Below are 111665 nucleotides of genomic sequence, written 5' to 3' on the forward strand. Positions count from 1 at the left end.
GCATGAAGATCAGGCCGAGTTCGGAGATCGTGCTGATCGATTCCTGCGATTTGACCCAGCCCACGCCGTAGGGACCGATCACGAAACCGGCGACCAGATAGGCAAGAATCAGGGGCTGGCGGAAAAAATGCGCGCCAAGCCCCAGCACCCAGGCAAACAGGATCGAAAAGGTAATATCGCGAATAAGTTCGTGCATGCCCTCGGCCGGCTGGCAGCAATCAATAAAGGCTGAATCACCTTGTGTATAAGGGCCTGAATAACGTCATGAAAGCAATATCCGAGGCGCGATTTACGCAGCCCCGGACGCATCAATGACGACAGTTCGCCCCAGCCGCCTCATGCCATGCCGCCGCGGAGCGATCACACGCAAGCAGAAACATAGCGTCGCCTCTGTCGGAATCACACGGATGGTGTCCGTGATGTGACAATCGCTAAAAACACGCAGACCAGACCGGTCCCTCGGCTTGAATAACGGATCGGCCTGTATAGGTTCGTCCGGGCGCCGGGGGCTTCGGAGCAGTACAGGTTGGTCATGAATTCGAAATTGAATTTGATTTTGGCGCTGGTCTTTTTATTGAGCGGCTGGAACGCAGCGCAGGCAAACGACGAAGGATCGCCCACCGGCACCTGGCTGACCGAGAAGGGTGACGCCCGAATTCAGGTCTCCCAATGTGGAAGCTCCCTCTGTGGAAAGGTCGTCTGGCTGCGCGAGGCAATTGATCCCGCCACAGGCCGGCCGCAGACCGACTCGAAAAACCCGAACGCCTCCCTCGCCACCCGGCCGATGATCGGTGTCCAGTTGTTTATCGGAATGAATCCTTCCGGCCCCGGCCGCTGGGCTGGCCGCATCTACAACGCCGACGACGGCGGGGTGTATGACAGCAAGATCGCCTGGATGGGCCCCAACACGCTCCGTGTCGAAGGCTGCCTCGGCGCGATTTGCGGCGGCGAAAATTGGACCAAGGTCGGCGGACGCTGATAGCAGCGTCAGTCGCCGCCCGAGAATTTGGCGGCCCAAACACGGAAAATATGTTTTATTTTCAGGGAGTTATGGTCGGAGTGGCAGGATTTGAACCTGCGACCCCTGCGTCCCGAACGCAGTGCTCTACCGGGCTGAGCCACACTCCGACATGGGCGCCGGTATAGCGTCGGCTCTCGCGAACCGCAAGAAGCTGTATAAGGATCAAATCCCTCAAAAAACGCCACGATGGCGCGGCTCTTGTGATGAAACTTGGTTTGAACACGGCAATTGTCCCCGCCGCCGGTGCAGCGGATACCGCTGCACGCTGCCTCGAAGGCGGCGGACTTGTCGCGTTTCCGACCGAGACGGTCTATGGGCTAGGCGCGGACGCCACCAATGCCCGCGCTGTGGCCCGGCTTTACGAGGCGAAGGGACGCCCGTCGTTCAATCCGCTCATCGCCCATGTCAACGATCTGCAAGCCGCAAAGCGGATCGCGCGTTTCGATAACAGGAGTCTACGCCTTGCAGAGGCGTTCTGGCCGGGACCGCTGACGCTGGTGCTGCCGAAAGCTCCGGGATGCCCGGTGTCCGATCTTGCCACCGCCGGACTCGAGACGGTTGCCGTTCGCGTTCCGGCACATCCGGTGGCGCATGAAATTTTACAGGCTTTCGGCAAGCCTATTGTCGCGCCGTCAGCCAATATCTCGGGGCATGTCTCGCCGACTACGGCAGAACACGTCTTGGGCGATCTTTCCGGCCGTATCGATCTCATTATCGACGGTGGACCGGTGTTGGTCGGCGTCGAATCCACCATTGTCGGCTGTTTTGAGACGCCGCTGCTGCTTCGGCCGGGCGGGCTTCCCCGCGAGGACATCGAGCGCGTGCTGGGCGAGAAACTTGCCCGGATGCCGGAGGACAACGGAGTTGCCGAAGCCCTTCCGCTGGCGCCGGGCATGCTGGCCTCGCACTATGCCCCTCGCACCCCGGTCCGGCTCGATGCGCACCGGCTGGAAGCTGGAGAAGCACTGCTGGCATTCGGGCCCAGCGCAATCCCCGGCTCTGAGCGGGCCAGCGTCATGAATTTGTCGGAAGCCGGCGATCTGGTGGAAGCTGCCGCGAATCTTTTCAGTTATCTTCGCGAACTCGACGCGCGCGGCTCCCGCGCCATCGCGGTGATGGCGATTCCGAATGAGGGTCTCGGCGAAGCCATCAACGATCGCCTGCAGCGCGCGGCCGTTCCGCGAAGCTGATTGGGAAGAACAACAAAGAAGAACAAAGATGAATATCGTGCAGCCACCGCCCACCGTTCTGTCGCCCGAATTGCTGGCGCGCTTTGCCGCGATCGTCGGCGAAAAATACGCGGTGACCGATCCGCACGACGCCGCTCCGTATCTCACGGAAGAGCGCGGCCTGTTTCAGGGACATTCGCCGCTGGTTCTGCGGCCGGGCTCGACCGCGGAAGTCTCTGCGATCTGCAAGCTCGCCACCGAAACCAGAACGGCACTGGTGCCGCAGGGCGGCAACACCGGCCTCGTCGGCGGCCAGACGCCGCACAATGGCGAAGTGGTGGTCTCGACGCGGCGTCTAGACAAGATCCGCGCCGTCGATACGCAATCCAACGCGATGACCGTCGAGGCTGGCGTGATCCTCGCGAATGCACAGCAGCGCGCGACCGATGCCGACCGGCTGTTTCCGCTCTCGCTCGGCGCGGAAGGAAGCTGCACCATCGGCGGCAACCTTTCCACCAACGCCGGTGGCATCGCCGCGCTGGCTTACGGCGTCGCCCGCGATCTCGTGCTCGGGCTCGAAGTCGTTCTCGCGGACGGGCGCATCATGCATGGCCTGTCGAGCCTGAAGAAAGACAACACGGGCTACGATCTGCGTGATCTCTTCATTGGTGCAGAGGGCACGCTCGGCATTATCACCGCTGCGACGCTGAAGATGTTTCCGAAGCCGCGTTCCGTCGAGACCGCGTTCGCTGCCATTGTCTCGCCGGAAGATGCGCTCACGCTGCTCGACATATCCCGCAGCATCGCCGCCGGAAGCCTGACCAGCTTCGAACTGATCCCGCAGATCGCCATCGACTTCGTGGTCAAGCACGGCCCTTCGATCCGCGCGCCGCTGTCCGGCCGTCACCCATGGTACGTACTGATGGAAATCTCCTCGCCGCGCGACGACGCCCGCGACACCATCGAGGCGATCCTCGGCAAGGGCATGGAGGACGGCATCGTCAACGACGCGGTGATCGCCGCGAACTTGGATCAGCGCAACGCGTTCTGGAAACTGCGCGAGGTCATTTCGCCGGCGCAGAAGCCCGAAGGCGGCTCGATCAAGCACGACATCTCCGTCCCCGTCGCCGCCGTGCCGGAATTTCTGCGCGAAGCCGACGCCGCCGTGACCCAACTCATTCCCGGCGCCCGCCCGTTTGCGTTCGGTCATCTTGGCGACGGCAATATCCATTACAATGTGAGCCAGCCGATTGGGGCCGACATGGCGGAATATCTCGCGCGCTGGCACGACATGAACGATGCGGTGCATGCGGTCGTTGCAAAGCACGGCGGATCGATTTCCGCCGAGCATGGCATCGGTGTGCTGAAGCGCGATGAGCTGCCGCATGTCAAAGATCCCGTTGCGCTCGACATCATGCGGTCGATCAAACATCTGCTCGATCCATTGAACATCATGAACCCCGGCAAGGTGCTGTGACGGAATCATCGGCCGCGCCAAAGAGCAGCTTCGCGGTCACCCCCGCAGAGGACGCAGATATCCCTGCGATTGTCGCGTTGTGGGAGCGGTGCGAACTGACGCGGCCGTGGAACGAACCCCAAGCCGATCTCGACCGCGCGCGCAAGAAACCCAATTCGGACGTTCTTGTCGGCCGCGACGGAAACACTATCGCCGCCACTGTGATGGTCGGGCACGACGGGCATCGCGGCTGGGTTTATTATGTCGCTGTGGACCCTGATCAACGCGAAAAAGGATACGGCCGCGCGATCATGACGGCAGCCGAGGACTGGCTCCGCGATCGCGGGATCGAGAAACTCCAGTTGCTGGTCCGTGCAGACAACACACGCGTCCAGGCGTTCTACGAAACGCTCGACTATGAAGAGCAGGAGCGTGTCATCTACGCAAAGTGGCTTGATGGCCGCCCGATGACGCCGTGATCACGATTTTCGACAAGAATTAAGGGCAACTGTATGAGCGTGAGCGACCGCATTCGCATCAAGGACATCCGCCTGCTCTCAGACAACAAGTACAAGTTGCGATCAACGACCTTCGACTGGCGGCGCTCCAGCGGCGAATGGCAGACACAGCACCGGGAAACCTTCGATCGCGGCGACGGAGTGACGATCCTTCCCTACAATCTGGCGCAGCAAACCGTGATCCTGATCCGTCAGTTCCGCTATCCCACCTATGCCAATGGATATGACGGCCTGCTGGTCGAAGCACCGGCCGGTTCGCTCGACAATGCCGAGCCTGAAGCGCGCATCCGGTCCGAAGCGGAGGAGGAAATCGGCTATCGTCTTGGCCCGATCCGGAAGATCTTCGAGGCCTTCACAAGTCCGGGCGCGGTCACTGAAAAACTTCACTTCTTCATCGCCGAGTATCGGTCCGACATGAAGGTCGGAAACGGCGGCGGCCTTGCCCACGAAGGCGAAGACATCGAGACGCTGGAATTGCCGATCGCCCAGGCACTCGCCATGATCGCGGATGGCCGCATCGTCGACGCCAAGACGATCATGCTGCTGCAATACGCGGCCCTGAACATTTTCCCAGACGTGACAGCCGCGAAACAGCCCTAGAACAGCGAGCCTCTAGAACAAGGAGCCCTGCCCGTTATCTTCTTCGGGTGCGGAGATCTTGAGCTTTCTTTGCGATTCCTTGGGTTGCTTGCGGGCCGCGGCCTCGGCGATGGCAATGTCCTCGTCGCTGCACGGCAGGATCAGGTCCGGGCTGTCATTGGCGACGCGGTTCACCGCGGGTGAGACCTCGTGCCAGACGAACGTCCCGGCCCGCGGCGCGACCAGCAACTCCAGCGCGGGCTCGAGATCGAGTTCATCGCCTCCAAGCCAGCGATCGAAATCCCGCGGATCAATCGACACCGGGACGCGATCGTGCAGCACCGCCATCTCCGGGGTCGCCGCCGCCGTGACGATGGCCACAGTGTCGACTTCCTCGCCGTTCGGTCCCATCCAGGTTTCCGCAACTCCGGCAAAACCGATCGGTTCGCCGTCGCGCCGGCGGATAAGATGCGGCTGCTTGCGCGTAGGCGACGTTTTCCACTCGTAGTATCCATCCGCCGGAAGTATGCACCGCCGCAGCCGGATGGCGTTGCGGAACGAGGGCTTTTCGAGAACGGTTTCGGCGCGCGCATTGATGACGAGGGCGAACGTGCGCGGGTCCTTGGCCCATGACGGCAGAAAGCCCCACCGCATCAGCCGGAACTGGCGGACGCCGTTTTCAAGGATCACCACCGGCACCGGCTGGGTCGGAGCAACGTTATACCGGGGTGGAAAATTCGGCTGTTCGCGGTAGCCGAACAGCCGGCGCAGCGCCTCGGGAGATGATGTAATCAGGTATCGCCCGCACATAAAAAGACTCGGAAATGAAGCCGTGGCGGTGGAAAATGACATATAAGCGAAACTTGTTCAGCCACCTTTAACCTGCGGTGCCCAAACATCCAGCACGATGTCGCATTCCGCCCTCCACGCCATGTCCCCCGCTGACGACGAGTGCGGCCCTTCAGACGCCCAGTTGGCCGATGACATGGCCGCCCGCGCCCAGCTGCTGCGCGACGCCAACATCAATCCCCGCACAGGCCTTGCCACCGATTACCTGAATCATTTCAACGAAGCGATCATGCTGCTCGAAATGATCCCCGATATTCCCGAGTGCTTCGAGGACTTCCTCGGCTGGCAGCCGATGAGCTATCGCGAGCATTTCGCGGCCTCCAACTTCAAGGCCCGCGACCTTGCCATCAGCGCCTATGATTCCAGCGATCCCGCGGTCCGTGCCGAATTCGACAACATCACCTCCACCATGACCTCGATCCTGACCACGGTTGGAGACGCCATGCGCCAGGTGCGACATACCGAAACCCGCACCATCCTGGCCGAACAGGCCGCGGGCTGGGTCAAGCCGCTCGTCACCCTGGCAGGCTCCATGATCAACGGCAGCAGCAGCAGCGATGCCGACGACATCGACCAGATCATGAACCGCTGACCATGACCGGCTTTTCCCATACCGGCCCCCGGCTCGCGGTTAGCGCCGGCATTTTTCGCGACGGCAAGATCCTGCTGGTCCGCCGCGCCCGCGAACCGGCCAAGGGCGTCTACACCTTTCCCGGCGGCCGGGTCGAATTCGGTGAAAGCCTGCATGAGGCGCTGGCCCGGGAGGTCCGGGAGGAAACCGGCCTCGAGATCGAGATCGTGGGCCTTGTCGGCTACCGCGAGGCGCTGCCGCCCCGCACCGGCGGCCATGGCCATTTCGTCATCCTGCCGTTCGCCGCCCGCTGGGTCGCCAATGACGTCGCGCTCAACGACGAACTGGACGACGCCCGCTGGCTCTCGCCCCAGAGTGCCGTGGACGGCCTGCCGGTCACCCATGGGCTGAACGACACGATCCGGGCGGCGGCGGCCATGATGGGGCTTTAGCTCTGCCTTGCTTCCGGCCCGTTGAACGGGCATATGCGGCCCTCATGCTGAAGCGGATTTTCGCAGTTTTCCTGATGGCGGCACTGGCCGGGCCGGTTCCGGTCCGGGCCCAGGACGCGGCTGCGCCGTTCGACGGCGATCTCCAGCGGCTGGCCGAAATCCTCGGCACCCTGCATTACCTGCGGGGGATCTGCGGCACCAATGAAGGCCAGAAATGGCGCGCCGAAATGCAGGCGCTGGTCGATGCCGAGACACCTTCAGGCGACCGCCGCAGCCGGATGATCGCAAGCTTCAACCGCGGCTATAACGGGTTCCAGCAGACCTACCGTTCCTGCACCCCCGCCGCGAATGTCGCCATCCGCCGCTACCTCGAAGAAGGCTCGAAAATCTCCCGGGACCTGACGGCGCGTTACGCCAACTAAATTTCCGGTGGACAGTCTGCCGCAGCTCGAAGGGGAATGCCGGAAATAACGCGATAACTTGAATTCGCGCCGTTAACCTTTCCTAAAGAACCGGCTCGCGGGCTCCGTCCTGCATGCTAATGCTCTGTGCAGTTTCAACGTGCAGTCCGCCCGGACGCGTTCCACAGGCAAATTGATTTCATGTCGCATCCTTACCCATGGACGCCCGCTCACGGATTTTCGCCGGATCAGGATCAGAAGCGGGCGGCGCTGAATTACCTCAACGAGGCATGGGCGGAAGCGCGTCACGACGGTGTCGACGGCGATTGCCTGGCGCAGGCCAGCCTGTTCGCCGCATTCGCCGAACTGGTCAGCACCTATGGCGAGGACGCCGTGGCGAAGTTCGTCGAAGGTCTCGCTGGCCGCATCCGCAGCGGCGAATTCTCGGTGGTCGAGTTCAAGCAGTAAGCCGCGCGCCATCGTCGCTCCTGATTCAATTTTCAAACAGCCCGCACAAACCACGCGCGTCATCGCCCCTGTTGTTATGACGGCGCGGGGGCGCCCGATCTTCTCATGCGCCTTGCACCCGATGAGGGCGCGCGGAACGCCGGATGCGCGAGCGCATCCGCAGCCCCGTGTGCAAAAGTGAAAAGCACACGAGCGTAGTCGCCACGGTCACGCCGTTTGCATCCGGCGTTCCGCACGCGGTGGGGCTCCGGCTTGTTTCGTGCTCTCCCCGGCAACGCCCGCAGGCTGACGCCGTCGTCTCCGCGGTACTTTTCTCCTCCGGTCGGAGGTGAAAAGAGCAGACCGGATTTCGCAGGACCACACGACTTGGGCCGGCGCGGACGCGCGGACGTATAACGTGTCGCCACGTTAAACTCTTGCGCACAGCGTGGTTCGTCAGCGCTGGCTCGGATGACTCACACGCCCTTTGTACAAGGAACGCGCCCTGCCAACCTCGTTCGCGCCTGACGCTGCCGCGCCACCGCATCCCGCCCCGCGTATCGTGACGATCGCGAAACGCCCCTCATCAACGGGGCGGGACATGCCGAACATAAGAGAGGTTTGGAGGGCGGGGATACGTATCCCCATCACGAAATGTTTCGAGAGTCCGCCGTCATTCCGGGGCGCGCGTCTTCGTGCGAGCCCGGAATCCACGGCCACTCAGGTGATTTTCGCAGTCATGGATTCCGGGCCTGCGCCAAGGGGCGCATCCCGGCATGACGGTGGGAAATTGCCATGCTCCATCCGGGCTACGCTGGCTTTGTGGTTCGCCTCCACAGCCAGCCGCTCACTACGACGGCGGCAAGCATGCCGACAAGCTGAGCGGCGATGAAGGCCAGCACGCCTGCCGGTGCGATTCCGGCGAATGTATCCGACAGCGAACGCGCAACTGTCACCGCTGGATTGGCAAACGACGTCGAAGCCGTGAACCAGTAGGCCGAGGTGATGTAGAGCCCGACTGCGTAAGGCACCGCCGACGGCGCACGCGCCACGCATCCCAGAATCGTCAGCAGCAATCCGAACGTGGCGATACCCTCGGCGAACAATTGCCCGCCGCCTGAACGCACCGTGGCCGAAAACTGCCAGAGCGGCAGTTCAAACATCAGGTGCGCCGCCCACACGCCTGCGATCCCGCCAATCACCTGCATCGCGATGTAAAGCGCGGCGGTCTTCCACGGCAGTTCGCCGCGCATGGCGAAGGCGATCGACACGGCGGGATTGAAATGCGCGCCCGAGACCGGGCCGAAGATCAGGATCAGAACGACAAGGATCGCGCCGGTGGGCAAGGTGTTGCACAGGAGCGCAACGGCGCCGTTTCCGCCTGCGAGCTTCTCCGCCATGATTCCAGAACCGACGACCGCCGCGAGCAGAAACGCCGTGCCGAGCCATTCCACAAAGGCGCGTTGTGCGAGTGAAGGCATCAGGACCGTTCGGGCGCTTTCGTTGCGCCGTCCATCTCGCCGATGTCCTTCAGTTTGTTGCGGAGAGCGAGTTCGTCGAGAGAGCGAATTGGAAGAGCAACGAAAATTGCGATGCGCTGATTGAGCAGCCGGTAGGCCTCCTTGAAGGCCATCGCGATCTCGGCGGGCGTGCCCGTCGCTTCCGCCGGATCGGGAATGCCCCAATGCGCCGTCATCGGCCGCCCCGGCCAGATCGGACATGACTCCGCCGCCGCGCTATCGCAGACGGTGAATACGAAATCGAACAAGGGCGCGCTGGGACGGGCAAACTCAGCCCATGACTTCGACCGAAAGCCGGACGTATCGTAACCGAGACTTTCCAGCAGCTTGATGGTCTCCGGATGAACCTGACCCTTGGGCTGGCTTCCGGCGCTGTAGGCGCGGAACTTGCCCGCGCCGATCTTGTTGAGGATCGCCTCGCCGATCACCGAGCGCGCGGAATTGCCGGTGCAAAGGAATAGGACGTTGTAGATATGGTCAGACATGGCCGCCTCTAGCAACAGGCCGAAGCCGCAGCAGGCTTCATCTCCGGCGCACAACACGCCGATTTCTTCTCATGCGCGATACGCGCCTCGTTCTCGCCTGTTCCGTCGCCGTAATTGGTGCTTTCCCCCTTGGTGAGGAAAGTTTCCCATGAGATGCCGGCCGGATCACCGATCCACGATTTTTCCGACTTCGCGTAACAGCAGGCAGTTTCGCCCTGCTCGATAATCTCGCCACCGGCAACGCGAAGCCGTGCGTAAACCTCCTGCAGCTCGGCTGCGTCTTCCACCTGAATGCCGAGATGATCGAGGCCGGCTTCCCTGCCCCGCGCCGAAATCGCGAAATTGACGCGCGGATCATCCAGCATCCACTTCGCATAATCGGATTTCACGACCGAAGGCTGCGCGGCGAACAATGCCGAATAGAACCCGATCGATTGATTGAGGTCGTTGACGGCGACGTGAACATGCAGACGTTTCATGGGATCGCTCCTTCTTTTAAGCAGATACCCTGGTGCGCTTGCGCACGGGCTTGCAGGCGACAGCGGGCGCGCATTCGACAGCGCCACCGCAGCAGTTTTCGGTGAGATATCCGATCAGGCCGTTCATAGTGTCGAATTGCGCCGCGTAGATCATCGAACGGCCGTCGCGGCGAACCGTGACAAGGCCTGCTTCGCGCAACCGGTCGAGATGGAACGTGAGCGCATTGGGAGACAGGCCGAGATCCGCGGCAATCTCGCCCGCGGGCATTCCATCGGGCCCCGCCTGCACCAGCAGGCGATAGGCATCCAGCCTGTTTTCCTGCGAAAGGGCGGCCAGCGCCGCGAGGATATCCGGCTTGTTCATATTTCAATGATTATTGAAATATTATCGCAGGCGCAAGAGATATTTCAATGATTGTTGAAATAAGATGAAAAAGGCAATCAGCCGGCCTTCGACGTCGATAAACTTCGTTGACTCAGCGTGACGATCATCCGCCGGTGACAACGTCACTTCTGCCTTATTCATACGAACTGGCGCGATTTGCGGGCAATAAATCGATAGCTATCCGCGCCGGAAAGGCGCACAGTCAACCCATGCCAAACCATCAGGTTGCCGCAGAGCGCTTCTCATGATCACGAGAACGCGGCGGGAGACGGTCACCTTCAAACATCCGGCGCGCATCAAGGGCATTGAACGCCTGCTTCCGGCCGGCGCTTACGAGATCGTGGCCGACGAAGAAATGATCGAAGGCCTCTCCTTTCCGAGCTTTCGGCGCGTCGCCACCATGATCATGGTGCCGGGCGCACCGCCGCATCATCACTCGATGGAAATGATCGCCATCGGTTCGGTCGATCTTGCCGACGCGCAGCATCGGGACGCGGTGGCGCCAAATGTCTGACGATCCCGTCGATCTCGATTCCCGGCGCGGTATGGCAGCGCAGAAGGCGACGGGACTGCGGCGCATTCTCGCCGACGCCGAGAGCCACGCAGCCGTCCTGCGCGAGCGGCAGCTTCAGATCGAGACGGAGTTGCTCGACACGGATGCAACATCGTGGCCCGAAGCGGCGGCGAAGGCGCGTTATATTCTGAATCTCTATTACGCAACGCTGGGTGTGCACGATACGCACCACCGCGATCTGGTCGCCTCGGTCCTCAAGGATTTCGCGCGGGTCGACAGCGAAAGCTGACTACGTTTTCCACCTCGATTGTTTTCCGCGAACGATTGATCCTGAAACTTCATTGAGACGTTCGGCGGGAACGGGAGGACTATGCATGCTTGATATGACAACGAAAGAGCTGTCGTCGCGGCACGTCAAACCGGAAGAGGCGCTTCGGCTTGGCGTCGTTTCGGGATGGTACACCACCAAGATGAGCGGGACGTTCGTCACCGGTCCCCATGCCACCCATGCCGACGCCTTGCTCAAGATCGCGGAACTGAATCCGCCCCCGCCGCCTGTGGCAAAGCGCAAATCATAAGGCGCGGCCGAAACACGGGATAATTCATGAGCACTGAGCGGCATCTCGCCCCGCTGCGCGACGTCGAGGACGAAAACGACCAGCTTCGGCAACTGCTCATTCAGGCAGGTGTCGAAGCTCATGCCCATGTTGTCGCCGCGAAACTTCAGACCGTCTGGCCGCGCCGGTGCCGGGCGGCCGCGTCTCGATCAGATGGTCGGTCGATGCCGAGGCGGAACGCTTCGCCCTCGAATGGAAGGAAAGCGGCGGGCCGGCGGTGACCGAACCGAAGCAGAAGAATTTCGGCAGCCGTTCATCGAGCAGGCGCTGCCCGGTCAGCTTCAGGGCGAAGCACGGCTGATCTTCAATCCGGCCGGTCTCGTTTGCCAAGTCAATATTCCGGTGACGTCGTTGCAGGAGCCGGTGATCGCACTGGTTTAACACGTCAAAACACCAGGCCCGGCATCGATGCCGGGATGACCTTCACACACATGATTGGAAACACGTGACTGGAATCAAGATTCGCGTCGGCTACGAGATGATCTACGATTTTCCGCAGGCCACGCCGATGATCATGGTGCTGGGCACGCACTTCACGCGCGCGTCGGATGAAGGTTTGTACCGACGAGGTCGAATGAGGCCCTTTGCGATCCTGATTGATGGATTTCGCGAAAACAAAAACCCCGGCATCGCTGCCGGGGCGTTGTTCGGTAGCTCTTCAGATCACGGCTTCAGCGTTTCCAGAAACCGCACCGTCTCGCCGGTCGACGGGGTTGCGACCTCGCCCTGCCACATCACGCGCTTGCCGCGCACGAAGGTGCCGACCGGCCAGCCCTTCACCTTCACCCCATCATAGGGCGTCCAGCCCGCGCGCGAGGCGATCCACTTGTCGGTGATGGTTTCCTCGCGCTTCATGTCCACGACGGTGAAGTCGGCGTCGTAGCCGGCGGCGATGCGGCCCTTGCACGCGATGTTGAACAGCCGCGCCGGGCCGGCGCTGGTGAGATCGACAAAGCGCGCAAGCGACAACCGTCCCGCGTTGACATGGTCGAGCATGATCGGCACCAGCGTCTGCACGCCGGTCATGCCGGACGGCGAAGCCGGATAGACCTTGTCCTTTTCTTCCAGCGTATGCGGCGCGTGGTCGGAGCCGAGCACATCGACAATGCCCTGCTCGATGCCGCGCCAGATGCCGTCGCGGTGACTTGCATCGCGCACCGGCGGATTCATCTGCGCCTTGGTGCCGAGCCGTTCATACGCTTCGGGCCCTGCGAGGGTGAGATGATGTGGCGTCGCCTCGCAGGTGGCGACATCCTTGTGATCGCGCAGGTATTCGATTTCCTGCTTGGTGGAGATGTGCAGCACATGAATGCGCTTGCCGGTCTCGCGCGCAAGCTTGACGAGGCGTTGCGTCGCGATCAGCGCGGCATCCTCGTCGCGCCACACCGGATGCGAGCGCGGATCGCCCTCGATGCGCAGATGCTTGCGGTCGTTGAGGCGGTACTCGTCCTCGGCGTGAAATGCCGCGCGGCGGCGGATCACCTTGAAGATGCGGCGCAGGCTGTCGTCGTCCTCCACCAGCAGCGAGCCGGTCGATGAGCCGATAAACACTTTCACGCCCGCGCAGCCCGGCGCGCGCTCGAGATCCGGCAGGTGATTGACGTTCTCGCGGGTGCCGCCGATGAAGAATGCGAAGTCGCAGTGCATCCGGTGATGCCCGGCCTTCACCTTCGCGGTGAAGGCTTCCTCGGTCACGGTCAGCGGATTGGTGTTCGGCATCTCGAACACGGCGGTGACGCCGCCGAGCACCGCGCTGCGCGAGCCGGTTTCAAGGTCTTCCTTGTGGGTGAGGCCCGGCTCGCGGAAATGCACCTGGGTGTCCATCACGCCGGGCAGGATGTGCAGGCCCTTACAGTCGATCACCTCGCCCGCGCTCGCCCCAGCGAGCGACCCGATCGCCGCGATCCGCCCGTCGGAGATGCCGATATCCCGCACCCCCTCGCCGTCCTGATTGACCACGCTGCCGGATTTTAGAATCACATCAAATGTCTGGGCCAATGCTCGAAACTCGTCTGGTGGCGGGGCTGGATGGAGGCCATGCAGGCCTTGTTGTCGGCAGTTTAGCGCCTTAGGTTGCGGTGTAACAACCAAGCGGGGTGCATATCCCCACAGAACGCCGGGAATATCCGAGAAAACCTTATGAAAGCAGCGTTTCTGCCCGACCGCGGCGTCGTCAAAGTGAGCGGCGAAGATGCGAGGGCATTCCTCGACGGACTGATCACCACCAATGTGGAACTGGTGCGGCCCGGTGTGGCCCGGTTCGGCGCGCTTCTGACGCCGCAGGGCAAGATCATCGTGGATTTTCTTGTCACCGAAGCGCCGGAAGCCCATGGCGGCGGCTTCGTGTTCGATTGCCCGCTGGCGCTCGCGCAGACCTTCGCCACCAAACTCGGATTCTACAAGCTGCGGAAGAAAGTCGCCGTCGACAACCTGTCGTCGCAGCTCGGCGTGATGGCGGTCTGGGGCGGCACACCGGCAACGAAGCCCGACCTCGCGTTCGAAGACCCGCGCGACCCGCAGCTTGGCTGGCGCGTTTTCGTGCCTGACGATCTCGTCGACGAAACAGCGGCCGCCATCGGCGCGGACGTGACCGAGAGCGACGCCTTTGAGGCGCACCGCATCGCCTGCGGCATTCCGCGCGGCGGGGTCGACTTCATCTACAGCGACGCCTTCCCGCACGAGACCAACATGGACCGTCTGCACGGCGTCGATTTCGACAAGGGCTGCTATGTCGGCCAGGAGGTCGTCTCCCGGATGCAGCATCGCGGCACCGCGCGCACGCGCACGGTCCGCGTCCGGCTCGGCGGCTCGGTGCCGGAAATCGGGTTGCCGGTGACCGCGGGCGACAAGGCCGTCGGCACCATGGGCTCCTCGGCGAACGGCGTGGGCCTCGCGCTGCTGCGCACCGACCGCGTTGCCGATGCACTCGAGGCCGGATTGCCGCTGACCGCAGGCGGGCTCCCGATCTGCCTCGTCTCAGCTGATGACGTGAAGGCCGCGCCGAAGCAGGCCTCCGCATGAAAAGCGCGCGCCTGCATGACGATGGGCTGGTGCGCTGCCCATGGCCGGGCGAAGACCCGCTCTACATGGCCTATCACGACACCGAATGGGGCGTGCCGGACTACGACGACCGCGCACTGTTCGAGAAACTTATCCTCGACGGATTTCAGGCCGGGCTGTCGTGGATCACCATCCTGCGCAAGCGCGACAACTTCCGAAAGGCGTTCGACGATTTCGAGCCGTCGAAGATCGTGCGCTACAGCGACAAGAAGATCGCCGCGCTGATGAATGACGCCGGGATCGTGCGCAACCGCGCCAAGATCGAAGGCACGGTCAACAGCGCTAAGGCGTATCTGAAGATCATGGAGGAAGGTCCGGGTTTTTCCGCCTTCCTGTGGGACTTCGTCGACGGCAAGCCGAAGATCAACAATTTCAAGACCACCGCCTCGGTCCCCGCCGCGACGCCGGTCTCGACGAAAATGTCGAAAGAGCTGGTCGCACGCGGGTTCAAGTTCGTCGGACCGACCATCGTTTACGCCTTCATGCAGGCCACCGGCATGGTCAACGACCATCTCGTCGCGTGCCATTGCCACGAGACGTGCAGCAAGCTGAAGAAGCCGGTGCGCGTAAAGTCCAAATGACCACGAAGAAACCATCCCCGTCCAAGGCGGGACGCGCCTGGCAGCGGATGCTGTCGGGCCGCCGCCTCGATCTGCTCGATCCCTCGCCGCTCGACATCGAGATCGAGGACATCGCGCACGGCCTTGCACGGGTTGCGCGCTGGAACGGACAGACCCACGGTGCGCACATCTTCTCGGTGGCGCAGCACACGCTGCTGGTCGAGGCCGTGTTGCGTCAGCATACCCCGCGCGTCGATCATCGCGTGCGGCTGGCGGCGATGCTGCACGACGCGCCGGAATACGTGATCGGCGACATGATCTCGCCGTTCAAGGCGGTGATCGGAGGATCATACAAGGTTGTCGAGAAGCGGCTGCTGTCGGCGATCCACATCCGCTTCGGCCTGCCCGCGACCCTGCCGGCCGAGATCGAGCAGCAGATCAAGGCCGCCGACATGGGCGCGGCCTATCTCGAAGCGACGCATCTTGCCGGCTTCGCACAGGCCGAAGCCAAACGCCTGTTCGGCCGCGATCCGAAACTGCCCGCGGCGACCGAAAAAGATTATGTGACGCCATGGTCGGCCGGGCGCGCCGAAAAGCAGTTTCTCGCGCGATTCAAGGCGCTGCTAGGCTGACCGCTTGCATTCATGTTCACCGTCATGGCCGGGTTTATCCCCGGCCATCCACGTCTTGATCGCAGTGCAACGAAAGACGTGGATGCCCGGAACAAGTCCGGGCATGACGAACGAGAGATCAGCGGTATCAATTCCAATCCTGTAATGGCGGTTTGGCGACAGCAGGCATATACTCGTGCGGAACATAAGGACCGCCATGATTCACGTCTGCTCGCTTGCCGCCCTGCCCGCCACCGTCGAAGCCACCGGCGCGCAACACATCCTCACCGTGATGGCCAATGTCGCGCAGGTGGTGCGCCCGGCGTCGGTGCTGGAAGCCAATCATCTGCGCATCCAGATGGACGACATCAACGAGCCTGCACAGGGTTTCGTCGCGCCGTCGCATGAACATGTCGAACAGGCGCTGACTTTCATCCGCAGGTGGGATCGCGCCGCGCCGATGGTCATTCACTGCTATGCCGGAATCAGCCGCTCCACCGCGAGCGCATTCATGGCGGCCTGCGCGCTCAATCCGCACCGGGATGAAACCTCCATCGCGCGGCAGATCCGCTCGGCATCGCCGAGCGCCTATCCGAACCGGCTGATCGTCACGCTGGCGGACGAGGTGCTCGGGCGCGACGGACGCATGGTCCGCGCGCTCGATGCCATGGGTCCGGGCAACATGACCATCGAGGGCCGGCCGTTCCGTGTGGACCTCGAATGAGATCCGTCATTGCGAGCGAAGCGAAGCAATCCCTAGCAACGGAAAGACTGGATTGCTTCGTCGCTGCGCTCCTCGCAATGACGGGGCTTTTGCATCATGACCGATAAAGTCCTCACACCGATCGAGATCGGCCTGACGGCGGCCATCGTGTCGATCGACGGCAACGAACCGTCGATACTGACCGCGTCCGGCGGCGACGGCGACGAGCTTGAAGGCTTGCCGTTCGGGCCGTTCGACGCAGTCGCTCATCGCACGCTGGAGATCGGCCTGCGCTCATGGGTGGAGGAGCAGACCGGCCTGCGCCTTGGCTATGTCGAACAGCTTTACACATTCGGCGACCGTGGCCGCCATGCCCAGCGCAGCGACACCGACGCCCATGTCGCCTCGGTCGGCTATCTCGCGCTGACCCGCGCCGCAGACAGCACCTCGAAGCCGCAGGTGGCGGGCGCGACCTTCAAGCCATGGTACCGCTACTTTCCGTGGGAAGACTGGCGCGACCAGCGCCCGGCGATGATCGAGAAGGAGATCCTTCCCGCGCTTGAAGACTGGGCGGCGCAGTCCGAAAAGCCGGATACCGCCCGCGCGCTGGCGCGCGGCGACCGCGTCCGGCTTTACTTCGGCACCCATGATTTTCATAGCGTTGGGGCGCAGTGGGATGAAGAGCGTGTGCTCGACCGCTATGAACTGCTCTACGAGGCCGGGCTGATCGAGGAATCCCGCCGCGACGGGCGTCCCGCCGCACTGGCGCGCAAGACACTGCCGGCGCTCGGCTCGCCGATGCGGTTCGACCACCGCCGGATTCTCGCCACCGCCATCGCGCGGCTGCGCGCCAAGCTGAAATATCGCCCGGTGGTGTTTGAACTTCTGCCGCCGGAGTTCACACTAACCGAATTGCAACGGACCGTTGAGGCCATCTCGGGGCGTCATTTGCACAAGCAGAATTTCCGCCGGCTGGTGGAGGCCGGCGCGCTGGTCGAGCCGACCGGCGAAATGTCGACCCAGACCGGCGGGCGCCCGGCGGCGCTGTTTCGCTTCCGCCGCGAAGTGTTGCAGGAGCGCCCCGCGCCCGGATTGCGGGTACGAGGACGACGCTAGAATGAGGTGAGAATGGGCAGCCAGAGCGCGGCATCGGTACAGCCTCACCTCTCCCGTGGGGAGAGGTCGACGCGCGAAGCGCGGCGGGTGAGGGCGTACGCTCTCACGACAGATTCTACGCCCTCACCCCAACCCTCTCCCCACGGGAGAGGGAGCCCCGCCACACCCGTATCGACACAGGCATTCCAATTCAAACGGATCAGTCCCCAGAAGTTGATAGGCCACTAAGCGGCAAAGAATTTTTCGCGCGATCCGAAAGCCCTCGCTGAGGCGGATCGCGCAAGGAGGATCGATGGAATTTATTGCGCTTGTCCTTGCCATCATCGCGATCGGCATTGCCCGCAACGTGACCATGCGCTCGAAAGAAATGGAGGCGCGGCTGTCCCTGCTCGAAGCCTCGCTCGCGGGCGGCGCGCGTCCATCGACAATCAGAACGGATGCTCCGATCGCTCCGCCGATCGTGCCCGAAACGGCAACGCCTGAATCAGCCGAACGGGCCGCGTCGACTCCGCCGCCGCTGCCGCCTGCCGGATCGCGCTATCGGGAAACCGTGGACGGCGACATTCCTGAAACACCCGCTGAACCTGCCGCACAGGCTGGCCCCGGCTTCGAGGAGCGCATCGGCACCCGCTGGGTGGTCTGGGTCGGCGGACTGACGCTCGCGCTCGGCGGCGTCTTCCTGGTCAAGTATTCCATCGAAGCCGGACTGCTCGGCCCCGAGGTGCGTGTGCTGCTCGGCGGCCTGTTCGCGCTCGGCCTGCTCGCCGTCGGTGAGTTCGCACGGCGCAAGGAGAGCCTGTCGTCGATCGCACCGGTGCCGATTGCCAACATCCCGGCGATCCTGACCGCAGCCGGAACGGCGGTCGCATTCGCGACCGTTTATGCCGCCTATGCGCTCTACGGTTTTCTCGCGCCGCCTGTCGCCTTCGTCCTGCTCGGCGCGGTCGCGCTCGGCACCCTTGCGGCTGCGCTGCTGCATGGTCCGGCGCTGGCGGGGCTTGGCGTCATCGGCGCATTCGTGACGCCGGTGCTGGTGGCGTCGGATAAGCCGGACTACTGGGCGCTCTACATCTACATCGCGATCGTGACCGCAGCCGCCTTCGGCCTCGCGCGCATTCGCCTGTGGCGCTGGCTGGCCGTCACCACGATTGTTTTCGGCGCGCTCTGGATGCTGTTCAACATCGCACGTGCCGATACGCTCGGTCCGCACGCGTTCGACATCATTGTCAGCTTCGCGCTGGCCGCGGTTCTGGTGGTCGCCGGATTCATGTTCGGCCCCTCCGCCGAGCAAGGCCGCGTCGAACCGGTATCGTCGATTTCGCTCGCCGTGTTCCTGTTCGGCGCAACGGCGCTGGTCCTGACCAACAACCATGCCGACCCCGCGATGATCGTGTTCGCGTTGCTGGTCGCGGCGACTTTCGCGATTGCATGGCGGGCGGAGAGCGCGACCGGCACGATCGGCGCCGCCGCGCTGTTCGTCTTCGCGGTGTTTGCCGAATGGGCGATCCGCGCCAATCCAGAACTCACCGTAATGCCCGGCGGCGCAATGCCCGGCATCGGCACACGCGCCGACGAAGGCTCAATCAGCATGCATCTCATCGCGGCGGCCGGTTTCGGCGCAGCGTTTGGCGCAGCGGGTTTCCTCGCGCAGGGCCGCTCCGTCAGCGCGATCATACCGGTGATCTGGGCGGCGGCCGGCGTGTTCACGCCGCTGGCACTGCTGGTCGCGCTTTATGCGCGCATCGCACATCTTGATCGTTCGATCCCGTTCGCGATCATCGCCATTGCGGTCGCCGGCGCATTCGCCGCGGCGACCGAACTCCTGACCAAGCGCGATACGCGTCCCGGCCAGATGATCGCAACCGCCCTGTTCGCCACCGGCACCCTCGCCGCGCTGGCGCTGGCGTTTACGTTCGCGCTGGAAAAAGGCTGGCTCACCATCGCGCTCGCGCTGATGTCGCTCGGCACCGCATGGATTTCCATGAAGCGGCCGATCCCGTTCCTGCGTGCGCTCGCCGCTATTCTGGCAGGCATCGTGGTGCTGCGGATCGGCCACGAGCCCCGCATCGTCGGCAACGACCTCGGCACCACGCCGATCTTCAACTGGCTGCTGCTTGGCTACGGCATTCCGGCGGCCTCGTTCTGGCTCGGCGCGCACTTCCTGCGCAGGCGCGGCGACGACGGTCCGCTGCGCAGCCTGGAGGCCGCCGCGATCCTGTTCACGGTGCTGCTCGCCTTCACCGAGATCCGCCATTATATCAACAACGGCAACATCTACAGCCGGTCGTCGGATCTGATCGAGATCGGCCTGCAGGTCTGTGTCGCGCTGGCGATGGCGATCGGGCTGGAGCGGCTTCGCATCCGGACAGGCAGTGTCATCCATAACGCCGGGGCCCTGCTGCTGACATGGTTCGCGGGCCTCGCAATTCTGTTCGGATTGTTCTTCATCGCGAACCCGGCGATCTGGAAGATCGAGATCGCGGGCACGTTCATCAATCCGCTGATCCTCGGCTACGCGCTTCCGGCGATCCTCGCGCTGCTGCTGTCCTATGCCGTGGCCGGACGCCGCGCGGCGGCCTATACCAACACCATCGCGGCCGGTTCGCTCGTTCTTGCCCTGGCCTGGATCACGCTGGAGATCCGCCGCCTCTATCACGGGCCCTATCTCAACAGCAGCACCACGTTCGATGCCGAGCAGTACACCTACTCCGTCGCGTGGCTGGTGTTCGGCGTGGTGCTGCTGGGCATTGGCCTGCTGCTGCCGTCGCAGCGCGCGCGGCTTGCGTCGGCGGTGATCATCGCCCTCACCGTGCTCAAGGTGTTCCTGATCGACATGTCGAACCTGACCGGCGCCTACCGCGCGTTCTCGTTCATCGGTCTGGGCCTCGTGCTGGTGGCGATCGGATGGCTGTACCAGCGCATTCTGTTCAAGCAGACAAGGCCACCGGTACAGCCGGCGACGTGATGTGCCCAACCGTCATTGCGAGCCAACGGGTCGGCGCAAAGCGCCGCCCGATGATAAACTCCGCGAAGCAATCCACTCTTAAGAAAAACTGGATTGCTTCGTCGCCATAGTGCGTCGAAGACGCGCGTAAACGCGCTAATGGCTCCTCGCAATGACGAAGCAAAATCCTGCGTTTACTCGCTGGCGGACCGGCGCAGCTCAAGCGCCGGTTCGCTGCGAACCGAAGCCGGACGCACCTCGGCACGCGGAGTTGCATCCGCCGACTGGGTCACGCCGGGCGCACGCAGCGAGCGCGGACGCGAGATCGAGCGCGCGAGGAACACGCGCGCATTGCCGTGCTTGCGGAAATCGCAATAGGCGAAGCCCATGCCCGACACGGAGCCGCGGAAGCTGACATTGTCGGTCTTGTTCAGGTTGAAGCACGGCTCGAAGGGAATGCCCTTGATCGATGCGCAGATCTGCTGGCCGCGCACCTGAAGCGTGTTGGACGGCAGCCGCATGTGACGGGTCTCGCCGGCACCGCTGAACTGCACCGCGCCTGCCGCCGCGCCGTCGTTGGTGATCTTGCCGACGCCCTTGGTGCCGTCGAAGCAGGTGAAGGCGAACATCTTGTTCGCCACGAACTTGCGCGCTTCGTCCGCGTTCAGGGTTTCAGCGAACACCGGCGCTGCAACCGAACCGGCAAGCAGGGCTCCAAGAACGATGCGCACGAGCATGCGGACTACTCCAACTGACTGAACTGCGGATCATGAAAACCCACCGGGCCGAGCGCCCGGCGGTTTACCCCTTAACCCGCTGATTACCATACCAACCATGGCAACATTGGAGCACCATGGTTTGTAAAGTCTGAACATCCTCAGGAAATTCTCACCACCGTTCGGCCGCGAAGCTGACCGGCGAGAATTTTCGGGCCTGCGTCGAAGACGTCGGCGAGGCCGATTTCCTTAGTCATTTCAGCAAGTTTGGCGTGGTCGATATCCTTCGCCAGGCGCTCCCAGGCAGCCTTGCGCGGGCCAATCGGGCACATCACGGAATCGATGCCCAAAAGGCACACCCCGCGCAAAATGAATGGAGCGACCGACGACGGCAGATCCATACCGCCGGCAAGACCGCATGCGGCGATGGCGCCGCCGTACTTCGTCATCGAGAGCAGATTCGCCAGCGTGGTCGATCCGACGCTGTCGATTCCCCCGGCCCAGCGCTCCTTGCCAAGCGGCTTGCCGGGTGCGGACAGTTCGTTGCGGTCGATGATTTCGGACGCACCGAGGCCGCGCAGGTAATCATGCTCGGCGGCACGGCCGGTCGAGGCAATGACCTGGAAGCCGAGCTTGGAGAGCAGCGCGACAGCAACCGAACCAACGCCGCCGGCTGCGCCGGTGACGATCACCGGACCGTCCTTCGGCGTGAGGCCGTGCTTCTCCAGCGCCAGCACCGACAGCATCGCCGTGAAGCCCGCGGTGCCGATCGCCATCGCTTCGCGCGTGGTCATGCCGTCCGGCAAACGCACCAGCCAGTCGCCCTTGACGCGCGCCTTCTCGGCGTAGGCGCCGAGATGCGTTTCGCCGAGACCCCATCCGGTGGAAACAACCTTGTCGCCGGCCTTCCAGCCCGCGTGCGATGACTCCAGAACCGTGCCCGCGAAATCGACACCGGCGATCATCGGAAAGCGGCGCACCACCGGCGACTTGCCGGTGATCGCGAGTCCGTCCTTGTAGTTCACGGTGGACCATTCGACCGCGACGGTGACGTCGCCGTCCATCAGTTCCGCCTCGTCGAACTGCGTCAGCGCCGCCGTGGTGCCCTTTTCAGCCTTGTCGATTCTGACTGCCTTGAACGTTGCCAACTTTTCTCTCCGTCTTTTCTTGTGCGGTTGAAATTCGGCCCTCTGATTGGCGGCTCCGGTCAGCTTTGCCAAGCCCCCTTCGGGCATGATCCCGAAAAGTGGGAACCGGTTTTCGGAGAAGATCATGCCCATAGTGAAAATAAGTCCGCAGCCAGCGTCACATCGCTGAGCGGCCCGCGGGCGCATTCCCGCCATGCGGGAATTTTTCGGCATGCCTCTGGCGAGGCTCCGGTTGACCTGCTATATTAGTTTTGCTCGATATGAGAATAAGTAACGATCTCGCGAGCGAAGGAACGCCGGCAGACTAAGTCCGTCGTCCTTCAGGGAGCCCGAGTTTGGAACGCCGGCCCAAAAGGCCGGATTTCTCAAGGCCCTAATATGCTCAAAATGAGTATATTAGGCGATACAAGGAGGCTGCAATGCCGATCTCAGGAATTTACGGTCCCGACGATTTCGGGAATCCGGTCCACCACCAGCCGGTCGGTGTCACCCGTCCGCTCCTCACCGACGCGGACCGCGCGCGCGCATTGCCGATGCCGTCGCTGGAATGGACGCCCGAGGTCGAGCGCGCCACCGCGCATCTCTACGCCAAGGTGAAGAACGTCATTCCCGAGATCGAGTGGCCGTTCATGGCGCCTTACGTCAAGGCGATCAACGATCTGAAGAAGCAGCGCAACGCGGTGATCCTGGCGCACAACTATCAGACGCCGGAAATCTTCCACTGCGTGGCCGACATCGGCGGCGACTCGCTGCAGCTCGCGCGCGAGGCGACGAAGGTGAAGGAGAAAGTCATTGTCCAGTGCGGCGTGCACTTCATGGCCGAGACCTCCAAGATCCTGAACCCCGACAAGACCGTGCTGATCCCGGATTCGCGCGCCGGCTGCTCGCTGGCCTCAAGCATCACCGGCGCGGACGTGCGCCTGTTGCGTGAGCGCTTCCCCGGCGTGCCGGTGGTGGCCTATGTCAACACGTCCGCCGACGTGAAGGCGGAGGTCGACATCTGCTGCACGTCGTCGAACGCCGTGCAGGTGGTGGAAAGCCTGGGCGCCGACACCGTGATCTTCCTGCCGGACCAGTATCTGGCGAAGTACGTTGCCTCGAAAACCAGCGTGAAGATCATCGCGTGGAAAGGCGCGTGCGAAGTGCACGAGCGTTTCACCGGCGACGAGCTGCGCACCTATCGCGAGGCCGATCCCAGCGTGCAGATCATCGCGCACCCCGAATGCCCGCCTGACGTGATCGCGGAAGCGGACTTCACCGGCTCGACCGCGCACATGATCGACTGGGTGCGCAAGCATCAGCCGAAGCGCCTTGTCATGGTCACCGAATGCTCGATGGCGGACAATGTGCAGGCCGAACTGCCGAACGTCGAGTTCGTCAAGCCGTGCAACCTGTGCCCGCACATGAAGCGCATCACGCTGCCGAAGATTCTCGACAGCCTGATCTACATGCGTGAGGAAGTGACGGTCGATCCGGCAATCATCGGTAAGGCCCGGCGTTCGGTGGAACGCATGATCAATCTGAGAAATTGAGGGGCGTGGCTTTTGCAAGCCGTTCTGCGTTCACCTCTCCCCGTTGGGGAGAGGTCGGCGGGTAGCGCCGGGTGAGGGGTTCGATGCTCATGACTATTTATCGAGCCCCCTCCCCCCAACCCTCTCCCCCAAGGGGAGAGGGAGCATAGTGCCGGTAGGTAGGGCAAACATGACAACATCCCCTTCTCACAATCTCTCGCAGTCTTCCGACATCATCATCGTCGGCGGCGGACTCGCGGGCCTGTTCTGCGCGCTGAAACTCGCGCCCCGCCCCGTCACCGTAATTTCCGCCGCGCCGCTCGGCGAAGGCGCGTCCAGCGCATGGGCACAGGGCGGTATCGCGGCGGCCGTTGCCGAAGGCGACAGCGCCGAAGCTCATGCCGCAGATACGATTGCAGTGGGCGGCGGCATCGTCGACGAAGACGTCGCGCTCGGACTCGCCCGCGAAGCCGGTGCGCGTATCCACGATCTTCTGCAGTACGGCGTGCCATTCGACCGCGACCTCGAGGGCAGGCTCGCGGTCGGACGCGAAGCCGCGCACTCGGCACGCCGCATCGTGCATGTGCAGGGCGACCGCGCCGGCAAGGCCATCATTGCGGCGCTGATCGAAGCGGTGCGCAAGACGCCCTCGATCCGCGTGATCGAGGGTTACACCGCCGAAGCGCTACTGACCGAGGGCGATACGGTCACCGGATTGCAGATGCGCAAGGCGGGCGATACGGCAGCCGCGCCGGTGATGGTGCCCTCACGCGCCATCGTGCTGGCAACCGGCGGCATCGGACATCTGTATGCGGTGACAACGAATCCGGCCGAAGCCTGCGGATCGGGTCTGGCGATTGCCGCGCGCGCCGGCGGAATCATTGCCGATCCGGAATTCGTGCAGTTTCATCCCACGGCGCTCAATGTCGGCCGCGATCCCGCGCCGCTGGCGACCGAAGCGCTGCGCGGCGAAGGCGCAACGCTCGTCAACAGCCGAGGCGAGCGCTTCATGCTGGCGCGCGATCCGCTGGCAGAACTTGCACCGCGCGACATTGTCGCGCGCGGGGTGTTCGCGGAAATCGCGGCCGGACGCGGCGCATTTCTGGATGCAACAAAAGCGCTCGGCGCGAGCTTCGCGACAAAATTCCCGACGGTGTATGCAAGCTGCATCGCGGCAGGCATCGATCCTGCGAAGCAACCCATCCCGATTGCGCCCGCCGCGCATTACCACATGGGTGGCATTGCCGTGGACACCCATGGCCGCACATCGCTCAAGGGCCTGTGGGCCGGCGGCGAAGTCTCATCCACCGGCGCGCATGGCGCCAACCGTCTCGCCTCCAATTCGCTGCTTGAAGCGGTGGTCTATGCCGCGCGCATCGCCGAAGACATCAACGGCAGCATGTTCGCCGCACCGGTTCGGCTGCGTAACGAGGCAGCGCCACGCAACAGTGACATGCCGCCGCTCCGCGAGGCCAATCTGCGGGCCATGATGAGTTCCCATGTCGGCGTAGTGCGCGACGGCGACCGGATGATGGACGCAATCCAGACATTCGCAGTGATCGAGCAGACCACCGGCAACATCGCGCTGCGCAACATGGCGACCACCGCCCTGATCGTGGCGGCCTCCGCCTGGTCACGGCGAGAAAGCCGCGGCGCGCATTTCCGGTCCGATTGTCCGGCGGAAGATCCGGCGCAGCGGCATCGCACGATGACGACGCTCGATGAGGCGCGTAATATCGCGGCAATGGTGGCCGATACCGCGCCTCGCAAACGCACTTCGACGGGAGCCTGATCTTGAGTATCAGCGACGTTCTCAATCCTGCCGCCCTGATGCACCCGGATGCATTCCTGTCGCCGCTGGCCATCGACGATGCGGTGGCACGCGCGCTTGCCGAAGATCTCGGACGCGGCGGCGACGTGACATCGGTTGCGACCATCCCGCCCGCGGTTCATGCCCACGCGATTCTCGTTGCGCGGCAGGCCGGTGTGATTGCGGGATTGCCTCTGGCAGTGGCGGTGTTTCAGCGCCTGTCGCCCGACATCAACATTCAGGCCCATGTGCACGACGGCAATGCCATCGCCAAGGGCGTCCATGTGCTGACGATCTCCGGCCCCGCCCGCGCCGTGCTCGCAGGTGAACGCACCGCGCTGAATTTTGTCGGCCGTCTCTCCGGCATCGCGACCCTGACCTCGGACTACATCCGCCATGCCGGCGTCACCAAGATGCGCATCTGCGACACCCGCAAGACCACGCCGGGGCTGCGCGCGCTGGAAAAGTATGCGGTGCGCTGCGGTGGCGGCTTCAACCACCGCTTCGGTCTCGATGACGCCGTTCTGATCAAGGACAACCACATCGCGGTCGCTGGCGGCGTGAAGCCGGTGCTGGAGCGCGCGCGGGCCCATGTCGGCCATCTGGTCAAGATCGAGATCGAGGTCGATACGCTCGATCAACTGCGCGAGGTGCTGGCGACGGGCCTCGCCGACGTGGTGATGCTGGACAACATGGACATCCCGACCCTGCGCGAAGCCGTCGCGATCACAGATAGACGCGTGGTGCTGGAAGTGTCCGGCGGCGTGACGCTGGCGACGATCGGCGAGATCGCGAAGACCGGTGTCGATTATGTGTCAGCCGGCGCGCTGACGCATTCGGCGCCGAACTTCGATGTCGCGCTGGATATTGATGCGTGACACTTGCGTCGAGCACGACGCGCTCCCTCTCCCCGATGGGGAGAGGGTTGGGGTGAGGGGCACTAGATATCAGACGTGAGTGACCGAACCCCCTCACCCGGATCGCTATCGCGATCCGACCTCTCCCCCTCGGGGAGAGGTGAAAAAGTCAGTTGGATCAACTTTACTACTTCCCGCTCGACATCTCAGCCGAACTCTTGGCCGCTTCGGCAAGCTTCGCGGAGATCGCCGCCGTCTCCGCAGCGGTGCCCCAGGTCGGCGCATCCTTGCCGTCGCCCCAGGCGCGCGGACGATAGAAGGTATGTACGCCGTACTTGTACATCTTCTTCATCTCGTTGACCCATGACGGGCGCACCCAGTAGGCGTGATAGTGCGTGGACTTGCCGACTTCCGGCAGCCACAGCCGCCCATCGAGGCTTTCGCGAGCGATTTTCTTCGCGCGCTCCCACATGTCCGGCTCCTTCACCACATCGCGGATGCCGTCGCAGGCGAAGGTGAACTGGCAGGACAGATGGCGGTGCGAATTCTGGTACACGACGCCGCACACCGTGCTCGGATAGTAGCCGGAGAACGCACGGTTCAGCACCACCTGCGCCACCGCGATCTGCCCGCGCACCGCTTCGCCGCGCGCTTCGAAGTAGATCGCATCGGTCAGGCACTTTTCGGACTTCGCGCGCGACTTGGCGTCGAGGCCGAGGCGCTCCGCCGGAGTCCGCGGCCGCTGGTTCTCGCCGGTGACTTCGCCCTTGCTGGCGACGCTTTCGCCGCCGGTTGACGGAACTGAAGACTGGTTCGGCGACGCCGCCGGCATTTTCATGTCCGGATCGACTCCCGGAATCACGATCACCGGTTCTTCGCCGGGCTGCCAGCGTTCAAGCGATCCGCTGGTCACGCCGAGCGAGGAATTGCCGAAGAACAGGGTCGCGGTCTGGAACGAGAAGCCGTCGCGGTTGAGTTCCGGCTCGGCCGCAGCGCTCTCTTCGCTGCCCGATGAAGGAGCGCCGGCGTTCAATGGATGATCGGCCGGGATGTTTTGCAGCGAGACGGATGATTCATACTGCGGCAGGCGCGGCGCATTCAGCGCGGCTTCAAGCTCGGCATCGAGCGGCGCCGATGCATTCACCGCCGGAGTATCGGCCTCTGCGGTTTTCGCGCCGCGCACCGACGCATTCGAATTCGGCTGATCCTGCTCGGGCTGCGGCGCGGCAACAGGTCCGGCCACTTCAGGAACGTAAAGCGGAAGCCGGTCGCCCTTCGACGAGCGCACGACTTTCGGGAAATCCGACTTTTGCAGCGGACGCAGCACCGGCCCAAGCGGATCGCGGCTGACGGAGCCGGTGAAATCCACGCCCGTGCTGTCGAGGCTGGCCAGACGATAGGTTGCTGTTTCGCGGGTATTGGTGCCGATCGGGCGGGGCAGATTGAACGAGGCGACCTGCAACATGCGGCGCGACGATGCGAAGATGTATTCCTGCCAGCGCTCGGCGACGCCGGGCTGCCGCGCCAGCAGTGACGCGAGATCCTGATAGCCGATTTCGGTCGGGCTCACTGTCAGGAGACAGAGAACAAAGCCGAAGGGCGCGAACCGCGCGCCCTTCGACCCGTTACGCAACACAGACATCGATACGCTCACGCAACTAACGCTTATACACACGCAACCGAACCGCACATTCAGTGCAATTCGATCAATTTCGTTGGTATCGAATTAAAGTTGCCGGGGGGTTAATCGCCGCGTCCCGCGCGCCACACGCAAGCGCGTGCCTGAAAACGCGCGATCACATCGAAAGCCTTGGTAAACAGCGTCTCCAGCAAGGTGGTAAAGATCGCGTCAACAAAATGAGTGAACGCAAATTGACGCGGCTCCGCGGACAGCCAAGACTCGCGTCGATGGCGCCGCACCCACATGTCGTCCCCGCGAAAGCGGGGACCCATAACCACCAAAGATCGTGGTCATCAAAGAAGGAGCGATACGAACATCACACGTGGAGTCGAAGACTCAGGGAGTATGGGTCCCCGCTTTCGCGGGGACGACACTCGTTATGGAGTCACGCAATCCGTGATCGCCCGCGGAACTCACGCCTGGCTGGCGACGGCCTTGCCGAGAGCAGCCTGTGCCGCGGCGAGGCGCGCGATCGGCACGCGATACGGCGAACACGACACGTAGTCGAGGCCGGCCTCGTGACAGAACGCGACCGATGCGGGATCGCCGCCATGCTCGCCGCAGATGCCCATCTTGAGTCCGGGCCGCGTCTTGCGGCCGCGCTGCACGCCGATCTTCACCAGTTCGCCGACGCCGTCGCGATCCACCGAGATGAACGGATCGATCTCAAGGATGCCGCGCGCGACATAGGTGCCGAGGAAGCTCGCGGCGTCGTCGCGGCTGATGCCGTAGGTGGTCTGCGTGAGATCGTTGGTGCCGAACGAGAAGAATTCGGCGGTCTTCGCGATCTCGCCCGCGAGCAGGCAAGCGCGCGGCAGTTCGATCATGGTGCCGGTCTGATAGCTGAGCTTCACGCCGGTTTCTTTCGTCACCGCCTGCGCGGTGGCGTCGATGCGCGCCTTTGTGATGTCGAACTCGGCGCGGGTCGCGATCAGCGGCACCATCACCTCAAGACCGACCGGCTTGCCGGTGCGCTTGCCGGCCTCAACCGCGGCTTCGAAAATGGCGCGCGCCTGCATCTCGGCGATTTCCGGATAGGCGATCGCCAGACGGCAGCCGCGGAAACCCAGCATCGGGTTGAACTCGGCCAGTTCACGCGCGCGGTCCGCGATCTTGCGGGCGTCGGTGTTCATGGCGCGGGCGACTTCCTCGATCTCGCTCTGCGAATGCGGCAGGAACTCGTGCAGCGGCGGATCGAGCAGACGGATGGTGACCGGCAGGCCCTTCATGATCTCGAACAGATCGACGAAGTCGGCACGCTGCATCGGCAGCAGCTTCGCCAGCGCCGCGCGGCGCGAGCCTTCGTCTTCGGCGAGGATCATCTCGCGCACCGTGCGGATGCGCGTCTCCTCGAAGAACATGTGCTCGGTGCGGCAAAGCCCGATGCCTTCGGTGCCGAACTTCAGCGCGGTGCGCGCGTCGGCCGGCGTGTCGGCATTGGTGCGGACCTTGAGCTTGCGGACCTGATCCGCCCAGCCCATCAGCGTGGTGAAGTCGCCGGACAATTCCGGCTCGATCATCGGCATGCGGCCCGCCAGCACCTGGCCCATCGAACCATCGATGGTGATGACATCGCCTGCCTTGAAGGTGCGGTTGCCGACGGTCATCAGCCCGCGGCCGTAATCGACGCGCACGGTGCCGCAGCCCGACACGCAGGGCTTGCCCATGCCGCGCGCGACCACCGCCGCGTGGGAGGTCATGCCGCCGCGCGTGGTGAGGATGCCCTCGGCCGCGTGCATGCCGTGAATGTCTTCCGGCGAGGTTTCGACACGAACCAGAATGACCTTGCGGCCATCGGCCTGAAGCTTGGCTGCCTCATCGGACGAGAACACGATTTCGCCTGCGGCGGCGCCGGGTGACGCCGGCAAACCGGTGGCGATGACGTCGCGCTTGGCGACCGGATCGATGGTCGGATGCAGCAACTGATCCAGCGAGGCCGGATCGATCCGGGTAATCGCGTCCTTCTTGGTGATCAGGCCTTCAGTGGCGAGATCGACCGCGATGCGCAGCGCGGCCTTCGCGGTGCGCTTGCCGTTGCGGGTCTGGAGCATCCACAGCTTGCCCTGCTCCACCGTGAATTCCATGTCCTGCATGTCGCGGTAGTGCTTCTCGAGCAGCGTATAGATCCGGGTCAGCTCCTTGAACGCGTCCGGCATCGCGACTTCCATCGACGCCTTGTCGGAGCCGGATTCCTTGCGCGCATATTCGGTGATGTCCTGCGGCGTGCGGATGCCCGCCACCACATCTTCACCCTGCGCGTTGATGAGGAATTCGCCGTACAGCCGCTTCTCGCCGGTGGACGGATTGCGCGTGAACGCCACGCCGGTCGCCGAGGTGTCGCCCATGTTGCCGAACACCATGGACTGGATGTTGACGGCGGTGCCCCATGACTCAGGAATGTCGTGCAGGCGGCGATAGGTCACCGCGCGCGCGTTCATCCACGACGAGAACACCGCGCCGATCGCGCCCCAGAGCTGCGCGTGCGGGTCCTGCGGGAAATCCTCGCCGGTTTCACGAGCCACCGCTTCCTTGTAGCGGCCGACCAGATCGACCCAGTCGTCCGCCGTCAGTTCGGTGTCGAGCGAATAGCCCTTGCTGTCCTTGTAGGTGTCGAGAATGTCTTCGAAGTGATGATGCTCGAAGCCCAGCACGACATCCGAATACATCGTGATGAAGCGGCGATAGCTGTCGTAGGCGAAACGGCGATCGCCCGAGAGGTCAGCCAGCGCTTCGACGGTAATGTCGTTCATGCCGAGATTGAGCACGGTGTCCATCATGCCCGGCATCGAGGCGCGGCCGCCGGAGCGCACCGAGACCAGCAGCGGGTTCTTCGAGTCGCCAAAGGTCTTGCCGGCAATCTTGCCGACCGTGACCAGCGCCTTCTCGACCTGCGACTTCAGATCCTTCGGGTAGGTTTTGCCGTTGGCATAGAAATACGTGCAGACCGAAGTCGGGATCGTGAAGCCGGGAGGCACCGGCAATCCGAGATTGGCCATCTCCGCGAGATTGGCGCCCTTGCCGCCGAGCAGATCGCGCATTCCGGCCTTGCCCTCGGCGCGACCGTCACCGAACGTATAGACCCACTTGCCGGCCTGAACGGTTTGCTTCGCTGCAGGCTTTGCAATCTTCTTTGCCGCAGGCGCGGGCGTCTTCGCGGCTGCTTTCACCTTGCTCGCGGATTTCGCGGCAGCCGGCTTCGCTTTTGCGGCCGGCTTGGATTTGGACACTGATTTCGGAGAGGACTTCGCGGCAGATTTCTTCGATGAGGCTTTGGCCATGGCTTCCAGACGCTGCATGAGTGAAACGGCAGCGGCGTTACACCACGGTTGCCGGGCGGCGCGCAAGCGACTCCGGGCGGATATCCGCGTTTTCGATCACGGACGGTTACAGATTGTTACAGGAACGAGCAAATGGTTAGGTTTTGCGTCTATCCTGTAACAATCTGAAACATTCCGTTACTTAATAATACCCAATCCGATGATCCCGACCAGGATCAGATAGATCGCAACGATGAAATTCAGCAGCCGCGGCATGACGAGAATCAGCACACCCGCGATGAGAGCGACGATGGGCTGAATGTTGGCGACGCTGATGGACATATGAATCTCCCGGCATGGATGGAAAGGACAAACGGCAGGACGAACACGAATCGAACAAGGAATTTATCCTTGTCTCGCGCATCGCAACAGCCAACGGCTGCGACAAGCGGTGAGTTCCATGACGATTCAAACAGCCGCGTCACCTCCACGAAAATGCCTCGGTGAAATCACAGTCCCGCGGGAACGATGATCGGCAAAGGCGATTGTCACCGCTGGTTGATCGGCCTGTGCCGGTTTCCGAGCGTGATTGACGTGAGCAAGCCGCTCTGCGCGATCAGGCTCTGTTTCATCAAGGAGAAAGCCATGCGTAATCCCCTTCTCGCAGCAGCGCTGCTGGCCACTGCCACGGCGATGCCGCTCGCGGCCGAGGCCCAGCAGCGCATCATTGTCGAGGAAGGCGTGACAACCGGCCTCGCACCCGGCGTCGGCATCATCACCGAGGATGAACGTCCGCGTTTCCGTCAGTATATCGTTGAGGAGCGTGTGCCGTCATATGCGATCGAGTCGCCGGTGCGCGTCGGCACTATTCTGCCGGAAAGCGGCGTGACCTACTACGATGTGCCGCAGCAATACGGCGCGACCAGCTATCGCTACACGGTGGTGAACGATCGCCCGATCCTGGTCGAGCCGCGGACACGGCGCGTGATGCAGGTGATCGATTAAAACCAGCTTCAGCCTCGTTTGAGCCGGAAGGTCGTCCCCGCCGCTCCCGCTCAAACAAAACAGCCCCGCTTCGGCTTTTCGCCGGGCGGGGCTTCTTTCGTGACGCCTTTACGATCCCTGCAGGATCGACAGGATGCTGTTGGTGGATTTGTAACTCTGGAGCACGTTGTCGCGGAACGACGGGCTCCAGCCCGATGCCTGCCGCTCTTCATCGCTCATTGCGGAATAGCTCTGCAGAATGCCGAGGCTCAATTGCGTGGGATCGCCGCTCTGCTGGCTCTGCTTGAGTGAGGCGAGGATGTTCGCACGGGTGCGCGAATCCAGTTCCTTCTTCGCCGCGTAGATTTCCTGGTTCGAGAACTTCTGGTCCTGATTGAGCGTGATCGCCGACAGGGATCGATTGTCGAACGACGAGAAATCCACGAGCTGTCCGAATTTGCGCGACGGATCGTAGACCAGTTCCGTCTTGTTTTCGGCAGCCAGTTTGGCCTGCGCATCGAGCGCCGCGCGGGCATCGGTCGCAACCGTGGTGAATGTCTTGGTCGTTCCCGCCGGGGCGCCGTCAGGATATTTCGCCAGATAAGCGGCGACCGGATCGCCCGACACGCTCGGCGCGGCATCCGGCTTCTGCTTCGCGGCCCCATAACCTTTCAGCGCGGCGGCGCGCTGCGTCGCCCAGGTGGTCGTCGCCTTTTCCTCGGCGCTCGCGCCGTCGAGATAATCCAGCGCCGCCTTGTAGACGACGGTGTAATTTCTGGTCATCGACGTCGCGGCGGCGGCGGGTGCAAGCGCGGCATTGAAGCGGTTGGTCAGTTCCTGCGACGCAACGCTCTGCTCGTCGGCCGTGAACTTGCCGGCGCTGTTGGTGGCGATGGCGAACAGCGAGCGGCGATCCAGCGACGACAGATCGATCGTGGTTTTTCCGTCCGTGGTCAGCGGACCACTGACCTTCGCTGCCGCATAGAGCTTGTCGAGCGCCGTGCGGGCGTCGTTCGTGACCGTCGTAAAATCAGGCGTCGCCGCTTCGCTGGCCAGCTTGGCCTTGGCGGCGTCGGACAGCGTCAGATTGGTGGCCGCGTTGGGATCAAGCGGGGTGCTGTTGCCTGCATCCGCTGCATTGAGCGCATCGGCCAGCGACGGCTGCGTGGCGGCGGCCCGCGCATAGGCGGAGCCGTACTGGGCGTAGGGGTTGTAGCCGTTGATCGATGTCATGCGGGTCCCAACCTTCGCTAACGGCTGTTAACGGAAGTTACCGGAACCTTACAGAACATGGTTAACGAGGGGTAAACGGCGAAGGCGAGAGGGGCAGCGTTTACCCACCGGGTCGTCCCCGCGAAAGCGGGGACCCATAACCACTGACCGCTCAGTTGGGCAGGTCGGTTGGACGTACTCGTTTAATGTCGCTTCGACAGGGAATATGGGTCCCGGCCTTCGCCGGGACGACCAGATCAGCGTCATTGCGAGCGAAGCGAAGACGCGCGTAAACGCGCTAATGGCTCCTCGCAATGACGATCAGAATCCCCGCTCAGTCCTGGATCTTCGAGAAGTCCGCGACCGCGCGCGTGGCCTGACGGATTTCGCCCAGCAGCTTGAGACGGTTCTCGCGCACCTTGGCGTCGTCGTCGTTGACCTTCACCTTGTCGAAGAAGGCATCGACCGCGGGACGCAGCTTGGCCATCGCCGTCATCGCGGACGCGAAGTCTTCCTTCGCAACGGCGGCGCCCGCCTCCGTCTTCACCTGCGCGATGGCGCTGGCGAGCGCCTTCTCCTCATCGAGCTTGTAGAGCGACGCATCCGGCGCACCGTCGAACTTGCGCTTGTCCTTCTTCTCCTCGATGGCCAAGATATTGCTCGCGCGCTTGGTGCCCGCGAGCAGGTTCTTGCCGTCGTCGCTGTCGAGGAATTTGCCGAGCGCCTCGACACGGCGGACGACCATCAGGAGATCATCCTGACCTTCGAGCGCGAACACGGCGTCGACAAGATCGTGCCGCGCACCCTGATCGCGAAGCTGGACTTTGAGACGATCGGCGAAGAAAGCGAGCAGATCGACGGCGAATGAAAACGGATGAATTGCGATAATATCAGAGTTTGCACTCACGTAAAAGGTTTCGCCACTCGAACTTTCTTGTTCCATAAGGGCATCAATCATGACGCCCAAACTCAGATCTCGCAAATTGTCTTCGTTGTCCTCAGCTCTCGGTCCAGAGCTAGCACTATCCAATAAGTCACCATAAAGCACAGGGAAGCCGCCAATAGAAAACCCGTCTCGAATGAAGCTGACACTCGCCAAGCCGCCAAAACGTTGAACGACGCGATCGATCATCTGAGCTCTGAGCGTGAAGGCAGCTTGTTCGGCTATATCAAATAAACCTAGACGAACTTCGTTATTGATAATCAACCTAATTACCCCTAACGCCGCTCTCCGCAACGCATACGGGTCCTTGCTCCCCGTCGGCTTTTCATCAATCGCCCAGAAACCCACCAGCGTATCGAGCTTGTCCGCCAGCGCAACGGCGATGGCGACCGGATCGGTCGGCACGCGGTCTGCCGGTCCCTGCGGCTTGTAGTGATCCTCAATCGCGGCTGCGACAGACGCATCTTCACCCTGCGCCAGCGCGTAGTACCGGCCCATCAGGCCCTGTACTTCAGGGAATTCGCCGACCACTTCGGTCAGCAGATCGGCCTTGGCGAGTTGCGCGGCGCGTTTCGTTTTCTCAACATCCGCGCCGACCAGCGGCGCGATCTCGGCGGCGAGCCGCTCGATACGTGCAATACGCTCCGCCTGCGTGCCGAGCTTTTCGTGAAACACGATCTGCGCGAATTTCGGCAACCGGTCTTCGAGTTTGGTCTTCAGGTCCGTCTCGTAGAAGAACTTCGCATCCGACAGGCGCGCGCGGATGACGCGCTCGTTGCCCGCGACGATGGCCTTGCCGCCGTCTGTGGCTTCGATATTCGAGATGAGGATGAATTTCGGCGCAAGTCTGCTCCCCTCCCCCTTGCGGGGAGGGGTCAGGGGTGGGGGTCCGTCGCGCACCGGATCTTGTTGCTCACCCCCCTCCCCAACCCTCCCCCGCAGGGGGGGAGGGAGTGAGGGGTCGCGAACGACGAAGCATTTCTGGTTGTTGCGGATGGTGGCGCGGATCACTTCGCCGGGGATCGACAAAAATTCTTCGTCAAACGAGCCCATCAGCACCACCGGCCATTCGACCAGGCCCGCCACTTCATCGAGCAGCACCTGATCCTCGACCAGTTCAAAGCCCTGCGCGAACGCCAGTTCCTTGGCGTCCTCGAGGATGATGTTCTTGCGGCGCTCGGGATCGAGCACGACCTTCGCGGCTTCCAGCTTCGACACATAGTCGTCGAAGCGGCGCACGGTGATTTCACCGGGCGCCATGAAACGATGTCCGCGCGTGGTCTGCCCGGCCTCAATGCCGGCGACGTCGAACTTCACGATCTCCGGCTCTTCGGTTTCCGGGCCGAAGGTCGCGATGATCGAATGCAGCGGGCGCACCCAGGTCAGCGCGCCGTTCCGCGCGGAGCGTTCGCCCCAGCGCATCTGCTTCGGCCACGGGAAGGTACGGATAATCAGCGGAATGATTTCCGCGATCACATCGATGGCGGGGCGTCCGGCCTTCTCCATCAGCGCGATATAGAAATCGCCCTTCGGGTCGCGCTGGATTTTCGCTTCATCGAGCGACTTGAGACCGGCGGCTTTCAGAAAACCCTGCACGGCGGCATCCGGCGCGCCGACCTTCGGGCCCTTGCGCTCCTGCTTGAGGTCCGGCTGGCGCTGCGGAATGCCGTACACGGTGAGTGCGAGACGTCGCGGCGTCACGAATGCTTTCGCGCCTTCATAGACGAGACCTTCGGCGACCAGCTTGTCGGTGACCATCTTGCGCAGGTCATCCGCCGCCTTCGCCTGCATGCGCGCGGGAATTTCTTCGGAGAACAGTTCGAGGAGAAGATCGGGCATCGGCTTTCTGTTCTCTACGCCCCTCCCCCCGCTTGCGGCGGGGAGGGGTCGGGGTTTGCCAATAACTCCCCTCCCCCTTGCGGGGAGGGGTCGGGGGTGGGGGTCAGCGCATTCTGAATAGCAGCAAGCACGCCGTCGATGTTGCTCAACACGTCATGGTTCCAGAAACGCAAGACTCGATATCCTCTCTCTTCGATCTGCCGCGTCCGGTGCATATCAGCCGCGTTCTCCGCGTGCTGACCGCCATCCAGTTCGATGACAATCTTTGCGCGCCGGCTGGCAAAATCCGCGATGAACGGACCAATCAAAGCCTGACGCCGGAAATGCGAGCCGCTCAGCGCAATGTCATGCCGAAGCCGATGCCATAGCACCCGCTCGGCTTCGGTCGGCTGTGCGCGCATGCGATGCGCGAACTGTCGCTGACGATCATCCATAGTCCGCGATTGAAGCACATAGGCCAATGCCTGTGGACCCCCACCCCCGACCCCTCCCCGCAAGGGGGAGGGGAGCATAGGCATCGCGCCTCTCACGCCGCCCTTCCCGCTTCGGTGTGCACCCACGCTTCGCCGCAGGCCTTGGCGAGTTCGCGCACGCGCAGGATGTAGCTCTGCCGCTCGGTGACCGAGATCACGCCGCGCGCATCGAGAAGATTGAACACATGGCTGGCCTTGATGCACTGGTCGTAAGCCGGCAGTGCCATCAGATGTGCCTCGCGCTTGCCGTCCTTCCATCCTGCATCGAGATATTTCCTGCAGGCGCTTTCCGCCATCTTGAACTGCTCGAACAGCATCGCAGTGTCGGAGTGCTCGAAATTGTGCCGCGAATATTCCTGCTCGGCCTGCAGGAACACATCGCCGTACGTGACCTTCTCGTCACCCTCGCGGCCGTTGAAATTGAGGTCGTAAACGCGGTCGACGCCCTGCACATACATCGCAAGACGCTCAAGGCCGTAAGTGAGTTCGCCCGCGACCGGCGCGCATTCGACGCCCGCGACCTGCTGGAAATAGGTGAACTGCGAAACTTCCATGCCGTCGCACCAGCATTCCCAGCCGAGGCCCCACGCCCCGAGCGTCGGGCTCTCCCAGTCGTCCTCGACGAAACGCACGTCATGCAGCGCCAGATCGACGCCGATGGCTTCGAGCGACTTCAGATAGAGATTCTGAAGGTCCGGCGGCGACGGCTTCAGGATCACCTGAAACTGATAGTAGTGCTGCAAGCGGTTCGGGTTCTCGCCGTAGCGGCCATCCTTCGGGCGGCGCGACGGCTGCACGTAAGCCGCGTTCCAGCGCTTTGGGCCGAGCGCGCGCAATGTGGTCGCCGGATGGAAGGTACCCGCGCCGACTTCCATGTCGTAGGGCTGCAGGATGACGCAGCCATGGTCGGCCCAATAGCGCTGCAATGTCAGGATCAGGCCCTGAAACGAGCGCTCGGGACGCATGTGCGGAGGCAGGGAATCCATCGGAAATCTTCAAGCGTTGGAATGGGGTGATTTGCGCGCGGACCGTATCGGCGCAGGCTAACGGAATCAAGGCGATAGCCCACCCTGATGCGGATTCCTACCTGAATTGGCGCGATTTTAGCGATCCTCCGAACGCCGGTTTAACCGCCCCGGCAAGCCGTCTTCCCGCGTCCGCACTTCGTTAGCAACTGCCCCCTAGCAATGGCTCCATTGCAACCAACGGCCGGGGAAAACCGGCGGTGCTGTTCGACAGGGACGACAATGATTGCCTTTCAGGTTCTGGCCGCCGCGGCCATCATGGCCGCACTTTGCATCATGACCATCAACGACGTGCGCAGGCACGGCTGATTTCAGGACAGACTAACCCGGCCTGTAGGTACCGGTGTCGGGATCGCGGCGCAGCTTGGGCATGCTTTCCTGCTCGGCGGGCTTCGCCTTGCGCGCGGCATCGAGCTCACGGTTGATGCGCTTGCCTTCGCGCACCGCAAGGCGCACCAACGCTGCACCACCCAGAATTCCGGCAGCGATCAAAATCAGCGGCGGCATGATCAGTCTCCCGTCCTACAATCCGTAACGCGCCCAGATCGCGCGCTCTTCCAGCGCCGAGATCAGGTCCTCTGAAAATCCCGGAAAACCCGGCAGCGCCGCTCCTGCACCGGGCTTGCGGCCCGCGAGCCCGGAGAGAAGCCCCGCCGCCGGCGCAATCACCGGCGTCTGCACCTTCTCGCCATAGCGCGCGCGCAGCACCGTGCGCAGGTCGCCGAGCGCATCCGCAAGACCGAGTTTCACCGCGCGCTCGCCGGCCCAGTATTCGCCGGTGAACAGATAGTCGCCCTCGCCTTTCAAGCGCGCGCCGCGGCTGTCCTTCACCAGCGTGATGAAGGTGTCGTGAATCTCGCGCTGGATCGTCTTCAGCCGCGCGACGTCGTCGGGATTTTCAGGAAGAAACGGATCGAGCTGCGACTTGTTCTCGCCGGACGTATAGACCCTGCGTTCGATGCCGACCTTCTTGATAAGATCGACGAAGCCGAACGTGCCGCCGACCACGCCGATCGAACCGACGATGGAGGATGGATCGCAAAAAATCTCGTCGCCCGCGCAGGCGATCATGTAACCGCCCGATGCCGCGACGTCCTCGACGAACACCAGCACCCGCAGCTTCTTCTCGGCGGCGAGCTGGCGGATGCGCTGATAGATCTGCCGTGACTGCACCGGCGAGCCGCCCGGCGAATTGATCACCAGCGCGACGGCTTTCGCGCCCTTGGTCGAGAACGCCCGCTCCAGCGTCCGGGATACACCCGCCAGCGTCATGCCCGGCCGCAGCGGCGTCACCGCGCCGATCACGCCGGACAGGCGCACGACGGGCACCACCGCTTCGCCGCGCCAGCGCGCCGGCAGCAAGTTTTTCAACCTCTCGGCAAAGTGACCGCCGCCGTCATTCTCAGCCATGAAACGTCCTTCATCTTCACGGTTTATTATTCGGTAACTGGCATCAGGAGCCAACAGCACATTGAGCAAACGTTAAGCACGTCTTTTGTGCCGAAAATGCGTGCTAAGGGTCTGATCTGACGCGCTTTCCTTGAGCTTTCGCCATTGTCGGCGGAGCGCGCCCAAGAAACTGGAACGCACTTTGCTTTGCAACGGATACGCGGACTGCAACGCCGCAGCCACTAAGGTGCAGAAATGAAGATTTACCTCCTGATCCTTTTGATTGGCGCCCTTTTCGCCGCCATCCACTTCACCCAGACACCCGAAACCGAGCCAAAGCCGGTAACCCAATAAGCAGGCAGCCTGCCTGCTGAGCGTTCAGCGGGTTACCTTCGCCAGCGGCAGAGCGGCTTTCCCGCCGAGGACAGCCTGAGCCTCGCGACCCGCCTTCCCGTCGATATCGAGCAAGACCAGGCCGGGATGCAGCGCCATCGGCGCCCGCCCGCCCTTGATCGCGTTTACCAGCACGCGGATGGCCGGTGTCCCCGGACCCGGATGGACCGGCAGGATTTCGATGCTGCCGAACCCCCGCCCCAGCGCCGCCAGCACCTCGGCCAGTCCATCCGCCCGCCAGATCAGCGTCAGCACGCCGCCGGATTTGAGCATCCGCCGCGCCGCATGAGTCCAGGTCGCGAGCGTGTCGGCCGCGGCCACATGCGCGGATTGCCGCGCCGGGTCCGGCGACGCCCGATGTCGGGCAGCATCGTTGAACGGCGGATTCATCAGGACACCATCGGCCGTGTCGGGACCGAGGCCGGACGCGGCGAAGACATCCACGCTCGCGGTCACGTCGAATGTCAGCACCTGCGCGGCGATATTGTTCGCCTCGGCATTGATCCGCGCCAGCGCCGCAAGCGTTTCGTCGATCTCCGTGAGCACCAGATCGAGCCCGGCGACGCGATGGGCCACGCAAAGTCCCGCCGTCCCGACACCCGCGCCGAACTCCACCACGCGATCGCCCGGTTGCGCCGGTGTCGCCGCGGCGAGCAGGACCGCATCATGACCCGCGCGGTGTCCGCGCCTTGGCTGGCGCAGCCGCAACTGGCCATCGAGAAACATGTCCTCGGTCACATCCGGAATGTCAGTCCGGGCGGGGTCAGTCATCGTCCCGCAGTTCATGAGCCAGACCCGCGTCGGTGAGCAGGCGGCGCGCGGCAACAGCATCGTCCTCATGGACCAGGATGCGTCGCGGCAGCACGCCCAGCGATCCGTCCATGATGCTCATGTTAGTGTCGAGCACGAGGTGGTGGATATTGGCGCCATCCAGCAACGCGCCTACCGCGGACACCAGCACCGCATCGTTGGTCCGCACCAATTCCTTCAAAACAGCCGCCTCCAGCGGTTGGAACGGGTTAGGTGGTCCGTTCGTTGCTCTTGCCGCATCGCACGGCAGTTTCTATTGTGGCCTTACATTCATCCGGAGACCGGACGTGGCGGTTATTGTACCCTTTGAGAGCCACTCGACGCCATCGATAGATCGGCTGGTTGAGCTTGTTGCGCCCGATATGGAGCGCGTCAACAGCACGATTCTGTCGCGCACCGGCTCGGAAGTGACGATGATCCCCGAGGTCGCCAACCACCTGATTTCGTCGGGCGGCAAGCGGCTGCGCCCGATGCTGACGCTCGCGATGGCCAACCTCACCGGCTACACCGGCGAGGGCCATATCAAGCTCGCCGCCGCCGTGGAATTCATGCACACCGCGACGCTGCTCCATGACGACGTGGTGGACGAAAGCGAATTGCGGCGAGGCAAGCTGTCGGCGCGAATGCTATGGGGTAACGAGGCCAGCGTGCTGGTCGGCGACTTCCTGCTCGGCCAGGCCTTCCGCATGATGGTCGAGGTCGGCTCGCTGCGCGCGCTCGACATTCTCTCCTCCGCCGCCGCCACCATCGCCGAAGGCGAAGTGATGCAGCTCGCGGCGGCAAAGAACACCGCGACCACCGAAGACGAATACCTCGCCGTCATTCGCGGCAAGACCGCCGAACTGTTCGCTGCCGCCTCCGAGGTTGGCCCGGTGATCGCGAACCGCCCCAAGGCGGAACAGACGGCGTCCCGTTCCTTCGGCATGAATCTCGGCATCGCCTTCCAGCTGATCGACGACGTGCTGGACTACGGCGGCAAGGCCGCCAAGCTCGGCAAGAACGTCGGCGACGATTTCCGCGAAGGCAAGATCACGCTTCCGGTTGTGCTTGCCTTCCGGCGCGGCAACGACGCCGAGCGCGAATTCTGGATCAGAACGCTTGAAAAGGGCGAGATTGGCGACGGCGATCTCGATCACGCCATCGGCCTGATGACCAAGCATCGCACTCTGGAAGACACGATGAGCCGCGCGCAGCATTACGGCGCGATGGCGGTCGATGCGCTGGCGCTGTTCCCGCCGTCACCGATGAAGACTGCGCTCGAGCAGGTCGTCGCGTTCTGTCTGGCAAGATCGCACTGAAGCCACTCTTTCGTCATTGCACGCGAAGCAATCCAGCAGGAATGCGCCGCATCCAAGAAGCTGGATTGCTTCGTCGCTAACGCTCCTCGCAATGACAGAAAATTATGTCAGCTCAGCACGCCGGCGTGAACCCACCATGCCGGATATGCGCGCGCGATCAGTTGCGCAGCGGCTCGCGCATCGGCTTCACTTGCAAATATCGCAAAGCATGTCGCGCCCGATCCTGACATGCGGGCAAGCCGGACGCCGTCCGTTTCGCGCAGCGCCTGGAGCACATCGCCGATAATCGGCTCGACCTTCAATGCAGGCTTTTCGAGATCGTTGGTGCCATGTCCAATCGCCTCGATCCACGCATCGAATGACGCGCCGTCCTCCGGCCAGCCCCGCGACAGCATCACATCACCGATACCGGCAAGAAGTTCGCCCTTGCCGAGACCGAGCGCTGTGAACACATCCTTGGTGGCAACGCCGACGCGCGGATTGACCATCACGCACGGCATCGCGGGAATATCCAGCATCGACAGATTCTCGCCGACACCGGTCATGGTGCAGGCACGCGAGGCGAGACAAACGGGAATGTCCGCGCCGGTTTCGCGCGCGACGCTGACAATGCGGGGGTCGTCGATCGCAAGGTTGTTCGCCCGCGCCAGCAGCCGCAACGCCGCCGCCGCATCCGCGGAACCGCCGCCGATCCCGGCCGCGACCGGCAGATGCTTGTCCAGCGTGAAACGGCCCAGCGTCAGCCCCGGAATGCGTTCGCCCAGCAGCAATGCGACACGCACCACCAGATTGTCAGACATCTCACCGCAGTCCTTCGCACCGGGACCGCCGGTCGCAAGAAGAAGGTCGGGGCCCGGCGTCAGCGTCAGCGTGTCCGCGCAGTCGGCGAACACCACGAGACTCTCGATGTCATGATAGCCGTCGGCGCGGCGGCCAAGAACACGCAAGGTGAGATTGACCTTGGCGCGCGCGGTTTCAGTCAGCAGTGTCATCGGGGTCAGCCATTCCGGGCGAAAACAGATCGCGCGGGCTCGCCTGCGCCTCAGCGGTTATTGAGGACAATGGATTGCCGGGTCAAGCCCGGCAATGGCATCGCGAGGCGCAGCCGACGGCGGAAACGGCGATCAGCCGCCCCGGCCGTCTTCCTTCTTCTTCTCGGCGGCCGCCGCGTTGGACGTGTCCTCCGGCAGGCCGTCGCGCAGCTTGGCCTCGATCTTCGGAAGTTCCTCCGCCTCAGGCTTGAGATCGCGGGCATGGGCCCACTGGAATTTGGCTTCCAGCGTCCGTCCGACGCGCCAGTAGGCATCGCCCAGGTGATCGTTGATGGTGGGGTCTTCCGGCTTGAGGTCGATCGCGCGTTCGAGATGCTTCACGGCATTGTCGTAATCGGCGATGCGATAGTAGGCCCAGCCCAGCGAGTCCACGATGTAACCGTCGTCCGGGCGCTGATCGACAGCGCGGCGGATCATCTTCATGGCGTCATCGAGATTGATGCCCTGATCGATCCAGGAGTAGCCGAGATAGTTCAGCACGTGCGGCTGCTCGGGCTGCATCTCGAGCGCCTTCTTCAGATCGACCTCCGCCTTCGCCCACTGCTTCGAGCGCTCGAAGCAGATGCCGCGGAAGTAGTAGAGCACCCAGTTCTGCTTCTCGGCGCCGGCCTGCGCCTCGATGCCCTTGCCGTAGGTCTCGCCGCAATCGGCGAACTTCTTGCGGGCGCGCTGGATATTGCCCAGCGCCATGATCGCCTCAAGGTCCTTCGAATCCTCGGCGATTACGGTGTTGAGAATCTTGATGCCCTCGTCGGTGCGGTCGACCGCGTCCAGATCGGTGGCGAGCTGGATCTGCGCATTGCGCTTGAGCGGCGAATTCGCGGGCACGCGCTCATAGACCTTGATCGCCATCTGCGGTTTCTTCACCGACTCATAGAGATCGGCGAGCGACAGCAGTGCGAGAGAATGGTTCGGGTTGAGGTAAAGCGCGAGCTGGAGATAGACCAGCGCGAGATCCTCGCCGCCCCGGCGCGTCAGCGATGCGCCGATGCCGTACAGCGCCTCGGCCGCACCCTGCTGCGGATTTTCAGCCAGCGGGGCGAGCTTCTTGCCCGCCTTGGTCTCGCGAATGCCTTCCACCACCAGCGGATGACGCGCGAGCTTCTTGTCGAAGCCTTCATAGATGGCGGCGGCCGCAGCCGGGTCCTTGTTGCGCGACAGCCAGCGCGCATAGGCGTCCGACACGCGCAGCGCCGAGTCGTCGAGCTTGTAGGCACGCTCGAAGCGGACGCCGGCTTCCTTCTGCTTGTTGGCCAGTTCCAGGATCATGCCGGAATGCAGGTCCTTGAAGATCGGGTACCACTCCGGCCCCGCGAGCTTGTCGATGGCGCTGATCGCGGTCTGGGTGTTGCCCGCGCCGTAGCTCGCCCAGCCCGACAGCAGCGTCGCGACCAGATCGGTGATCGGCCCGCGGACCGACTGATTGATGTTCTGCTGCGCGGCGCCGTATTGCTTCTGCTTCAGCGAGCGCACGCCCGCCACCAGCCGCGCGACGCGATTGTTCTTGTCGATGGTGAGAATGCGGTCGGCAAGCTTCACGGCTTCGTCGATATCGCCATCGGCAAGCGAGGCGATAAACGCGCGGTCGAGCAGTTCATTGTTCTTCGGGTCCGAGCGCAGCGCGGCGCGATAGAACGCCGCGGCAGCAGTCGCATCGCGATCGACGCTGGCATGGCGCGCGGCGAGGTAGCTGCCGGAGACCGTGAGACCGATCAGATCGCGCGCACTTGGATACGGCGCCTGCTTGGCGTCTTCGCTGGCGCTGGTGCGGGTCTGGGCCGCAAGCGGACCGGCGGACGCAAGAACCGATGCGAACGCGAGAGTGGCGACGGCCACGCGGCTGAAACGACGTTGGAGGATCACGCTCGCCGGCTCCATGGATTGAAAGGGGTGCGACCGGTCAGGCCAGCAGCACCGGGACAATGGCTTGTTTAGCCCGCATCCGCAAGGATTCGAGCGGCCGGTCGAGGAGCCCAGCTACTGTGGCGCAATCGTGGCCGGTCCGCGAATCTCGCGCAATCGTGCTCACATTGACTGATAATTAGGCCCGCCGCCGCCTTCCGGAGGAACCCAGGTGATGTTGCCGTTGGGGTCCTTCACATCGCAGGTTTTGCAGTGGACGCAGTTCTGCGCATTGATCTGGAACCGCAAATCCGCGCCCTCGCCAACCCACTCATAAACGCCCGCCGGGCAATAGCGGTTCGAGGGACCCGCGAACACATCGTGCTCGGAGGTCTTTTGCAGGTTCATGTCCGCGACCTTGAGATGGATCGGCTGATCCTCCTCGTGGTTGGTGTTGGATAGGAATACCGACGACAGCCGGTCGAAGGTCAGCTTGCCGTCAGGCTTCGGTCCGGGAATCGGCTTGTGCTGTTTGGCGGGATCAAGCGTCTTGCGATCGGGCTTGGCATGCGACTGGGTGCCGAAGAATGAGAAACCGAACAGCGTGTTGGTCCACATGTCGAGACCGCCGAGCGCGATGCCGATCACGGTGCCGAACTTCGACCACAGCGGCTTGACGTTGCGGACCTTGAACAGGTCCTTGCCGACGGCGGACTCGCGCCAGCTGTTTTCGTACGCGACCAGTTCGTCATTGGCGCGGCCCGCGGCGAGCGCAGCGGCGACATGTTCTGCCGCCTGCATGCCGGTGCCCATCGCGTTGTGCACGCCCTTGATGCGCGGCACGTTGACGAAGCCCGCGGCGCAGCCGATCAGCGCTCCGCCCTTGAAGGTCAGGCGCGGCACCGACTGATAGCCGCCCTCGGTGATCGCGCGCGCGCCGTAGGCGATGCGCTTGGCGCCTTCAAAGACCGGGCTGATCTTCGGGTGGGTCTTGAAGCGCTGGAATTCCTCGAACGGCGACAGATACGGATCGTCGTAGTTCAGATGCACCACGAAACCGACGGCGACGAGATTTTCGTTGTAGTGATAGAGGAACGATCCGCCGCCGGTGGACATGTTCAGCGGCCAGCCGAAGGAATGCTGGATCAGCCCCTTCTTGTGTTTGGCCGGATCGATCTGCCAAACCTCCTTGAGGCCGATGCCGAACTTCGAGGGCTCTCGGCCCTTGTCGAGTTCGAACTTCGCAATCAGCTGCTTGGTGAGCGAGCCGCGCGCGCCTTCGGCGAACAGTGTGTACTTGCCGAGCAGTTCCATGCCGCGCGTAAAGCTGTCCTTCGGCTTGCCGTCGCGGCCGACGCCCATGTCGCCGGTGGCGATGCCGCGCACCTCGCCGTTCTCGCCGTACAGCACCTCAACGGCAGCGAAGCCCGGATAGATTTCAACGCCGAGCGCTTCGGCGCGCGGGCCAAGCCAGCGGCAGACGTCGCCGAGCGAGCCGATGTAGCAGTGATGGTTGTCCATCAGCGGCGGCATCATGAAGTTCGGCAGCTTGATGGCCGCGCTTCCCGTCATCCAGAAGAACTGATCGTCCTTCACCTGGGTCTTGAGCGGGCAGTCGGCGTCCTCGCGCCAGTCCGGGACCAGCTTGTCGAGCGACACCGGATCGATCACCGCGCCGGACAAAATGTGCGCGCCGACCTCGGAGCCCTTTTCAACCACGACCACGCTGAGATCCGGATTGATCTGCTTCAGACGGATGGCTGCGCTGAGGCCCGAGGGGCCTGCTCCGACGATCACAACGTCGAATTCCATGGAATCGCGTGGCGGCAGCTCTTCGGTGCTCATGATGTCATCTCAAAATGGGGTGGTTCAGAATGCTTCTAATCATCGTTCTTCCCGATTTTTGACGCAAGAACAACCCCGTTTCGCTGCAACGCAATCCGATCTACATTGGGTCTCGTGACCGCCCCCGAACAAATGCCCACCGCGCGCCAACTTCTCGCTTTCTATCTGGAAGCAGGGGTGGATTGCGCGTTATCGGAGACCCCGGTCAATCGTTTGTCCGAGGACGCTGCAACCGAGGAACGGCCGGCGGCCAAACCCGCGTTGTTCCGCACTGCGAACCCTGCGCCCGCGCCGGTGCGTGCGGAGCCCGTGCCCGCACCCGACGCCGCAATCACATCAGCGCGCGAGATCGCGCCGAGGGCCGCGTCATTGCAGGAACTGCGCGACCTGCTCGAACGATTCGACGGCTGCGCGCTGAAGTCGACCGCGACGCGGCTGGTGTTCGCCGACGGCAATCCACAAGCGAAGATCATGTTCGTCGGCGAAGCGCCGGGACGCGACGAGGATCTCGAAGGACTGCCGTTCGTTGGACGCTCAGGCAAGCTGCTCGATTTGATGATGGCGTCGATCGGCCTCGACCGCACCACGGCCTACATCGCCAATATCATTCCGTGGCGGCCGCCGGGCAATCGCGATCCGTCGCCGCAGGAAACGCAGATCTGCCTCCCCTTCATCCGGCGGCAGATCGAACTGGTCGATCCCGACGTGCTGGTCTGCCTCGGCAAGCCGTCGTCACAGGCAGTGCTCGACCTCAAGGACGGCATCATGAAGACGCGCGGCAGGTGGTTCGACTACGACACCGGCACACGCAAGATCAAAGCGATGGCGACCTTCCATCCGGCCTATCTGCTGCGGCAGCCGATCTACAAGCGGATGACTTGGCAGGACCTGCGCGCGATCCAGAAGGTTCTGCAGGCCGGCACGACGAACTGAGGCCGCGGCCTCTGTCCACCTGCATCGCAAGCCTTGCATGGCGGCCATATCAGGATTGGCCGTAGAATAATCTCCTATTCACATCCATAAACGCGGAAAGAAATAACCGCGAAGCATTGACGATGAATATGACGGTCAACACGGCAGAAGCCATTGACGACACGCGCGCGCGGGCGAATGTCCGCCGTCTTGCGGTCGCACAGGCCCTGACCGGCGCGAATGCCGCCGTGGTGTTTGCGACCGGCTCGATCGTCGGCGCGACGCTCGCGCCCAGCATGTCGCTCGCGACCCTGCCGCTGTCGATCTACATGCTCGGCCTCGCGGCCGGCACGCTGCCCACCGGCATGATCTCGCAGGCTTACGGCCGCCGCGCGGCCTTCATCGCAGGCACCGCGTGCGGAGCGCTGTGCGGCCTCCTCGCCGCGATCGCCATCCTGCAAAGCTCGTTCGCCCTGTTTTGCTTCGCGACGTTCCTCGGCGGCGTCTACGGCGCGGTCTCGCAATCCTATCGCTTCGCCGCGACCGACAGCGCCAGCGCTGCGTACCGGCCGAAGGCGATCTCGTGGGTGATGGCGGGCGGCGTGTTCGCAGGCGTGCTCGGCCCGCAGCTCGTGCAGTGGACCATGGATCTGTGGCCGCCTTATCTGTTCGCGGTGAGCTTTCTGGTTCAGGCCGTCGTTGCGCTGATCGCGATGGCGGTGCTTGCCGGCGTCAATGCGCCCAAGCCTGTCGCCGCGCAAATAACCGGAGGACGGCCGCTCACCGAGATCATCAAACAACCACGGTTTATCGCCGCCGTGATCTGCGGCGCGGTCTCGTACACCGGCATGAACTTCCTGATGACGTCCGCCCCGCTGGCGATGAAGTTCTGTGGACTGTCGCTGAGCGATTCCAACTTCGGCATCCAGTGGCACATCGTCGCGATGTTCGGGCCAAGCTTCTTCACCGGACATCTGATCGCGCGCTTCGGCGCAGCGAAGGTCGCCGCGGTCGGCCTGATCCTGGAAGCCATCGCCGCCGTGATCGGGCTCTCGGGCATCACCGCGATGCATTTCTGGGCGGGACTGTTCGTGGTCGGCGTCGGCTGGAATTTCTCGTTCGTCGGCGCTTCCGCGCTGATCGTGGAGACGCATGGCCCGCAGGAAGGCAAGAAGGTTCAGGCCTTCAACGATTTCATCGTGTTCGGCCTCGTGGCGATCGGTTCGTTCTCTTCGGGCCAGTTGCTCGCCAGCCATGGCTGGTCGATGGTCAACATCGTCGTGTTCCCTGCGGTGGCACTCGCGCTGACAAGCCTCGTGCTCGCTGCGCTGACGCAGCGGCGCGTGGCGGCCTGATCAGCCGATTGCAAACTTCACCACGAAGACAATTGCGAGCAGCATCACGGCGGGCTTTGCATCCGAGAAGCGGCCCGCGAGAATCTTGATCACCGCATAGGTGATGAAGCCAAGCCCGATGCCGGTCGCGATCGAATAGGTCAGCGGCATTGCAATGGCGGTGACAACCGCCGGCGCGTACTCGGTCACGTCGTCCCACGCCATGTCCGCAAGACCGCGTGTCATCACGCAGGCAACGTAGAGCAGCGCGGCAGCGGACGCATAGGCCGGCACCATCCCGGCCAGCGGCGCGAAGAACAGCGCCAGCAGAAAGAACAGCGCGACAAACACCGCAGTCAGTCCGGTGCGCCCGCCGGCGGCGACGCCGGAGGCGCTTTCGATGTAACTCGTGGTGGTCGAGGTGCCGATCAGCGCGCCGAACATCGCGGCGAAGCTGTCTGCCATCAGCGCCTGCTTCATGCGCGGCAGGTTGCCGTCCTTGTCGAGAAGACCTGCCCGGTGCGTGACGCCGATCAGCGTTCCGGCATTGTCGAACACGTCAATGAACAGAAAACTGAACACCACAATCAGGAATGTCAGTTCGGTGGCGCGCGAGAAATCGAGCTGGAACAGGGTCGGCGACAGCGACGGCGGCAGCGACACCACGCCGGTGAAGCTGGTAAGCCCCATCGGCAGCCCGAGCAGCGAGACCGCGAGAATGCCGATCAATGTGCCGCTGGCGATGCCCCGCGCATTCATGGCCACGATCAGCGCGAACCCCAGCAGACACAGCACGGGGGCCGGATTCGCGACACCGATCGGCCCCGCAGTGACCAGTGTCGCCGGGCTGGCGACAATGATCCTGGCCTGCTCGAGCGCGATGATCGCGAGAAACAGCCCGACACCCGCGGAGATCGCGAACTTCAGGTTTCGCGGAATGGCGTCGATGACATATTCCCGCAGCCGGAAAAACGTCAGCGCGAAGAAGATCACGCCTGAACAGAACACCGCGGCCAGCGCCTGCTGCCATGTGTACTTGTAGCCGAGCACCACGGTGAACGCGAAGAACGCGTTGAGCCCCATGCCGGGCGCAAGCGCGATCGGGTAATTCGCCAGAAACGCCATCGCCAGCGACGAGACCGCCGCCGCAAGGCATGTGGCGACGAACACCGCGCCCTTGTCCATGCCAGCATTGGCAAGGATCGTGGGATTAACGAACACGATGTAGACCATGGTCAGGAACGTCGTGAACCCCGCGACGAATTCGGTGCGGACGTTCGTGCCGTTTTGGGTGAGGCCGAACCGGCGATCGACGATGGATTCCAGGGACGTCTGCGACGGTTCGCTCATCTCGCCTCGCTGCTATCTCGGCCTCGGCCGCACAATGGCCCAGCCGATCCGCAACAGCGGCTGGCGGCCCCTGACCGTGCGCTCGAACGCGCGCGGCACTTCCGGCACAAGACCGGGAAAGCGTTTCTGAATATCTTCGGGAGGGGTGCCTGCGGTATCCGCAGCGCGCCACACCACCACGCCGCCACTCTCGTTGAAGCGCGCCGGCGTCATCCACGGCGTCTGCTGCGGTGTCGCATCGAACATCACATGCGGGCGCGACGCCGCGGCGAAGCCGATCAGCGTCGCGATCTGCGGATCGCCCGCGACCGCCGCGAGCGGACGGCCGGTGCGCCGCTCAAAGCTCTCGCCGAAGAAGCGCCCGATCTCGCTCGCCGGAAGCGATGTCTTCACCTCGGCGCTTCCGATCCACGGCTGGATGAAGGTGATGCCGAGAATGACGGCCACCGGCGCCGCCATGATCACAAGCCACACCGAGCGTAAAAGCTGTTGCCGCCGCAGCGCGATGAGATCGCCCGCGGCGACGATGATGGCGAGCCCGGACAGCAGCAGCGCAACGCCGTCGCCGCCGATGATCTGATCCCTGTCAAACAGCGCCGCAATGAAACTCAGAACAACGGGCGGGACCAGCGCGAACACGTAAACATAGAGGCGCGCATACGGATCGAGCGGCGGACGGAAGATCAGCGGCGGATCGTCCGCCTTGCGGTCGAGGTAACGCGAATTGACGATCAGCAGCAGCACCACGCCCGAGAGCGCGAACAGCAGCCCGGCCAGAAGTTCGCCCCATCCGAGCAGCCGGTCCTGCAACTGCGCCACCGCCGGCAATGACGGCAGCATCGCCGCATCCGCCCGCAGCAGCCACACCAAATACGGGAGCACCACCACGAACACCACGACGGCCGCATAAAGCGGATCGGTCGAGAGCAGCGCGCGCCTGCCCTTGTGGGTCGCCAGCACAAAGACCGCGAGCATGACCAGCAGCGGCAGCGCCGCCGACGTGGTCAGGAACAGGAGACCGATCTCGACCGGCAGCATGAACCATGCCCTGCGCCGCCCCTGCCCGATGATCTGCCAGGTATGAAGCAGCGTCAGCGCCCAGAGTGGCCGCGCGAGCATCAGCGGACCGAACTCGGCGCCGGGAAAGGCGAAGGCGGTGATGGTCACGGTCAGTCCCACCGCAAGAACCGCCTGCTGCGCGCCGACGATGGCGCGGCCGAGCGCGAACAGCGCCCAGAACGTCACGATGAAGCAGAGCTGCGACAGCAGGTAGACGCCGAAGATGTGATTGCCGGACAGGCGGAAAGCCACATCGGCGAGCCAGAACGCCGCGGGCGGACCGAGATGGGTGCCAACCTGATATTCCCGGCCGAACGCCAGCACCGTGGCGACTTCGCCCGGCGGGCTTCCATACAGCAGCCAGGGCAGGAACAGCCACAGCGCCGCCTGCGCCAGCACCACAAGCCAGAAGATCAGGCGGGGCCGGGCGCGGACCAGTTCAACGATCAGGGAGGTGAAACGCATGAAACGCCTGAGCCGAGAGGTTCGTCACTGATAAAGTGCACAAGGCGATCAGGCAACCGAACCGCTCAGATCGCCGCGACGGCCTCTTCGGGCGACATGACCATCTCGATCTGGGCAGCCTTCGGAGTGTCGTCTTCCCCAAAATGCTTGCGGCGTGACGCCGCGACAGGCGCGAAAAAGCGTCGGTGATGGACCGTCGGGCCGAGCCGGTCGAGCGCTTCGAGATGGGCCGGAACGGCGTACCCCATGTGCTGCTCGAAACCGTAGCCAGGATGATCCTGCGCCAGCCGGCACATCAGCCGGTCGCGCGAGACCTTGGCGACAATGGAGGCCGCCGCGATCGACATCACAATGCCGTCGCCGCCGATCACCGCGTCGCAGTCGCAGGATACAGCCAGCCGGTCGCGGCCATCGACAAAGACATGTTTCGGTGCCTCGGGTAGCGCACGCACCGCGCGCGCCAGCGCCCACAATGACGCACGCAGGATATTGTCGCGATCGATCCGCGACGGCGGCGCGATCGCCACCGAGACGAGCGCGGTCGCGCAGATTTCCTCGAACAGTTCCTCACGGCGCTCCCGCGTCAGCCGCTTGGAATCGTCGATGCCTTTCGGGATTCGCTTCGGATCGAGAATCACGGCGGCGGCCACCACCGGACCGGCCAGCGGTCCCCGTCCCGCCTCGTCGCAACCAGCGACCGGCCAGACGCCGCGCTTGATCAGCGCGCGTTCACGGCGAAAGCTCGGCGGCGTAACGGCAATGACACCGGTTGGCTTTGCTTTCTTTGCAGCAACTGGAACTGCGGAGGGCTTTGTTCGACTCATGCGGCTATGCTTGCGTTCTTAAGGTAGAACGCGCAACCGCTAATCCCCACTATTATTCCGGCAGATGAACACGCCTGTCATCCCCGACATCAATGCCGGGGGCAATGACAACTTCCCAGGGATGGTCGTCGGGATCGGTGAAATATCCCGAATACCCGCCGTAACCGGTGCGATGCGCGCCCTTTTGCAGCCGCGCGCCTTGAGCGACAGCGAACGCCAGCACGTCATCGACTTCGCTCTCGCTTCGGCAGTTCCATGCCAGGGTGATTCCCCGAAAGCCTGCGGGCTGCGGCTGCGCCGGCAGACCGGCATCCAGCGCCAGCTTGTCCCATGAATACAGCGCCAGAACCGTCGCACCGGTGTCGAAAAACGCCACTTCTTCGCCTGTCACTTGGAGCTTTCGCTCAAAGCCCAGAGACTCGTAAAACGCGATGCTCCGGCGCATGTCGCTGACACCGAGGGTCACGACGGTGAATCGCGCAACCGGTTTGGGGAGACTCATCACACAGCGCCCTTTGCAGTCAGAACAGATCCAGTTGCTCGTTTGCGGGCTTGGGCCGCGCGAAGTGCGCCGTGGTCAGCTTGGAGCGCCGCTTGTTGAGGCCGAGTTTCTCGCACGCGATCTCGAACCGCCGCCCGATCATCCAGGCCATCGGCCCGGTGCCCTTCATGCGGGCGCCCCATTGCGAGTCGTAGTCGCGGCCGTCACGCATGTCGCGGATCAGCGTGAAGACATGGCGATAGCGGTCCGGATAATTCGCCATCAGCCACTCGCGGAACAGGTCGCGCACTTCAAGCGGCAGCCGCAGCAACACATAGCTCGCTTCCTTGACCCCGGCATGCGCGGCGGCATCCAGAATGCGCTCGATCTCGGAATCGTTCAGCGCCGGGATCACGGGTGCGACCATCACCGTGGTCGGAATGCCGGCCTCCGCCAGCAGTCGCAGCGCCTCCAGCCGCTTCGGCGGGGTCGCGGCGCGCGGCTCCATGGTGCGGGCGAGTTTGGGGTCCAGCGTTGTCACCGAGATCGCGACCTTGGCGAGATTTCGTTTCGCCATCCGCGCCAGAATGTCGATGTCACGCGTCACCAGCGAGGATTTCGTGACAATGCCGACGGGATGCCCGGTGCGCTCCAACACTTCGAGAATGCCGCGCATGATTTTGTGCTCGCGCTCGATGGGCTGATACGGATCGGTATTGGTTCCGATCGCGATCATGCGCGGCTCGTAGCCCGGCGCGGACAGTTCCTTTTGGAGCAGTTCCGGCGCGTCGGGTTTGGCGAACAGTTTGGACTCGAAATCGAGCCCCGGCGACAATCCGAGATAGGCGTGGGTCGGACGCGCGAAGCAATAGACGCAGCCGTGCTCGCATCCCCGGTACGGATTGATCGAACGATCGAAGCCAATATCGGGCGAGTCGTTGCGGGTGATAACCTTGCGGGCGGTATCGACGGCGACCGTGGTCTTGAAGGGAGGCAGGTCTTCGAGACTCTGCCAGCCGTCGTCGAAAGTGACGCGCGCCTCAGCCTCATAACGTCCGCTGACATTGGACTGCGCGCCGCGGCCCCTGCGCCGCTGGCGGTCGATCGCCACTTCAATCTCGGCAAAGGGAGAAGGACCACCCGCCGGATCAGAGGGGGGCGTCACCGGCGGGTGTTTGAGGGCATGGGATGCATGGCTCATGGAAAGAACATAACATCGCATGAGAACAAAACAAGAACTTCAGCAACACCTCCCACAGATTCTTTTGAAGCCCGTTCGCCCCGGCGGGGTTGTTCCGAGGGTGACTGGCCCCGGATCACGGCCGTTAATGAATGCCGCAAAAAGCTGCACCTGACGGGCTGTCCTGAGTGTGACAAGATGATAACGATGCCGCATCTGTCGTCCGGCGATCACGTATTTCACCAAGTCATGATCAGCGTTGTCATTCCCACCGAAGGCGTTGAGCAACCCGTTGTTGCCACCCTCGCGGCCCTCGTGCCGGGCGCTGCGACCGGCATCATCCGGGACGTGGTGCTGGTCGATCGCTCGCAGACCGACACCATCGAGCGGGTGGCGGATGTCGCCGGATGCAATTTTCTGAAGTTCGACGGCTCGCGCGCTGCGGCGCTCGCGGCGGGCGCCCAGCAAAGCCGGTCTCCCTGGCTGCTGTTCCTGCTTCCGGGCGCGGTGCTGGATTCGGGCTGGATCGACGAAACCTCGCAGTTCATCCAGAACGTCTCCCTGAGCGGCCGCCAGCGGGCCGGCATCTTCCGCTATGCGCGCTCTCCTTATGAAGACGCCACGGTGCGCGACGGGGTGAAATCGCTCGCGCGCTTTATCTCCGGCCCCTCTCCCGACCAGGGCCTGCTGATTTCCCGCGATCATTATGAGCGGGTCGGCGGCTATGCCCCCGCTGCGCGACGGGCCGAGGCCAAACTGATCTCCAAGATCGGCCGCGCTGGCCGTGCGGTGCTGCGAACCCGGATTTTCGTGGCCGCCTGATAATACTTGACTGCGTCAACTTATTAGTTGACCCCGTCAACAATCATGCCAAAATGCCCGTCACACGAGGACGAGGCATGTTGGCCGATGGACACCATTCATGATGGCGGGAACGACGACCGGATCGCCGCGGTCCGGCGGTTCAACCGCTTCTACACCCGCAAGATCGGCGTGCTCGAACAGCATCTGCTGGAAAGTCCGTTTACGCTGACAGAAGCCCGCGTGTTGTTCGAACTGGCGCATCGCGATGGCGCCCTCGCCAAGGAGATCGGCGCCGAACTCGGCCTCGACGCCGGTTATCTCAGCCGCATCGTTCAGGCTTTTACAGAACAGGGACTGATCACGCGCAAGCCGGTCCCCGCAGACCGCAGGCAATTCGAGCTGGCGCTCACCGCCAAGGGCAAGCAGGCGTTCTCCCGCCTCGAACGCGCGTCCCATGATGAAGTCGGCAAGATGATCGCGGCACTGCCGGCGGGCGGCGGGCAGCGCCTTGTCGCCGCGATGACAACGATCGAGCGGTTGCTGGATAATACAGCCACGCGACCCGAGGTGACGCTTCGCACCCACCGGCCCGGCGACATGGGCTGGGTCGTGCAGCAGCACGGCGCCCTCTACGCCCGCGAATACAACTGGGACATTTCATTCGAGGGCCTGTGCGCGGAGATCGCCGCGCAGTTCCTGAAAAATTTCGATCCCGTCCGCGAGCGCTGCTGGATCGCCGAGATCGACGGCCAGCGGGTCGGCTCGGTGTTTCTGGTGAAGCACACCGATGACGTGGCGAAGATTCGTCTGCTGCTGATCGATCCGGCGGGACGCGGTTTCGGGATCGGCAAGCGGCTGGTCGACGAGTGCATCGCCTTCGCGCGGAGCTGCGGCTACCGCAAGATCACGTTGTGGACCCAGAGCATGCTGCTTGCCGCGCGCGGCATTTACCAGAAAGCAGGGTTCGTGCATGTCGCGACCGAACCGCACCACAGTTTCGGTCACGACCTGATCGGCGAGACGTGGGAGCTTGACCTGTGATGTCCTCGCGTCGCGAACCAGCGCGGCGCATCACGCCGGACCTCATCGCGTTTCACAAGATCGACGCGAAGCGCCTTCGTCTTGAAGCACGTCGCCACGCCTTGCGGAGGGTCTTTGCGTGGCTGGTAAAAACTCTCAGCCAACGATAGTTGCCGGTCCTACTTCGCCTTGCCGCGCTTCAGATGCTCGTCCAGCCGCGGCATGATCTCGACGAAGTTGCACGGCTTGGTGCGGTAATCGAGTTGAGCCGCCAGAATGCCGTCCCATCCGTCACGGCATGCCCCCGGCGAACCCGGCAGGCAGAAAATATAGGTCGCACCGGCAACGCCGGCCGTGGCGCGGCTTTGAATCGTCGAGGTGCCGATCTTGGCGTGGCTCAGCATGTGAAACGCGATCGAGAAACCGTCCATCCGCTTCTCGAACAGCGGCTCGACGGCTTCAGGCGTCACATCGCGGCCGGTGAAGCCGGTGCCGCCGGTGGTGATGACCACATCGACGCCGGGATCGGCGATCCACGCTCTCAGTTTCGCGCGAATCGCCTCGACATCGTCGGTGACGATGTCGCGGGCGGCGAGACGATGGCCTGCCGCCGTCAACCGGTCCACTAGCGTCGTGCCGGATTTATCGTCGGCGAGCGCGCGCGTATCGGACACGGTCAGCACCGCGATGTTGAGCGGGATAAAAGGACGGGCATCGCTGGCTACAGACATGACGGCTAAAGCTGCACGCCGGGCGCGAACGTGTTGCAGGCCTGCACGCTGCCCTGCTGGTAGCCGGTCATGAACCAGCGCTTGCGCTGCGCGGCCGATCCGTGCGTGAACGAGTCGGGCACGACGCGGCCCTGGGCCTGCCGTTGCAGCGTATCGTCGCCGATCGCGGACGCGGTCTGCAACGCCGCATCGATGTCGCCTGCTTCGAGGAAGCCGGGCCGCTTCTTCTCCTCGCGATTGACCCACACGCCGGAGAGGCAGTCCGCCTGCAACTCAACGCGGACCTGGATCGCATTCGCCTCGGCCTTGCTGCCGGCCCGCTCCTGCATCTGGCGCGCCTTGTCCAGGATGCCGAGCAGGTTCTGGATATGATGGCCGGCTTCATGCGCGATGATGTAGGCCGCGGTGAACTTGCACGCATTGCCGGAGCAGCCGCGGAACCGGGTCTCGACCTCTCGGAAGAATCCGGTGTCGAGGAAAATCTGTTTGTCCGGCGGACAATAGAATGGGCCCATGGCCGACTGCGCCATGCCGCAGCGTCCGCCATTGGTGGCATTGCGGAACAGCACGATGCGCGGCCCGCGATAGGTCTGACCGCTGGCCGAGAAGATTTCGCTCCAGCGGTCGTCGATTTCGCCGAGCACGCCGGCGATCATGCTGCCCATCTCGTCCGTCGGCGCTCCGGCCTTCGGCGGGGTGCTGGTGCGGCGGTCGGTTTGATAGGTGGGCGCCTGCTGACCGCCGGTGAGAATTTCCGCGCCGCCGATCAGAATGCGCGGGTCGATTCCAACCGCCCAGCCGATCAGGCCGAGCACAATGACGGTGCCGATGCCGAGACCGCCGCCTCCGCCCATCGGAAATCCGAAACCGCCGCCTCCGCCGCCGAAACCTCCGCTGTCGTCGCGGCGGTCGTCGATATTGTCGCTGCGGCGAAAGTCATCGTAACGCATCGGAAATCTCCTCAACCGGCAAGCGCGTCATGGCGACACGCAACGGAGCCGCAAAGTAACTGTTAACGATTCATACCGCGCCCGGCAAAAATTGCCTAGTGCGGCATTTCGATGTGTTTCCACTCCGTGACATGAATGCGGGCTGAATTCCGCAGTGAAACACGCGCTGCACCGGCAATTCCAGCCGTTGACTGCATGGCAGCGGCGCATGTGCGTCTTGCAATTCGCGATGCGCACGACGTTTCGGAATCAATTTCGAATTCGTCACAAATCTTTTTGCGATTAAGCCGATTTTTACCTTGGGCATTCATGGTGATGACAGTCGGATTTGTTGGTCCCGCGTCGCCGACTGCGTCGCCTGAGTCAGGTTTTGAGTCATGGTAGTGTCGCGTCGCGGGGCGTCTGCAAAGGCGCCCCGCACTCAATTTGAAATGCCCAGTTCGCATATCGTCGTCGGCGATTGCGTCGCCGAGATGTCAAAGATGCAGGCCGGCTCGGTCGACCTGGTCTTCGCAGATCCTCCGTACAATCTGCAATTGAAGGGCGATCTCAAGCGTCCCGACGAATCGCATGTCGATGCGGTCAACAACGACTGGGACAAGTTCTCCTCCTTCGCCGCCTACGACGACTTCACGCGTGCTTGGCTGCTTGCCGCCCGCCGCATCATGAAACCGTCGGCGACGATCTGGGTGATCGGCTCCTATCACAACATTTTCCGCGTCGGCGCGATCATGCAGGACCTCGGCTTCTGGGTTCTCAATGACATCGTGTGGCGCAAGACCAACCCGATGCCGAATTTCCGCGGCCGCCGCTTCACCAACGCCCATGAGACGATGATCTGGGCGGCGCGCGACGAGAACGCCAAGGGCTATACCTTCAATTACGAAGCGCTGAAGGCGGCCAACGAGGACGTGCAGGCGCGTTCCGACTGGTTGATCCCGCTTTGCACCGGCGACGAACGCCTCAAGGGCGGAGACGGCAAGAAAGTTCATCCGACGCAGAAGCCGGAAGGTTTGCTGGCGCGCGTGCTGCTCTCGTCATCGAAGCCCGGCGACCTCGTGGTCGATCCTTTCAACGGCACCGGCACCACCGGCGCTGTCGCCAAGCGCCTCGGCCGTCGCTATGTCGGCTTCGAGCGCGATCAAACCTATGCAACGGCCGCCGAAGCGCGCATCGCCGCCATCGAACCGCTGCCGGAAGCGACCCTGGCTCCGTTCATGACCGCGCGCGGCGCACCGCGCGTCGCATTCTCCGAATTGGTCGAGCGCGGCATGATCGTGCCCGGCACCAAGCTGGTCGATTCCAAGAAGAAGCACGCCGCGCTGGTGCGCGCCGACGGCGCCATCATGCTCGGCGACAAGGTCGGCTCGATCCATCGCATGGGCGCGCTGGCCCAGGGAGCCGAAGCCTGCAACGGCTGGTCGTTCTGGCACGTCGAGACCAAGAAGGGTCTCAAGCTGATCGACGAACTGCGCGCCGAAATCCGCAGCGAGATGGCGGCGGGCTGACCCGCCGTCCATCGTTACGCCCGCCAAAACGGCTTTTCGATCTCGAACGCGATCTCCGCCGAGCTCATTCCCATATCATTGTGCTGCCGCTCGCTCATCGCTCCGAGTTCGCGGCGATCGCGGATACGCCTGTGCCACGTCCTGACAATGCTCAGGACACCGCGAACGCCGTCGCGTATCGCGATCGGCAGCACGAGCCGGTTCGCACGTTGCCTCGCACCCGGACAAACGCGATCCAACGTTTCAGCTCACCGCCCGTAGTTGCGATTTCGGAAACGGACCGAGCACCCGCTCGACCAGAGCCGTGTCACAGTACTCCTTGATCTGCGTGATCCTACCGTTCTGAACACGCCAGACCATGCAGTACTCGTTGTCGTAGCGATCGCCTGATTTTGTGACATTGTCGCCCTTTGCCTCGACCACGACGGTGTCGCCCTCGGCGATGAAGTTGAACGCCAGCGTACGCGGGCGATCCGCCAGCAAGGCTCGCAAATGCGCGAACAGGCCGTTCGTGATGGCATCCTTGCCCTTGAAGCTGCCCGACCATGAGCACTGGCCGGTCTGCACCCACACCGCATCGTCCGCGAGATGATCGATGAAGGTCGTCCCGCTGCGGCTCGCGCTGTCGGTGAAAATCTGCTGGATCAGTTTCTTGTTGGCTTCGGCACTCATCGGTTCCATCCTGTGCTTGAGTTGATGGAGGGATGATGGGCCTGGCATCGGTATTCTTCCAATCGATGCTTCGTATGATATATATTCTCCGGATGAATTTAGCCTCGCTCGATCTCAACCTGCTGGTCGCTCTCGACGCGCTGCTGCTCGAGGCCAATGTCGGCCGCGCGGCGATGCGGATCGGCCTGTCGCAGCCTGCGGCCAGTCACGCGCTGCGGCGGCTGCGCGATGTGCTCGGCGATCCGCTGCTGGTGCGCACCGGTGCACGGATGGAACTGACGCCGCGTGCGCAGGCGCTGCGTGCGCCGCTGGCGCAGGCGCTGGATCAGGTGCGCAGCCTGTTCATGCCGGACGAGTTCGATGCCGCGCGCAGCGAGCGGCGCTTTCGGCTGATGATGCCGGACCTCGCCGTCGAACTGTTGATGCCGCCGCTCATGAAGAAGCTGGATGCTGTAGCGCCCGGTGTGCGGATCGACGTGGTGCCGTGGCGCGGGCCCGCGATCTTCACCGCCGAATTCGCCCGCACCATCGACATGGTGATCAGCATCGGCGATGCCTTCAAGGGATTTCACCGGCAACTGCTTTACACCGACTCCGATGCGCTGGCCGTGCGGCGCGGACATCCTGCGGGCGCGCGATTGAAGAACAAGGAGACGTTCTTCAAGGCGCGGCATGTCGCAGTCATCATTCGCGGGCAGAGCGAGGACCTGATCGACACCTGGCTGCGCAGCAAAAGCCAGGAGCGGCGGATCGCGCTTGTGGTCCCGAGCTATATCGAAGCGCTGCATGTCGCCGCGCGCACCGACCTCGTCGCCTTCGTGCCGCGGCGTCTGATCGCCGCGCTGTCGAAGCAACTGTCGCTGACGACGGTCGCACCGCCGCTCGATCCAGGGATCGACGAACAATTCATGTTCTATCCGACCCGCGCGCAGATGGACCCCGGTTCGATCTGGCTGCGAACCATGATGCTCGGAATAGGAAAAAGTTTGGGGCGGATTGATGGAAAGGCCCCGCGTTAGTCCCATACTTTTTCGCAGTTGCACCCTCATCGTTTCCCATGTCATGACGCAGGTCAGTCACAGGAGCTTATCATGACGGTTCTTATCGCGGGGGGCGGGATCGGCGGGCTGACGCTCGCACTGAGCCTTCACCAGATCGGTATTCCGTGCCGCGTGTTTGAAAGCGTGCCGGAACTGAAGCCGCTTGGCGTCGGCATCAATGTGCTGCCGCATGCAGTGCGCGAACTGATCGAACTCGGCCTGCTCGAGAAGCTCGATGCCGCCGGCGTCAGGACGAAGGAACTGTCGTACTTCTCCAAGCATGGAAAGCCGATCTGGAGCGAACCGCGCGGGATAGAGGCCGGATACAAGTGGCCGCAGTTCTCGATCCATCGCGGCACGCTGCACCAGATCCTGCTCGACACCGTTGTTGAGCGTCTCGGCGCGGACAATCTGCTCAACAGTCATCATGTCACGAGCTTCACCGACTCGCCCGAAGGCGTATCGGCGAATTTCATCGACAAGGCCACCGGCAAGGATGTCGGCACCTACGATGGTTCGCTGCTGATCGCTGCCGACGGCATTCACTCCGCCATTCGCGCCAGGCTCTATCCCGACGAAGGCCCGCCGATCTGGAACGGCCGCATTCTCTGGCGCGGCATCACCGAGAGCGACGCGTTTCTGTCCGGCCGCACCATGATCATGGCCGGCCACGAGGTTCTGAAGTTCGTCTGCTATCCGATCTCGAATGCGCCGCTGCCGAACGGCAAATTCCGCATCAACTGGATCGCCGAACGGCTGCTGCCGCCGACTTACTCGTGGCGCCGCGAGGACTACAACCGCGCAGCCAAGCTCGACGAATTCCTGCCCTGGTTCGAGGACTGGACGTTCGACTGGCTCGACGTGCCCAGCCTGATCCGCAAGTGCGCGCACGCTTACGAATATCCGCTGGTGGACCGCGACCCGATCGACCGCTGGACCTTTGGCAACATCACGCTGCTCGGCGACGCCGCGCATCCGATGTATCCGATCGGCTCCAACGGCGCGTCGCAGGCCATTCTCGATGCCCGCGTGCTGACACGGGAAATCCTCAGGCACGGGGAAACAGCAACCGCGCTTCAGGCTTATGAAGCCGAGCGCCGACCCGCGACCACCGAACTCGTCAAGCTCAACCGCCGCAACGGACCAGAGCAGGTGATGCAACTGGTCGAGGAGCGCGCGCCGAACGGTTTCAATGTGGTGACCGAGGTCATGTCGCAGCAGGAACTGGAAGACGTTGCCAACACCTACAAGCGCGTTGCGGGCTTTCAGGTCGACGCGCTCAACGCCAAGCCGCCGATCGTGCCGAAACCCGAGACATCGTTCCTGTCGAGCGCCGGATGAATCAGGAGGCGCGGCATGCTCTCAGGATCAGCCGCGCTTTCATCCACTGGCGCCGGCTGGTTGCGATCAACGCCGCGATCATCATCGGTTACGCGATCTAGACGACAAGCGCGCGCTTGCCTGCGCCATCGTTCTGACCGTGATCCCGCGCGTCGGCATTATCCGGCCTTTCTGACGCGGGACGGCTTGTTCGGCGGATCGAGGGCGAGCCCGTGCGCGATCACCTTGCGCATCACGTTCGGCAGCGCCTCATCCTTCAGCGTCGCGACCGGCACCCAGCGCATGCCTTGTGGTGCGCGGGTGCGCGCGGCAACGCTCGCGGTGTAGACCACAAGCTCAAGCGGGAAATGCGTGAACACATGTGTCACCACACCCGCCTTGCGATGCCAGCGCGGCACATTGATCGCCGGAGCCTGTTCGCGCGCATCCTTGTCGTCATGACCGGCCAGCCATTCGGAGGTCGGCACTTCCGTCATGCCGCCGAGCAATCCCTTTTCCGGCCGCGTGCGGACCAACAGTTCATCGCCGCGGGTGACGACAAAGGCCGCGCCGCGCCGCAGCGTTCCGGTTTTCTTCGGCGCCTTGCGCGGAAACGTCTCCTGATCGCCCCGCAGGCGCGCGGCGCAGTTGTCGTTGAGGGGACAGAGCGCGCAGGCGGGCTTCTTCGGCGTGCAGATCGTGGCGCCGAGATCCATCAGTGCCTGGGCGCTGTCGCCCGCGCGTGAATCCCAGAGCAGCGTCGCAGCCAGTTCCTGAATTCGCGGCTTGGATTTCGGCAGCGGCTCCTCCACCGCGAACAGCCGCGACACCACGCGCTCGATATTGCCGTCCACCGGCATGGTCTGACGGTCGAACGCGATCGCGGCAATCGCCGCCGCCGTGTAGGGCCCGACGCCCGGCAGCGTCCGCAGACCCTCTTCGGTATCGGGAAACGCGCCGCCATGCTCGCGCAGCACCGTGACGGCGCAGGCGTGGAGATTGCGCGCGCGGGAGTAGTAGCCAAGCCCCGCCCACATCCGCAGCACATCATCCTGCGAGGCCGCGCCGAGCGCCGCCACCGTCGGCCAGCGCGCGGTGAATTTCTCGAAATACGGACCGACCGCTTTCACAGTCGTCTGCTGCAGCATGATTTCCGACAGCCACACCCGATAGGGATCGCTTGTGCGACCGGGCAGCGCGCGCCACGGCAATTGCCGCCGATGGCGGTCGTACCAGGCGAGCAACAGCACCGGGCGATCGGCTTCGGCGTTGTCCTGAGATTTCTTCCGCCGCGCGGCTGCGCCTGATAAGGTCATGGGATAATATGTACCGACGATAGCCGCTCATGAACAAGCCCGGTCCCCTCACTGCGAAGCCGTTATCCGCATTGCTCGGCAGTGCGATCAACGACGTCTTCGCCAAGCAGGGCTTTGCTTCGCGTGAACTGGTGACGCGATGGGCGGAGATCGCCGGTGCCAACGTGGCGGCCCATTCGGAACCGCTGAAAATCCAGTGGCCGCGGCCGGTCGAGAACCAGCCGCCCGAACCGGCCACTCTGGTGCTGCGGGTCGAAGGCCCGATGGCGCTGGAAATCCAGCACACCTCGGACGTCATTCTGGAGCGGGTCAACCGCTTCTTCGGCTGGAACGCGGTGGGCCGGATCGCGCTGCGCCAGGCGCCGCTGTCGCGAAGGCCGAAGCCAAAGTCCAGAAAGGCGCCCGACCCGAGCGCCGTCGCCGAGGTCGAAGCCTCGCTGGGCACCGTGGAAGACGGCGATCTGCGCGCGGCACTGGCGCGGCTGGGCGCATCGATCAAGCGAAATTGAGCCCTATGTGACGGCGCCTGGCTTCGGCCCGGCATTGCCACAATCATGGTTTCAAGCTAGCGAAACGTTCCCCATCAGGCGTGACAACGCCGTTCGCACGACTTTCCCGGAGCAGACCGTTGAACATCACGCGCCGCACCTTCACCGCCGCCCTGTCCCTCGCCGGCGCCACCGCCGCACTGGGTCTTTCCCCGTGGGGGCTTTTCAGCCCGGCGAATGCCCAGACCGCCGCCGAGATCAGTCAGGCCGGCGAACTCGGCGACATGGCGCTCGGATCGAAGGACGCCCCCGTCACCATCATTGAATACGCCTCGATGACCTGCCCGCATTGCGCGGCGTTCACCAAGGACGTGTTCCCGCAGATCAAGACCAACTACATCGACACCGGCAAGGTGCGTTTCATCTTCCGCGAATTCCCGCTCGACCAGGTGGCGCTCGCCGCCTCCGCGCTGGCGCGCTGCGTCGCCAAGGACGATGCGCCGAAATATTTTGCGATCGTCGACATCCTGTTCAAGCAGCAGAACGATCTGGCGTCGGACGCACTCGGCACCATCAACCGCGTCGGCAAGCAGGCCGGTTTCAGCGAGCAGATGATCAAGGACTGCGTGCAGAGCGATCCGAAAATCCAGAAGGGCATTCTGGATGTGCGCGAGCACGCCTACACCAAGCTCAAGGTCAACTCGACACCGTTCTTCTTCGTCAACGGAACTGTGGTGAAGGGCGAGACCTCGTTCGAGGCCTTTGAAAAGATGATCAAGCCGCTGCTCAAGAGCTAAGCGCGTCGAGCGGAACCGGTCCGGTTCCACGGACACTCCGCCCGAAACACACTGAAATCCCTCGGAAATCCCTTTAAATCCCTTGGGAAAAGCCCTGCTGGCCGGTTGCCCTGCGGGGCCGGCCTCGCCATTGTGCGGACAGTTCGAGGCGCATTCCGCGACTCAGCTATACTGGCACAGGCCTGCTATGACCTTGCCCCGGCTGCACAATTTGCCCCGGCCAACAGAGCACCGATTGCATGAAACTCACCCGCCTTCGCCTTCACGGTTTCAAGTCCTTCGTTGAGCCGACCGACTTCCTGATCGAGCCGGGCCTCACCGGCGTCGTCGGCCCCAATGGTTGCGGCAAGTCGAACCTCGTCGAAGCGCTGCGCTGGGCGATGGGCGAAACCTCGCACAAGTCGCTGCGCGCTGCCGACATGGACGCCGTGATCTTCGCCGGCTCCGGCAACCGCCCCGCGCGCAATCACGCCGAAGTGGCGATGACCATCGACAATTCCGATCGCTCGGCGCCGTCCGCCGTGAACGATCAGGACATGCTGGAAATTTCCCGCCGCATCGAGCGCGAAGCCGGTTCGGTCTATCGCATCAACGGCAAGGACGTGCGCGCCCGCGACGTCCAGATCCTGTTTGCGGATGCCGCCACCGGCGCGCGCTCGCCCGCCCTCGTCCACCAGGGCAAGATCGGTGAAATCATTCAGGCGCGTCCCGACCAGCGCCGCCGCGTGCTGGAAGACGCCGCCGGCGTTGCCGGTCTGCATGCGCGCCGTCACGAAGCCGAACTGCGCCTCAAGGCGGCCGAGACCAACCTCACCCGCGTCGAGGATGTGATCGGCCAGTTGGCGAGCCAGATCGAAGGCCTCAAGAAGCAGGCGCGGCAGGCGATCCGCTATCGCGAAGTCGCCGCCAAGGTCCGCAAGGCCGAGGCCATGCTGTTTCACCTGCGCTGGATTCAATCTCACGCCGATGTGGCCGAGGCCGGCCAGACCCATGACCTGAACGTCCGCGAACAGGCCGAGCGTACCCTCCAGCAGGCGGAAGCCGCACGCATCCAGGCGATCCGCGCCGCCGAACTGCCGGGCCTGCGCGACAGCGAAGCGCGCGCCGCCGCCGGATTGCAGCGCCTGACCAATGCCCGCGAAATGCTCGACCGCGAGGAAGCACGCGCCAGGGAGCGCGTTACCGAACTCGACCGGCGGCTGACGCAGTTCGCCGCCGATATCGAGCGCGAACAGCGGCAGCTGTCCGATGCCGACGTCGCGCTGGCGCGGCTCGAATCCGAAGACGGCGTGCTCAAGGACGAGATCAGGTCGCGCGTCGACAAGCGCAGCGGCGCCGACGAGCGCGTGTCCGAGGCGGAAGCGACGCTCGCCGCCGCCGAACGCACCTTCTCCGAACTGACCACCGCGCTCGCCGACCTCACCGCCAAGCGCAACCAGATCGAAGCCAACGTCCGCACCCATCGCGATCGGCTGGCGCGGCTCGATCAGGACATCGTCAACGTCGAAAGCGAGGTCCAGAAGCTCGCCGCCGAAACCGGCGGACTTGGCGATCTCAATGAGCTTGCGGCCGCGGTGGAAGCCGCAACCGAAACCGTTCTGATGTCCGAAGCGACCACCCAGGCCAGCGAAGCCGCGCATGTCAGCGCGCGCGCCGCGCTCGAAGCATCGCGCGCACCGCTTGCCGATGCCGAGAAGCGCGTGCAGCGGCTGGAGACCGAAGCCAAGACGATCTCCAAGATCGTCAACGGCGAAACCAAGAACCTGTGGCCGCCGATCATCGACGGCGTCAATGTCGCCAAGGGCTTCGAAAAAGCTCTGGGCGCAGCGCTGGGCGACGATCTCGACGCACCGGTCGATCCGACCGCGCCGATGCGCTGGTCGAGCCTCGGCGTGATCGAAGGCGATCCGTCGCTGCCCGACGGCATCGAGGCGCTTGCAGCGCATGTCACCGCGCCGCCGGAACTGGCGCGGCGTCTGGCGCAGATCGGCATCGTCAGCCGCGAACGCGGCGCGCAGCTTGCGCCGCAATTGAAGACCGGCCAGCGGCTGGTCTCGCGCGAGGGAGACCTGTGGCGCTGGGACGGCTTTGTCGCCGCAGCCCATGCGCCGACCGGCGCCGCACGCCGGCTCGCCGAACGCGCCCGTCTTGTCGACATCGAAGCTGAAATCGAACAGGCGCGCGCTGACGCCGTCGCCAAGCGTCAGGCGCTCGAGAACGCCGAGACCGAACTCAAGGCTGCGGCAATGGCAGAGAGCGCGGCCCGCGAGGCCGCCCGCGCCGCCCAGCGCGAAGCCAACACCGCGCGCGAGAAGCATGCGGCCGCCGAGCGCGAAATCAACCGCCACGCCTCGCACCGCTCCGCGCTCGACGAGCGCCGCACCCGCCTCACTGCGGACCGCGCCGAGGCCCATGCCGCGTACGAGACCGCCACCGGCGCATTGAGCGAACTGCCATCCAGCGCCGAAAACGAGGAAAAGCTCGCTGTCGTCCGTGCCGACATGGACGGCCACCGCCGCCTCGCCGCGCAGGTTCGCGCCGAAGCACAGGCGCTCGCCCGCGAAGCCGAATTGGCCGACCGCCGCGTGCAGGCGATTCTCGCCGAGCGCAACGAATGGCAGAGCCGCAAGGAAAACGCCGCGTCGCAGATCGCGACGATTGAGACCCGCATTGTCGAGGTCAAGACCGAGCGCACCGAGCTTGAAAACGCGCCGGAAGTGTTCGCCGAGAAGCGCAGCGCGCTGATCAGCGAAATCGAGCACGCCGAATCCGACCGCCGCATGGCGGCCGACGCGCTGGCAACCGCCGAGACGGCGATGGCGGAAACCGACCGCGTCGCCCGCGCCTCGCTTGATGCACTGTCCGCATCGCGCGAAGCCTGCGCCCGCTCAGAAGAGCGCATGGAAGGTACCCGCCGCCGTCTCGAAGACATCGAGCGCGAAATCCGCGACATGCTGGAGGTCGAGCCGCATGGCGTCGCCGCCCTTGCCGAGATCACGCCCGAGACCGAACTTCCGGCGGTGACCGACGTCGAAGCCGATCTGGAAAAGCTGCGCCGCGACCGCGAGCGCCTTGGCGCCGTCAACCTGCGCGCCGAGGAAGAACTGCGCGAGGTCGAGGCCCAGCATCTCAACCTCACCACCGAGCGCGACGATCTGGTCGAAGCCATCAAGAAGCTGCGCACCGGCATCCAGAGCCTCAACAAGGAAGCGCGCGAGCGCCTCCTGACCTCTTTCGAGACGGTGAACAACCACTTCAAGCGGCTGTTCACCGAACTGTTCGGCGGCGGCCAGGCCGAGCTGACCCTGATCGAAAGCGACGATCCGCTCGAAGCGGGTCTCGAAATCATCGCCAAGCCACCCGGCAAGAAGCCGCAGACACTGTCGCTGCTCTCCGGCGGCGAGCAGGCGCTGACCGCACTTGCGCTGATCTTCGCGGTGTTCCTCACCAACCCGTCGCCGATCTGCGTACTGGACGAAGTCGACGCGCCGCTCGACGACCACAATGTCGAGCGGTTCTGCAACCTGCTGCATGAGATGACCTCGTCCACGGAGACGCGCTTCATCATCATCACCCACAACCCGATCACCATGGCGCGCATGAACCGGCTGTTCGGCGTTACCATGGCGGAGCGCGGCGTATCGCAGCTGGTGTCGGTCGATCTCGACGGCGCGATGAAGGTTCTCGACCAGAACGTGGCATAATATACCTCGGGCCGGAGCGGCCTGAGGACTTTCATGACGCCAGATCTCCCCGCCGAACTGAAAGCGGCTCTCGCCCGCAAGGCCGAGGGCCTGTCGCGCAACGACGCCGCACAGCGCGCGGATGCGATCTCGCGCACCTATCGCGATGGCGGCGGCTCGGACCGCATCAGGGCCGGCGGGGACGCACTGGCCTATGCGCTGGCGCGGATGCCGGGGACTTATGCCGCGATCGCCGCGAGCCTGAATGCGCTGATGGAAGTCACTCCTGAGTTCACACCGCGCAGCCTGCTCGATGTCGGCGCGGGACCGGGCACGGCGACATGGGCCGCGAGCGAAGCCTTCGCCTCGCTCGATACATTCACATTGCTCGATGCCAATACGGCCCTGCGCGATCTCGCGACCGAACTTGCACAGTCGCATCCGCGCCTCGCCGCGATGCGCTACCACGCCGGTCACGCCCGGAAGGTGGTTGCCGAAGCATCCGAAGCTGATCTTGTGATCGCCAGTTATGTCATCAACGAACTGGGCGAGAACGAACGCGCCGCGCTCGCCGACGCCATGTGGGCGAAGACAAGCGACACGTTGCTGGTGGTCGAACCCGGCACCCCGGCGGGCTATGCGCGCATCATCGATCTGCGCGCGCGGCTGATCGCCAGGGGCGCTCATGTGATCGCTCCCTGTCCGCATGAGGCAGCCTGTCCGCTGACCAGACCCGACTGGTGCCACTTCACGCAGCGCCTGCAACGCTCGCGCGCGCATAAACACCTCAAGGGCGCGGAGCTTCCCTATGAGGATGAGAAATTCAGCTACGTCGTTCTGTCCCGCACCGCTCCGGTACAAAGACCCGCGCGGGTATTGGCGCAGCCGCTCATCACCAAGATCGCCGTGACCGCAAAAATCTGCGCCGCAGATGGAATAAAGACCGAGAGCGTCCCGCATCGGGACAAGGCTGCCTACAAGCGCGCAAAGAAATGGAATTGGGGCGATGCGATTTTCCCCGAGAACGGCATCGGCGTGGAATAATTCTCTCCTGTCGGAGTTTGTCCTGATGACGCGTTCGCGTCCGACGCAAAATCATCAGGAGTACCAGCGATGTCCAAAACATTCGCCGCGATGGCGGCTGTCTCTCTCTTGCTCGCCTCAACCGCAGCGTTCGCGCAGGCGGCAAAGGTCGCCGATACGCCGAAGGGCAAGGCCTATGTCGATGCCAAGGGCATGACGCTCTACACCTTCGACAAGGACAGCGACGGCAAGTCCGCCTGCAATGGCCCCTGCGCCACCAACTGGCCGCCGCTGATGGCCGCTGCCGACGCCAAGGCGTCCGGCGACTGGACCATCGTCACCCGCGACGACGGCAGCAAGATGTGGGCGCTCAAGGGCAAGCCGCTCTACACCTTCGCGAAGGACACCAAGCCCGGCGACACCACCGGCGACGGCTTCCTGAACGGCGCCTGGCATATCGCCAAGCCGTAAGCCTTTCACAAACAGACATCACGGCATCGGAAGACTAACTCCCTCTCCCCGTTGGGGAGAGGGTTGGGGTGAGGGGGCGTTAATGTCCAAGCTGACATACGATCCCCCGCGCGCTATCGCGCGCCGACCTCTCCCCGACGGGGAGAGGTGAAAGAAACATCCTGACCGTTTCATTGAACCACCTCTCCCCTGATGACGACCAAAGTGCGCGGCCCCCTTGCCGCAGGCCCTGACGGCCGCCTGCCTTTCAGGTAGGCTCACGCCATTCGTCGTCCTTAAGGAGTTTTCCCTCATGTCGTCCGGCTGGATTTTACTCGGTGTCATCGTCGTCATCGCCCTGTTCGTGTTCGGCGCCTATAACCGGCTGGTCGCGCTGGCGCAGCGGGTGTCCCAGGCGTTCGCCGACATCGACGTGCAGCTCAAGCAGCGCCACGACCTGATCCCCAATCTCGTTGAAACGGTCAAAGGCTACGCCACCCATGAGCGCGGCACGCTGGAAGACGTGGTCAAGGCCCGCAACGCGGCGATGTCCGCACAGGGACCGGCGCAGGTGTCCGCAACCGAAGGCCAGCTCACAGCCGCGCTCGGCCGGCTGATCGCGCTGTCGGAGGCCTATCCGGACCTCAAGGCCAATGCCAACTTCCAGCAGTTGCAGACCGAGCTGTCCGACATCGAAAACAAGATCGCCGCCAGCCGCCGCTTCTTCAACAACGCGGTACAGGAATACAATACCGGCATCCAGCAGTTGCCGGCTGCCCTTTTCGCCGGCGCACTCGGCTTCACGAAGAAGGACTTCTTCGATCTCGGCGAGCAGCGCGGACAGCTCGAACAGGCGCCATCGGTCAAGTTCTAAGCGTCTCAATCCGGGCTAGCACGGGCAGCGCATCATGGCCGCGTACGGTCTCTACACGCATATCGCATCGAACAAGTTTCGTTCGATGCTGCTGCTCGGCGGCCTGTTCCTGCTCGTGTACGTGATGGTGTTCGCCGGGGCGCTGCTGGCGGAAGTCGCGCTCAACAGCAACCGGCCGTTCGACGACTATCTCACCCTCGCGACGCACGACCTCGTCACAGCCTTCCCGTTCGCAACCATTGGGGCCGCCCTCTGGATCGTCATCGCCTATTTCTTCCACCAGAACATCATCGATGCGGTGACCGGCGGCCATGACGTGACGCGGCAGGAGCAGCCCCGGCTCTATAACCTTCTTGAGAATCTCTGCATCTCGCGCGGCATTCCGATGCCGAAGCTCAAGATCGTGGACAGCCCCGCGCTCAACGCCTTCGCCACCGGCCTGAACCGCAAGCAATATGCGATCAGCGTCACCACCGGACTGATGAAGGCGCTCAACGACCGGGAAATGGAAGCCGTGCTCGGGCACGAACTGACCCACATCCGCAACGGCGACGTGCAGTTGCTTGTGATCGCCGTGGTCATCGCGGGCGTGATCGGCTTTTTCGCGGAACTGTTCTTCCGCATCTTCTTCAACTCGAACTGGAGCTTCGGCGGCGGCGGACGCTCATCGTCCTCCTCGTCCGACAGCGACAAGAAGGGTGGCGGCGCGTTCGCCATCGTGCTTCTGGCCATCGCCCTGATCGCCGTGGCCTGGGGCCTGTCGCTGGTGGTGCGTTTCGCCCTGTCGCGCTCGCGCGAACTGCTGGCGGATGCAGGCTCGGTGGAGCTGACAAAGGATCCCGACGCAATGATCTCGGCGCTGCGCAAGATCGAGGGCCGCGGAGAGCTGCCCGGCGCGACCTCCGCTGTCATGGAAATGTGCATCGACAATCCGCGCGAAGGCTTCGCCGACCTGTTCGCGACCCATCCCTCGGTCGATTCCCGCGTCAAGGCGCTGGTGAAATATGCCGGTGGCCGCGATCCGGGCCCGCTGCCGCTGCCCGGCGGCGACGGACAGGACGAAACCGGCGCTCCTCAAGCGGGCGACTCATCGCCGGATGCGCGGCCAGAACCTCCACGTACCGGCCCCTGGGGCAGTTCCCCGTCGCCGGCAGGCCCTATTCCCGGCCCGATTACGGGACCATGGGGCCGCCACTAGCCTCCGGCACAATAAAGCCGGTAGTTATTAAGCATAACAGCAGCGTCAAGAATTGAATTATCTGCTGTTTCTGCCATGTTCCGCTCCAAAGCAGGCTAAGCTGCGTCGTCAATTCGACGTGCTTGGTGGGTAAAGAGGTCTTATGGCTAAACCGGCAGTGATCGTAGTAGGTGCGGACAAGGGTGGGGTTGGCAAGACCACTGTTTCTCGCACCGTTCTCGACTATTTCAGCGCAAACAACATCCCGACCCGCGCCTTCGATACCGAATCGCCGCGCGGCACGCTGATGCGCTTCCATCCCGACATTACCCAGATCGTCGACGTCACCTCGACGTCCGATCAGATGAAGATCTTCGATACGCTGAATTCGTCGGGCACCAGCGTGACCGTGATCGACGTGCGCGCAGGACTGTTGTCCCCCACCCTCGCGGCGCTGCGCGACATCGGCTTTCTCGATGCGGCCCGCTCCGGCCAGATCACCTTTGCCGTGTTCCACATCCTCGGCCCGTCGATTGCCTCGCTGGATGAAATCGCCGAGACCGCCAACTTCATGGACGGCGCGAAGTACTTCCTGGTGAAGAACTTCATCAACAACACCAGCTTCTTCGAGTGGGATCAGGCGACCTACAACTCGTATTTCCATCGCATTAAGAATGCGACCGAGATCACGATTCCGAAGCTCAATGAGATGGCCTATGAGCAGGTCGAAGTCGCCTCTGTGCCGTTCCTCAAGTTCGTCGCCAACAAGGGTCCTAAGGACGAGGCCGCGAACTACTCGTTCGTGCTGCGTGGCTACGTCCGCCACTGGCTGGGCAACGTGTGGGGCGAATTCGACCGCATCAAGCTGACCGAGATCGTCGGCTCGAAGGACAAGTCAGCCACGTCACGGGCGCCGACAAGCGAGATCTGAGCGAGTGGTCCGGTTTTGACCCGATGCGACGCACGCCTGTCTATATCGTCTGCTCGCCGCGTCCCGCGGTGGGAAAAACCCTGATCGCGCGCGCGCTCACCGAATTCCTGGTGCTTCAGCGCGGCAAGGTGATCGCCTTCGACATCAATCTGCGCGAACCCTCGCTGCTCAACTATCTGCCGCGCATCACCGAGACCGCGGCGATCAGCGACACGTTCGGGCAGATGGCGCTGATGGACCGCCTGATCGTCAATGACGGCGTGCCGAAGGTCATCGATCTCGGCTTCCACGCCTTCGACGATTTCTTCAAAATGATCGCGGAAATCGGCTTCATGAAGGAAGCGGACCGCCGGGGCGTCGATCCGATCGTCCTTTTCATTCCTGACCGCGACCGCGCATCCATCCTCGCCTGGACCATGCTGCGCGACACGTTTCCCAACGCCGCGATCGTTCCGGTCGAAAACGAGCATGTGCTGTGGGGCGAGTTGCCGAGGGATTTCGGCCGCGTGCGGGCGTTCAAGATCGCCGCGCTGCCCGCATTCCTGAAATCGATCATCGGCCGGCTGAACTTCTCGTTCACGCAATACCTGCGCGACAACAAGGACCCGTCGTCGGAACTGCATCAATGGGTGCGCAACAACTATACGCGCTTCCGCGAGCTGGAGCTGAATCTGATCCTGCACAGGCTGGGATGACTTGACGGCAGGCGCCGACGGGCGCGTCGCGCGTCTCAGTGCCCGTCGAATGTCATCAGCGTCCGCACCGGGACGTTCATCGCGCGCAGCTTGGCCGCGCCGCCCAGTTCCGGCAGATCGATGATGAAGCAGGCCGCTACCACATCGGCGCCGATCTGGCGCAGCAGCTTCACCGCACCTTCCGCCGTACCACCGGTCGCAATCAGATCGTCGATCAGGATGACGCGCTCGCCCGGCTTGATGGCGTCGGCATGCATTTCCATCTCGTCGAGACCGTATTCCAGCGAGTAAGCAATACGCACCGTGGTATGCGGCAGCTTGCCCTTCTTGCGGATCGGCACGAAGCCCGCCGAGACCTGATGCGCCACCGCGCCGCCGAGAATGAAGCCGCGCGCCTCCATGCCCGCGACTTTGTCGATCTTCGAGCCGGCCCACGGCTGCACCAGTTCATCGACCGCACGGCGGAACGCCCATGCGTTGCCAAGCAATGTCGTGATGTCGCGGAAGATGATTCCGGGCTTCGGGTAATCGTGAATGGCGCGGACGGTAGCCTTCAAATCGGTTTCGAGAGTCATTGTCTGCCTAATCCAACTGAATCAAAGAACTCGTCATTGCGAGGAGCGTAGCGACGAAGCAATTCACTCTTAACAGAAGTCAAAGATGGATTGCTTCGCTCGCAATGACGTCACCTCTCAACGCACGGCCTGACCAAGCCTGAATGCGTTTTCCACGATCCGCAGTCCCACATTGCCTTCCAGCGACATCAGCGACTCAGGATGAAACTGCACGCCGCCCACCGGCAGCGTCTTGTGCTCGATCGCCATGGCGATGCCGTCCTCGGTGCTGGCGGTGACCTGCAACTCGTCGGGCATGCCGTCGCGATCGACATACAGCGAGTGATAGCGGCCGATCACGACCTCATTCGGCAGATTGCCCATCAGTGTGCCGCCGCGCACCTGAACGCGCGATGGACGGCCATGCGCAGGCGTCGACAACTGCCCGAGCTTGCCGCCGAAATACTCCCCGATGGCCTGCACGCCGAGACAGACGCCGAACACCGGCAGCTTCTTTTCCAGCGCAGCGCCGATGAATTTCGAGATACCGAAATCTTCGGGACGGCCGGGGCCTGGCGACAGCACCAGAAGATCGTATTCGTTCTTCTTCAGCACATCGAGCGCGTGGTTATGCCGCGTGACGCTGACCGTCGCACCGACCTGACGGAAGTAATCCGCCAGCATGTGCACGAACGAGTCTTCGTGATCGATCAGCAGAACCTTCTTGCCGGAACCGGTGGCATCCGGCGCAAAGGCCGACAGCGGTTTTGGCGGATCGCCGCGCAGCGCCTGAAACAGCGCTGCCGCCTTGGTCTGGCATTCCTTCTCTTCGGCAACGGGATCGCTATCGAACAGCAAGGTCGCTCCGACACGCACCTCGGCCAAGCCGTCCTTCATGCGGATGGTGCGGATGGTGAGACCCGTGTTGATACTGCCGTCGAAACCGAGGAACCCGAGCGCGCCGGCATACCAGCGGCGGGACGAGCGCTCGTGATCCTCGACGAACTGCATCGCCCACAATTTCGGCGCACCGGTGACCGTGACGGCCCATGCATGGGTGAGAAAGCCATCCAACGCATCAAAGCCCGGACGCAGCATGCCTTCGACATGGTCGACGGTGTGAAACAGCTTGGAGTAGGTCTCGATCTGCCGCCGCGCCAGCACCTTGATGGTGCCCGGCTCGCACACCCGCGCCTTGTCGTTGCGGTCGACGTCGGTGCACATGTTGAGTTCGAATTCGTCTTTCTGCGAATTGAGCAGTTCCTGAATCTGCTTGGCATCGCTGATGGCGTCGACGCCGCGCGCGATGGTGCCCGAGATCGGACAGGTCTCGATCCGCTTGCCGTCGGAGCGGACGAACATTTCCGGCGACGCCGCCACCAGAAATTCACCATCGCCGAGATTGATCAGCGCGCCATACGGAGAAGGATTGATCTTGCATAGCCGCTGGAACACCTCGGCGGGCGTGCGCTCGCACGGCTCGGCGAACAATTGTCCCGGCACCGCTTCAAAAAGATCACCGCGCGCAAATGCCTGACGCGCGACCTCGACGGTCTCCTGATAAACGCCCGGTGCGTGATCGGCAAAACCCTCGCGCTTGGTCTTGGCGTAAACGCTCTCGGAGGTCTCACGATCAAGACCCTTGGTGGACTGACCGCCGAACGCAAACTCGTAACTCAGGATCACGCCGCGCCCGGTGGCGCGGTCATAGGCCAGAATGCGGTCAGGAATGTAGAGAACGATGTCGCGCTGGTCTTTCTCGCGCGCACGCTTCTGCACGAGATCCTCGAACTGGAACACGAGGTCGTAGGCGAAGGCGCCGAACAGGCCGAGCAGCCCGTCATTCGGAGAATTGAAGGCCGCGATGATGTCGCGCACCAGCGAGACCACCGAGGCGCGCCGGGTGCGCTGGTCCTCATCCACCGGCGCGTCACCGCGCACGATGTGGCCCGCAATGCGCGTCGCGGTTTTCTCTGTAATGACGGCGGCGGGTTCTTTCAGGGTCTCGGCGAGGAACGCCACCAGCACCTTGCCGCGCGCGTTCAGCGCCTCGATGAAGAAATCCGTGCCGGTGGATTCCAGCCGCAGCGGCGGATCGGAAAAGCCGAGGTCGAAGCTCTCGTAGCGGCCCGGCACCGTGGTGCCCGACGAGAGCACCACCCCGCGGCGGGTATCCAGCCGGTCGATCAGCCGGTCCAGCGCCGTTCCGCCGGTAAAATGCTCAACGGAACGGGCCACATCGAGGCCGCGGGCCGTCCGGTATTCGCTCTGCGCGGGGAGGGAAAAAAGGGTCCTGTTCATCTGGTCCTCTTACGAGACTTGCTGGAGGAACGCCACACAGGACAAACGAAAAAGGCCGTCGCTCTGCGATGACGGCCTCGACGATTGAAATTCACATAAATCGCACCGGCCACCTTTAGAAGGTGCGCCACCAGAGACGGATCGGGCTGGACAGGGTGCTCATTGCGGGCAAAACACCATTAGGCGCGGGGGAAGTCAAGACCCGGCATTTTTCACAAAAACCGTGAGTTTTCGCTCCCCAACATCCTCCTCGATCGGTGTCCAGCCCTGCCGGGTATAGAACCTCCGCCTTTCCTTCTCGGCGCACAGATAGAGCCGCCGGATATTGAGCGCGAAAGCGTCACTGACGGCACGCCCGACCAGCGCCGAGCCGATCTCCTGCATCCGGTACTTCGGATCGACCCAGACCGCTGCCACCCAAGGGGAGTATTGCGGACGTTCCTCGAGGTCGGCGGCAATGACCGAGGCGGTCCCAATGAAGGTCTCGTCCCGGTGCGCCACCAGCGCGAACGGGATCGGCGACGGCGTCATATTCTCCCGCAGACGTCCGGCAATATAGTCCGCCGGAAATCCCCGCTCCTTCCACCATGCCCGCCAGATACGGTCAGCAACCGCGTCAAAGAACGCCGGCTGCTGCCGCAGGTCGGAGATGGTGAAGCTCATCCCAGATGCTTTTTGAAGAAATCCGTAGCGCGGCCCCAGGCAAGTTCGGCGGCCTGGCGGTCATGAACAGACATCCGCTGCTCGTTGACGAAGGCATGATCGGCATCATAGCGGAAGAACTCGCAAGTTTTCCCGGCGGCCTTCAGCCCCTTCTCGAACGCATCGACCACCTGCGGCGTGCACCAATCGTCACGATTGGCGAAATGCCCTTGCAACGGAATCTTCACGTCGGCGGGCTTGGCGGCCTGCTCCGGCGGGATGCCATAGAATGCGACGCCGGCAGCCAGCTCCGGAATAACGGTTGAGCCGATCACCGTCACCGCGCCACCAAGACAAAAGCCGGTGAGACCGACCTTGGCGCCATTGCGTGCGAGATATTGCGCAGCGCCGCGCACGGTCTGCTTCGTGGCATCCATGAAATCAAGCGAGCCCATTTCTTTGTTGGCGGCTTCCGTGTCGTGATACGGCACGACCACACCATTGTAGAGGTCGGGCGCGAGCGCATCGAATCCGGCCACTGCGAAGCGATCGCACAGCCCTTTGATTTGATCCTGAAGACCCCACCATTCCTGAATGACGACGACGCCCGGCGCGTTGCCGCGCGCGGCGTTGGCGAGATAGCCGGTTGCGTCCTTGCCGTCGGGACGCTTGAAAGTGATGGTGGTGCCCATGATGTCCTCCGAGAAATTTGAGTGTCTTATACCGCGGTCGAAGCAACGCTCAAGCTCGCGATGGCTTTCTGAAGATCACGTTTGTATTGCAGGAAGTCGACGAAAATTCCGTGTTCCCCGCGATCCTTGGCGACCGGCCGTGTGTGATAGGCGGCGATCTTGTCGCGGAAATCCGCGATCGTATCCGGGCTTTCCTTTTGCGCCTTGATATAGGCCGCGATCAGATCGGTTTGCAATGCACGGCCCGGCCAGCCGACACCGGCGCCTTCCAGCAGCCCGGCGACATAAAGACCGTTCGGACGTGACGGGAAGATATTGAGATAGAGACGCGGCGCGCCTTTCTCCGGCTGCCAGTTCAGTTCGGTAAGGTCTTCGAGAAACGGAAACGTGATCTCGTAGCCTGTCGCAAGCAGCACCAGATCGACCTGATCTTCCTGTCGGTCGGTAAAGACAACCGTGTCGCCGCGGAATTCCTTGATCGGCTTGCGCAAGGTGACGTCGCCCTGCCCCAAATGCTGGAGCACGAGCGAGTTCACGATCGGGGTCTTGTCATAAAGCCGGTGCTCGGGCTTCGGCAGCCCGAAGCGCTCCGGCGGCCCCACCAGAAACCGCAGGATCGGCTCATGCAGCATCGAGCGCAGGCGTTTGGGAATGATGAAACGCTTCGGCTTGTGGTTGCCCTCGTCCGCCGGCTTTCCGGCGAGGAACTTCGGCACGAAGTGATTGCCGCCGCGCACGCTCCACAGCACCTGCTTGGCGCGGTGAATGGCATCGACAACGATGTCGCAACCGGTATTGCCCATGCCGACGACGAGCACACGCTTGCCGTCGAAGATGTCGGCCGTCTTGTAGTCCTTCGCATGCATCAGCTTGCCGCTGAATTCGCCCGGAATCTTCGGCATCAGGGGATCGCTGAGATGGCCGTTGGCGAAGATGACGCTTTCATAATCATCGGTCGTGCCGTCGCCAAACGTCGCCCGCCAGCTTCCGTCGCGCTGCTCGATCTTGCTGACCTCGGCGTTGAAACGAATCGAGGGATAAAGATCGAAATGCTTCGCGAACGATTTGAAATATTCTGATACGCGCTCGTGGCCCGGATAGGCCGGCCAGTCTTCCGGCATCGGAAAATCCGCATAGGCCGTGGTGCGTTTCGACGAGATCAGATGCGTCGAGGCATAGACCGCGCTCGGCGCCGCGCCATAGAGCCATTGCCCGCCGACATCGGCGTTCCTCTCCACGCACTTCACCGGCAGATCGGCCTGCTTGAGACTTCGAACGGCGGCAAGACCCGCAGGCCCCGCACCGATGACGAGCGTCGTCATTTTCTCAGCTCCTCGCGGCCGTCGCGATAACGCTCGAAAACCTTGCGCGCATCATAGCGCGGCGTAAATCCGAACTCGGACTTCAGCTTGTCGTTGGACAGTACCGGCCGGTACTGGATGAACTTGGCGTGACCGGGCCCGAGCTTGGTGACGCGCAGCAGGTGCAGCAGCCACAGCGCGGACTTCAGAACCGACGGCGGGATCGAAATGTAGGGCCGGTGGTTCAATTCCGCGATCTCGCGCAGGCTGAGCGTGCCGTCGGCGGCGAGATTGTAGGTGCCCGGCTTCGGCTGCCGCACCGCCTGCACCAGCGCATCCACGACATCGCTGTCGGCGATCAGCGAGAACGGCGTGGCGGTGCCGCTGACGCCCATCACCACCGGCCGTTCGAAGATCGCGGTGATCTGGTTGTTGGTGGTGGGACCTAGCACCGTGCAGGGGCGGAACACGGTCTGGTGGAGATCGGGATAGAGGTCATGCCATTCGATCAGCATTTCCTCGACCTCGCGCTTGTTGCGCGCGTATGGGAAATCCGCGTTGCCGCGCAGCGGATCGGTTTCATGCAGCGGCACCGGATTATCCGCATGGTAGCCGTAGGCCGAGCCGCTCGATGTCACGATCAGATGCTCGACGTTGGCGTCGAGCGACGCCTGCAGCACATTCTTGGTGCCGAGCACGTCGATTTCCCAATCGCGCTGTGGATCACCGCCGACTGCGACCACGGATGCGAGATGCACGACCGTCTGCGGGCGATGGGCCTGGACAATCTCCCTGAGCGCGGGATCGCGGATATCACCCGTCAGATACGTGACGTTGGGTAACCGCTCATGGGCAGCGACCTCGCGCACATCAAGCGCGATGATCTCCGAGTTCAGGCTCACGCGTGCGAGTTCGGCGATCAGTGACTTACCGATGAATCCCGCTGCGCCGGTGACCAGCACGCCGCCGTTCATCGCGTATTGTCCTGCGTGGGCGTCGCTCATTCCGCCGTGTCCGTGCGTGCAATCGGGCTTTGGCCTTGCGGATGCGGATCGCGGCGCTTCCACCATGCCGCCAGCGCCCATCCGGAAATCAGATGCCAGACGCCCCACCCGGCGGCCACGAGCGCTGCCCCCCCGATACCGTCGAACTGATTGAGGATCAGCGCGAGACCCAGCCCCGAATTGTGCATGCTCACTTCGATGGTCATCGCGCGGGTGTCGTAATCGCCGAGCCGCAGCAGTTTCGCGGTGCCCCAGCCGAGCCCGATGGCGATGGCGTTGTGCAAAATCACAAACGGCAGGATCGATTGCACGAAGGTCGTGAGATAGCGAGCGTTTGTGAAGATCGCGCCGCCGATGAAGGCGACCAGAAACAGGAACGACAGGATCTGCAGCGGCCGACGCAGCAGATGGCCGAGGCGCGGCCAGTAATGCACGGTGGCGAGCCCGAGCGCCATCGGAATGCCGAGGATCGCCATGGTCGAGCCGAGGAACGCCAGCGGCTCGATGCTCACCTGCCGCAGCAATGCATTGGTGTCCGGGTTAAGTCCTGCCCAGAAGATGATGTTGAGCGGCGTAGTCACGATGGCGAGCAGGCTCGACATCGCGGTCATGCTGATCGAGAGCGCGGCGTTGCCGCGCGCCATGTGCGTGATCAGGTTGGAGATGTTGCCACCCGGACAGGCCGCCACCACGATCATGCCGAGCGCGATGCTCGGCTGCGGCTTCAGCAGCATGGTGATCGCCCATGTCACCGCAGGCAGCACCGCAAGCTGCGCCAGCAGACCGGAGACCGGCGCAACCGGGCGGCGGAACACTTCAATGAAATCGCCGATGCGCAGATCAAGCGCCACGCCATAGATGATCAGCGCCAGCACGCCGCCGAGGACAAGCTGTCCCGTCGGATTGATGTTGAGCAGAATGCCGTCGATCGGTGCGCCCGTCATATGTCCCTCAGCCTTGATCGATAAGGTTAGTTGAGCGGATCACCCGACGCTAGTGGAGCGCACCATGCTGCAATGAAGCATTCACGCAGCAAAAAGGCCCCGCAGCGGGGGCCTTTCGCAACTCTCAGCTCAAGAAGGTTCAGTGAGCGTCAGCCCAGACCTTCTTCTTGGTGAAGTACAGCAGGCCCGACAGCACGATCAGGAAGATCATGACCTGCAAACCGAGACGCTTGCGGGCCTCGAGATGCGGCTCGGCAGCCCACATCAGGAACGCGGAGATGTCCTTGGCGTACTGCTGCACGGTCGCAGGCGAACCGTCGTCGAACGTCACCTGACCGTCGCTGAGCGGCTTCGGCATCTTGATCGAGTGGCCGGGGAAATACTTGTTGTAGTACGACCCCTCAGGCAGCGTGAAGCCGGCCGGCGCCTTCTCTTCATAGCCCTGCAACAGCGCGTCGATGTAGTTCGGGCCCTTCTCCTGGAACGAGAAACCCGGCAGCGCGTCGATCACGAACTGCGGGAAGCCGCGCTCGTAGCCGCGCGCCTTGGCGATCAGCGACAGGTCCGGCGGATAGGCGCCGCCGTTGGCAGCGCGGGCCGCCTGCTCGTTCGGGAACGGCGACGGGAAGTAGTCAGCCGGACGACCGGGGCGCTCAAACATGTCGCCTGCGTCGTTCGGACCGTCCTTGACCTTGTACTCCGAGGCGAACGCAGCGGCCTGCGCCGTCGAGTAGCCCGGCCCGCCCGGATCGGCGAGATTGCGGAATGCGACATACGACAATCCGTGGCACGACGCACAGACTTCCTTGTAGATCTTGAGGCCGCGCTGCAGCTGGCCCTGATCGAACTTGCCCAGCGCTCCAGCGAACGACCACTTCAGCGACGGCGGGGTTGGACCGTGCCCTTCCTCGGCCTTCGCGTTGTTCATGCCGCCGAGCATCAGCATGCCGCCGACGGCAAGAGCGATCACGGCCGACACCGGCGTCCTGCCCGTCTTGCGCAGCACGTCTTCGGCGATCGAGTTCGGCAGCGGACGCGTCTTCTCGATGCGGCTGAGAATTGGCAGCACGATCAGGAAGTAGGCGAAGTAAGCGAACGTCAGGACGCGGCCGGCCACGACATAGATGCCTTCAGGCGGCTTGGCGCCGAGATAGCCGAGGCCGATGCACACGGCCACGAAGATCCAGAAGAACTGCTTGGCGAGCGGACGATACTTCGACGAGCGCGTCTTGGCGCTGTCGAGCCACGGCAGGAACGCCAGCACAATGATCGCCGAGAACATCGCGATAACGCCGGCGAGCTTGTTCGGGATCGAACGCAGGATCGCGTAGAACGGCAGGTAGTACCATTCCGGCACGATGTGCGCAGGCGTCACCGCCGGGTTGGCCGGGATGTAGTTGTCCGGATCGCCGAGATAGTTCGGGATGTAGAAAATGAACCAGGCGAAGAACAGCAGGAAGCAGGACATGCCGAACGCGTCCTTGAGGGTCGCGTAAGGCGTGAACGGCACAACGTCCTTCTCGGTCTTCGGCTCGACGCCGGCTGGATTGTTCTGACCTGCGACGTGCAGCGCCCAGATGTGCAGCACGACGACGCCGGCGATCACGAACGGCAGCAGGTAGTGCAGCGAGAAGAAGCGGTTCAGCGTCGGGTTGCCGACCGAGTAGCCGCCCCACAGCAGCGTCACGATGCTGTCGCCGACGTAAGGGATCGCGCCGAACAGGTTGGTGATGACGGTGGCGCCCCAGAAGCTCATCTGGCCCCACGGCAGCACGTAGCCCATGAAACCCGTCGCCATCATCAAGAGGTAGATGATGACGCCGAGGATCCAGAGCACCTCGCGCGGCTCCTTGTATGACCCGTAGTAGAGACCGCGGAACATATGAATGTAGACGGCGATGAAGAACATCGACGCGCCGTTGGAGTGCAGGTAGCGCAGCAGCCAGCCGTAGTTGACATCGCGAACGATCAGTTCGACCGACTTGAACGCGAAATCGACATGCGGGGTGTAGTGCATCGCCAGGATGATGCCGGTGATGATCTGCACGCCGAGCATCATCGAAAGGATCGCGCCGAACGTCCACCAGTAGTTGAGGTTACGCGGCGTCGGGTAGGCAACGAAGGACGAGTGGATCAGTCCCCCGATCGGGAGACGCCGTTCAACCCACTTCAAGACGGGGTTTTGCGGGTTGTAGTTCGATGGTCCGCTCATGATGCGATCCTGACAAAGAAGAAGCGACGCAATCGGGTCAGATTAAGAATCAGCCGATTTTGATTTTGGTGTCGGAGACGAAGGCGTACGGCGGCACCGGCAGGTTAGCGGGCGCGGGCCCCTGACGGATGCGGCCGGACGAATCGTACTGCGATCCGTGGCACGGACAGAAGAAGCCGTCGTAGCTGCCTTCATGGGCGATCGGGATACAGCCGAGATGAGTGCAGATGCCGATCACGACGAGCCACTGGTCGTGGCCTTCCTTGACGCGCGACTGGTCGCTCTGCGGATCGGGCAGGCTCGCGGTCGGAACGGCGCGCGCCTCGTCGATCTGCTTCTTGGTGCGGTTCATGATGTAGATTGGCTTGCCGCGCCAGAACACCTTGATGTCCTGTCCCGTCGCGATCGGCGTCAGATCGACTTCGATCGGAGCGCCCGCCGCGATGGTCGAGGCGTCCGGGTTCATCTGGGAGATCAGCGGCCAGGCCACTGCCGCAGCGCCGACGGCGGCTACGGATCCCGTCGCTACATAAAGAAAATCACGGCGTGTCGGCTCGGCCGAGGATGAAGACGTCACGATTGCAAACCCTTTCCGAACTGCAACCGGCTGACCCATCCCCGTTCGACGCAACGGACGCGCCGGGAGAGTAAGCCGGTGCCCGCGGGCCCCGCGGTGGCAGAATGACCACTTGTCCTACTCAACCGGGCAGAACATACGATCTAGAATCGATCTATTGGCACCCTTGCCGGGAGAGCGCAAGCCCGCTATCGGCACATTTAGTGCGACGCACTAAAACCGCCTGTGGCGGAGATTTTTCCTGAAGTTTTCCACCGGTGCCGAAGGCCGCTCCCGATGCGTGTTGTCCTTTTTCAACCTGACATCCCGCAAAACACCGGGACGATTCTGCGGCTCTGCGCCTGCCTGGACGTCGAAGCCCATATCATCGAGCCGGCCGGTTTCCCCATTTCCGACCGGCATTTCCGCCGGGCCGGAATGGATTATCTCGACCAGGTAACCATCGTCCGCCATGATTCCTGGACCGCCTTCGAGGCCTGGCGGGCGAAATCCGGCGGCCGGCTGCTTCTTTTTTCGACAAAAGCTGCAACGCCCTATCTCGATCATATCTATCGGGACGATGACCTCCTGCTGTTCGGCCGAGAATCCGCCGGAGTGCCGGATCACGTGGTAGAGGCTGCCGACGAGCGGCTGGTCATCCCCATCGCGCCCGGAATGCGGTCCCTGAACGTCGCAATGACGGTCGCCATGGCGCTCGGTGAAGCATTAAGGCAGACAAGAGGAACGGCGCGTTGAGTTACGCGGTAAAGGAAATCTTCCTGACATTGCAAGGCGAAGGCGCCCACGCCGGGCGCACCGCGGTGTTCTGCCGCTTCGCGGGCTGCAACCTGTGGACCGGCCGGGAGCAGGACCGCGCCACCGCCGTCTGCCAGTTCTGTGACACCGATTTTGTCGGCACCGACGGTACGCTCGGCGGCCGCTACGCGAACGCCGACGAGCTTGCCGCGGCGATTGCCGCGCAGTGGGAAGGACCGCAGAACCATCGCTATACCGTGCTGACCGGCGGGGAGCCCCTGCTGCAGGTCGATACTGCGCTGATCGAGGCGCTGCATGCGCAGGGCTTTACCATCGCCATCGAGACCAACGGCACCATCGAACCGCCGCCCGGCCTCGACTGGATCTGCGTCAGTCCGAAGGCCGGATCGGAACTGGTGGTCCGCAAAGGGCACGAACTGAAGCTGGTTTATCCGCAGGCAGACAATACGCCCGAGGATTTCGCGGGTCTGGAATTCGAGCGGTTCTCGTTGCAGCCGATGGACGGACCTGACATAGCGCAAAGCACGCAGGCAGCGATCGCGTATTGCTTGCGCCATCCGCAGTGGCGGCTCAGCGTCCAGACGCACAAGACGCTGGGTATCAGATAAGACCGGATACGACCGATGTGGGAATTGACGAAATCGTTCCGTTTCGAGGCCGCGCATTCGCTACCCGGCACGACGCTTGGCGAGGCCAGTGACGAAATTCACGGCCATTCTTTCCGTGCCGAAGTCTCGATCCGCGGCATACCCGATCCGGCGACCGGGATGGTGACGGATCTGGGTGTGCTCGAGCAACGGATGGCCGAGGTGCAGAAAATGCTCGACCACAAGCTGCTCAACAAGGTCGAAGCACTCGGCGCGCCGACGCTGGAAAACCTCACCCGCTTCATCTGGGACCGGGTTCAGCACGCCGGCAAAGTCACACGCGTCAGCGTCCATCGCGACAGTTGCAACGAAAGCTGCACGTATTTCGGCCCGCAGGGCTAAGCACCCAACGGAGATTGCCCCTTGGAAAAGCCCGTCACCACCATCGAAGAGCGCAAGCAAACGGCCCGCACGTGGTTTGAACGACTGCGCGACGACATCTGCCTGTCGCTTGAAAAACTCGAGGCCGACGCTCCGGCTGCGCTCTATCCGGGCGAGGCAGGCCATTTCGTCCGCACGCCGTGGGATCGCACCGACCATACGGGAAAACCCGGCGGCGGCGGCGTGATGTCGGTGCTGCGCGGGCGGCTGTTCGAGAAGGCCGGGGTGCATTGCTCGACGGTGCATGGCGAATTCGCGCCGGAATTCCGCGCGCAGATTCCGGGCGCCGCGGACGATCCGCGCTTCTGGGCCTCGGGCATCTCGCTGATCATCCATCCGCGCAATCCGAACGTGCCGGCGGTCCACATGAACACCCGCTTCGTGGTGACGACCAAGGCCTGGTTCGGGGGCGGTGCCGACCTGACCCCGGTGCTGGACCGGCGGCGGACCCAGGACGACCCCGACACAGCCGCTTTTCACGCCGCCATGAAGGCGGCCTGTGACGCCCATGCCGCCGTCGCCCCCTATGAGAAGTTCAAGACTTGGTGCGACGAGTATTTCTACCTGCCCCACCGCAAGGAAGCGCGCGGGATCGGCGGCATCTTTTACGACTGGCTCGATTCGGGGGACTGGGATGCCGACCTGGCCTTCACCAAGGATGTCGGCCGGGCCTTCGCCGCGATCTATCCCGAACTGGTGCGGCGGAATTTCAAGGACGCCTGGACCGACAAGGACCGTCAGGAGCAACTCATCCGCCGCGGCCGCTATGTGGAGTTCAACCTGCTCTACGACAGGGGGACCATTTTCGGCCTGAAAACAGGCGGAAATGTCGATTCGATCCTGTCGTCGATGCCACCAGAGGTGAAGTGGCCGTAACGGCCTCCTGCCGCAGACGAAATTCACAAAAGCTTAATAAAGAAGCACCTTTTTCGCGATTTCGACCTGTCACCGAGACAGCACACTCGCCAAAGAACGGTGCCGGATACCGCCAACCCGCCCGGAAACCATTTGAGCCCGGAGAGCCCCCAACGTATTTTGATGGCCATAGGTGTGGCGGAATCAGACCGCCATCGATGGTTTTATAGGGGCTCACATGCGCAAGATTGCCGTCCTTCTTCTCGCTGCCGCAGGCGTTGGCCTGGCAGGCGCGGCTTCCGCAGCCGATCTCGGCACCGCGCCGATCTATCGCAAGGCTCCTCCGGTACAGGTCTTCACCTGGACGGGCGGCTATATTGGCGGTTACGTGGGCGGCGCTTTCGCAGCCAACGACACCGTGACCGGCGTGCCGGTTGACGGCGCAGGCCTCCCGATCTTCGCCGGCCCGGCTGCGTCCTATAAGTACAACTCGAGCGTGATTGGCGGCTACACCAGCGGTTACAACTACCAGTTCGCTCCGAACTGGGTGATCGGCTACGAAGGTGAAACCGGCTACATCGGCCTCAAGGGTTCGTCCGCCTATGCCGGATCGGCGACCTCGATTGCGACCACCCGCGCTGAAGGCCTCTACAGCGTCTGGGCTGCCCGCTTCGGTTACGCGTTCGACCGCTCGCTGATCTACGTCAAGGGCGGCGCGGCTCTGGTCGACTTCGAAACCGGCGTGTCCAACGGTACGCCCGGCTTCCACATCGACACCATGCACACCAAGTATCGCCTCGGGTACGCAATCGGCGGCGGCTGGGAATACGCTTTCGACAACAAGTGGAGCGTGAAGGCTGAGTACCTCTATCTCGGCTTCGACAACAACATCACCACCACCGGCAACTGGACCGGTCCTCCGACCCAGGTCTGGACCACGACCTCGCTGCCCGGCATCCACACCGCCAAGGTCGGCCTGAACTACAAGTTCGACATGCTCGGCTACGTCCTCGGCATCGTTCGCTAAGCGCCGACAGTTTCTACAAGTCAAAGCCCCGGACATGGTCCGGGGCTTTTTCGTTTTGTCGGCTACTCTTTGTCGGCATGTCATAGCGCGCGGCTAGGCTGGACGCTCCTCACATCAGCAGGGAGCCGGTCATGGCACTGAAAGCAGGCGACGTCGTTGTTCTCAAATCTGGCGGTCAGGCATTGACCGTTGCCGAAGTCACCGATGAGACGGTCGAATGCGTCTGGATCGGCGAAGAAGGCGACCTGTTCCGCGAAAAGCTTCCGGCGGCCGTTCTCGAACTCGCCCACATCGACATGTCCGACGATGAGGACGAGGAGCACGACGAAGACGAAGACAGCGATGATGACGAAGAAGAAAGCGAAGACCATCACGCGACGAAGACCGAGGAAGTCGCCTGAGGCTTTTCTTCACTGAACCAGACACCACCGGGAACCGCCCGGTGGCTGACCCTACAGCCGATGATCCCGCGTGAATTTCGCGACGGTGTCATCGGCGATGGTTTCGAGCGCCGCGCTATCCAGCGGAAACTGCAACGCCAGCCACGCATCCTCGGCCAGTGTCAGCACGTGACCGAGCGCCGGTCCTTCCGCAATACCGCGCGCAATAAAGTCGGCCGCCTTGAGCGGAAACGCCGGCGGCGTCCAGCGTTCCGGCAGTGTTGCAAGCTCACGCCACAATGGAGACGCCGCATCATGGCCCGCCCGCGCCCATGCCAGCATGATCCGGTCGAGGTAGCGCGCCGCGCCCAGCCGGTAGAGCCGCCGCTGCGCCGTCGCCTCGTCCATCCCGGCCAGCCGCCACCAGCGGTGCCCCATCGAATCCAGCCGCTTGGTCTCGGCATTCGACAGCCGCCAGCGCTGTGACAGTCGCTTGGCATCTTCGGTCACCGCCACAGTCAGCGCTCCGAGGCGGCGAACCGCATCGGCCTGCAGCCCGAGCGCCTGTTCGGCAGCAAGCATCGCCGCGAACGGCCCGTGAAAGACAACGCCTGCCGTCAGCCGCAGCAACAGGCCGGCGTCATCCATCGCGATCAGCGCAGGCGCCGCTCCCTTCGCGACCATCAGCTTCAGCATTTCCATCCGGATGCGCTCGGCTGACAACTCCGCAAGCCCGTCGCGCCCGGCGATACAGGCCTCGTATCCGGCACGGTCCGGCGCGCCTTCCCCGTAAGCGGCGTGAATCCGAAAGAACCGCAGGATGCGGAGATAATCCTCGGCAATGCGCTGTGATGGATCGCCGATAAAACGCACCCTCCGTGCCGCGATGTCCGCGCGCCCGCCGACCTCGTCATGAACGGTGCCATCAGGCGTCACCGTCAGGCCATTCATGGTGAAATCGCGGCGCATGGCATCGCGCGTCCAGTCGCGCCCGAACGCCACCTTGGCCTTGCGCCCGAAGGTTTCGGTATCCTCACGCAGCGTGGTCACTTCAAACGGCTGGCCTTCGATCACCAGCGTCACCGTGCCGTGCTCGACGCCGGTCGGCACCGCCTTGATATGTGCGAGCTTGGCGCGGCGGATCACTTCCTCGGGCAGCGCCGTGGTCGCAATGTCGATGTCACCGATGGGAAGCCCGAGCAGAGCGTTGCGCACGGCGCCCCCGGCCACCCGCGCCTCCTCGCCGCCGGAATTGAGCAGCGTCAGCACCCGCGCTGTCGCGCCTGCTCTCAGCCAGGGAGCGTCACGCAGCGAATCCGGGGCGTTCATTTCTCGGATCCCCGGATCAGCTTGCCGTTTTCGATATGCGCGGGAGTGTAGGTCGACCCCGGAGGCGCTCCGGAAAAATGCGCCAGCAGTACGAGGCTGACGATCACAAGCACGAACGCAGCCACCGCCAGCTTACCGACGATGTGAAGCGGCCATGATGACTTCACCCAGACACCGGAACGGCTCGCGATCAGAAACGCCGCGTAGACCGCGAATGGAATAAGGAAGATTCCGATCTCGGTGAGGACGGGACGGATCATGCAAGATAAATCCGCTCATAGAGCGCGCGCAGCATCCCTGCGGTCGCACCCCAGATGTAGTGCTGCTCGAACGGCATCTCGTAGAACGAGCGCTGCATGCCGCGAAATTCCTTGCTGCCGAGCTTGTGATTGACCGGGTCCATCAGAAACGCCAGCGGCACCTCGAAAGCAGCATCGACTTCGTTGGTATTGATCGTCAGTTCAAATCCAGGGCGGACCCGCGCCAGCGTCGGCAGGATCCGGAATCCGAAGCCGGTCGCATAGACATCGAGATAACCGATCGGCTCGATGAAATCCCGTTTGAGACCGACTTCCTCGTCGGCTTCGCGCAGCGCCGCATCCATCGGCGATACATCGGTCGGATCGATCTTGCCGCCGGGAAACGAAATCTGTCCGGCATGTTCGTTGAGATGCTCGGCTCGTTTGGTCAGCAACACGGTTGGAACGTCGCGCTCCACGATCGGAACGAGAACCGCAGCGGGACGCACCGGGCGCTCCTTCGCAATGATCTCCAGCATCGCGTCGGTGCCGAAATCGCCGGTCGGCGCGAGCACTGCGGCGTCGGTCAGTCCGGGCGGCACATCAAAGCTCAGCCGCTCGTGCGCCCTGCGAAAGAACTCGCCGGAGCTCATGTCGAGCGGAGCCGCAGTATTGGCGGATGCAGCGTCCATCAAAACACTTTTCGTCAACCCGAATCCTCTTGTCTCAAACAGGGTCTCGCGCCTGTGCTGCATCCGCCATCGAGAAGAACTCGCCGCCGGACATGACCCCGAACATCTCATGGCCATCGACGACTCGAACCTCGCCCATCTCGACCAGATCATAATAGAGCGCGCGTGTGACTTTTGCCCACAAATCCGACCGCACATGGAGGTATGGCGTTAACCCGCCATCGGCCGCCGCCTCGAAGCGCAACCGGTGAGCGCCATCGCATGGCACCCATTCGTCGACATTGGTGCGAAAGCTCAGCGTTCGCCCTGCGCCCTCGCCGTCCTTCTCCATCTCGACGGCGAGAAACGGCACGTCATCGACGCGGATGCCGACCTTCTCCACCGGCGTGACCAGAAAATACTTGCCGTCCTCGCGCTTGAGAATTGTGGAAAACAGCTTCACCAGCGCCGCACGCCCGATCGGTGTCCCAAGATAGAACCACGTGCCGTCGCTCGCGATCCGCATATCGAGATCGCCGCAGAACGGCGGATTCCACAGATGAACCGGCGGCAGGCCTTTTGTCGCAGCACCGCGCGCCGCCTGGGTGAGCCCGTCAAGGCGCTGAACCGGATTCAGCTCCTGTTTCTGCCCTTGGTTCGCCATTGTTTGCCCTGACCGTTGACGCTTCTGTTTGGCACGATTGGTGCACGCCTTGAAACCGAAAGCTGAGAAACCCGGAACGATGACATAGCCGACAAATCATACCTGAGTGCGGCGGGATTACTCGCCACATCGTGATGAGTTTCAAGCCCCCCACCCGCTAATGTGGGGACAGCCGAAATCGGCGAATACATAAAAGAATACATGGCCTTTGCGCCGGTTTAGCATGGGCCGAAGTCACGGCGTGAGTCCGCGGAACCCCGAAGGCGGCCTCGTGCGGCCCGATAAGGAGCGATGAATATGGCTGGCGCAGAAGGTGTCGAGAAACTGGAAGACGTGATCGTGCGCTCGGCCGAGCAGATCGCGGGAAACATCCGCGCCGCGCGGGAAGCGGTCTCGACTGTCATCTTCGGTCAGGAACGCGTGGTCGAGAATGCACTGGTGACGATCCTCTCCGGCGGTCACGCATTGCTGATCGGCGTTCCCGGTCTGGCAAAGACCAAACTGGTCGAGACGCTGGGCATCACCCTCGGGCTCGACGCCAAGCGCGTGCAGTTCACGCCCGACCTGATGCCGTCCGATATTCTCGGCGCCGAAGTGCTCGATGAAAGTGTCAGCGGCAAGCGCTCGTTCCGGTTCATCTCGGGACCGGTGTTCGCTCAGCTTCTGATGGCGGACGAAATCAACCGCGCCTCGCCACGCACACAGTCCGCTTTGCTGCAGGCGATGCAGGAGCAGCACATCACGGTCGCAGGCGCACGGCACGATCTGCCGAAACCGTTCCATGTGCTCGCGACACAGAACCCGCTGGAGCAGGAGGGCACCTATCCGCTGCCGGAAGCCCAACTCGACCGCTTCCTGATGGAAATCGATGTCGAATATCCGGACCGCGACGCCGAACGCCGAATCCTGTTCGAAACCACCGGCGCCGAACAGACCGCCGCGAAGGCGGCCATGACCGCCGAGACGCTCATCACCGCGCAGCGGCTGGTGCGCCGTCTGCCGGTCGGCGATTCCGTGGTCGAGGCCATTCTGTCGCTCGTGCGGTCCGCGCGTCCCGGCGAGGACAGCGGCGAGATCGGCAAATCAATCGCATGGGGACCGGGACCCCGCGCCAGCCAGGCGCTGATGCTCGCGGTTCGCGCGCGCGCATTGCTCGACGGGCGGCTCGCGCCCTCGATCGACGACGTGCTCGATCTCGCAGAGCCCGTTCTGAAGCACCGCATGGCGCTGACCTTCTCGGCGCGCGCCGAGGGCCGCACCGTGACCGACGTCATCAAGCAGTTGAAATCACGGATCGGCTGATGGCACCACGGCCGCAACCCGCACTCCAGGAGATTGAGGCAGTCCGACGCGCAGATGGTGAAAGCCGTTCGCTCGCCGCGTCACTGCCGCGTCTTGTGCTGGAAGCGCGGCGCATTTCGGCCAACGTCATCCACGGCCTGCATGGCCGCCGCCGCGCCGGCACCGGCGAGAACTTCTGGCAGTACCGCCGCTTCGTCTCCGGCGAGGCCTCGCAGAACGTTGACTGGCGCCGCTCGGCGCGGGACGATCATCTCTATGTCCGCGAGCAGGAATGGGAAGCCGCGCACACCGTGTGGCTGTGGCCGGATCGCTCCAGGTCGATGGCTTTCGCCTCCAAGACCGCGCGCGACAGCAAGCTGGAGCGTGCGCTGGTGGTCACCTTCGCGCTCGCCGACCTCCTGGTGTCCGGCGGCGAGCGGGTCGGCATCCCCGGCCTGATGTCGCCGAGTTCAAGCAGCAACATCGTCGACAAGATGGCACAGGCGATCCTGCATGACACCGCCACGCGATCGAGCCTGCCGCCGTCGTTTGTGCCGGCGGCGCTCGCCGAAGTCGTGGTGCTGTCGGATTTCTGGTCGCCCCTCAGTGACATCCGCGCCATGCTCGGCGGCCTCTCCTCGTCCGGCGCGCATGGGACGCTGTTGCAGGTCGTCGATCCCGCCGAAGAAACGTTCCCCTATTCTGGCCGCATCGAATTCGTCGAGCCCGAGGGCGGCGAGGTCATCACCGCGGGACGCGCCGAGACCTGGGCGAAGGATTACACCGCGCGCGTTGAAGCGCATCGCGCCGCGATCCGCGAGGAAACCAGCAAGCTCGGCTGGCTGTTCTCGACCCACACCACCGATCGCTCGGCCGCCGAACTGCTGCTGTATCTGCACAGCGGCATGATGGTCACCAAAGGCAGTGCCGGCCGCGTCGCTATAACAGCGGGGCGCACCTCATGATGGGCCTGCCGCTCTCGTTCGCCGAACCGTGGCTGCTGGCGGGCCTGCTGAGCCTGCCTGCGCTATGGTGGCTGCTGCGCGTGATGCCGCCGCGTCCGCGCCGCATCGACTTCCCGCCGACCCGGCTGCTGTTCGATATCGCGCCCAAGGAAGAAACACCCTCGCGCACGCCGTGGTGGCTGACGCTGCTGCGACTGCTCGCCGCCGCGCTGGTGATCCTCGCCGCCGCTGGTCCGGTCTGGAATCCCAGCGAAGGCGTGACGCGCTCCATTGCGCCGCTGGTGCTGCTGCTCGACGACGGCTGGAGTGCCGCTTCCAACTGGGAGGCCCGCATCAGGACCGCGGACGAACTGGTTACCAACGCAGAATCCGACCGTCGCCCGGTGGCCCTTGTGCCGCTCTCAGACTCGACCCGCGACATCACGCTGATGCCGGCCGGAACGGCGCGGGTGGCGCTGCGTCAGTTCGCGCCGAAGCCGTATGCCGTCGACCGCGTCGAGGCGCTCCCCGCCCTGGCGCGCTTTCTTGCCAAGACCGGCGACAGCGAAATCGTCTGGCTTAGCGACGGCATCGATACCGGACGCGGCAGCGAGTTCACCGAAGGCTTCGCGAAAACGATTCAGGATCGCGCGCTCACGATCTTTGAAGGCGGCACTTCGCCCGCGCATGCATTGGTCGCGGCCGAGAATGCGGCCGCGAAGATGACGGTGAAAGTGCTGCGCGCTAACAGCGGCGGCGGCGATACCGGACTCGTCCGCGCGCTGGACCAGAAAGGTTCGCCGATCGGCGAGGCGAAGTTCGCATTCGGCGCACAGGATCGCGAGACCGAGGCGAGCTTCGATCTGCCGGTGGAATTGCGCAACGACATCACCCGGCTTGAAGTCTCGGGTGAACGCTCGGCCGGTGCGGTGCAACTGCTCGACAAGCGCTGGCGCCGCCGCGCCATCGGCATCGTCTCCGGCGCGACCAGCGATACCGCACAGCCGCTGCTGGCCTCCACCTTCTATCTGACACGCGCGCTGGCACCGTTCGCCGACGTGCGGCTGGGCGAGCGCGGCTCGCCCGCGGTGGCCATCGGACAGTTTCTCGACCAGAAGCTGCCGATGATCGTGCTTGCGGACGTCGGAACGCTGACGCCGGACATCCGCGACCGTCTCAGCGCATGGATCGCGCAGGGGGGCGTGCTGGTGCGCTTCGCCGGGCCGCGTCTCGCCGCCGGCGACGATGATCTGGTGCCGGTGAAACTGAGACGCGGCGGACGCAGCCTTGGCGGCAGTCTGACCTGGGAGAAGCCGCAACCGCTGGCGTCGTTCGCCGCCGACGGTCCGTTCGCGGGCCTCACCGTTCCGAAGGATATTACGGTGACGCGTCAGGTGCTGGCTGAACCCGATCCGGCGCTGGCCTCGCGAAGCTGGGCGTCGCTCGCCGACGGAACCCCGCTCGTGACCGGCGAGCATCGCGACAGGGGCATGCTCGCCCTGTTCCACATCAGCGCGGATATGCGCTGGTCGGACCTGCCGTTGTCTGGCACCTTCGTCGAGATGCTGCGGCGAATCGTCGATATGTCGGGCTATACGGCCAATGCGGGCGCAGGAGTCGCCACTGAAGCCGGAGCGGAGACTGTTGCGCCGATCCGCACCCTCGACGGCTTCGGCGCATTCGGTCCGCCGCCTTCGACTGCAAAGCCGGTGCGCGCCGACTACCGCGACCGCGCCACGCTCGATCACCCGCCGGGTCATTATGGCCCTGCCGACGGTCCACTCGCTGTGAACGCGCTTGCTGCCGCCGACCGGCTTGCGCCGCTCGACACATCCGCGCTGAAGGCACGCCGCGCGACCTACACCAACGCCGAACCGCGCGATCTGCGCGGCATCCTGCTCTCCACAGCGCTGGCGCTGTTCCTGATCGACGCCATCATCGTCGCCATTCTCGGCGGCGGACTGGCGGCGCTGCTGCGACGCCGCGCCGTGACGACAGCACTCGCCATTGCGTTTGCACTTGCGTCCGTCAGCGGCGTGCCCTCGCCGTCTTATGCGCAGGCTCCGAAAGCTCCGGCGAAAGGCGCTCCCGCGAAACCCACTGCAAGCAGCGCTGCCAGCGACGACTTCGCGATCAAGGCCGTCGCGCAGACCCGTCTCGCCTATGTCCTGACCGGCAACGCCGATGTCGATTCGATTGTGAAGGCTGGCCTGTCGGGCCTGACACTGTTTCTCGCGCAGCGAACCGCGCTGGAAGCCGGCGAGCCTGTCGGCGTCGATCCGGCGCGCGACGAACTCGCCTTCTTCCCGCTGGTGTACTGGCCGGTGATCACCGGTGCGCCAAAGCCCTCGCAGGAGGCGATCAACAAGCTCGACGCCTACATGAAGCAGGGTGGCACGGTGCTGTTCGACACCCGCGACGCCATTGAGGCGCCGCCGGGTCCCGGCGGTGAATCTCAGACGCCTGGCATGCTGACGTTGCGTGAAATTCTCTCATCGCTCGACATTCCCGAGCTTGAGCCGGTGCCGCGCGAACACGTGCTGACCAAAACATTCTACCTGCTGCGCGACTTCCCGGGCCGCTTCAACTCAGGCCAGACCTGGGTCGAAACGTTGCCGCGCGTCGATGATGAGGATGCCGCCGACCGTCCCGCACGCGGCGGCGATGGTGTCTCGCCGATCATCATCACCTCGAACGATCTTGCGGGCGCATGGGCGATGCGCGCCGACGGCCAGCCGATGCTGCCGCTGACGCCGGGTGACCCGCGCCAGCGCGAAATGGCCTTTCGCGCAGGCGTCAACATCGTGATGTACACGCTGACCGGCAACTACAAGGCTGATCAGGTACATGCGCCTGCGCTGATCGAACGGCTGGGGCAATAATCCATGCAGTATGGAGTAGCATTCGCCCCCCTCGTTCCCACACTCGTGTTGTGGATCGGTCTTGCCGCGATCGTCGTGATCGCGGCTGTCCTGATGATTGCGCGTGCACGCGGCGCGGCGATACGCGTTCCCGCACTGGCGCTGATCCTGCTTGCGCTGGCCAATCCGTCGTTCACGCGCGAAGAGCGTGAACCATTGACCTCGGTCGCGGCCGTCGTGATCGACAGGAGCCCGAGCCAGAATTTCGGCGAGCGCACCCGCGAGACCAATGAGGCGCGGGAGGCGCTGGTCGCCCGCCTCAAGGACATCAAGGGACTTGAGGTGCGCGTTGTCGAGGCCGGGCAGGCCGATGGCGAAACCGACGGCACCAAATTGTTTTCCGCTGTTCAATCCGCGCTGTCCGACGTGCCGACCGACCGGGTTGCCGGTGCGTTTCTCATCACCGATGGACGCGTGCACGACATTCCTGCCAATGCCGCAGCCATCGGATTCACCGCGCCGGTGCATGCGCTGGTGACCGGGCGCAGCAACGAGCGCGACCGCCGCGTCGCAATTGTCGCGGCGCCGCGTTTCGGCATTGTCGGCCAGACCCAGACCATCACCTATCGGCTCGACGATCAGGGCGTGACCAACCAGACCGCCCGGGTCGTGGTCCGGCGCGACGGCGACGTGCTCAGCGAACGCGCGGTACGCAGCGGCGAACAGGTCAGCGTGACCATCGAGATTCCGCACGCTGGTCCGAACATCATCGAGATCGAAGCCTCGAAGCTCGATGATGAACTGACACCGGTGAATAACCGCGCGGTGGTGTCCATCGACGGCGTCCGCGACAAGCTGCGCGTGCTGCTGGTGTCCGGCGAACCGCATTCCGGCGAACGCACCTGGCGCAACCTGCTGAAGTCCGACGCCAGCGTCGATCTGGTGCATTTCACCATTCTGCGCCCGCCCGAGAAGCAGGATGGAACGCCGATCAACGAACTGTCGCTGATTGCGTTTCCGACGCGCGAACTGTTCCAGCAGAAGATCAACGAATTCCAGCTCATCATCTTTGATCGCTACGCGCGGCAGGGCGTGCTGCCGATCTCGTATTTCGACAATATCACGCGCTATGTGCGCAACGGCGGCGCGGTTCTGGTCTCCGCCGGTCCCGATTATGCGAGCCCGACCAGCATCTGGCGTACACCGCTCGATGCAATCCTCCCCGCAGAGCCGGTCGGCGTCAGCGAACAGGCTTTCACGGCGCGCCTGAGCAATATCGGCAAGCGTCATCCGGTGACGCGCGGGCTTGAAGGCGCGAACAGCGAGCCGCCGCACTGGAGCCGCTTCTTCCGCCTGATCGACACGCGCAACCCCGCCAACCCGCCGATCATGGAAGGCGCCGACGGCAAGCCGCTGCTGCTGTTGTCGCGGCAGGGCGAAGGCCGCGTGGCGCTGCTGCTGTCCGACCACATCTGGCTGTGGGCACGCGGCTATGAAGGCGGCGGTCCGCATCTCGATCTGCTGCGGCGGATGTCGCACTGGCTGATGAAGCAGCCCGATCTCGATGAGGAAGCGCTGCGGCTGAAAGTCGAGGGCCGCGATCTTGTCGCGGTGCGTCAGACCATGGCCGACACCGTGCAACCGGTCACCATTACTTCGCCCTCCGGCGTGACGCGTCAGGTGACGCTGGGCGCGGGAGAGCCCGGCGAATGGCGCGCGTCGGTCAGCGCCGACGAACTCGGGCTATGGCAGGCGACCGATGGCTCGCTGAAGGCGCTGATCAATGTCGGCCCGGTGAACCCGAAGGAATTCGCGGAAGTCACTTCGACCACCGAAGCGCTGCGCCCGCTGTTGCAGGCGACCGGCGGCGATGCGCGCCGCGTGGCCGACAGCGGCAGCATCGATCTGCCGCGCGTGCTGCCGGTGCGCGCCTCGACCGTGTTTCGCGGCGAAGGCTGGCTCGGGGTCAAGATGCGCGATGCGAGCGTGGTGCGCGGCATCGGCGTGCTGCCGATCTTTGCCGGCCTGATTGGTCTCCTGCTGCTGCTCGGCGCGTTCGCCAGCACCTGGCTGCGCGAAGGCCGCTAGTGGGCCATTGGCCGACTGGGCCAATGAACAATCTCAATTGCAGAATTCAGCCGGTGATCCAGTGGGACGTTACGCTGCGGAACGCCGGGCCCAAGCGACCGACAGCATCGAGACGAGTTCCGACAGTGGAACGTGAATGCTGATGGGCTTCAGCTTGAGCTGGAAGGTCATGATCGCCTCGTGGCAACGAAGCCCCTTGCCGCCTTTGACCAAGCCCAGATCCCGAATGAGCTTGTAGGTTTTACCGTCCGCCATTCGCACAAGACGGACGTTCTCAAAGTACTTGAGCATTCACGCTCTCCTCGCGCGAAGGAGAACAGCCGTTCGTTACGATTCGGTCAACCACGGTAGCCATGTAACGGTCGGCGCTCTGTGTCCTTTTGGTCTCGCGCCGCGGCTTTCGCCCGGTCTCCCGGTCTCGCGTGTTGACACCTCGGTCCTGACCGGCAATGTTACATTGTAACATCCAGAGCCGGTCCTATTGGAGGCCGGCCCGATGGCCGTGGGGCTTATCTGCCGATGAACTGGCTGCGATCGAAGGCAAAAAAGCTGTCGCTGCTGGCGCTGTTCGCGCTGGCGCTGCAGCTCGGCCTGTCGTTCGGCCATTGCCACCCCGACGTCGCCGTTGCCGGTATCGCGGTGGGCCAGTCGCAGGCATCGGCACCCGAAACCGACCACGATCAGGATGTTCATCGCGACCTGTGCGCCATCTGTGCAACCATCGCGATGGCCAATACCCTCGTCGCGACGGCAGCCCCCGCGCTGCCAGCGCCGCTGACGGTCGCAGCACGCCGGACTGCCTTTCATTACGAAGCCATCGCAGGCGACATCCGCCGCGGCGCGTTCCACTCCCGCGCCCCTCCGCAATCCTGACTCGAAAACTGTCCGATCCCGACGGTCGCCGCGCAGGCGATCGCGGGCCCTTCAAGGTTAGCCGCCCACCCACGCAACGGCGTGGGAGGCGGCATCAGGATCAAAGCATCATCATGTCGTACAAGTTTCTTCGTGCCTCGCTGGCCGGCGGCTCCGCCGTCGCGATGGCGCTTCTCCTCAACGGCGCCGCGCGGTCGCAGCAGGCCGACCCTGGCGCCGGCGAAACGCTGCCCGAAATCGTCGTGCAGGCCCCGAGCCCGATCCAGCGGCCGCATCGGCACAGCGCGCAGCCAGGCCGGACCACGGCGGCCGCGCCCGCCACAGCGCCTGCGCCAAATCCGGAGACGTATGCGGGTACACTGCCGATCGTCATCGATCAGTTCGCCACGGTCACCGTGGTGCCCAATGAGGAAATCCGCCGCAGCGCCGCCCCGACCCTTGGCGATCTTCTGAACAACAAGCCCGGCATCACAGGTTCATCCTTTGCACCCGGCGCATCGTCCCGCCCGATCATTCGCGGCCTCGACGTCAATCGCGTCGGCATTGTCGAGAACGGCATCGGCAGCAACGGCGCATCCGATCTCGGCGAAGATCATTTCGTGCCGATCGATCCGCTCTCAACCAATCAGGTCGAGGTCATTCGCGGACCTGCGACACTGCGCTACGGATCGCAGTCGATCGGCGGCGTGGTCAGCGCCAGCAACAACCGCATTCCGGAAACGCTGCCGTGCAGCGCGATGCCGTCGATCCAGACCTACGGATACAATGTCAAGGCGCCGCAACTCTCCGCGTCGAATCCCTGCGCCAGTTTTGAGACGCGTTCGTCGTTATCGAGCGTCGATCTCGGACGCGAAGGCGCGGTGCTGCTTGATGCCGCAGGCAACAATGTCGCGATCCATGCCGATGCGTTCGCGCGCAAGACTGAAGATTACAGTGTTCCGAATTCACCCTACCGCTTCGATCCGACGCGGCCGTTCACCGGCAAGCAGCCGAACTCCTCATCACAATCCGACGGCGCATCGATCGGCGGATCGTATTTCTTCGCAGGTGGCTTCATCGGCGCAGCGATCCAGCAGAACAACAGCATTTATCACATCCCCGGCGAGGACGGCGAAGATCACCGCACCCGCATCAGCGCACGGCAGACCAAGCTGACGGTGAAGGGCGACTATCACCCCGACAGCAAGGCGATCGACGTGATCCGGTTCTGGGCCGGCGCCACCGACTACAAGCACAATGAAATCGGCCTGGCCGATCCGGCTGATTTTTCAAGCGACGGCGTGCGCCAGACCTTCACCAACAAGGAACAGGAAGGCCGCGTCGAGGTGCAGTTCGCGCCGCTCAATCTGCGTTTCGCGGCATTGACCACTGCGGTCGGCGTGCAGGCCTCGCATCAGGAATTGACCGCGCCGAGCCCCGACGATCCGGGCAGCCCGCTCAACGGCCTGTGGAACCCGAACAAGAACACCAAGGTCGCCGGGTACATCTTCAATGAGTTCAAGTTCAGCGAGATCACCAAGGCGCAGGTGGCAGCGCGCGTCGAGCATGTGAATTTGAGCGGCACCACACCCGCTTTCATTCCGGAGCTGTTCGATCTCAATGTCGATCCTACGGCGATCGGCCCGGCGACACCGCGCAACCTGAACTTCACGCCGAAGAGCGGCAGTGTCGGCCTGATCCAGAATCTGCCGTGGAATCTGGCGGCCAGCATCACCGGCCAGTACACCGAACGCGCGCCCAAACCCGCGGAGCTGTTCTCGCGCGGCGGTCACGATGCGACAACGACTTTCGATATCGGCAATCCGAATCTCGGCATCGAGACCGCAAAGTCGGTTGAAGTCGGTCTGCGCCGCGCGACCGGGCCGTTCCGGTTCGAACTGACCGGTTACTACACCCGCTTCGACGGCTTCATCTACCGGCGGCTGACCGGCAATACATGTCAAGATGTCACGTGTCAGGCCGGCCCGGGTCTCGAACTCAATCAGGCGATCTACTCGCAGAAGGACGCGACCTTCCGCGGCGCCGAATTCCAGTTCCAGTACGATGTGCTGCCGCTCTGGGCCGGACAGTTCGGCATTGAGGGACAGTATGACGTCGTGCGCGCCACCTTCACCGACGGCACCAACGTGCCGCGCATTCCGCCGCAGCGGTTAGGAGGCGGCATCTACTACCGCGACGCCAACTGGCTCGCGCGCGTGAACCTGCTGCATGCCTTCGCACAGAACGACATCGGCGGCATCGAGACCTCGACACCGGGCTACAACCGCCTGCGGGCCGAACTGAGCTACACCACCAAGCTCGCCAAGAGCGACTGGTGGGGCGCGCAGCAATTCACCTTCGGCGTTGTCGGCGATAACCTGCTCAACGAGGACATCCGCAACTCCGTATCCTACAGCAAGGACCAGGTCCTGCTGCCGGGCATCGGCGTGCGCATGTTCGCGAATGTGAAGTACTGAGCGATCTCACCCACATGGTCGTCCCCGCGAAAGCGGGGACCCATAACTCGGCGTCTCTGTTCTGCAAGGAAGCGCAACGGCCCGCGCACACCTCCACCTTTAGGGAGTATGGATCCCCGCTTTCGCGGGGATGACATCGGATGTGCGGCTCAGCGGGGAGAGGGAGCAAACGTCCAGTCCGGGCGGACGGCGCCGCTGACGCCTTCAAAAGCGCCCTCGACGAGTTCGTGCACCAGGAGCCGCGTGTGATCGACCGGACCCGGCATGGTCGCCCGGCCCTTCGGAATCCGCTTGAATCCAACGCGGCTGTAGTAGGGTTCATCGCCAACCAGCAGCACCAGCCGGTGTCCCTTCGCCTTCGCGTCCTTCAACGCGCGGTCGAGCAGTGCCCGGCCCACGCCGCGGTCGCGGAACGGCGGCTCGACAGTCAGCGGACCGAGCAGCAGCGCCGGCGTGTTGCCGATGCAGACCGGCAATTGCCGCACCGAGCCGACCATCAGCGTGCCGATCCGCGCGGTAAACGACAGATCGAGCAGATGATCGACATGCTCGCGCAGCCGATAGGCGCTGAGCGCGTAGCGGCCGGGGCCGAACGTACGCTCGTGCAGGCGCTCGATGGCCTGCTCGTCGCCGGGGGTTTCGGCCAGGATGGTCAGGGAAAGGTCGGACATGATGGACCGCGAATTAGCATCTGGCGGGGGGATGGTCTATGGCCGTCGTTCCGGGACGCACGCCCTCACGCGCGGGCTGGAATCCAAAACGTCTGGATTCCGGGCTCGCTCGCAACATGCTAGCGCCCCGGCATGACCTTGATGATTAAATCCAGTCCTCGGTCAGAGGCCGGTTGTCCAGCACTTCGGCGATCCGCGCCTGCGTCCCGCGGGTGGTGTCGGGCGGCAGGTCGGCAACCCCAAAAAACCCGCAGGCCACGATCTCATGATTGGGCTCCGGCATCCGGTCCTGACGGTACTGGCGCACGACATAAACCGCGACATGATCGCGCGGCGACACCCGGCGGTTGAAGAACAGGCCATGCAGGAGCGGCTGGCCGGTCATCTCGATACGCCCCTCTTCGATCAGTTCGCGTCTCAGCGAACTCAGAAAGGTCTCGCCGGTCTCGACGCCGCCACCCGGCAGATGCCAGCCGGACACGTAGCTGTGCCTGACCAGGAACACGCGGTTCTCGCCATCGAGCACAACGGCGCGAACGCCGAGTGTCATGCCCCGGGCGAACCGCCAATAGAAATGAAACAAACGGCGGATCAGGGGCTCGAACCGCGCGCGAAAGTCCTGAATGTTCATGGCGCGAGATTCCGTCCAGCGATCGTGTTATGTCAGTCTGTCCCCGAACGAACGGCATGAGGACGCGAGAGTGATAGCGAACGAAAGCGTGATAGCATTTCGATTCCAGACGGTCACGTTTCAATGACGCCGTTCGTGCTCGCGCATCTGTCCGATCCGCATCTTGGCCCGATGCCGCGGCCCCGCCTGCGCGAACTCGCGGGCAAGCGCGCGATCGGCTATCTCAACTGGAAGCGCAAGCGGCACATGGTCCACCGGCGCGAGGTGCTCGGCGAGCTCGTCGCCGACATGCATGCGCAGCAGCCCGATCACATCGCCGTCACCGGCGATCTCGTCAACATCGCGCTGCCGCTGGAATTCGCCGAAGCCCGCAGGTGGCTCGCCAGCGTCGGCGCGCCGGAGGATGTCTCGCTGGTGCCGGGCAATCACGACGCCTATGTGCGCGGCATCCGCGACCACTTTCCGCAAATCTGGGCGGACTATTTTCGCGGCGACAGCACCGCCGACAGCAACGGCGCGATGTTTCCCTATCTGCGGCGGCGGGGGCCTCTGGCGCTGATCGGCGTATCCACCGCAGTCCCCACCGCGCCGTTCATGGCGACAGGGCGGCTTGGACAGCAGCAGCGCAGCGATCTTGAAAAGCTGCTGCCGCAGCTTGCTTCCGAAAAGCTGTTTCGCGTGCTGCTGATTCATCACCCGCCGAAAACATCGCCCGGCCGATGGGCAGCGCGGCTGCGCGATTCCGATGAACTGCTGGATCTGGTCGCACGCTACGGCGTCGAACTCGTGCTTCACGGTCATGATCATCGCCATGCCACCGTGTGGCTCGATGGACCACGCGGGCGGATCCCGGCGATCGGCGTGCCGTCGGCGTCCGCCATGGCGCACGGGCACAATCACCCTGCGGCGTACAATCTGTTTTCAGTGAAACGCGACGGCGATACATGGCGCTGCGATCATCGCGTGCGCGGCTTTGCCGACGGGATGAAGCTCGGCGAACTCAACCATGAGAAACTGATCTAGATTCCGCGCAGCGCCATCACCAGCGCGAAACCGAACAGCGCGGCAAGGCCCGCTGCGAATCCAAACGCAAACGTCCAAACGCCGCTGCGGCGTTTCACCGGGGCAGACGCTGCGGCGGGTGCCGGAGCCGGCGTCACCACCATCGCATGCTCGCGCTCGATCAGGCGGCGCGCGATGTAATCCGTCACCGCATCGACCATCACGGGAATGTCGTGCGACTCGGCAATCACAATGCGGCCGAAACGGGTGTCCTGCGTGAAACGATAGATGCGCTTGTCGCGGCCCATCGCGATATGCGCGACGGCGTCGATCCAGAGCCGCGGCGTATCGCCCTGGCTGATGCCACGATCGAACAGATCGACGCCGGCGGGAATCTCGGAGAACAGCGAATCGAGCGCGTCGTTGAGAATTTCCAGACGGGCGACTTCGGCGTCGCGCAGATCGACCACGACGCTGGTGCGGTCGGCGGCCTCGATCCGCGCTTTCCGCAAGGCGTCACGCAGCCGAAACGGGTTCGGTTTACCAGCCGAATCGCTCGGGACGCTCTGTTCCGCCATGACCTGAAAACCTTAGGGTTCGATAGGTTTGTTTCGACACCCTTAATCTATCAGTAACCCTGTTCCCGCGCCAAGGCCCCGGGCCCTTTCGCGTGCGGTTTCGCGGCGTTGTTCATGTCCCAAAATGAAAAAACGGCCCCGTCCGGAAGCGGAACAGGGGCCGTAAATTGGGGTGGGCGACGAACCCCGCCCGGGAGTTGTCAGGTGTCAGGTATTCGAGCGGTTCGGTTCTTCCACGATGGAAAAACGAACACTGCCGCGATGACGGTTCTCCTCGGAGACGACACGCCAGGCGTCCTCGGCTTCCTTGCGGGTCTTGAAGGGACCCTGAACCTGTGCCGAGCCCGCCACAAGTTTGTGGAAGTTCATCGAGCCGAACTCTCCGCCGATCACCCAGAAAATGCTGCCGCCGCTCATGTGAGTCTCCGTTCGTTAGCTTGAGCGTAACCGACTGGTTTGTGAGCACGGTCTTTTCGGAAATCCATCCGCTTCCGGCCATGCCCGGCATTTCAGCCGCTTGCGCTTCTATCTCGTGTCTCGTCCTGGATACTATCTAATCACGTTGCCGCCGTTTGTAATGGAAATTTTGCATGAATCCAGTGCGGCAGTTCGCAGGTCCGCATCATTTCGCAGCGCCTGCTTTGCAGACTCGTGAACCAGGGCAATAATAGTGGAGCGGATCTCGACTCCGAAGCTCCGCCGGAAGCACATACGAAAGTGCCTGCAAAATAAGGCGAACTTCGGTTTAACGATGTGATGGCGGATTGCGATTTCTCAATCGGACGAGAACCCGAACGGAACACTGAGCCGCCGGTAATCGTCCGGCAACAGTTCACGGCCGATCGGAAGTTCGGATCGCGCGGCACATGTCGGACGATGGCAGACGCGGCACGCAACGCCGATCGGCGTTGGCGCATCGGCGCGTGGCCCTGATTCATCGCTGGTATAAATCAGTTTTTCTGCATGTTCAGCGGCGCAGCCGATCGCAATCGCCCGCTCCACGCGCGGCGCGCCGAACGAACCGCCCCCGGCAGTAACCGTGCGGGCGATGGAGAAAAATCGCTGACCGTCTGGCAATTCCAGCCATTGCGTCACGATCTGGCGCGGCGTCTTGAAGACGCCGTGCACCGACCAGAGCGGACACGCGCCGCCGTGTTTTGCAAAGGGGAAACCCGCACCATCGAGCAGTTTGGAAATATTTCCGGCCGGATCGACGCGGATCAGAAAGAACGGAACCTTCTCGAATCCTGGCCTCTGCAGGGTCGTAATGCGATGCGCCGTCTGCTCGAAGCTAGTTCCGAACTGGCGCGCCAGCGCTTCCATGTCGTAGCGGCGCGTCTCCGCGGCTTTCACGAATGCGGAATACGGCATGATGAGCGCCGCAGCGGCGTAACTCGCGAGCGACCGGTGCGCCAGGAGTTCGCCGCTCTTGGTGGTGAACTGGCCGGCTTTCAACGCTGCACCGATCTCATCTTCAAATTCGAGATAGGCGAGTTGCTGAGCCAACTGGAAGTTGAAGCTCGCGGTGTCGAGCGAGTCATCGAACAGGATTTCCTTACGGTGACGATCCAGCCGCCGCACCGAGCCTAGCATGACATTGGGCGGCAAATGGCGGACGCGGAGATTGTGCCGCGAGCGCAGCCGCTCGATCAGCCAGGCCTGGTCCGCCGGCCCCTGAAGAATGCGCTCTGCCGCGTCGTCAATATCCGCGAAGTTATTTCGGCGCGCGGCCAGAAACCGCCGGACTTCCGCGACCGGATCGTTGGCATCCAAACCGCCAGGCCCTGAGCGCGATGCAGCCCCTGTCAGGCCGGGGCTCCTGCGATCGGCCAGTGCGAGCTGTTCCTCGCGGTAGGCCGTGTAGAGCCGCAGGAATGCTTCCGCCAATCCGGGATAGCCGATGGCGATATCGCTGATTTCAAGCGGCGGAATATCGATGTCGGCAAACATCGGCTCCTTCAGAACCGCCTGCATGCGTGCGGTGTGATCGGCGCCGCCATCGCCTGCCAGATCCGCCAGATCAATCTTGTAGGTGCGGGCGAGACGGAGCAGCATATCCGCCGTCACCGGCCGCTGATTGCGCTCCAGAAGCGCCACGTAAGGTGCGGAGATATCCAGATCGGCTGCCATATCGGCCTGAGTCAGCCCCAGATCGCGCCGCAGCCGCCGCAGCCGCGGACCCATGAAAACCGAGCGAATTGTGGTTGTCGCCATGGCCGTCGGCCCTACTTAATTACCCCTATTGTAAACTAATTACAGCATTACAAGGAAAGTTTGTAAAGTCTGACAAGCTATCTTCAATCCCTCTAGCGAATGCCCGCGCAATGGGTTGAAACAGGGACAACTTCACAAGGGAACACCACCATGAATTACCAATCGCGCGGAATCTCCGACCAAGCAATTCAAGGCCCGTCTTCCTACAAGGCGGAAATCACTGCGGCTGAGGCTCTCCTCAAGGATCATCCGGCCTGGAACGGTGTGACCGCCGAGGCGGTTGCCCGCATGCGCCTGCAGAACCGTTTCAAGACCGGCCTCGATGTCGCCCGCTACACCGCGGACGTGATGCGCGCGGACATGGCTGCGTACGATGCTGATCCGACCAAGTACACCCAGTCGCTGGGTTGCTGGCACGGCTTCATCGCCCAGCAGAAGCTGATCTCGATCAAGAAGCACTTCGGCGGCAAGACCGATCGCCGTTACCTCTACCTGTCGGGCTGGATGATCGCAGCGCTGCGCTCCGAATTCGGACCGCTGCCAGATCAGTCCATGCACGAGAAGACCTCGGTGCCGGCACTGATCGAAGAACTCTACACCTTCCTGCGTCAGGCCGACTCGCGCGAGCTCAACGATATCTTCCGCGAACTCGACGCTGCCCGTAAGGCCGGCGACAAGGCCAAGGAAACCGCGCTGATCGACAAGATCGACAACTTCCAGACCCACGTCGTGCCGGTGATCGCCGACATCGACGCCGGCTTCGGCAACGCGGAAGCAACCTATCTGCTTGCCAAGAAGATGATCGAGGCAGGCGCTTGCGCGCTGCAGATCGAAAACCAGGTGTCGGACGAGAAGCAGTGCGGCCATCAGGACGGCAAGGTCACCGTGCCGCACGAGGTCTTCATCGCGAAGATCCGCGCCTGCCGCCATGCGTTCCTCGAACTCGGCGTGGACAACGGCATCATCGTGACCCGCACCGACTCGCTCGGCGCCGGCCTCACCCAGCAGATCGCCGTCAGCCACAAGCCGGGCGATCTCGGCGACCAGTACAACAGCTTCCTCGACTGCGACGAAGTTGACGCATCCAACGTCGGCAACGGCGACGTGATCATCAGCCGCAACGGCAAGCTGTTGCGTCCGAAGCGCCTGCCGAGCAACCTGTACCAGTTCCGCTCCGGCACCGGCGTCGACCGCTGCGTTCTCGACAGCATCACCTCGCTGCAGCACGGCGCTGACCTGCTGTGGATCGAAACCGAGCGTCCGAACATCGCGCAGATCGCCGAAATGGTCGATCGCATCCGCGAGGTGATCCCGAACGCGAAGCTCGCCTACAACAACTCGCCATCGTTCAACTGGACGCTGAACTTCCGCTGGCAGGTGTTCGACGAGTGGAAGGCGGCCGGCAAGGACGTCAGCAAGTACAACCGCGCCGACCTGATGAAGGTGGAGTATGACGACACGCCGCTGGCGATCGAAGCCGACAACCTGATCCGCACCTTCCAGGCGGATTCGGCCAAGCGCGCCGGCATCTTCCACCACCTGATCACGCTGCCGACCTATCACACGGCTGCGCTGTCGACCGACAACCTCTCGAAGGAATACTTCGGCGACCAGGGCATGCTGGGCTACGTGAAGAACGTTCAGCGTGCGGAAATCCGCCAGGGGATCGCCTGCGCGAAGCACCAGAACATGGCCGGCTCCGACATCGGCGACGACCACAAGGAATACTTCGCTGGCGAAGCGGCCCTCAAGGCCGGTGGCGCTCACAACACGATGAACCAGTTCGGCTAAACGAACGGCTCGACACAATCACAACAACGAAATGCCCGGCCTCAAAGCCGGGCATTTTCTTTTGCGGAAGCTGGGTGCCCCGTGTCGCTCTTGCGTTCGGCCACGCAAGGGAATTGTAAACAACATCCAATTCGTCATTGCCGGGCTTGACCCGGCAATCCATCGCAGCACAAATCGACGAAGATTTTAGATGGATGGCCGGGTCAAGCCCGGCAATGACATTCAGGGGAAACTCTCATGCTGCGCTTTCCTTCCATGTTTGGCGTTCTGCTTGTCGGCGCTGTTGTCATGTTCGCCTCCCCCGCCTTTGCCCAATCCGGCGCACGCTGCCATGGCGGCCAGAGCTTCGATCAGTTTCTGACGCAACTGAAACAGGACGCGGTCGCCGCCGGCGTGTCGCAGCGCGCGATTGCCGCCGCCTCGCCGTACATGGTCTACGATCAGGGCATCGTGAACCGCGACAGGGGCCAGCGCGTGTTCGGCCAGATCTTCACCGAGTTCTCCGGCCGCATGGCGTCCGAAGGCCGCCGCGTCAAAGGCCAGCAACTGATCCAGACTTACGCACAGGCGTTCGCGCGCGCCGAGAAGGAATACGGCGTGCCGCCTGCGGTGATCACGGCATTCTGGGCGCTGGAAAGCGACTTCGGCGCGGTGCAGGGCAAGCTGCCGACGCTGCGCTCGCTGGTCTCGCTGGCTTATGATTGCCGCCGCTCCGAAATGTTCCGGCAGGAGACCATTGCGGCGCTGAAGATCATCGACCGCGGCGATCTTTCGCCGAACGAAATGATCGGTTCATGGGCCGGCGAACTCGGCCAGACTCAATTCCTGCCGCGCCACTACTTCGATTACGCCGTGGACTATGACGGCGACGGCCATCGCAACATGCTGCGCAGTGCGCCGGACGTGATCGGTTCGACCGCGAACTACATCGCGAACGGACTGAAATGGCGGCGCGGCGAGCCGTGGCTGCAGGAAATCCGCGTGCCCGCAAACTTGCCGTGGGATCAGGCCGATCTCACCATCAAGCATCCACGCTCGAAATGGGCGGTTTGGGGCGTGACCTATGCCGACGGGCGTCCGCTGCCCAAGGACGAACTGCCCGCTTCCGTTCTGCTGCCGATGGGCCGCTCCGGGCCGGCGTTTCTCGCCTATCCGAATTTTGCCGCCTACACCGAGTGGAATAACTCGCTGATCTATTCGACCACGGCGGGCTATCTCGCCACCCGCATCGCGGGCGCAGGACCGATGCGAAAACCAGCAACGCTGGTTGCGCAACTGCCTTTCAACGAGATCAAGGAATTGCAGCAACTGCTCTCAAGGCAGGGCTATAACGTCGGCAAGATCGACGGCATCCTCGGCCAGCAAAGCCGCATCGCGATCAAGACCATGCAGGTCAAATACGGCCTGCCGGCCGATTCGTGGCCGACCGCCGAATTGCTGGCGCGCATGCGTGGCGGCTGATTGTCAACCGCCGGCACTTGCAAGCGCAAGGAGAACAGCTACATCGGGCCAGTCCGCTTCACGGCAAGATTTTCCCCGAAAGGTCCCCCATGTCATTCTATGACGGCTCCGTTCCGGTCTTTGTCCACACACTGACGGCGATGTCTGCATTTCTCGCCAAGGCCGAAGGCTTTGCGAAGGAAAAATCAATCGATCCTGATGTTTTGCTGAACGCACGGCTGCACCCGACCATGTATCCGCTCAAGCGGCAGGTGATGGCGGCGTGCGATGCCGCGGTGCGCGCATCTGCACGCTTCGCGCAGCTTGAACTTCCGTCATTCCCTGACACCGAGAATACATTCGCCGAGTTGCAGGCTCGAATCGAGAAGGTGCTTAACAACATCAAGACGATCGAGCCGTCGAAATTCGAGGGCGCAGGGACGCGCGAGATTACGTTTCCTTCGGGACCCGGCACGACGCGAACGGTGACTGGCCAGGAATATCTCAACCACATGGCGCTGCCGAACTTCTTCTTTCACTGCACGACCGCTTACGACATCCTGCGCCACAACGGCGTTGAACTCGGCAAGCGCGACTTCCTCGGCGCGTAAAGATCACGAGGAAAGCAGCGTAACGCTGCTTTCCTTTCGTCCCATCGACGGTGTGAGGACGATTTGCATCGCCTTGCCTCCAAGGCGAGGGAAATCGTTCTTCGCGACGCACGCCTGTGTTTTAAACACGGAACACATGACAGCTATTCAGCCCGCCTGAATCGGCACTTTTCAATCGGCCGTGACTTGCGTTTTCAGAGCAGGGATACTTACATGCACCTGCATCGAAATCGTCTTCAGGAAAAGCAGCCATGTCCGCTTCCAAACTCTTCGATCCCTACAAGCTCGGCGCCGTCACCCTCACCAATCGCGCCGTCATGGCTCCGCTGACGCGCAACCGCGCTGTCGCAGGCTTCGTGCCCAATCCGCTTGCCATCGAATATTACGGTCAGCGCGCGTCTGCCGGTCTGCTGATCACCGAAGCGAGTCAGGTCTCGCAGCAAGGTCAGGGTTATCAGGATACGCCCGGCATCTACACCAAGGAACAGGTCGCTGGCTGGCGCAAGGTCACGGACCGCGTTCATGAGCGCGGCGGCCACATCTACATCCAGCTCTGGCATGTCGGACGCATTTCCCACACCACGTTGCAGGAGAACGGCGGCGCGCCCGTCGCGCCTTCGGCAATCCGCGCCAAGACCAAGACCTTCGTCGGCGGCGCCTTTGCCGATGTCTCCGAGCCTCGCGCACTCGAACTGAGCGAAATCCCCGGCATCATCGAGAACTTCAAGCGCGCAGCCGCCAATGCACTAGAGGCCGGATTCGACGGCGTCGAAATCCACGGCGCAAACGGCTACCTGCTCGATCAGTTCGCCAAGGACGGTTCCAACAAACGCACCGATGCCTACGGTGGTTCGATCGAAAACCGCGCACGCCTGATGATCGAAGTATCAAAGGCTGTGGCATCCGCTGCAGGCGCTGATCGCACCGGCATCCGTATCTCGCCGGTGACACCCGCCAACGATGTTTCCGACAGCAACCCGCAGCCGCTGTTCGATCACATCGTCGATCAGCTCAACGCCCTGAAGCTGATCTACATCCATGTCATCGAAGGCGCGACCGGCGGTCCCCGCGACATCGCGCCGTTCGACTATGATAGCCTGCGGAAGCGCTTCAGCGGCACCTACATCGCCAACAATGGCTACGACTTCAAACTGGCCACCGAAGTGTTGGACAGGAACAAGGCCGACCTGATCGCATTCGGCAAGCCGTTCATTTCAAATCCCGACCTCGTCGAACGTCTGAAGCTCGGTGCGCCGCTGAATGACTTTGACAAGGCGACGTTCTATGGCGGCGGCGCAAAGGGCTACACCGACTATCCCGCGCTCGGCCAGCAGGCCGCAGCCGAGTAAGCGGCTCACGCATCTGGAATCATAAAGGCCGGGCGATGTCCCGGCCTTTTCGCTTGGGGAATTCGGATGTCTA

The 111665-nt window shown here is 63.3% G+C and carries 111 protein-coding genes, 1 tRNA gene and 1 pseudogene (2 of these 113 running past the window's edge); 58 read left to right on the top strand and 55 right to left on the bottom strand.

From position 1 onward, the window contains the following. A protein-coding gene (locus tag AC1Q67_RS13230) for a cation:proton antiporter (protein ID WP_492235864.1) crosses the window boundary here: on the bottom strand, positions 1 to 196 show its 5' end (the start). 1532 nt of this gene lie to the left of the window's left edge; only the first 196 of its 1728 coding nucleotides appear in the window; the start codon lies at positions 194 to 196; its stop codon lies beyond the left edge, outside the window. 336 nt (positions 197 to 532) lie between these two features. Between AC1Q67_RS13230 and AC1Q67_RS13235 the strand changes: the two genes are divergently transcribed. Then, positions 533 to 979, top strand: coding sequence for a DUF2147 domain-containing protein (locus AC1Q67_RS13235; RefSeq protein ID WP_024576092.1), 447 nt, complete (start codon positions 533 to 535; stop codon positions 977 to 979). Between the two features lie 72 nt (positions 980 to 1051). Here AC1Q67_RS13235 and AC1Q67_RS13240 read toward each other — a convergent pair. Next, a tRNA-Pro gene (locus AC1Q67_RS13240) sits at positions 1052 to 1128 on the bottom strand. A gap of 96 nt (positions 1129 to 1224) precedes the next feature. Here AC1Q67_RS13240 and AC1Q67_RS13245 point away from each other — a divergent pair. The 4 genes from AC1Q67_RS13245 to AC1Q67_RS13260 are packed head-to-tail and all read left to right on the top strand — an operon-like array spanning position 1225 to position 4764. Then, complete coding sequence (locus AC1Q67_RS13245) at positions 1225 to 2211, top strand: L-threonylcarbamoyladenylate synthase (protein ID WP_492235865.1); 987 nt, start codon at positions 1225 to 1227, stop codon at positions 2209 to 2211. 28 nt (positions 2212 to 2239) lie between these two features. After that, on the top strand, positions 2240 to 3667 hold the full coding sequence (locus AC1Q67_RS13250; RefSeq protein WP_492235866.1) for an FAD-binding oxidoreductase: 1428 nt from the start codon (positions 2240 to 2242) through the stop codon (positions 3665 to 3667). Continuing rightward, positions 3664 to 4125 carry a GNAT family acetyltransferase gene (locus AC1Q67_RS13255; protein WP_492235867.1) on the top strand — a complete coding sequence of 154 codons (462 nt, stop codon included), beginning with the start codon at positions 3664 to 3666 and terminating at the stop codon, positions 4123 to 4125. Before AC1Q67_RS13250 ends, AC1Q67_RS13255 begins: the two co-directional genes overlap by 4 nt. 33 nt (positions 4126 to 4158) lie before the next feature. Continuing rightward, positions 4159 to 4764: a GDP-mannose pyrophosphatase gene (locus tag AC1Q67_RS13260; RefSeq protein ID WP_492235868.1), complete on the top strand. Its 606-nt coding sequence runs from the start codon at positions 4159 to 4161 to the stop codon at positions 4762 to 4764. A 12-nt stretch (positions 4765 to 4776) separates the two neighbouring features. On the opposite strand, the gene AC1Q67_RS13265 is transcribed toward AC1Q67_RS13260, so the two are convergent. Further along, positions 4777 to 5553, bottom strand: a complete 777-nt coding sequence (locus AC1Q67_RS13265; protein ID WP_492235869.1) for an SOS response-associated peptidase — start codon at positions 5551 to 5553, stop codon at positions 4777 to 4779. Between the two features lie 121 nt (positions 5554 to 5674). On the opposite strand from AC1Q67_RS13265, the gene AC1Q67_RS13270 reads away from it, so the two are divergent. From AC1Q67_RS13270 to AC1Q67_RS13285, 4 genes are all read left to right on the top strand, one after another. Next, positions 5675 to 6184 carry a hypothetical protein gene (locus AC1Q67_RS13270; RefSeq protein WP_492236454.1) on the top strand — a complete coding sequence of 170 codons (510 nt, stop codon included), beginning with the start codon at positions 5675 to 5677 and terminating at the stop codon, positions 6182 to 6184. A 2-nt stretch (positions 6185 to 6186) separates the two neighbouring features. After that, on the top strand, positions 6187 to 6615 hold the full coding sequence (locus tag AC1Q67_RS13275) for an NUDIX hydrolase (protein WP_492235870.1): 429 nt from the start codon (positions 6187 to 6189) through the stop codon (positions 6613 to 6615). A 44-nt stretch (positions 6616 to 6659) separates the two neighbouring features. Next, on the top strand, positions 6660 to 7037 hold the full coding sequence (locus AC1Q67_RS13280) for a TIGR02301 family protein (protein WP_024576084.1): 378 nt from the start codon (positions 6660 to 6662) through the stop codon (positions 7035 to 7037). A gap of 180 nt (positions 7038 to 7217) precedes the next feature. Further along, positions 7218 to 7484: a hypothetical protein gene (locus AC1Q67_RS13285; RefSeq protein ID WP_024576083.1), complete on the top strand. Its 267-nt coding sequence runs from the start codon at positions 7218 to 7220 to the stop codon at positions 7482 to 7484. Positions 7485 to 8272: 788 nt separating this feature from the next. Here the strand turns inward: AC1Q67_RS13285 and AC1Q67_RS13290 are convergent. Genes AC1Q67_RS13290 through AC1Q67_RS13305 form a run of 4 tightly spaced genes read right to left on the bottom strand, consistent with a single transcriptional unit; the run spans position 8273 to position 10311 of the window. Continuing rightward, positions 8273 to 8944 carry an aquaporin gene (locus AC1Q67_RS13290; RefSeq protein ID WP_492235871.1) on the bottom strand — a complete coding sequence of 224 codons (672 nt, stop codon included), beginning with the start codon at positions 8942 to 8944 and terminating at the stop codon, positions 8273 to 8275. Next, entirely contained in the window at positions 8944 to 9468 is a 525-nt protein-coding gene (locus AC1Q67_RS13295) for an arsenate reductase ArsC (RefSeq protein WP_492235872.1), read from the bottom strand. The genes AC1Q67_RS13290 and AC1Q67_RS13295 overlap by 1 nt, the downstream gene beginning before the upstream one ends. Before the next feature lie 8 nt (positions 9469 to 9476). Beyond that, positions 9477 to 9947: an ArsI/CadI family heavy metal resistance metalloenzyme gene (locus tag AC1Q67_RS13300; RefSeq protein ID WP_492235873.1), complete on the bottom strand. Its 471-nt coding sequence runs from the start codon at positions 9945 to 9947 to the stop codon at positions 9477 to 9479. Between the two features lie 16 nt (positions 9948 to 9963). After that, positions 9964 to 10311: an ArsR/SmtB family transcription factor gene (locus AC1Q67_RS13305; RefSeq protein ID WP_024576079.1), complete on the bottom strand. Its 348-nt coding sequence runs from the start codon at positions 10309 to 10311 to the stop codon at positions 9964 to 9966. 265 nt (positions 10312 to 10576) lie between these two features. Here AC1Q67_RS13305 and AC1Q67_RS13310 point away from each other — a divergent pair, with 265 nt between their 5' ends. The 5 genes and pseudogenes from AC1Q67_RS13310 to AC1Q67_RS13330 all read left to right on the top strand — a co-directional run. Further along, positions 10577 to 10846 (top strand): hypothetical protein, encoded by a 270-nt coding sequence (locus tag AC1Q67_RS13310; protein WP_492235874.1) that lies wholly within the window; start codon positions 10577 to 10579, stop codon positions 10844 to 10846. Continuing rightward, positions 10839 to 11135: a hypothetical protein gene (locus AC1Q67_RS13315; protein WP_492235875.1), complete on the top strand. Its 297-nt coding sequence runs from the start codon at positions 10839 to 10841 to the stop codon at positions 11133 to 11135. The genes AC1Q67_RS13310 and AC1Q67_RS13315 overlap by 8 nt, the downstream gene beginning before the upstream one ends. An 85-nt stretch (positions 11136 to 11220) precedes the next feature. Further along, a complete protein-coding gene (locus AC1Q67_RS13320; protein ID WP_024919357.1) occupies positions 11221 to 11424 on the top strand; it encodes a hypothetical protein in 204 nt (67 codons plus the stop codon). A 231-nt stretch (positions 11425 to 11655) separates the two neighbouring features. After that, entirely contained in the window at positions 11656 to 11844 is a 189-nt protein-coding gene (locus AC1Q67_RS13325; RefSeq protein ID WP_492235876.1) for a hypothetical protein, read from the top strand. A 73-nt stretch (positions 11845 to 11917) separates the two neighbouring features. Continuing rightward, positions 11918 to 12013: pseudogene (locus AC1Q67_RS13330) on the top strand (transglutaminase family protein); the annotation flags it as partial. A 113-nt stretch (positions 12014 to 12126) separates the two neighbouring features. Here the strand turns inward: AC1Q67_RS13330 and AC1Q67_RS13335 are convergent. Then, entirely contained in the window at positions 12127 to 13461 is a 1335-nt protein-coding gene (locus AC1Q67_RS13335) for a dihydroorotase (protein WP_492235877.1), read from the bottom strand. A 141-nt stretch (positions 13462 to 13602) separates the two neighbouring features. Here AC1Q67_RS13335 and ygfZ point away from each other — a divergent pair, with 141 nt between their 5' ends. The 6 genes from ygfZ (at position 13603) to AC1Q67_RS13365 (ending at position 20478) form a co-directional block, all read left to right on the top strand. Further along, entirely contained in the window at positions 13603 to 14484 is an 882-nt protein-coding gene (ygfZ, locus tag AC1Q67_RS13340) for a CAF17-like 4Fe-4S cluster assembly/insertion protein YgfZ (protein WP_492235878.1), read from the top strand. Then, entirely contained in the window at positions 14481 to 15104 is a 624-nt protein-coding gene (locus tag AC1Q67_RS13345) for a DNA-3-methyladenine glycosylase I (RefSeq protein WP_492235879.1), read from the top strand. Before ygfZ ends, AC1Q67_RS13345 begins: the two co-directional genes overlap by 4 nt. Then, the gene (locus AC1Q67_RS13350; RefSeq protein ID WP_024576071.1) at positions 15101 to 15715 is read left to right on the top strand and encodes a YfbR-like 5'-deoxynucleotidase; all 615 of its coding nucleotides are present in this window, start codon (positions 15101 to 15103) and stop codon (positions 15713 to 15715) included. Before AC1Q67_RS13345 ends, AC1Q67_RS13350 begins: the two co-directional genes overlap by 4 nt. A gap of 196 nt (positions 15716 to 15911) precedes the next feature. Further along, positions 15912 to 16418 carry a tyrosine phosphatase family protein gene (locus AC1Q67_RS13355; protein ID WP_492235880.1) on the top strand — a complete coding sequence of 169 codons (507 nt, stop codon included), beginning with the start codon at positions 15912 to 15914 and terminating at the stop codon, positions 16416 to 16418. 96 nt (positions 16419 to 16514) lie between these two features. Continuing rightward, complete coding sequence (locus AC1Q67_RS13360) at positions 16515 to 17513, top strand: NUDIX hydrolase (protein WP_492235881.1); 999 nt, start codon at positions 16515 to 16517, stop codon at positions 17511 to 17513. A 292-nt stretch (positions 17514 to 17805) separates the two neighbouring features. Beyond that, positions 17806 to 20478, top strand: a complete 2673-nt coding sequence (locus tag AC1Q67_RS13365) for a DUF2339 domain-containing protein (protein WP_492235882.1) — start codon at positions 17806 to 17808, stop codon at positions 20476 to 20478. 173 nt (positions 20479 to 20651) lie between these two features. On the opposite strand, the gene AC1Q67_RS13370 is transcribed toward AC1Q67_RS13365, so the two are convergent. Both AC1Q67_RS13370 and acuI read right to left on the bottom strand, forming a co-directional pair. Next, positions 20652 to 21194: a hypothetical protein gene (locus AC1Q67_RS13370; RefSeq protein ID WP_024576064.1), complete on the bottom strand. Its 543-nt coding sequence runs from the start codon at positions 21192 to 21194 to the stop codon at positions 20652 to 20654. 140 nt (positions 21195 to 21334) lie between these two features. Then, entirely contained in the window at positions 21335 to 22321 is a 987-nt protein-coding gene (gene acuI / locus AC1Q67_RS13375; protein WP_492235883.1) for an acrylyl-CoA reductase (NADPH), read from the bottom strand. A gap of 419 nt (positions 22322 to 22740) precedes the next feature. Between acuI and nadA the strand changes: the two genes are divergently transcribed. The 3 genes from nadA (at position 22741) to nadC (ending at position 26520) form a co-directional block, all read left to right on the top strand. Further along, a complete protein-coding gene (gene nadA / locus AC1Q67_RS13380) occupies positions 22741 to 23853 on the top strand; it encodes a quinolinate synthase NadA (protein ID WP_492235884.1) in 1113 nt (370 codons plus the stop codon). A gap of 169 nt (positions 23854 to 24022) precedes the next feature. Continuing rightward, positions 24023 to 25624, top strand: a complete 1602-nt coding sequence (locus AC1Q67_RS13385; RefSeq protein WP_492235885.1) for an L-aspartate oxidase — start codon at positions 24023 to 24025, stop codon at positions 25622 to 25624. A gap of 38 nt (positions 25625 to 25662) precedes the next feature. After that, complete coding sequence (nadC, locus tag AC1Q67_RS13390; RefSeq protein WP_492236455.1) at positions 25663 to 26520, top strand: carboxylating nicotinate-nucleotide diphosphorylase; 858 nt, start codon at positions 25663 to 25665, stop codon at positions 26518 to 26520. 166 nt (positions 26521 to 26686) lie between these two features. On the opposite strand, the gene AC1Q67_RS13395 is transcribed toward nadC, so the two are convergent. The 4 genes from AC1Q67_RS13395 to AC1Q67_RS13410 form a co-directional block, all read right to left on the bottom strand. Next, the gene (locus tag AC1Q67_RS13395; RefSeq protein WP_492235886.1) at positions 26687 to 28141 is read right to left on the bottom strand and encodes a cell wall hydrolase; all 1455 of its coding nucleotides are present in this window, start codon (positions 28139 to 28141) and stop codon (positions 26687 to 26689) included. A 101-nt stretch (positions 28142 to 28242) separates the two neighbouring features. Then, positions 28243 to 28425 (bottom strand): hypothetical protein, encoded by a 183-nt coding sequence (locus AC1Q67_RS13400; RefSeq protein ID WP_492235887.1) that lies wholly within the window; start codon positions 28423 to 28425, stop codon positions 28243 to 28245. A 168-nt stretch (positions 28426 to 28593) separates the two neighbouring features. Next, a complete protein-coding gene (gene ppdK / locus AC1Q67_RS13405; protein ID WP_492235888.1) occupies positions 28594 to 31476 on the bottom strand; it encodes a pyruvate, phosphate dikinase in 2883 nt (960 codons plus the stop codon). Positions 31477 to 31635: 159 nt separating this feature from the next. Then, positions 31636 to 31779: a DUF3096 domain-containing protein gene (locus AC1Q67_RS13410; protein WP_019198613.1), complete on the bottom strand. Its 144-nt coding sequence runs from the start codon at positions 31777 to 31779 to the stop codon at positions 31636 to 31638. 303 nt (positions 31780 to 32082) lie between these two features. On the opposite strand from AC1Q67_RS13410, the gene AC1Q67_RS13415 reads away from it, so the two are divergent. Further along, positions 32083 to 32442, top strand: a complete 360-nt coding sequence (locus tag AC1Q67_RS13415) for a DUF1236 domain-containing protein (RefSeq protein WP_024576057.1) — start codon at positions 32083 to 32085, stop codon at positions 32440 to 32442. Between the two features lie 108 nt (positions 32443 to 32550). Here the strand turns inward: AC1Q67_RS13415 and AC1Q67_RS13420 are convergent, their stop codons facing one another. The 8 genes from AC1Q67_RS13420 to AC1Q67_RS13455 all read right to left on the bottom strand — a co-directional run bounded on the left by AC1Q67_RS13420 (position 32551) and on the right by AC1Q67_RS13455 (position 40686). Beyond that, positions 32551 to 33654 carry a hypothetical protein gene (locus AC1Q67_RS13420; RefSeq protein WP_492235889.1) on the bottom strand — a complete coding sequence of 368 codons (1104 nt, stop codon included), beginning with the start codon at positions 33652 to 33654 and terminating at the stop codon, positions 32551 to 32553. 313 nt (positions 33655 to 33967) lie between these two features. Next, complete coding sequence (glyS, locus tag AC1Q67_RS13425) at positions 33968 to 36415, bottom strand: glycine--tRNA ligase subunit beta (protein ID WP_492235890.1); 2448 nt, start codon at positions 36413 to 36415, stop codon at positions 33968 to 33970. 14 nt (positions 36416 to 36429) lie between these two features. Then, the gene (locus tag AC1Q67_RS13430; protein WP_492235891.1) at positions 36430 to 36849 is read right to left on the bottom strand and encodes an endonuclease domain-containing protein; all 420 of its coding nucleotides are present in this window, start codon (positions 36847 to 36849) and stop codon (positions 36430 to 36432) included. 92 nt (positions 36850 to 36941) lie between these two features. Next, entirely contained in the window at positions 36942 to 37874 is a 933-nt protein-coding gene (locus AC1Q67_RS13435) for a glycine--tRNA ligase subunit alpha (protein WP_492235892.1), read from the bottom strand. A gap of 360 nt (positions 37875 to 38234) precedes the next feature. After that, positions 38235 to 38420 (bottom strand): hypothetical protein, encoded by a 186-nt coding sequence (locus AC1Q67_RS13440; RefSeq protein ID WP_492235893.1) that lies wholly within the window; start codon positions 38418 to 38420, stop codon positions 38235 to 38237. Between the two features lie 15 nt (positions 38421 to 38435). Continuing rightward, positions 38436 to 39323 (bottom strand): S49 family peptidase, encoded by an 888-nt coding sequence (locus tag AC1Q67_RS13445; RefSeq protein WP_492235894.1) that lies wholly within the window; start codon positions 39321 to 39323, stop codon positions 38436 to 38438. Between the two features lie 357 nt (positions 39324 to 39680). Then, positions 39681 to 40466: a tRNA1(Val) (adenine(37)-N6)-methyltransferase gene (locus AC1Q67_RS13450; protein ID WP_492235895.1), complete on the bottom strand. Its 786-nt coding sequence runs from the start codon at positions 40464 to 40466 to the stop codon at positions 39681 to 39683. Continuing rightward, on the bottom strand, positions 40459 to 40686 hold the full coding sequence (locus AC1Q67_RS13455) for a putative signal transducing protein (RefSeq protein ID WP_024576049.1): 228 nt from the start codon (positions 40684 to 40686) through the stop codon (positions 40459 to 40461). Before AC1Q67_RS13455 ends, AC1Q67_RS13450 begins: the two co-directional genes overlap by 8 nt. A gap of 106 nt (positions 40687 to 40792) precedes the next feature. On the opposite strand from AC1Q67_RS13455, the gene AC1Q67_RS13460 reads away from it, so the two are divergent. Beyond that, the gene (locus AC1Q67_RS13460; protein ID WP_024576048.1) at positions 40793 to 41803 is read left to right on the top strand and encodes a polyprenyl synthetase family protein; all 1011 of its coding nucleotides are present in this window, start codon (positions 40793 to 40795) and stop codon (positions 41801 to 41803) included. 107 nt (positions 41804 to 41910) lie between these two features. Here AC1Q67_RS13460 and AC1Q67_RS13465 read toward each other — a convergent pair whose 3' ends face one another. The 3 genes from AC1Q67_RS13465 to AC1Q67_RS13475 form a co-directional block, all read right to left on the bottom strand. Next, a complete protein-coding gene (locus AC1Q67_RS13465; protein WP_024576047.1) occupies positions 41911 to 42795 on the bottom strand; it encodes a 4-(cytidine 5'-diphospho)-2-C-methyl-D-erythritol kinase in 885 nt (294 codons plus the stop codon). 132 nt (positions 42796 to 42927) lie between these two features. Then, positions 42928 to 44733, bottom strand: a complete 1806-nt coding sequence (locus AC1Q67_RS13470) for a tetratricopeptide repeat protein (protein ID WP_029659750.1) — start codon at positions 44731 to 44733, stop codon at positions 42928 to 42930. A gap of 147 nt (positions 44734 to 44880) precedes the next feature. Continuing rightward, on the bottom strand, positions 44881 to 46542 hold the full coding sequence (locus tag AC1Q67_RS13475; RefSeq protein WP_492235896.1) for an electron transfer flavoprotein-ubiquinone oxidoreductase: 1662 nt from the start codon (positions 46540 to 46542) through the stop codon (positions 44881 to 44883). 132 nt (positions 46543 to 46674) lie between these two features. Here AC1Q67_RS13475 and AC1Q67_RS13480 point away from each other — a divergent pair, with 132 nt between their 5' ends. Beyond that, positions 46675 to 47475, top strand: coding sequence for a uracil-DNA glycosylase (locus tag AC1Q67_RS13480; protein WP_492235897.1), 801 nt, complete (start codon positions 46675 to 46677; stop codon positions 47473 to 47475). Between the two features lie 122 nt (positions 47476 to 47597). Continuing rightward, a complete protein-coding gene (locus AC1Q67_RS13485) occupies positions 47598 to 48809 on the top strand; it encodes an MFS transporter (RefSeq protein ID WP_492235898.1) in 1212 nt (403 codons plus the stop codon). Here the strand turns inward: AC1Q67_RS13485 and AC1Q67_RS13490 are convergent, their stop codons facing one another. The 5 genes from AC1Q67_RS13490 to AC1Q67_RS13510 all read right to left on the bottom strand — a co-directional run bounded on the left by AC1Q67_RS13490 (position 48810) and on the right by AC1Q67_RS13510 (position 54168). Further along, a complete protein-coding gene (locus AC1Q67_RS13490; RefSeq protein ID WP_492235899.1) occupies positions 48810 to 50138 on the bottom strand; it encodes an NCS2 family permease in 1329 nt (442 codons plus the stop codon). A 12-nt stretch (positions 50139 to 50150) separates the two neighbouring features. Beyond that, on the bottom strand, positions 50151 to 51662 hold the full coding sequence (locus tag AC1Q67_RS13495; protein WP_492235900.1) for a glycosyltransferase family 39 protein: 1512 nt from the start codon (positions 51660 to 51662) through the stop codon (positions 50151 to 50153). Between the two features lie 65 nt (positions 51663 to 51727). Further along, entirely contained in the window at positions 51728 to 52486 is a 759-nt protein-coding gene (gene rnhB / locus AC1Q67_RS13500) for a ribonuclease HII (protein ID WP_492235901.1), read from the bottom strand. A 52-nt stretch (positions 52487 to 52538) separates the two neighbouring features. Beyond that, a complete protein-coding gene (locus AC1Q67_RS13505) occupies positions 52539 to 52988 on the bottom strand; it encodes a VOC family protein (protein ID WP_492235902.1) in 450 nt (149 codons plus the stop codon). 19 nt (positions 52989 to 53007) lie between these two features. Next, a complete protein-coding gene (locus AC1Q67_RS13510; protein WP_492235903.1) occupies positions 53008 to 54168 on the bottom strand; it encodes a PA0069 family radical SAM protein in 1161 nt (386 codons plus the stop codon). Positions 54169 to 54396: 228 nt separating this feature from the next. Here AC1Q67_RS13510 and AC1Q67_RS13515 point away from each other — a divergent pair, with 228 nt between their 5' ends. Together AC1Q67_RS13515 and AC1Q67_RS13520 are read left to right on the top strand one after the other, a co-directional pair. Beyond that, positions 54397 to 54969 (top strand): glycosyltransferase family protein, encoded by a 573-nt coding sequence (locus tag AC1Q67_RS13515; RefSeq protein WP_492236456.1) that lies wholly within the window; start codon positions 54397 to 54399, stop codon positions 54967 to 54969. Between the two features lie 87 nt (positions 54970 to 55056). Further along, entirely contained in the window at positions 55057 to 55992 is a 936-nt protein-coding gene (locus tag AC1Q67_RS13520) for a bifunctional helix-turn-helix transcriptional regulator/GNAT family N-acetyltransferase (RefSeq protein WP_492235904.1), read from the top strand. Positions 55993 to 56150: 158 nt separating this feature from the next. Here the strand turns inward: AC1Q67_RS13520 and moaB are convergent, their stop codons facing one another. After that, a complete protein-coding gene (moaB, locus tag AC1Q67_RS13525) occupies positions 56151 to 56702 on the bottom strand; it encodes a molybdenum cofactor biosynthesis protein B (protein ID WP_492235905.1) in 552 nt (183 codons plus the stop codon). A gap of 5 nt (positions 56703 to 56707) precedes the next feature. Further along, the gene (ypfJ, locus tag AC1Q67_RS13530) at positions 56708 to 57652 is read right to left on the bottom strand and encodes a KPN_02809 family neutral zinc metallopeptidase (protein ID WP_492235906.1); all 945 of its coding nucleotides are present in this window, start codon (positions 57650 to 57652) and stop codon (positions 56708 to 56710) included. 377 nt (positions 57653 to 58029) lie between these two features. Between ypfJ and AC1Q67_RS13535 the strand changes: the two genes are divergently transcribed. Beyond that, the gene (locus AC1Q67_RS13535) at positions 58030 to 59160 is read left to right on the top strand and encodes a site-specific DNA-methyltransferase (RefSeq protein WP_492235907.1); all 1131 of its coding nucleotides are present in this window, start codon (positions 58030 to 58032) and stop codon (positions 59158 to 59160) included. 14 nt (positions 59161 to 59174) lie between these two features. On the opposite strand, the gene AC1Q67_RS13540 is transcribed toward AC1Q67_RS13535, so the two are convergent. Both AC1Q67_RS13540 and AC1Q67_RS13545 read right to left on the bottom strand, forming a co-directional pair. Next, the gene (locus tag AC1Q67_RS13540; protein ID WP_492235908.1) at positions 59175 to 59354 is read right to left on the bottom strand and encodes a DUF1127 domain-containing protein; all 180 of its coding nucleotides are present in this window, start codon (positions 59352 to 59354) and stop codon (positions 59175 to 59177) included. Between the two features lie 49 nt (positions 59355 to 59403). Beyond that, on the bottom strand, positions 59404 to 59832 hold the full coding sequence (locus tag AC1Q67_RS13545) for a nuclear transport factor 2 family protein (RefSeq protein ID WP_492235909.1): 429 nt from the start codon (positions 59830 to 59832) through the stop codon (positions 59404 to 59406). Between the two features lie 92 nt (positions 59833 to 59924). On the opposite strand from AC1Q67_RS13545, the gene AC1Q67_RS13550 reads away from it, so the two are divergent. Together AC1Q67_RS13550 and AC1Q67_RS13555 are read left to right on the top strand one after the other, a co-directional pair. Then, positions 59925 to 60851, top strand: a complete 927-nt coding sequence (locus AC1Q67_RS13550; protein ID WP_492235910.1) for a LysR family transcriptional regulator — start codon at positions 59925 to 59927, stop codon at positions 60849 to 60851. A gap of 72 nt (positions 60852 to 60923) precedes the next feature. Further along, positions 60924 to 62213 carry a flavin-dependent oxidoreductase gene (locus AC1Q67_RS13555; protein ID WP_492235911.1) on the top strand — a complete coding sequence of 430 codons (1290 nt, stop codon included), beginning with the start codon at positions 60924 to 60926 and terminating at the stop codon, positions 62211 to 62213. A 158-nt stretch (positions 62214 to 62371) separates the two neighbouring features. Here the strand turns inward: AC1Q67_RS13555 and mutY are convergent, their stop codons facing one another. Continuing rightward, the gene (gene mutY, locus AC1Q67_RS13560) at positions 62372 to 63508 is read right to left on the bottom strand and encodes an A/G-specific adenine glycosylase (RefSeq protein WP_492235912.1); all 1137 of its coding nucleotides are present in this window, start codon (positions 63506 to 63508) and stop codon (positions 62372 to 62374) included. A 29-nt stretch (positions 63509 to 63537) separates the two neighbouring features. Between mutY and AC1Q67_RS13565 the strand changes: the two genes are divergently transcribed. From AC1Q67_RS13565 to AC1Q67_RS13605, 9 genes are all read left to right on the top strand, one after another. Next, positions 63538 to 64017 (top strand): DUF721 domain-containing protein, encoded by a 480-nt coding sequence (locus tag AC1Q67_RS13565; protein ID WP_492235913.1) that lies wholly within the window; start codon positions 63538 to 63540, stop codon positions 64015 to 64017. A 119-nt stretch (positions 64018 to 64136) separates the two neighbouring features. Next, complete coding sequence (locus tag AC1Q67_RS13570) at positions 64137 to 64793, top strand: DsbA family protein (RefSeq protein ID WP_492235914.1); 657 nt, start codon at positions 64137 to 64139, stop codon at positions 64791 to 64793. Positions 64794 to 65032: 239 nt separating this feature from the next. Continuing rightward, positions 65033 to 68497, top strand: coding sequence for a chromosome segregation protein SMC (gene smc / locus AC1Q67_RS13575; RefSeq protein ID WP_492235915.1), 3465 nt, complete (start codon positions 65033 to 65035; stop codon positions 68495 to 68497). 33 nt (positions 68498 to 68530) lie between these two features. After that, positions 68531 to 69520: a small ribosomal subunit Rsm22 family protein gene (locus AC1Q67_RS13580; RefSeq protein WP_492235916.1), complete on the top strand. Its 990-nt coding sequence runs from the start codon at positions 68531 to 68533 to the stop codon at positions 69518 to 69520. A 69-nt stretch (positions 69521 to 69589) separates the two neighbouring features. After that, the gene (locus AC1Q67_RS13585) at positions 69590 to 69970 is read left to right on the top strand and encodes a COG4315 family predicted lipoprotein (RefSeq protein WP_492235917.1); all 381 of its coding nucleotides are present in this window, start codon (positions 69590 to 69592) and stop codon (positions 69968 to 69970) included. Between the two features lie 292 nt (positions 69971 to 70262). After that, positions 70263 to 70823, top strand: a complete 561-nt coding sequence (locus AC1Q67_RS13590; protein ID WP_024576022.1) for a LemA family protein — start codon at positions 70263 to 70265, stop codon at positions 70821 to 70823. Between the two features lie 34 nt (positions 70824 to 70857). Next, entirely contained in the window at positions 70858 to 72021 is a 1164-nt protein-coding gene (locus AC1Q67_RS13595) for a M48 family metallopeptidase (RefSeq protein WP_492235918.1), read from the top strand. Between the two features lie 142 nt (positions 72022 to 72163). Then, entirely contained in the window at positions 72164 to 72931 is a 768-nt protein-coding gene (locus AC1Q67_RS13600) for a P-loop NTPase family protein (protein ID WP_024576020.1), read from the top strand. A gap of 23 nt (positions 72932 to 72954) precedes the next feature. Continuing rightward, on the top strand, positions 72955 to 73626 hold the full coding sequence (locus tag AC1Q67_RS13605) for a P-loop NTPase family protein (protein WP_492235919.1): 672 nt from the start codon (positions 72955 to 72957) through the stop codon (positions 73624 to 73626). A gap of 35 nt (positions 73627 to 73661) precedes the next feature. On the opposite strand, the gene AC1Q67_RS13610 is transcribed toward AC1Q67_RS13605, so the two are convergent. The 9 genes from AC1Q67_RS13610 to petA form a co-directional block, all read right to left on the bottom strand. Next, positions 73662 to 74201 (bottom strand): adenine phosphoribosyltransferase, encoded by a 540-nt coding sequence (locus tag AC1Q67_RS13610; protein ID WP_024576018.1) that lies wholly within the window; start codon positions 74199 to 74201, stop codon positions 73662 to 73664. 117 nt (positions 74202 to 74318) lie between these two features. Further along, positions 74319 to 76481, bottom strand: coding sequence for an anthranilate synthase component I (locus tag AC1Q67_RS13615; RefSeq protein ID WP_492235920.1), 2163 nt, complete (start codon positions 76479 to 76481; stop codon positions 74319 to 74321). A gap of 195 nt (positions 76482 to 76676) precedes the next feature. Next, entirely contained in the window at positions 76677 to 77144 is a 468-nt protein-coding gene (locus AC1Q67_RS13620; RefSeq protein WP_492235921.1) for a GNAT family N-acetyltransferase, read from the bottom strand. Next, a complete protein-coding gene (locus AC1Q67_RS13625) occupies positions 77141 to 77815 on the bottom strand; it encodes a dienelactone hydrolase family protein (RefSeq protein ID WP_492235922.1) in 675 nt (224 codons plus the stop codon). Before AC1Q67_RS13625 ends, AC1Q67_RS13620 begins: the two co-directional genes overlap by 4 nt. 26 nt (positions 77816 to 77841) lie before the next feature. Next, on the bottom strand, positions 77842 to 79137 hold the full coding sequence (locus AC1Q67_RS13630; RefSeq protein WP_492235923.1) for a flavin-containing monooxygenase: 1296 nt from the start codon (positions 79135 to 79137) through the stop codon (positions 77842 to 77844). After that, positions 79134 to 80120: an SDR family oxidoreductase gene (locus tag AC1Q67_RS13635; RefSeq protein WP_492235924.1), complete on the bottom strand. Its 987-nt coding sequence runs from the start codon at positions 80118 to 80120 to the stop codon at positions 79134 to 79136. Before AC1Q67_RS13635 ends, AC1Q67_RS13630 begins: the two co-directional genes overlap by 4 nt. Then, positions 80117 to 81064: a bile acid:sodium symporter family protein gene (locus AC1Q67_RS13640; protein WP_492235925.1), complete on the bottom strand. Its 948-nt coding sequence runs from the start codon at positions 81062 to 81064 to the stop codon at positions 80117 to 80119. The genes AC1Q67_RS13635 and AC1Q67_RS13640 overlap by 4 nt, the downstream gene beginning before the upstream one ends. 139 nt (positions 81065 to 81203) lie before the next feature. Further along, entirely contained in the window at positions 81204 to 83276 is a 2073-nt protein-coding gene (locus AC1Q67_RS13645) for a cytochrome c1 (RefSeq protein ID WP_492235926.1), read from the bottom strand. 49 nt (positions 83277 to 83325) lie between these two features. Further along, the gene (gene petA / locus AC1Q67_RS13650; RefSeq protein WP_492236457.1) at positions 83326 to 83856 is read right to left on the bottom strand and encodes a ubiquinol-cytochrome c reductase iron-sulfur subunit; all 531 of its coding nucleotides are present in this window, start codon (positions 83854 to 83856) and stop codon (positions 83326 to 83328) included. Positions 83857 to 84129: 273 nt separating this feature from the next. On the opposite strand from petA, the gene AC1Q67_RS13655 reads away from it, so the two are divergent. The 6 genes from AC1Q67_RS13655 (at position 84130) to AC1Q67_RS13680 (ending at position 87920) form a co-directional block, all read left to right on the top strand. Beyond that, the gene (locus AC1Q67_RS13655; protein ID WP_492236458.1) at positions 84130 to 84588 is read left to right on the top strand and encodes a tRNA (cytidine(34)-2'-O)-methyltransferase; all 459 of its coding nucleotides are present in this window, start codon (positions 84130 to 84132) and stop codon (positions 84586 to 84588) included. Then, complete coding sequence (queE, locus tag AC1Q67_RS13660; RefSeq protein ID WP_492235927.1) at positions 84585 to 85217, top strand: 7-carboxy-7-deazaguanine synthase; 633 nt, start codon at positions 84585 to 84587, stop codon at positions 85215 to 85217. The genes AC1Q67_RS13655 and queE overlap by 4 nt, the downstream gene beginning before the upstream one ends. 15 nt (positions 85218 to 85232) lie before the next feature. Next, complete coding sequence (locus AC1Q67_RS13665; RefSeq protein WP_492235928.1) at positions 85233 to 85598, top strand: 6-pyruvoyl trahydropterin synthase family protein; 366 nt, start codon at positions 85233 to 85235, stop codon at positions 85596 to 85598. A 21-nt stretch (positions 85599 to 85619) separates the two neighbouring features. Then, on the top strand, positions 85620 to 86513 hold the full coding sequence (gene hemF, locus AC1Q67_RS13670) for an oxygen-dependent coproporphyrinogen oxidase (RefSeq protein WP_492235929.1): 894 nt from the start codon (positions 85620 to 85622) through the stop codon (positions 86511 to 86513). Between the two features lie 217 nt (positions 86514 to 86730). Then, positions 86731 to 87519 (top strand): outer membrane protein, encoded by a 789-nt coding sequence (locus AC1Q67_RS13675; RefSeq protein ID WP_492235930.1) that lies wholly within the window; start codon positions 86731 to 86733, stop codon positions 87517 to 87519. A 131-nt stretch (positions 87520 to 87650) separates the two neighbouring features. Then, positions 87651 to 87920, top strand: a complete 270-nt coding sequence (locus AC1Q67_RS13680) for a YodC family protein (RefSeq protein ID WP_024576004.1) — start codon at positions 87651 to 87653, stop codon at positions 87918 to 87920. A 51-nt stretch (positions 87921 to 87971) separates the two neighbouring features. Here the strand turns inward: AC1Q67_RS13680 and AC1Q67_RS13685 are convergent, their stop codons facing one another. From AC1Q67_RS13685 to AC1Q67_RS13700, 4 genes are read right to left on the bottom strand one after another with little or no spacing between them, the layout of a single operon-like run. Further along, positions 87972 to 89228 carry a CCA tRNA nucleotidyltransferase gene (locus tag AC1Q67_RS13685; RefSeq protein ID WP_492235931.1) on the bottom strand — a complete coding sequence of 419 codons (1257 nt, stop codon included), beginning with the start codon at positions 89226 to 89228 and terminating at the stop codon, positions 87972 to 87974. After that, a complete protein-coding gene (locus AC1Q67_RS13690; RefSeq protein WP_492235932.1) occupies positions 89225 to 89488 on the bottom strand; it encodes a DUF6111 family protein in 264 nt (87 codons plus the stop codon). The genes AC1Q67_RS13685 and AC1Q67_RS13690 overlap by 4 nt, the downstream gene beginning before the upstream one ends. After that, positions 89485 to 90159, bottom strand: a complete 675-nt coding sequence (locus AC1Q67_RS13695) for a CoA pyrophosphatase (protein WP_051358612.1) — start codon at positions 90157 to 90159, stop codon at positions 89485 to 89487. Before AC1Q67_RS13695 ends, AC1Q67_RS13690 begins: the two co-directional genes overlap by 4 nt. Before the next feature lie 34 nt (positions 90160 to 90193). After that, a complete protein-coding gene (locus AC1Q67_RS13700; RefSeq protein ID WP_425992142.1) occupies positions 90194 to 90802 on the bottom strand; it encodes a DUF1285 domain-containing protein in 609 nt (202 codons plus the stop codon). 297 nt (positions 90803 to 91099) lie between these two features. Here AC1Q67_RS13700 and AC1Q67_RS13705 point away from each other — a divergent pair, with 297 nt between their 5' ends. The 4 genes from AC1Q67_RS13705 to AC1Q67_RS13720 are packed head-to-tail and all read left to right on the top strand — an operon-like array spanning position 91100 to position 97976. Next, complete coding sequence (locus AC1Q67_RS13705; RefSeq protein WP_024575999.1) at positions 91100 to 92104, top strand: AAA family ATPase; 1005 nt, start codon at positions 91100 to 91102, stop codon at positions 92102 to 92104. Continuing rightward, on the top strand, positions 92104 to 93048 hold the full coding sequence (locus tag AC1Q67_RS13710; protein ID WP_492235933.1) for a DUF58 domain-containing protein: 945 nt from the start codon (positions 92104 to 92106) through the stop codon (positions 93046 to 93048). Before AC1Q67_RS13705 ends, AC1Q67_RS13710 begins: the two co-directional genes overlap by 1 nt. Continuing rightward, positions 93045 to 95909, top strand: a complete 2865-nt coding sequence (locus AC1Q67_RS13715; RefSeq protein ID WP_492235934.1) for a DUF4159 domain-containing protein — start codon at positions 93045 to 93047, stop codon at positions 95907 to 95909. Before AC1Q67_RS13710 ends, AC1Q67_RS13715 begins: the two co-directional genes overlap by 4 nt. A gap of 3 nt (positions 95910 to 95912) precedes the next feature. Next, positions 95913 to 97976, top strand: a complete 2064-nt coding sequence (locus tag AC1Q67_RS13720) for a hypothetical protein (RefSeq protein WP_492235935.1) — start codon at positions 95913 to 95915, stop codon at positions 97974 to 97976. A 69-nt stretch (positions 97977 to 98045) separates the two neighbouring features. On the opposite strand, the gene AC1Q67_RS13725 is transcribed toward AC1Q67_RS13720, so the two are convergent. Further along, the gene (locus AC1Q67_RS13725) at positions 98046 to 98267 is read right to left on the bottom strand and encodes a hypothetical protein (RefSeq protein ID WP_492235936.1); all 222 of its coding nucleotides are present in this window, start codon (positions 98265 to 98267) and stop codon (positions 98046 to 98048) included. 228 nt (positions 98268 to 98495) lie between these two features. Here AC1Q67_RS13725 and AC1Q67_RS13730 point away from each other — a divergent pair, with 228 nt between their 5' ends. Beyond that, the gene (locus tag AC1Q67_RS13730; protein ID WP_492235937.1) at positions 98496 to 98849 is read left to right on the top strand and encodes a DUF2946 family protein; all 354 of its coding nucleotides are present in this window, start codon (positions 98496 to 98498) and stop codon (positions 98847 to 98849) included. Between the two features lie 113 nt (positions 98850 to 98962). Further along, positions 98963 to 101305: a TonB-dependent receptor gene (locus AC1Q67_RS13735; protein WP_492235938.1), complete on the top strand. Its 2343-nt coding sequence runs from the start codon at positions 98963 to 98965 to the stop codon at positions 101303 to 101305. A 149-nt stretch (positions 101306 to 101454) separates the two neighbouring features. Here the strand turns inward: AC1Q67_RS13735 and AC1Q67_RS13740 are convergent, their stop codons facing one another. After that, positions 101455 to 101976, bottom strand: a complete 522-nt coding sequence (locus AC1Q67_RS13740; protein ID WP_024575992.1) for a GNAT family N-acetyltransferase — start codon at positions 101974 to 101976, stop codon at positions 101455 to 101457. Between the two features lie 145 nt (positions 101977 to 102121). Further along, complete coding sequence (locus tag AC1Q67_RS13745) at positions 102122 to 102607, bottom strand: NUDIX domain-containing protein (protein ID WP_492235939.1); 486 nt, start codon at positions 102605 to 102607, stop codon at positions 102122 to 102124. Between the two features lie 123 nt (positions 102608 to 102730). On the opposite strand from AC1Q67_RS13745, the gene AC1Q67_RS13750 reads away from it, so the two are divergent. Next, a complete protein-coding gene (locus tag AC1Q67_RS13750; protein WP_492235941.1) occupies positions 102731 to 103630 on the top strand; it encodes a metallophosphoesterase family protein in 900 nt (299 codons plus the stop codon). Here the strand turns inward: AC1Q67_RS13750 and AC1Q67_RS13755 are convergent. The 3 genes from AC1Q67_RS13755 to AC1Q67_RS13765 form a co-directional block, all read right to left on the bottom strand. Then, the gene (locus AC1Q67_RS13755; protein WP_492235942.1) at positions 103627 to 104187 is read right to left on the bottom strand and encodes a hypothetical protein; all 561 of its coding nucleotides are present in this window, start codon (positions 104185 to 104187) and stop codon (positions 103627 to 103629) included. The genes AC1Q67_RS13750 and AC1Q67_RS13755 overlap by 4 nt on opposite strands. A gap of 207 nt (positions 104188 to 104394) precedes the next feature. Beyond that, positions 104395 to 104604, bottom strand: a complete 210-nt coding sequence (locus tag AC1Q67_RS13760; protein WP_006018959.1) for a DUF4170 domain-containing protein — start codon at positions 104602 to 104604, stop codon at positions 104395 to 104397. Positions 104605 to 104961: 357 nt separating this feature from the next. Continuing rightward, the gene (locus AC1Q67_RS13765; protein ID WP_492235944.1) at positions 104962 to 106401 is read right to left on the bottom strand and encodes a helix-turn-helix domain-containing protein; all 1440 of its coding nucleotides are present in this window, start codon (positions 106399 to 106401) and stop codon (positions 104962 to 104964) included. Positions 106402 to 106551: 150 nt separating this feature from the next. Between AC1Q67_RS13765 and AC1Q67_RS13770 the strand changes: the two genes are divergently transcribed. The 4 genes from AC1Q67_RS13770 (at position 106552) to AC1Q67_RS13785 (ending at position 111592) form a co-directional block, all read left to right on the top strand. Then, positions 106552 to 108192: an isocitrate lyase gene (locus AC1Q67_RS13770; protein ID WP_024575987.1), complete on the top strand. Its 1641-nt coding sequence runs from the start codon at positions 106552 to 106554 to the stop codon at positions 108190 to 108192. A 237-nt stretch (positions 108193 to 108429) separates the two neighbouring features. Beyond that, the gene (locus AC1Q67_RS13775) at positions 108430 to 109653 is read left to right on the top strand and encodes a lytic murein transglycosylase (RefSeq protein WP_492235945.1); all 1224 of its coding nucleotides are present in this window, start codon (positions 108430 to 108432) and stop codon (positions 109651 to 109653) included. Between the two features lie 89 nt (positions 109654 to 109742). After that, positions 109743 to 110243 carry a DUF1993 domain-containing protein gene (locus tag AC1Q67_RS13780; protein WP_492235947.1) on the top strand — a complete coding sequence of 167 codons (501 nt, stop codon included), beginning with the start codon at positions 109743 to 109745 and terminating at the stop codon, positions 110241 to 110243. 251 nt (positions 110244 to 110494) lie between these two features. Then, positions 110495 to 111592 carry an alkene reductase gene (locus tag AC1Q67_RS13785; protein ID WP_492235949.1) on the top strand — a complete coding sequence of 366 codons (1098 nt, stop codon included), beginning with the start codon at positions 110495 to 110497 and terminating at the stop codon, positions 111590 to 111592. A gap of 70 nt (positions 111593 to 111662) precedes the next feature. On the opposite strand, the gene AC1Q67_RS13790 is transcribed toward AC1Q67_RS13785, so the two are convergent. Continuing rightward, on the bottom strand, positions 111663 to 111665 hold the end of the coding sequence (locus AC1Q67_RS13790) for a hypothetical protein (protein WP_492235950.1). Its footprint extends 192 nt past the window's final position; 3 of the gene's 195 nt are visible here — the last part of the coding sequence; its start codon lies beyond the right edge, outside the window; its stop codon occupies positions 111663 to 111665.

It is taken from the genome of Afipia sp. GW823-FHT06G09, assembly GCF_058794875.1.

What these genes read in the sequence shown, in the direction of transcription:
- AC1Q67_RS13600 (WP_024576020.1), top strand. Translation starts at nt 72,164, where the DNA reads ATGGCTAAACCGGCAGTGATCGTAGTAGGTGCGGACAAGGGTGGGGTT.
- AC1Q67_RS13755 (WP_492235942.1), bottom strand. Translation starts at nt 104,187, where the DNA reads ATGGCGGAACAGAGCGTCCCGAGCGATTCGGCTGGTAAACCGAACCCG.
- AC1Q67_RS13685 (WP_492235931.1), bottom strand. Translation starts at nt 89,228, where the DNA reads ATGAACGCCCCGGATTCGCTGCGTGACGCTCCCTGGCTGAGAGCAGGC.
- AC1Q67_RS13725 (WP_492235936.1), bottom strand. Translation starts at nt 98,267, where the DNA reads ATGCTCAAGTACTTTGAGAACGTCCGTCTTGTGCGAATGGCGGACGGT.
- AC1Q67_RS13435 (WP_492235892.1), bottom strand. Translation starts at nt 37,874, where the DNA reads ATGGATTCCCTGCCTCCGCACATGCGTCCCGAGCGCTCGTTTCAGGGC.
- AC1Q67_RS13640 (WP_492235925.1), bottom strand. Translation starts at nt 81,064, where the DNA reads ATGACGGGCGCACCGATCGACGGCATTCTGCTCAACATCAATCCGACG.
- AC1Q67_RS13615 (WP_492235920.1), bottom strand. Translation starts at nt 76,481, where the DNA reads ATGAACAGGACCCTTTTTTCCCTCCCCGCGCAGAGCGAATACCGGACG.
- AC1Q67_RS13765 (WP_492235944.1), bottom strand. Translation starts at nt 106,401, where the DNA reads ATGGCGACAACCACAATTCGCTCGGTTTTCATGGGTCCGCGGCTGCGG.
- AC1Q67_RS13290 (WP_492235871.1), bottom strand. Translation starts at nt 8,944, where the DNA reads ATGCCTTCACTCGCACAACGCGCCTTTGTGGAATGGCTCGGCACGGCG.
- AC1Q67_RS13625 (WP_492235922.1), bottom strand. Translation starts at nt 77,815, where the DNA reads ATGGGCACCACCATCACTTTCAAGCGTCCCGACGGCAAGGACGCAACC.
- AC1Q67_RS13680 (WP_024576004.1), top strand. Translation starts at nt 87,651, where the DNA reads ATGGCACTGAAAGCAGGCGACGTCGTTGTTCTCAAATCTGGCGGTCAG.
- AC1Q67_RS13715 (WP_492235934.1), top strand. Translation starts at nt 93,045, where the DNA reads ATGATGGGCCTGCCGCTCTCGTTCGCCGAACCGTGGCTGCTGGCGGGC.
- AC1Q67_RS13545 (WP_492235909.1), bottom strand. Translation starts at nt 59,832, where the DNA reads ATGAGTGCCGAAGCCAACAAGAAACTGATCCAGCAGATTTTCACCGAC.
- AC1Q67_RS13665 (WP_492235928.1), top strand. Translation starts at nt 85,233, where the DNA reads ATGTGGGAATTGACGAAATCGTTCCGTTTCGAGGCCGCGCATTCGCTA.
- AC1Q67_RS13275 (WP_492235870.1), top strand. Translation starts at nt 6,187, where the DNA reads ATGACCGGCTTTTCCCATACCGGCCCCCGGCTCGCGGTTAGCGCCGGC.
- AC1Q67_RS13365 (WP_492235882.1), top strand. Translation starts at nt 17,806, where the DNA reads ATGGAATTTATTGCGCTTGTCCTTGCCATCATCGCGATCGGCATTGCC.
- AC1Q67_RS13385 (WP_492235885.1), top strand. Translation starts at nt 24,023, where the DNA reads ATGACAACATCCCCTTCTCACAATCTCTCGCAGTCTTCCGACATCATC.
- AC1Q67_RS13465 (WP_024576047.1), bottom strand. Translation starts at nt 42,795, where the DNA reads ATGACACTGCTGACTGAAACCGCGCGCGCCAAGGTCAATCTCACCTTG.
- AC1Q67_RS13350 (WP_024576071.1), top strand. Translation starts at nt 15,101, where the DNA reads ATGACCACGAAGAAACCATCCCCGTCCAAGGCGGGACGCGCCTGGCAG.
- AC1Q67_RS13760 (WP_006018959.1), bottom strand. Translation starts at nt 104,604, where the DNA reads ATGAGCGGCGGCAGCATTTTCTGGGTGATCGGCGGAGAGTTCGGCTCG.
- AC1Q67_RS13420 (WP_492235889.1), bottom strand. Translation starts at nt 33,654, where the DNA reads ATGACATCGATCAACGGCTACAACCCCTACGCCCAGTACGGCTCCGCC.
- AC1Q67_RS13250 (WP_492235866.1), top strand. Translation starts at nt 2,240, where the DNA reads ATGAATATCGTGCAGCCACCGCCCACCGTTCTGTCGCCCGAATTGCTG.
- AC1Q67_RS13750 (WP_492235941.1), top strand. Translation starts at nt 102,731, where the DNA reads ATGACGCCGTTCGTGCTCGCGCATCTGTCCGATCCGCATCTTGGCCCG.
- ygfZ (WP_492235878.1), top strand. Translation starts at nt 13,603, where the DNA reads ATGAAAGCAGCGTTTCTGCCCGACCGCGGCGTCGTCAAAGTGAGCGGC.
- smc (WP_492235915.1), top strand. Translation starts at nt 65,033, where the DNA reads ATGAAACTCACCCGCCTTCGCCTTCACGGTTTCAAGTCCTTCGTTGAG.
- AC1Q67_RS13585 (WP_492235917.1), top strand. Translation starts at nt 69,590, where the DNA reads ATGTCCAAAACATTCGCCGCGATGGCGGCTGTCTCTCTCTTGCTCGCC.
- AC1Q67_RS13735 (WP_492235938.1), top strand. Translation starts at nt 98,963, where the DNA reads ATGTCGTACAAGTTTCTTCGTGCCTCGCTGGCCGGCGGCTCCGCCGTC.
- AC1Q67_RS13605 (WP_492235919.1), top strand. Translation starts at nt 72,955, where the DNA reads ATGCGACGCACGCCTGTCTATATCGTCTGCTCGCCGCGTCCCGCGGTG.
- AC1Q67_RS13705 (WP_024575999.1), top strand. Translation starts at nt 91,100, where the DNA reads ATGGCTGGCGCAGAAGGTGTCGAGAAACTGGAAGACGTGATCGTGCGC.
- mutY (WP_492235912.1), bottom strand. Translation starts at nt 63,508, where the DNA reads ATGACCTTATCAGGCGCAGCCGCGCGGCGGAAGAAATCTCAGGACAAC.
- rnhB (WP_492235901.1), bottom strand. Translation starts at nt 52,486, where the DNA reads ATGAGTCGAACAAAGCCCTCCGCAGTTCCAGTTGCTGCAAAGAAAGCA.
- AC1Q67_RS13400 (WP_492235887.1), bottom strand. Translation starts at nt 28,425, where the DNA reads ATGTGGGTGCGGCGCCATCGACGCGAGTCTTGGCTGTCCGCGGAGCCG.
- AC1Q67_RS13355 (WP_492235880.1), top strand. Translation starts at nt 15,912, where the DNA reads ATGATTCACGTCTGCTCGCTTGCCGCCCTGCCCGCCACCGTCGAAGCC.
- nadC (WP_492236455.1), top strand. Translation starts at nt 25,663, where the DNA reads ATGCACCCGGATGCATTCCTGTCGCCGCTGGCCATCGACGATGCGGTG.
- AC1Q67_RS13265 (WP_492235869.1), bottom strand. Translation starts at nt 5,553, where the DNA reads ATGTGCGGGCGATACCTGATTACATCATCTCCCGAGGCGCTGCGCCGG.
- AC1Q67_RS13690 (WP_492235932.1), bottom strand. Translation starts at nt 89,488, where the DNA reads ATGATCCGTCCCGTCCTCACCGAGATCGGAATCTTCCTTATTCCATTC.
- AC1Q67_RS13645 (WP_492235926.1), bottom strand. Translation starts at nt 83,276, where the DNA reads ATGAGCGGACCATCGAACTACAACCCGCAAAACCCCGTCTTGAAGTGG.
- AC1Q67_RS13630 (WP_492235923.1), bottom strand. Translation starts at nt 79,137, where the DNA reads ATGACGACGCTCGTCATCGGTGCGGGGCCTGCGGGTCTTGCCGCCGTT.
- AC1Q67_RS13360 (WP_492235881.1), top strand. Translation starts at nt 16,515, where the DNA reads ATGACCGATAAAGTCCTCACACCGATCGAGATCGGCCTGACGGCGGCC.
- AC1Q67_RS13565 (WP_492235913.1), top strand. Translation starts at nt 63,538, where the DNA reads ATGAACAAGCCCGGTCCCCTCACTGCGAAGCCGTTATCCGCATTGCTC.
- AC1Q67_RS13655 (WP_492236458.1), top strand. Translation starts at nt 84,130, where the DNA reads ATGCGTGTTGTCCTTTTTCAACCTGACATCCCGCAAAACACCGGGACG.
- AC1Q67_RS13495 (WP_492235900.1), bottom strand. Translation starts at nt 51,662, where the DNA reads ATGCGTTTCACCTCCCTGATCGTTGAACTGGTCCGCGCCCGGCCCCGC.
- AC1Q67_RS13470 (WP_029659750.1), bottom strand. Translation starts at nt 44,733, where the DNA reads ATGGAGCCGGCGAGCGTGATCCTCCAACGTCGTTTCAGCCGCGTGGCC.
- AC1Q67_RS13440 (WP_492235893.1), bottom strand. Translation starts at nt 38,420, where the DNA reads ATGCCGCCGCTGATTTTGATCGCTGCCGGAATTCTGGGTGGTGCAGCG.
- AC1Q67_RS13285 (WP_024576083.1), top strand. Translation starts at nt 7,218, where the DNA reads ATGTCGCATCCTTACCCATGGACGCCCGCTCACGGATTTTCGCCGGAT.
- AC1Q67_RS13710 (WP_492235933.1), top strand. Translation starts at nt 92,104, where the DNA reads ATGGCACCACGGCCGCAACCCGCACTCCAGGAGATTGAGGCAGTCCGA.
- AC1Q67_RS13260 (WP_492235868.1), top strand. Translation starts at nt 4,159, where the DNA reads ATGAGCGTGAGCGACCGCATTCGCATCAAGGACATCCGCCTGCTCTCA.
- AC1Q67_RS13510 (WP_492235903.1), bottom strand. Translation starts at nt 54,168, where the DNA reads ATGAGCCATGCATCCCATGCCCTCAAACACCCGCCGGTGACGCCCCCC.
- ypfJ (WP_492235906.1), bottom strand. Translation starts at nt 57,652, where the DNA reads ATGCGTTACGATGACTTTCGCCGCAGCGACAATATCGACGACCGCCGC.
- AC1Q67_RS13610 (WP_024576018.1), bottom strand. Translation starts at nt 74,201, where the DNA reads ATGACTCTCGAAACCGATTTGAAGGCTACCGTCCGCGCCATTCACGAT.
- AC1Q67_RS13720 (WP_492235935.1), top strand. Translation starts at nt 95,913, where the DNA reads ATGCAGTATGGAGTAGCATTCGCCCCCCTCGTTCCCACACTCGTGTTG.
- AC1Q67_RS13770 (WP_024575987.1), top strand. Translation starts at nt 106,552, where the DNA reads ATGAATTACCAATCGCGCGGAATCTCCGACCAAGCAATTCAAGGCCCG.
- AC1Q67_RS13535 (WP_492235907.1), top strand. Translation starts at nt 58,030, where the DNA reads ATGGTAGTGTCGCGTCGCGGGGCGTCTGCAAAGGCGCCCCGCACTCAA.
- AC1Q67_RS13485 (WP_492235898.1), top strand. Translation starts at nt 47,598, where the DNA reads ATGAATATGACGGTCAACACGGCAGAAGCCATTGACGACACGCGCGCG.
- AC1Q67_RS13580 (WP_492235916.1), top strand. Translation starts at nt 68,531, where the DNA reads ATGACGCCAGATCTCCCCGCCGAACTGAAAGCGGCTCTCGCCCGCAAG.
- AC1Q67_RS13235 (WP_024576092.1), top strand. Translation starts at nt 533, where the DNA reads ATGAATTCGAAATTGAATTTGATTTTGGCGCTGGTCTTTTTATTGAGC.
- AC1Q67_RS13295 (WP_492235872.1), bottom strand. Translation starts at nt 9,468, where the DNA reads ATGTCTGACCATATCTACAACGTCCTATTCCTTTGCACCGGCAATTCC.
- AC1Q67_RS13305 (WP_024576079.1), bottom strand. Translation starts at nt 10,311, where the DNA reads ATGAACAAGCCGGATATCCTCGCGGCGCTGGCCGCCCTTTCGCAGGAA.
- AC1Q67_RS13695 (WP_051358612.1), bottom strand. Translation starts at nt 90,159, where the DNA reads ATGGACGCTGCATCCGCCAATACTGCGGCTCCGCTCGACATGAGCTCC.
- AC1Q67_RS13325 (WP_492235876.1), top strand. Translation starts at nt 11,656, where the DNA reads ATGGAAGGAAAGCGGCGGGCCGGCGGTGACCGAACCGAAGCAGAAGAA.
- AC1Q67_RS13480 (WP_492235897.1), top strand. Translation starts at nt 46,675, where the DNA reads ATGCCCACCGCGCGCCAACTTCTCGCTTTCTATCTGGAAGCAGGGGTG.
- AC1Q67_RS13415 (WP_024576057.1), top strand. Translation starts at nt 32,083, where the DNA reads ATGCGTAATCCCCTTCTCGCAGCAGCGCTGCTGGCCACTGCCACGGCG.
- AC1Q67_RS13505 (WP_492235902.1), bottom strand. Translation starts at nt 52,988, where the DNA reads ATGAGTCTCCCCAAACCGGTTGCGCGATTCACCGTCGTGACCCTCGGT.
- AC1Q67_RS13740 (WP_024575992.1), bottom strand. Translation starts at nt 101,976, where the DNA reads ATGTCCGACCTTTCCCTGACCATCCTGGCCGAAACCCCCGGCGACGAG.
- AC1Q67_RS13445 (WP_492235894.1), bottom strand. Translation starts at nt 39,323, where the DNA reads ATGGCTGAGAATGACGGCGGCGGTCACTTTGCCGAGAGGTTGAAAAAC.
- AC1Q67_RS13245 (WP_492235865.1), top strand. Translation starts at nt 1,225, where the DNA reads ATGAAACTTGGTTTGAACACGGCAATTGTCCCCGCCGCCGGTGCAGCG.
- AC1Q67_RS13520 (WP_492235904.1), top strand. Translation starts at nt 55,057, where the DNA reads ATGGACACCATTCATGATGGCGGGAACGACGACCGGATCGCCGCGGTC.
- AC1Q67_RS13410 (WP_019198613.1), bottom strand. Translation starts at nt 31,779, where the DNA reads ATGTCCATCAGCGTCGCCAACATTCAGCCCATCGTCGCTCTCATCGCG.
- AC1Q67_RS13780 (WP_492235947.1), top strand. Translation starts at nt 109,743, where the DNA reads ATGTCATTCTATGACGGCTCCGTTCCGGTCTTTGTCCACACACTGACG.
- AC1Q67_RS13430 (WP_492235891.1), bottom strand. Translation starts at nt 36,849, where the DNA reads ATGGATGATCGTCAGCGACAGTTCGCGCATCGCATGCGCGCACAGCCG.
- AC1Q67_RS13785 (WP_492235949.1), top strand. Translation starts at nt 110,495, where the DNA reads ATGTCCGCTTCCAAACTCTTCGATCCCTACAAGCTCGGCGCCGTCACC.
- AC1Q67_RS13310 (WP_492235874.1), top strand. Translation starts at nt 10,577, where the DNA reads ATGATCACGAGAACGCGGCGGGAGACGGTCACCTTCAAACATCCGGCG.
- AC1Q67_RS13475 (WP_492235896.1), bottom strand. Translation starts at nt 46,542, where the DNA reads ATGAGCACCGAAGAGCTGCCGCCACGCGATTCCATGGAATTCGACGTT.
- AC1Q67_RS13320 (WP_024919357.1), top strand. Translation starts at nt 11,221, where the DNA reads ATGCTTGATATGACAACGAAAGAGCTGTCGTCGCGGCACGTCAAACCG.
- AC1Q67_RS13555 (WP_492235911.1), top strand. Translation starts at nt 60,924, where the DNA reads ATGACGGTTCTTATCGCGGGGGGCGGGATCGGCGGGCTGACGCTCGCA.
- AC1Q67_RS13490 (WP_492235899.1), bottom strand. Translation starts at nt 50,138, where the DNA reads ATGAGCGAACCGTCGCAGACGTCCCTGGAATCCATCGTCGATCGCCGG.
- AC1Q67_RS13775 (WP_492235945.1), top strand. Translation starts at nt 108,430, where the DNA reads ATGCTGCGCTTTCCTTCCATGTTTGGCGTTCTGCTTGTCGGCGCTGTT.
- AC1Q67_RS13675 (WP_492235930.1), top strand. Translation starts at nt 86,731, where the DNA reads ATGCGCAAGATTGCCGTCCTTCTTCTCGCTGCCGCAGGCGTTGGCCTG.
- AC1Q67_RS13515 (WP_492236456.1), top strand. Translation starts at nt 54,397, where the DNA reads ATGATCAGCGTTGTCATTCCCACCGAAGGCGTTGAGCAACCCGTTGTT.
- AC1Q67_RS13745 (WP_492235939.1), bottom strand. Translation starts at nt 102,607, where the DNA reads ATGAACATTCAGGACTTTCGCGCGCGGTTCGAGCCCCTGATCCGCCGT.
- AC1Q67_RS13620 (WP_492235921.1), bottom strand. Translation starts at nt 77,144, where the DNA reads ATGAGCTTCACCATCTCCGACCTGCGGCAGCAGCCGGCGTTCTTTGAC.
- AC1Q67_RS13635 (WP_492235924.1), bottom strand. Translation starts at nt 80,120, where the DNA reads ATGAGCGACGCCCACGCAGGACAATACGCGATGAACGGCGGCGTGCTG.
- AC1Q67_RS13345 (WP_492235879.1), top strand. Translation starts at nt 14,481, where the DNA reads ATGAAAAGCGCGCGCCTGCATGACGATGGGCTGGTGCGCTGCCCATGG.
- AC1Q67_RS13550 (WP_492235910.1), top strand. Translation starts at nt 59,925, where the DNA reads ATGAATTTAGCCTCGCTCGATCTCAACCTGCTGGTCGCTCTCGACGCG.
- AC1Q67_RS13270 (WP_492236454.1), top strand. Translation starts at nt 5,675, where the DNA reads ATGTCCCCCGCTGACGACGAGTGCGGCCCTTCAGACGCCCAGTTGGCC.
- AC1Q67_RS13300 (WP_492235873.1), bottom strand. Translation starts at nt 9,947, where the DNA reads ATGAAACGTCTGCATGTTCACGTCGCCGTCAACGACCTCAATCAATCG.
- glyS (WP_492235890.1), bottom strand. Translation starts at nt 36,415, where the DNA reads ATGCCCGATCTTCTCCTCGAACTGTTCTCCGAAGAAATTCCCGCGCGC.
- AC1Q67_RS13730 (WP_492235937.1), top strand. Translation starts at nt 98,496, where the DNA reads ATGAACTGGCTGCGATCGAAGGCAAAAAAGCTGTCGCTGCTGGCGCTG.
- ppdK (WP_492235888.1), bottom strand. Translation starts at nt 31,476, where the DNA reads ATGCAGCGTCTGGAAGCCATGGCCAAAGCCTCATCGAAGAAATCTGCC.
- AC1Q67_RS13595 (WP_492235918.1), top strand. Translation starts at nt 70,858, where the DNA reads ATGGCCGCGTACGGTCTCTACACGCATATCGCATCGAACAAGTTTCGT.
- moaB (WP_492235905.1), bottom strand. Translation starts at nt 56,702, where the DNA reads ATGTCTGTAGCCAGCGATGCCCGTCCTTTTATCCCGCTCAACATCGCG.
- AC1Q67_RS13395 (WP_492235886.1), bottom strand. Translation starts at nt 28,141, where the DNA reads ATGTCTGTGTTGCGTAACGGGTCGAAGGGCGCGCGGTTCGCGCCCTTC.
- AC1Q67_RS13315 (WP_492235875.1), top strand. Translation starts at nt 10,839, where the DNA reads ATGTCTGACGATCCCGTCGATCTCGATTCCCGGCGCGGTATGGCAGCG.
- nadA (WP_492235884.1), top strand. Translation starts at nt 22,741, where the DNA reads ATGCCGATCTCAGGAATTTACGGTCCCGACGATTTCGGGAATCCGGTC.
- AC1Q67_RS13590 (WP_024576022.1), top strand. Translation starts at nt 70,263, where the DNA reads ATGTCGTCCGGCTGGATTTTACTCGGTGTCATCGTCGTCATCGCCCTG.
- AC1Q67_RS13700 (WP_425992142.1), bottom strand. Translation starts at nt 90,802, where the DNA reads ATGGCGAACCAAGGGCAGAAACAGGAGCTGAATCCGGTTCAGCGCCTT.
- AC1Q67_RS13450 (WP_492235895.1), bottom strand. Translation starts at nt 40,466, where the DNA reads ATGACTGACCCCGCCCGGACTGACATTCCGGATGTGACCGAGGACATG.
- AC1Q67_RS13370 (WP_024576064.1), bottom strand. Translation starts at nt 21,194, where the DNA reads ATGCTCGTGCGCATCGTTCTTGGAGCCCTGCTTGCCGGTTCGGTTGCA.
- AC1Q67_RS13280 (WP_024576084.1), top strand. Translation starts at nt 6,660, where the DNA reads ATGCTGAAGCGGATTTTCGCAGTTTTCCTGATGGCGGCACTGGCCGGG.